Origin of the sequence: Desulfogranum marinum, from assembly GCF_016918565.1 — a bacterium.
GTDB classification, from domain to species: Bacteria; Desulfobacterota; Desulfobulbia; order Desulfobulbales; family Desulfobulbaceae; genus Desulfogranum; species Desulfogranum marinum.
In genome coordinates, this window is the sequence record NZ_JAFFQD010000001.1 from 230,686 (window position 1) to 346,028 (window position 115,343).

A 115,343-nucleotide genomic window follows, 5' to 3' on the forward strand; every position below is an offset into this window, starting at 1 on the left:
CAGCACTCTTACCGACCGAGTTCAACATGCTGTCAGCCAATTCCTGCTCAATAACATTGACAATATAATAATAGGAGGTGAAACTTAGTAACAGTAAGCAGCACATTACCGTGGGAAGGATAATGGAGGATATTTTAGTCCTCAATGACATTTTGCTAAACAAATTTCTGATCATTGCCTGCCGGACTCTTGGATATAAGGATGAATTATTTTTCATATCCTGAAAGTTTCGCACTTATTCAAGAAATGCTTTTACTTTCTCGAAGGTAACTCACTGAGTTTATAACGATATGATTTTCCTTACTTATGAAATGTAATTGCTCTCAGGTGCTCTCTATTTGGACAAGCGCGATTTGCCGCAGGTAAGCGAAGACTCCGGTAGTCTACCTATGCGGGAAACCGTGATCGTCCGAAGAGGTAAGCGACCAACGGCAGCCTCCTGGAGTGCCTGTGAGACTTACTCTCCAAGTTTTAAATGAGATCCCTGATATTGGTACGTTACCTGTCAATTTCATTTCTTATAGCTTTGGAAATGGTCTTTATGATATATGGCTTTTTAATGTAACTCCCCGCACCTAAAGCCATAGCTTTTTTTACTCTAGCACTTTCAGAAAATCCGCTTGCAATAACAGCACGTTGATCCGGTTTAAATTTGACAACCTGCTCGTATGTTTCCAGGCCATCCATACCAGCTCCTAACATCATATCTAAAAGCAGGAGGTCGTAATTGAAGTGCCTGCATAGCATCACAGCTTCCTCTCCACTCTCAGCGGTTGATACCTGATATCCTAGATCATCGAGAATGCATGAGGCTATTTCTCTTTGCTCTTGTACGTCATCGACGACCAAGATTTGCTCACCGGTTCCTCGTAAAATATGGTCCTGGTCGGAGATCGTTTGTTTTTCCAGAGTCAATGCTCTGTCAACGGGAAAAAATAGAAAAAATGTTGTTCCCTCTGATACCACGGATTCGCAATCAATGAACCCACCATGATCTCTAACGGTCGCCTCGACAACGGCCATCCCTAGACCGGTACCACTTTTTCCCATTTTTTTGGTAGTATAAAAGGGCTCAAAAATTTTGTTTTTGTCTTCTGCCGAAATGCCTTCGCCTTGATCACATATTTTTATTAGCGTATAGCCCCCTTCTTTCATCTCTTGAGATGTTGCAACTGCGTTATCAATATAAATATTCTCTGACGTAATGCTTAGGGTGCCTTTGTCGGACATTGATTCAAATCCGTTAATGATAAGATTCATCAATGTTTTGTTTAGATGAACAGGCGATCCTGAAATTGGTAATAGATTTTCATCCAGTGTTACTTTTAAGCTGATACCAGGGTGGTCTTGCTGTAATTTTAGGAATTCAGGGCTTTCGAGGTAATCATTAATCAACTTGTTCCAATTCACATACTCTTTTGACACCAGCCCGCGTCGAGCTAAGGTTAATAGATCCTGGACAATAGCAGCTGCATTAACTCCTGACTTTTTGATCGTCTGCAGTGGATTGTAAAAAAAATCATTTTTATCTATTTGGGTAAGAAGAAAATCAGGATAACTCACTATTCCGGTTAAAATATTATTTAGATCATGCGCAACACCACCTGCGAGAGCTCCCATCATTTCCATTTTCTCAGCTCTGGCAAGTTTTAACTCTGCCTCCTTCCTTTGGTTAATCTCTTGTTCGAGTTCTTTTGTCCGTATGCGAACCGTCTCCTCCAAATTTTCCTGATGGGCAGCTAGTTTTTTTTCCACGGCTTTGCGGGCAGCATTTTCAACGTTTAAACTTCCGACCAAAGTATCGAGCTGTTTTATCATTGAATTAAAGCTGTTACTCAAATCAGTTATTTCATCTTTTGAGTTATGCGATGTTGGTATAAGATCTTTGTAATTTCCTTTGGTAACCTCTCTCATACCATCAAGGATCACCCTAAGCCGATTAAGGACTACTACCCTAAACATTACGATCAAAATAATTGAGCTTAGGATAAGGCTTATTACTGTGGCCATGATGATTCCCCCGGCAAGTTGCGAAAGAGGGAGCAGGGTGACATCAAGGGACTGGCTGATGCCAAAATACCATCCTTTTTGATTTAATTTTTTGAAAACATTCAAAAAACTATCATTATTTTTTTCATATATAAACTTTCCAGAAGAACGTAATGAAAAGTTACGAAAAAAATCATCTGTTATGGTTGAATTTTTTTTGTGCTGAGGCTCGTTTGAATTCGCAACTATTTTTCCCCTATGGTTAAGAAGGTAGGCATAGCTTTTCTCTTTTAGGTTAAAGTCATCAACAAAAAGAGAGCTGATACGAATAGTCGGAATTACTCCTGTAAGTACTCCGACGACATTATTATTAACGATAACCGGAGAATTAATAGTGATGACGGAGCTCCCTGTGACCATACCAAGGATGATATCAGAAATTGCAGATTCGCCTTTCATAGCTTCCTGGAAATATCGTCGATTGGAAACATTTATCCCCTGCTGATCAGTTGATTTTGAACTGACAAGCATGTTGCCACTTGTATCTGCAAGAAAAAGGACTGAGTAGTATGGGTAACCCTTCTCCAACAAGGCTAACATATCGTGAGCACCTTTTCCGGCACTTCTGCCGTAATATCCGGTTTCAGTTAAAGCCTCGACAAAAACTTCCTGTAAGCGCCAGGTTTTTATATCTATTGTCCTGTCTGCCAACCAATTATCAATCATCTTTGCGGTCATCGCTACTTCCTGCTCAAGACGTTCCGTCAGTTCATTTTGAAGAACAGCTCTTGCCTTAAACTGCGAGAAGAAAAGACTTATGCCGAAAATAATGGAGAATAAAAGGATAAGTGGATAAAGAACCTTTCTGTTAAGCCCTGAAAACATTATTAGCGAACTAAGATATCGGCACGTTTTATCAAACTGTGCTTGAGATTAATGTTTAAATATTCTGCGGTGTTCAGGTTAAGCTGGATTCTTCCCTTGGAGGTTGGTTTTACAGCAAATGAATCTGGAGAGTTACCAGCAAGTATGCCCCTGGCCAGTTCACCAGCAGCATAGCCTTGTTCTTTCATTGAAACACTGATACCACACAAAATACCTGCCTGAGCGCTTGAATCAAAGAAACCTACGGTGGGGAGTTTGGTGTGTTTGTTTATGTATGCTACAAGTTCTGTTTCAGGCACTTTTTCCGGCATTCCTTCATATCTGGCTATCGTACGAATAACATATAAACCTATTGCATCAACCTTGCCTTTGTACTTTTTTGCTATAGCCCTCCATTGTTCAAATGTCTCGACTTGCTCATAGGCAACTACATTTAGAGGCATGACGAGTGACTTGGCGTATTCAATAAACCCATCTGTTGTTGGTGATTTATCGGATAGCATCAATATGTTTTTTGCATCGGGGACAATCTTTTTTAAAAACTCCAATGATTCAATTATATTCGGCCGCTCAAGGACTCCCGTTACGTTTTTCGCTGGAAATCCATAAATTTTCGGATCTTTGTTCACACCACTAAAAACAAACACAGGAGCTCCAGGGATTGCGGCATAATCTTTTGCAAAATACTTCTGGGCATTGTCATCCATTGTTATGACTAATTCCGGCTCGAAATTGGTTACTATCGCTTTAGCTTGTGCTCCGGCTTCACGCTTCCACTCCTCAGACGTCTTTCTTTTGGTGTCCATATGATAATATTTAACCTGTATGCCAAGCCCCGATAGTGCCTCTTCAATTCCTTCGGTCATCTCAACGACATGTCCTTGCTGAGATTGATGGTAACTATGAACAACTAAAACACGCTTTTTGGGGGCGGCAGAAACATTTGTTGCCACCACCAAAAAAAGCAGACTTAAACTGTATCTTGCTAATAATCGTAGCCAATTGTTCATTGATCGCCTCATGTAAACAGAAAATTGATGACCACTGTGTTAAACAAGAAAAAACATGCCTGCCTAAATATGTCAGGCCCCTGTAGTTTCCTTTAAGCAGGGACAGGTTTTAGATATAATACATCAAAGAGTTAGCAGCCCCATGAGTTACGTTTCGTTGACTAGCGGATAAAGCTATTTATCAGCGATCAATAACGTAGAAATCAAACTTTGAAATTGCCGACGATATGATTCAAATGCGTCGCACTTTCCTGCAATTCACGGGCATTATCCTCGACCTGTTGGCTACTCTCAGAAATATTCTGTGCGGCTGTAGATACCTCTGCGATGTCTTGGGTAATTTCAGAGGCAACAGATGAACTTTGAGACACATTCTCGTTGACTTCCTGAATTCCCTGGCTGGCCTGAGCGATGTTCTCTGCTATTTCACGGGTAGTGGCAGTTTGCTCTTCAACAGCAGTCGCAATCGAACCTACGGTTTCATTCACGTCAACGATAACCTCAGAAATGCTACTGATACCCTTCTCTGTTTTGTCAGATGTAGATTGAACCGCTTCGACCAAATTTTTAATCTCAAGGGTCGCCTCTGCTGTCTGCTTCGCCAATTCTTTAATCTCATTAGCGACGACTGCGAATCCTTTTCCAGCCTCACCCGCTCTTGCAGCCTCGATAGTTGCGTTTAGGGCTAACAGATTCGTCTGCTCAGAAATATCGGTTATTGTTTCTGTCATTCTGCCTATTTTGTTTGCAGCAGAACCGAGTTCATTCATATTCTCCGAGGCTTCTTCTGCTTGTTTTACGGCATCTAAAGAAACGCCACGAGCCTTCTCAGCGCTTTCTGCTATTTCGTTAATGGTCGCACTCATCTCCTCAGCAGCCACAGCAACCATATTGGCATTTGTGGCTGATTCTTCCATCGCCGCCGCTACACTGGAAAGATTTGTGCTCATTTCTTCAGATGAAGCGGCTACATTTGTAGCCCTGCTCGACGTATCATCAGCATTGCGAAGGAGATCTTTGGAAATATCGGATAGGGTGCCGGAACTGGTGGTAACGTTAAGAGTATTTTCGGCAATCTGTTTAATGATATTTTGTAGTTTATCTATAAAAATATTGAACCATTTTGCAAGCTCGCCGACTTCATCTTTTGATGTTACGTTGAGACGCATTGTCAGGTCACCTTCACCCTCTGCGATATCCTTCAGGTTTGTGACCGCTTGATTTATTGGTCTGGTTATTGTTTTTGCAGTAATAAAAATCGCAATACCTGCGACTATTATAGACAACAAAGTAACAATAATAGTGTTGTTCCTAATTGAAGTCGCTGCAGCAAGAAATTCTGATCTGTCCTGGGTGGTGGCGATGCTCCATTGCTTTGCTTGAACAGGGGCATAACCAGCGATTTTATCTATCCCGTTAAAAGTATATTCCTGCACACCGGTTGTGCTGGCCAACATCTCACTGGTGATACTCTTCATTCCATCAAGAGTTTTAAGATCTAACGTCAAAACAAGATCACCCTTTGGATGTGCGATAATTATCCCTTCTTTATTTGCCATAAAAGCATAACCGGTAGTTCCAATTTTTCTGGTTTGAACTAAATCCGTTAAAGCAGATGCTTTTAACGACATACCGAACGTCCCTAAGAAGACACCGTTTTCCGACAAAATAGGGGCACACGCAACGACAATAAGTTTACCCGTTGATTTGGATTTCACAACCTCACCGACGACTGGTTGCTTTGTTGTTTTTGCTTGTTGGAAATATCCTCGTGAAGAGATATTCGAGCCTTTATATTCTTTTCCGCTTGCAAGCTCACCTGTATATAGAATCCCTTCATCGTTGGTTACAAAAATGCCTAGGTATTTATCACCTAATAGCTTGTATTTACTTTTCATCTGGAGGCGAAGTGGAGCAATCTCTGATTGCGCTTGTTCAATGCCGACTCTATTGACCTTTGCTGTTGTGTCTTTGACGAGTTGTCCCGACGCAAAAGCAGCGACGATTTTCTTTTCATCTTCAAGTGCTTTACTGACCAAATTCGCTATATCTATCGCTGTAGCCGTACTGTTTTCTTTTGCTATCTCTGCCAGAGATTTCGAGGATTTTGCAACTGAAAGGACACCGTTAATTGTTAAGGGAATCAATACCGCCAAACATCCGGTGAAAACCAACTTGAAGCTTATTGATTTAAAATTCATTTCAACTCCTCTTTTTTTTTATAATCAAACGTATTATGTAACTTCAGCGAAGATCTAAAAACTGTCAACCTACCTTATTCTTTATTTAAGGGCAGCATGCATCAAAGCACTGTAAATATGATATGATTTTGAGCTGCTACAAGTCAAACGGATTATTGCGATAGATCACAATACACTCAACGCTTTGAATTTTCCTGTCGTCTGATATCAGTCACATGAGTGTGCTTCACTCAGTCACGTTATAGATGGGATTGCTGAGGATGGGAAAGAAGTTCTGATTTTTCAGAGTAGAGAGCAAGAAAAAATCGACCTCGTTTTGTTAGATATGGTGAGGCTCAAAATAAATAGCATGTCAATTATCAACCACAGAAAATGATAGGCAAAATCTGAATGAGCTCTATGCACTCCATTTATGCAAATCACCCGTAAGACTGGCTAGTGGTTTCAAGAAACAAAATGCTCCAGAGCACTGTGCGTATCCAATTGGTTTCTATAAGACGTTGCACAAGTGCTCCTTTTTTGCCCTCGGCGTGTAAACGGTTATGACAGGGGACAGAAAAGCTGAACGTCGAAATCCAAATTGCAGCAATTATGCCGATACGCAGCCATCTTGGGGTCAGAAATAAAACGTGCATTATTTCAATTCCGACCTGAAAAAGCATCAACGGGGTGACGACCAATGCTATCAAGCGGGTATACCTGGCATGCCAAATGATAAAATATTCGTCTGCGGTATATCGAAATGAAGGATAAATGATCAGCTGGACAAGCCAGATCAAAATCAAAAGACTGCTGTCGATTATCAGTTGGCTGACTGTCAGATATTCCATAGTACAAACTCGCGGCAAAAAACACACCGTCAAGCAACTCACCTTTTCTACAGCAACCTGCGCAGGGAGGGTAAGGGTTGAAAGTGATTACAGGTTCCCCATGAAGTATCTGAGTAGTTATACGTTACAAGAAAGGAATGAATCTCGCCTATGCCAAGTAAAATAACGTTTCGTGGTTGTTCTCTTTACGATTCGGCGTCCGCTTTTTGCTTGTTGATAAGTGCCTTTTGGCCGGCAAGCTCTATTTTTTCCACCAGTTCCTGGGTTTCTATGGGTTTAATGCAGTAATCAAAGGCTCCGCCCTGCATCCCTTCAATCCCGGACTTGACAGAGGCATGTCCAGTAAGGATCACCACCTCTATCAACGGCCACTTCTCTTTGACCTTTTTTAAACATTGCAGACCATCGATCTCCGGCATACTCACATCCATAACAATGACATCTATTGCCTGCTCCTCCAATATGTCCAGGGCAACTTTACAGCCCTCAGCCACACTGGTATTAATCTTCCTTCTCCTCAGATGTTTTTCCAGGGTTTCCAAAAATTCCGGTTCATCGTCCACAAGAAGCAACTTAATTTTCAATGCAGCCTCCAAGACCGGATTATGATCACTTTTCATTGGCAATCATCTCCTCAATATCCAGTAAGAATTTATCAAGGTAGCGTTTATACTGACCCGGTGCATCCATCACCATATCAATCTGACGAGTATGAATGGTCAGATAGCCAAGAATTTTCAACCGGTTAAACAAAAAAGCCTGCGAACGTTTTTCCACTCTGGCGGTGAGAGCGTCTCCGGCTTTTTCGATTCGAAAATCATAGTGTTCTAAGACTGCAGCAAGCAGTTCTACCCTCCCAACGCGTTTTCTCTCATCTGCAGCCCCTCCTTTAAAACGAAATGTTACATATCGTTCCGTTCGGAGGCTGCTGATATACGCTTCAACCATGGCATAATGATACCCCAATCGTACACTTAAGTTGCAATAATTCCTTGAAACAAGAAAATAATTTTTTTGCACCATAGCTGAAGGGACGGCAGGATCTATTCCGGGTTGACGGGTTGATTGAAAAAAAAGAGACCCCATTCCACGCACGCTTGCCTGAGGTGGGCCTGCCCAGCCATAGGCGTGCATACCTTCCCAAATTGCCAGCATAGGAGTGGAAATAATTTCCGATATATTGATATAGTTGCTACCGGAATCAAAGCCCTCAATAAAACCATCAGCAAGATTAATCACCCACCATTCAAGCGGCATGTTATCCACCAGTCGTTTCGCAGCCCCCTTCTTAAAAGTGTAGCGTTTTCCGAAGTCAAACATCTCGACAACCGATTTTTCATGGCAAAAACGGGTAATGTCATGCAGAGACTGACAGCAGGAAGAACGAAAATAAGGAGAAGTAGGATCGGTAAGATGCAAAGGGCTAATCAATTGCAGTGCATCAATCATCGCCTTCTGGACCGGACTGCCATCCATGGGATTATTTTTGGGCTGATCGTGCTGGAGTAATGCTTCAACGCGCCCTTTGTAAATAGTTTGATTTGTTGCATCAATGGTCACAATTTGGCCATTGACTAATTTGGTAGCCCCTTTGGCAGATAAAATTGCAGGCACGCCAAACTCCCTGGCAATGGTAGCCAGATGCCCGGCTTCACTTCCTGTTTCGGCAACCAGTGCAGTTGCCTTTCTCAGTAACGGCGCCCACTGCGGTAGGGGATGCTCAACCACCAAGACCGAGTGCTTTGGGATACGCAGGACATCAAGATTTGAACGAACGACAAAAACCGGACCACTGGCGGTTCCAGCACAACCTGTCACCTCACCCTGCAGTAAACAATGCTCGTTTACTGCACGTTTGCCGACCTGGTCTCTCTCTTTTTTACCGGCCACGGAAATGGGCCGACTTTGCAGAATATAAAGCAGGCCCTCTTTATTGATCGACCATTCAATATCCTGAGGAGTACCAAAATGGTTCTCCAATATCATTGCTGCAGTAGCAATATCCCTTGCCCATTCATCCATTAAACGAGCATCCGCCGGCGAACTCTCCGCTGTTTGGTGGATGGTGCCGTAAGGAGCACTCCGTTCTACAAGATAGTGCTGCGTGTCTTTGGTACCGTCAACTATGCCTTTGGCACTGCCTGCGGAAAAGAAAATATCCATTGCCCCCGGCCTTCCGCTTATGGATTGCGAATAGCACACGCCACTCATTACGGCATCGATCATCGCCAAGCAGCCCACACACATAATTGTTTCTTCATGGATGAACCCTTTGGTCAAACGATAAATCATAGCCCTGGAAGAATACGTTGAGGACAGGACAGATTTATAAGAGTATATCAAATCATCCCTATCAACATGCAGTTCGGTATGATAAAGCCCTGCAAAAGAAGCCTGACGGGTATCTTCCCCCAGAGCACTTGAACGTACTGCCAGCTTTACAGGCGTTTTGCTTTTCTGTACGAGTTGATCAAACTGGTTATAAAGCTGTTTTTCAAGGTCTATGGGTAAAGGAGCCCTCTTAATGAGTGATTGCACCTCATTGCTTCGTTCATGCAGATCTTCCATATTGCTGGGATCTGTTTGCTGAAAAATCCTGTTGATTGCCGGATAAAGATTATTTTGCTGAAAAAAATACCTGGTTGCAGAACCAGTGACGACAAAGCCCGGGGGAATTCGGATGCCGGCAAGCGAGCCTGCTTCGCCGAGATTCGCCATTTTTTCACCGGCTAAGTCCACCAACTCTCTTGTTGCCTCATGGAGAGGCAAAAACCATCGACCTTCTACCTTGATGACGTCATGATTGATGATGTTATCGAGTTGCTGCTGGATGTCTGCAAACCTTTCTTCCAGCATACCATAACGACCATCTGCCATAGTCACCAGGCATTGAATCATTTTGTAAATATTCACCGAGATAACAGTGGCATTTGACCTGATAAAAGCCATGGAAAAAGCCCTACCGTCATGCAAGGCATTTTCCATTTGTGCCATGGCTTCCAAGGCATTGTTATTGGCAGTGAGCAATTCACGAAAATTGCAATATTTTTCGGTAAAGAGTCGTTGCAGCTCCTCAAGGGACAACTGAGGAACCGTTGAAAAGCCTAATAGGCTCTTGATGCGGCCAAGAAGAGAATTCGTCATCAGTCAGGTTACCTCGCTCATACCTACTGCGGTATTTTCCGCAGTAGGTACGTGGATAAATCTCTAGTGTCAATGCTCCAGTTTGATTCCCATCCCTTCAAAAATATACAACAAACCAAATCCATACCATACTGTATAGAGGACATAAAAAATAAGGGCACCGGCCAAGAGCACCATTCCTTCTTTCACAGGCTTTACCTCTACCTTATAAAAATTATACGCCGGTTCGACTGCTTTGCTCATGGATTTTTTCAAAAACTTTGCCTGGCTAAATTTTTTAGCCTGGTTCAGGTCTCTTTCCATGGCCTGGAGAACCAGATACCAACCATGTAGCACAGCCAATTCGTTCATGTCGTATTTGGCAGCAATAACATTGCCGACATTATCATACATCAGGTCGGCATCCTCAAGAATGATGGTGATAATATCTGCAAAATCGCCCTTCACATCAAGCTCCACCCCCACAGCATTGGCAGAGATGCGGTTGACTGTAAGCAGGCTGGCCACTCTCTCTGCCTGCTGCGGAGAACCCATAACCAAACTGGCAGAATACGTGGTGCCGGCATACGACTGTGCCTCCTGCATCTGCTCCTCAATGTAATACGCAGAGCCCTTGGCCAATTGATTAAAAAAATTATCTAAATAATTTAATCCATTAACCTTTTGTCCATTTGTTCCTGGAAAAATTGGCGTAAAAATTATCGCAAGTACTGCGATAAAAGTGAAAACCATAATTATGCCACGTCGTTTGAGATGTGCATTATCGTTCATGATACGTAGACCTCCTTCTCAGATTTCAACACTTTGAGATTTGTGAAAAAACTCCAGAAAACCCAAACAGCAAATGCGCTAATAATGACAAAGAAACCAACAGTACCAACAAGATATAAAATGTTGAGTACTTGCGGAGATACATCCACATACCCCATCTTGACCATTTTTGCAGGCAAAGCGCAGGCACGGTTAAAAAAGCCGGCACTTACCGTAATTGCATAAAAAGCACAGATAGTAGTACCGGACACTACTTTAGTCACAATAGAACCGATCTGGATGCCGACCAAAGAGCCAAGCAACATGCCCATCGCCAGTGTATAAAAAATAAAGCCATAAATAGCGTACTGGGTGATTGAGCCATAGCCTGCGGTAAAAACAATCTGAAAAATATCTGTGCCGACAGTGGTCATGGAAGAAACCCCCAGCCCGTAAACAAAGATGGGGAAGGTGAGGAAACCACCGCCGACGCCCATGATAGCAGCAGCCAGGCCGACAATAAAACCTGCGGCAATCAAAAAAACAGCAGAGATCTTACGCCCACCAGGAGTCACACCTTTATCAAAAGTCAGCATCGGCGGAATCTTTACGGATTGTACTTTTTTACCAAGAGGAGGAACATCATCAACCCCACTTGGTTGAACAAGGTCTGCATCCATGGAGATATTTTTTCTGCGTACTGTTTTATACCAGTCTGTCAGTGCATAAAATGCAAGGAAGCCTAGCATAAAGACATAAATCAAGGTGATAAACATATCACTGAGTACGGGATTTAAATCGTAAAGGGCCCGGTTTATATAACCGCCCACAGTGGTGCCGCTGATTGCTCCGATCAAAAAGGTGACAGCCAGAGATACAGAGATATTCCCCATTTTACGGTGCAGCACAGAACCCATGATTGCCTTGGCAAAGATGTGAAAAAGATCCGTACCAACGGCAAGTATACCTTTCACGCCCACACTCATAAGTGCCGGAGCAATAATAAAACCACCGCCGGCCCCTATGCATCCTGTTATCAAACCAGCGCAAAGCCCCACCAGAATTGATGCTCCGAAAATAAGATTTGTATAATGCGATGGGCCGTAAGCTGATTTGCCACCTATAAACGACGGCAGAGCACCGCTCACACTATCAGCAAAGGCAATCCCGCCTAAAATTACGGGGATCAACAGTAGGCCGAGAATGAACAGCCGCTTTCGACTGCGCAAAATGGTATTTGATACTTCTAACTCCCAATTAGCCTGTGCCCTGGCTCCCACCATCATGAATTGGTACAAGTTACGAAAAAAAGACATAATTTCCTCCTCATTGTTGTTTGCTTACGCATCAAAATCTGTAACTATCCAGCGAATAATTGATAACTTCGATCTGCAACTGTTCAGCAGTGCTTTTTAGCTTGGCATAGCCATATGCTTTTTAACTTGCGCCAGTTCTATCTTTTCCATCTGAGTTCGTTTTCGTTCATATGCAGCATCCAGAACCTCAATCAGACGTTCCACATCCATGGGCTTCATCAGGTAGTCAAAAGCACCATGCTTGATGCCATCAATGCCTGATTCTACCGAAGCATGCCCGGTGAGCATGACAACCTCGGTCATAGGTGCTTTTTGTTTGGCCTCTTTAAGGGTCTGGATGCCGCCCTTGCCCGGCATCTTTACATCAAGTAAAACTACATCATGCTTGTTTGGGTTCAACATATCCAAGGCAGTGTCACCATCCCCTGCCCCCTCGCATTCCAGCCCTCGTTTGTGTAATTTCTTAATCATAATGTCGCGAAAGTCAGCTTCATCATCAACTACCAAAATGCTGTAATTACTCATTTTTATCTCCTTTTAATCGTGATGGGTTAATTGCCGTAAAGGGATAGTTATGGTAAAAACACTCCCCCCTTCTGTTCTGTTTGCAGCTTCAATGTTTCCTCCCAGTGATTGAATAATATTTTGACTGATAGACAATCCGAGTCCGGTCCCTTTGCCCTGCTCCTTGGTGGTAAAAAAGGGATTCCAAATCTGTTTCATCACCTCCGAACTGATCCCCGGACCGTTATCGACGACTTGAATATTGATGCTTTGTTCCGTACTTGAGGTTGTAATGTCCACCTGACCGTCATGCCCCACAGCATCGAGGGCATTATCAATAAGATTAAGCAACACCTGTTGCAGTCGATGCCCTTCGGTAATGGTTGCTGGAAGCTCCGGGTCAAGGTGGAGGTTGACTTTGATATTGTTGTGTTCAGCCTCTTTCTGGAGAAAGGAAAGGGTTTCTTCAACCAGTGCATTAGTCTCTACCGGTTCCTGTTCGGCACGTATCTTTCGGGAAAATCCTAAAAGCCGATGGGTAATGACCGCAGCTCGCTCAACATGATGTTTCATTTTGTTAATGGTGGTCACATACTCATCATAATTTTTTAATGCCTCAGGCTCTTCCTCTGGAAGCAGTTCTTCCAGCCAACCAATCTGTGCCATAATCATCTGCAAGGGATTGTTGATTTCATGCGCTACCCCAGCAGCAAGGCGACCGACATTTGCCATTTTTTCAATATGTGCCATCTGTTGATCCATCACTGCTGTTTCTCTATCCGTGCCCGCTATTCGCGCCACAAAGAGACGGCTGAAATAATAGGCAATGGCAAGAAAAAAAGAGGCGGTAGCAAGAATGATCAACAATGTATGCTGCCGATGGTCGTAGTAGGCTGTCAACATGTCCGGGATGTACACCTTGAACATGAGCAACCATTTGCCATTGTCCAGCCAAGTGGTTGCATATATCGTGTCGCCTAGCTGTACAACTTCAGCACCGCTGTGGTGACGAATGAGTTTTCTTTCAGGTTCCGTGATTGCCTCTGCTCTCTGAAGACTGGGCGTCTGTAGAGCTCCCGTTGTATTAACAATAAAGGCGTCTCCATGTGTCCCCACCTGGGCACTATGAAGTAATGAATTAAAAGCACTCGAATTTATAGTGGCTCGTAGTACGTAGCTTTTAAGAGGGTCGGTCAAGGCAACAACAAAATGAGGTAGGTTACGATAGCCACTGAAGATATCACTGACGTAGACGCTCCGCTCCAACACCTCCCTAAACCATGGTTGATCCGTATACTGTTTGCCGGTTACCTGTTCACGGTAAGGTCCCACATAGGCTAACTGCCTGCCACTTGCAGCAATGGTCTGCAGATCAACAATGGCTCCGGATTTGCTGGCCGCAAGAAACAACCGGTCCAATGTATCGATATTACTGAAATCGTCAGGTGGAAAAAGATTGATCAGGGTGTTTAGCAAGTCAATTTGATGTTTCAAAAAATTATTGATCACGTCGCGTTGATGGACAATGATTTGGCTCGCATTTCCTTGAATATCCTGGATGGCGACCTGCCTGGAATTGTAGACAGAGGTGATAGCGATGATCAAAATCGGGATGATACCGCAAATAAAGAATCCTCCAGCAAGTAACTTTTGCAGTTTCTTATAATATTTTTCTTTATGCTGCCTCATATCTGCCTCTGTACACAGTTGGAGATAAACGTTGTGAAATCGATATTCCTGTCTCCATGAAAGCTGTAGACAGGCACATCTTTCATCAATGTTGCTTTGATGCTGCTTTTAGTAAGGCACTCATTGCACTGGCCAAAAAGCAGAAAAATGATATCTGGATTAAAGGTCATTATTTTCAAAGAGGTGCATGAATCCTCCTCAATAAAATCCAAGATAAAGGATGTTTTCGATCTGAGCTTGTAAAGGACCTGGATGATTTCAGCAGAAAAGCCTTCGGGCATGATGCGTTGCAAAAAAATAAAGAGGATTTTTTTTGCATTACCCTGCAACAACCCATCGGGGATAGGAATATTGTATTGAATCAAGTGTTGGACAAGATCACGGGAACGTACAAATGTATCCTCTTCTTTGGTGATGACCGGAATCAACCCTTTGTCTATCCACCGTTTAAAACGCTGCTCAGAAACACAACTGACCAAAGCCGCTTTTTTGATCGTCAAATATTCCCATGTACTGTGATATGGCATTTGTTGATCCCCTACCCATTACATCCCAGATGTTTATCCATTGGTTGCTGTTATTTTTTTCATCGCAAGAGAGGGGCCAAATAGTACAAAAAAAACTTTCTGCCATTTTTCACATTAATTCCAATTAGTAAGCAGACATCGGTACTGAAAAATGTGAATAAATCAAGAGCTGCCCTTATGTAAAGCTACGGTAACAGTCAGCCCCACACCCGCAGTAACAACTTGATATTTAGAGATTTTTACTAAACGTATAGAATAAGTGACAAACACTGCTTTTTTTGATAACGTCTGTGTACATGTGGTGACATGCAAAGGGGACACAAATGACAAAAGATACAATCAAGATACTTGAAAGACAGCGGGAAGACCTTGTTGTTCGCGTACTGAAAAAGCATGAGGAAATTGAGGCGAATCGTTCGTTTACGGAAAGGGTTCTTTCGAGTATTTCCGAGTTGTTAGTGGTCTTTGATTACACTTTCAAGGTGTTGCAGGTTAACCAGGAATTTTTTAAAAAAACAGGGCTGCAGCCTACTCATGAGGCAACCCTTAGCGTAGAGGATCTTGCTGAGCCGGAAGTCGCAAAACATATCCGAAGTGCATTTGGCAACGGAGAAATTGAAGAGCTGGAATTCAATCTGCAAACAAAAGAAGGCAGTCTTCCAGTGAAGGCCAGGGGATCAACCCTCACCAATCCGGAAGGACTATCCCTGCACATGCTTATCTGTTCGGACTGCAGTGAATTTTATGAGCTCATTAATCGCCTGCAGGAAGGGCAAAAACAACTCATCCATTCAAGCCGCCTGGCAAGTCTTGGTGAGATGACTGCAGGCATAGGCCATGAATTGACCCAGCCGTTGAATGCGATTCTGCTTTTAGCCCGCAACTGCAGTAGAGCAATGGAGCACCCTGAGCAGCATAAGGAAATGCTGAAGGAAAATATTGATATAATCATCGACAGGGTTAACAAGGCCTCCTCTATCATCAACACCATGCGTAGTTTCGGCTGTAAGGTTGAGGAAGACCTGGTTCCCATAGAAATTAACCAGTTAACTCGTAAAACCCTTCGTTTTCTTGAACCGCATTTGCAACTCAACGAAATAGAGACTGATCTCCACCTCTCAGATACACCCTGTTACTTTTTGGGTGTTGATGTACGTATAGAGCAGGTGTTGCTCAATCTTATTCAAAATGCCATCCAAGCCATGGGCTGTGAGCCAAACCCGGTTCTTACCCTGACAACGCATATTGCACCCTGGGTGAACCCCAGAACCATGCGCAAAGAATCGCATGTTATTATCCAGGTAAAAGATAATGGTGTCGGTATCCATGACGAGCAGTTGGAAAAAATATTTGATCCTTTTTTTACAACCCGTACTGTAGGGACGGGGATGGGCCTCGGCCTGTCCATTGTTGAAAGAATTCTCAACAGTTTTTCTGGGTTAATACAAGTAGAAAGCACCTTGGGTGAAGGGACCTGCTTTACTGTGGCCATACCGGAATACGAAACAGACGAGGCTGCACAGGAAGAGAAAATATGATAAAAACAGCCACTCAACCTTCCGCCCCTCTCGTTCTAGTTGTTGACGATGATATTTTTCTCCTGGCTGCCATCAGCCAGACCTTATCGCTCAATGGTTACCAGGTTCAAACCTGCAGCAGCCCTCTTGAGTCCTTGCAGCGGATCGAGGAACAAACATTTGGTGCTGTACTGGCTGATATCCGTATGCCCGAGATGAACGGAATCACGTTACTGGAAAATATAGTCCAAAAAGACAAGGACCTCCCCGTCATATTAATCACAGGCCACGGTGATATCAGCCTGGCCGTGGAGGCCATGAAAAAAGGTGCATACCATTTTCTGCAAAAACCGGTAGATGAGGATCTGATAATTGCCACCCTTGAAAGAGCTATAGAACGGAGGCAGTTGGTTTTAGAAAATCTGCAGCTCGAAAAAAAGCTCCAGGCAAGCAACGCAAACAGAACGCGTTTCTATGGGCTTGTCGGTAATCATCCGGCAATGCATGAACTGTATACCATTATCGAAACCTTTGCGGTGGAAAGCGATCCGGTACTCATTATAGGCGAAACAGGTACCGGCAAAGAGCTTGTTGCACGAGCGCTACACGAAATCAAACAGGATAAAGCCCCTTATGTGGCCGTTAATATGGGAGCAATTCCTGCAGAAATGATAGAATCGGAACTTTTCGGCTATGAAAAAGGTGCTTTTACAGGTGCAGTACAGCGTAAAATCGGCAGATTTGAATTTGCCGGAGGCGGAACAATCTTTCTTGATGAAATCTGCTCCATGCCTGCTCAGCTTCAGTCAAAACTCCTCCGCGTACTGGAAGAAAGAAATTTCTGTCGCCTGGGTAGCAATGAGCTCATCCCCATGACCGCACGGATCGTTGCAGCAACCAATAAAAACCTGGAAGAAGAGGTTGCCAAGGGTCGGTTTCGGCAGGATTTGTTTTTCCGCCTCAACGTTTTACCCATCCACCTCCCCCCGCTGCGTAAGAGGAAAGAAGACATCCCTTTGCTTGTCGATTATTTCCGGCGGGAATATTGTGATTCCCATCCAGAAAAACCTGCAGCCCTCCCCAAAAATCTGATCAAGGAGTTCTGTGAAAATGACTGGCCTGGAAATATCAGAGAATTACGCAACGTAGTGCGCCGCCACTGCGTACTCGGGCTTGGGTGTGCGCAACAAACAACTGACAAGGGGCAGCCCCCCTCTTTTTCCCAGCCAATCGTATTTGAACATGACTGCCCTCCATGGAAAGAGTTCATGGAACAACAGGAAAAGCACTATCTGGAAACCGTTTTACATGCAGTAGCCGGCAAGGTCACAACAGCTTGTAAAGCAATGGGTATTTCAAGAAAAAGTCTTTATGATAAAATTAACAAGCATGCAATAAACCTGGAAGAAGTAAGAAGAAAGCCTCAATAGTACGCATGGTGCAGGTTTGAGGTGTAATCAATCAAAGAGTGAGCAGCACCGTGAGTTACCCCCGTGCGTAATTACCAATTTCAGCTCGATTTTTTTTATTCACTTTCCCGTCTTTTGTAGTATCAAGCCAACCATCAAATGCTCTATGATAACAGTATCAAAATTGAATATTCTATAAATGAGCCCGTTGATTTACTGTCCTCTCGCCCAATCTCTCGGAGTCTAGCGCTTACCTCGTTATGCTGAAAAAATAATCATCGGAATATCAACTATATGCCTGTGGTTATTTTTTAAGCATGCCTTGACCTTGAACGAAAACCCTAGTAAATCAACAGACTCATAAATGATATTCACAAAATCACACTATGGTAACAATAAATGCTTACATGTTCCGGCACACACGGTTGAATATTTTGACAAAATCAAACTTACATTCTTTTACGGAAAATAATGGCTGCTAAAAAAAGGGTTGAGTTACCGATCATCGGTTGGCGGGAGTGGGTCAAGCTTCCCGACCTTGGGATTAATAAAATTAAAGCAAAAGTTGATTCAGGAGCACGCTCTTCATCCATACACGCTTTCAATATCAAAACATTTCATAGAGATGGCGAACAATGGGTACGCTTTAGCATTCATCCCATCCAACGCTCGAAAATGGACGCTCTCGACGTGGAAGCCAAAGTGCTGGAATCCAGATCGATCAAAAGTTCAAACGGAATAGCAAAAATACGGCCGGTCATCCTGACGAAAATTGAGTTGCTGGGGAAAATTTGGGAAGTGGAATTAACTCTTGCAAGTCGTGATAATATGGGATTTAGGATGCTCTTGGGACGCGAAGCCTTTAGGAACCGATTTCTTGTTGATTGCGGTAGGTCGTATTATGGCGGCAAGCCCGAAAAACAGAAGAAAACCAACACAAAAAATCGAACATAATATAGAGGTTAAAGTATACACATGAAACTCGCTATTCTCTCATGCAGCCCAAATTGCTACAGTACTCGTCGGCTCCGAGAAGCCGCTCAGCAGCGCGGCCACAATGTGAAAGTACTTAATACCCTTAAATTCGCGATTGACCTTGAGCAAGGTATGCCTGATCTCTATTTTCGGACAAAACGACTCTCTCATTATGATGCCGTCCTTCCCCGAATTGGATCATCAATCACCTATTTTGGGAACGCTGTGGTGAGACAATTTGAACAAATGGACGTATTTTGTGCAAACTCGTCCAGCAGTATTGCTAATTCAAGAGACAAGCTGCGAAGCTTGCAGATATTGAGTCGACACCATATCGGCATACCTAAGACGACCTTTGTGCGCGATAAGAAAGATGTGCTGCCCGCCATTGAACGCGTCGGCGGAGCACCGGTAATCATAAAATTGATTGAGGGCACGCAAGGTATTGGGGTGCTGTTGGCAAATTCAATAAGTACTGCTGCGGCTATTATTGAGCTGTTGCAAAGCCAGAAACAAAGTGTGTTAATTCAAAAATTCGTCAAAGAGAGCAAAGGTCGTGACATTAGAGCGTTTGTAGTTGGTGATCAAGTTGTTGCGTCAATGCGGCGCGTTGCCCAAGGCCAGGAATTTCGCAGCAATGTTCACCGGGGAGGCGTCACGGAACCGGTTGTCCTTGATGAATCATACCGGGAAACAGCCGTAAGAGCTGCTCAGATTATGGGGCTGCGTGTTGCTGGTGTCGACCTGCTTGAAGGAAAGGATGGGCCGCAAATTGTCGAGGTCAATTCATCACCAGGGCTGGAAGGTATTGAGGGGTGTACCCAGCTTGATATTGCAGGTTCAATCATTGACTATATTGCTGCCCAGGTCAACTTTCCCGACATTGACCTTCGTCAGCGTCTGACAGTGAGCAGCGGTTATGGTGTTGCTGAAATATACATTCCAGAGGGATCTGAATATGTCGGTAAAACCATCCAGGAATCGCAATTGAGAGAAAAAGATATTGTTGTACTCACACTCCATCGCGGCACAAAGGTTATTCCCAACCCACGGTCGCACAGAGAATTGGAAAACGGCGATCGTTTGCTTTGTTTCGGAAAGCTTGAATTAATGCGTAACATGACGCCGTTAAAGGTGCGGAAAAAAAGGCGGCCAATAGTGAAAGACCTTCCAGAGTTACCTGTTGCCGAAGAGGTCTTTAAAGAGTCTGGTGCGATAGACTCAATATCAATTCCACCTGATAACGATGCTATATAATGGAAAAAAGACATGCTAAAAAAATTACCGACGATTGGTTTGGCGAAAAAATTGCTGCAGGAGAGGCAAAAAACGTCAATCTCGCAGTAGGTGAAAGCTACAGTGGAATGACCGTCAACATTCAAATCCACATTCAACGGGCGATCGAGGACGGCCCTGTCTTTTTCGTAACAGCTGCGCTGCATGGCGATGAGATAAATGGCTGCGGAGCCATTCGTCAACTCATACAAGATGCTGACTTTGCGCTTCTGAGAGGGACCCTTGTCCTTGTGCCGGTGCTCAACCTGCCGGCATTTGATCGTCATTCTAGATATCTACCAGACCGTCGCGATCTCAATCGCTCCTTTCCAGGATCGAAAGACGGCAGTCTTGCAAGTCGAATGGCCTATACTATTTTTAATGAGCTTGTCGCTCGATGTGAGTATGGGATTGATCTGCACACTGCTGCGGTGCGCCGAACAAACTATCCTACAGTCCGAGCTGACCTGGGTGACCCTCAGGTTCGTAAGCTTGCGAAAGCCTTTGGTTCGGAAATTATTATAAACTCAAAGGGACCTAAAAACTCATTTCGCAGGGAAGCCTGTGCTGCAGGCTGCCCAACGATTATAATGGAGGGCGGAGAAGTATGGAAAGTAGAACCCGGCATTGTTGAAACTGCTGTTCGTGGGGTGAAAAATGTACTCCGCAATTTTGATATGATTGAAGAAGATATTAAAAATCCTCCATATCAAATTATAATTGATAAATCTAAATGGATGCGTGCAGAGCATGGTGGATTTCTTGATTTCCATATCCAGCCGGGTGACCTTATAGAAAAAGGGCAGCCTCTTGCCACCAACACTACTATTCTCGGTGAAGCCCAGGGAACTCTCCTCGCCCCATTTGATGCGGTCGTCATGGGAATGACCAGTCTGCCGGCAGTCAGCCCTGGTGAACCTATCTGTAATCTGGGTAAACTGCCTAAAAAAAACAGCCCTGCAAAACTCAGCCAATTACGAGAGGACAAAAACGGCCTTGAACAAAGGGTGGTGGAGGAGCTTGGGTCAAGTGTACTTGTCGTAGAACCATCGGAAGAGACAGAATAAAATTCAGATCAACCCCTATCACAGGTTAAAGGGTATCTTGAATAAATAACTTTGTCGCCCACGATTGAGGCATGCTTAAGAAATCACCACAGGCAGTTAACTACTTTCGGAGTCTTCGCTTACCTTAAAGCATACTTTTTACGGCATGACAAGGTAAGCGCCGGACACCGAGAGCCTGGGCGAAAAAGCAATTATGCAAGATGGCCTACAGTTTCGGTAAAACTGCAGACGCGAAACTGAGAACAAAAAAGAATCCACACATATCAGTAACTGTCGTCAAGAGTGGGCTCGAGACTAATGCAGGATCCATTTTCATCCGCTTGAGCAAAAGCGGCAAAATCCCCCCCAAAATAACAGATACAAGTGTATTTGCGGCCAATGCGCCCCCCACCACTACCCCGAGCCAAATATTACTTTGCCACATAAAGGCCACTAATCCAAGTAAAGCGCCAAGCACGAGTCCGTTAAGAATACCCACTTTTGTTTCTTTGAGCACAACCCATACTATTTCGCCTGGTTTTACAAGGCCAAGAGAAAGCTCCCGCATTGAAATAGCAACAGCCTGATTCCCGGAACAGCCGCTCATATCACTGACCATTGGCAGAAACACAGCAAGTGTGATGGCAGCGGCAAGAGTATCCTGATAAAGAGCTATCACACTGGCGGCGATGATATTAAGGACAATGTTCATACTCAACCAAGACAATCGGCGTCCTGATCGCTGCAATAACGGCATTGTTCGAAATTCTTCACCACCAATGATTCCGCTTATTCGCAAAAAAGCTTTTGTTTTTTGTTTGCTATACTCTTCTTCAACAGCACCAGGCAGTACGACACCGACAAGTTGCCCGCGATCATCAATAACCGGTACACCGAAAAACTTATGGTCTTCGAAAAAATCCTTTAACACACTCAGAGGAGTCGTGTCTGCCACTGATAACGGCGATGGAATCATGATGTCGCCGAGCCGGGTTTTACGTGAGGGAAAAAGGAGGTTGTGCATACGCAAGACCCCTTTCAATTTGTTTTCCGAATCTACAACATAGAAGTACTGGACATTGTAGTCCGCATACTTTTCCTGATTTTCTCGAAGGTCATTAAGTACATCCCGAATGGTGTCCTCAGTGCTAAACACCAAAAATTCTGAAATCATAAGGCCACCGGCACAATCTGCAGGATACCTCAGAAGTCTTCTTGCATCAGCCGCATCTTCCTTTTCCATGCTGGCGAGGATCGACTCACTCCTGCCATCATCCATCTCTCCCAGAACATCCGCAGCATGGTCGCTTGGCAATTCTTCCAGGATGGATGCCGCCTGTTGGGATGACATATTCTCAACTAAATCGGCAGCCTGTTTTTCCGAAATACCTTCAATAAGCTCTGCAGCATCCTCCGGAGTCAGCTTATCAAACAAAAGATGCTGTTCTTCCTCGGTAAGTCGGGAAATTATTCGCGCCTTTTCTGATGCTCCCAGTTCATCCAAAAAACTAACGATTGCAGACTCAGTACCGCTCTTTATCAGCTCGCTAAGTATTTCCCACTGCTTTGATGTGTCCTTCATGGAGATATGTACTCTTCTTTTTATTGACATAACTTTGAACCTGTCACCGCTTGAACCGATGAAAAATCCGGGTTGATTTCTCCGTTGGGTGGTCCAGCCTGCCGACATCCTACCCAAACATGATACTACTGCTCTGAAAATGGGAAGTTATGTGCAATGTCAGGGACAAAACTTATCGCAGGCATATACTTAATATCGGAGTCTTCACTTCCCCACCCCGAGGATAATTTTTCTTTGTATAAAGAGATCAGCGGTGGAATCCGAGAGATTGACAAAAAACAATCCTGCAAGACGGTCAACTGTTTTGCTCGACCTCTTTGCTCTGCTCATGGGTTCGGTTTAACACTTTTATCGCTTTTTCATCGATACTACGCAGGTGAAGGTCGGTTTGTGGAAAGGGGATTTCAATGCCCGCTAAATCAAACTCAGCTTCAATATCCTGATTGAGCTCGCTACGTACAACAAGTCCCTCGGCAAAGTCTGGTATCCATACCCGCAACTCAAAGTCCAACGAACTTGCGCCAAAAGCCAGAAAAAGTGCTTTTGGTTCTGGTTTGGTAAGCACCATCGGGTTAGCATCGGCACAAGAAAGCAAAATTTTGAGTACTGCAGAGATGTCGGTTCCATAAGCAACACCAACCGGCAATTTCACCCGTACCCGTTTTTCTGAAAGCGTCCAGTTGGTTACTCTACCGGTAATAAGTTCCGAGTTTGGTATAACAACCTCTGCATTATCAAAAGTCTGGACTATGGTTGCCCTAAGCCCTAGCTCCTTTACTTCACCAACTTCCATTCCGATCTCTATCATATCACCGACTTTTATCGGCCGTTCAAAAAGGAGAATAAGTCCACTCACAAAATTATTAACAATTGCCTGTAAACCAAACCCGATTCCAACACCAAGTGCACCACCAAGGATAGTTATTTGACTCAAGCCGAAGCCGAGCATCTTTAACAGTACAAAAAACCCAATGGTCAATATTGCATAATGGACAAGTCTTGAGATTGATACCTGAACTCCTAACTCAACACCATAACGCGGAAGAACGGTCTGTTGGAGAAAAGCCCTAAGCCCCCTTGAGAAAACAAAAGTAGCATAACAGATAAAAACGACAATAAGCACTGAACCCGGAGTAATCTTCAGCCCAAAAAGAGACAGCTCAATTGATGTCATGGCAATAAATGCAGCTTCGACAGTTGGGCGTATTCTCAGCACCATGAGAGTGATCGCCAACCAGAGAAGCCCAAGAGCGAGAATCAGCGCCGGAGTAATTTGGTTAACAATCCTCGTCGCATTTTGGCGGACAGTGGCAACCGGCGCATTCAGCAGCATGCATTCCAGTAAACCTGAAGCCATCTCCAGCATAAGCAAGATCATCAGACTGACGAGTATTTCAGCAAGCACTATTCCAAAAATATAGACGGCAAACTGATCATAACCTAAGATACCGGAGATGATTATAGTCAACGGCAAACAACACCACAGCCAGATTGCCCAGGTAATTTTTGTACTCGACGAATTTTTCCAGCGACGTCTCAACAGGTACAGATAATAGGCAAGCCCCAATACTGATATATAAAAGACAAAGAGATAGGTAAAGAGTTGCGGCAATCCAATAATACTGAATAAATGAGAAACAGCCAACAAAAGGACTACCCTTCTTAAGAGTGTACTTTGCCAGGGGGTATGACATACATTTTTGGCTAAAATAGCCACAACGACGATTAACGGCAGCTGTGACAATGCCTCCCACTCCGGGGGAAGGTCAGGACGAATTGGGGTGGTGTTTATAATGCCAAAAGATGCACTGGCAATAAAAACTGCCGTGGCAACCGGCCTGGAGGCAAAAGGGTGCCACTTAGAAGAAGCTTTGACCAGTTTTTTGCTGGCATGCACAACAAAAACAAGCAGACATATTGCAAGCAGGCTCATCGCAACGCCCTGCTTATTCTGGTTGAGATAGCGAAGCTGGTATTGGCTAAACAGACGAAGGTCTTCCCACCCCTTCTGCAGGAGTTTTTTCTCAAGACGTTGGTAAAAAGTGGGCGAGAGCATTGATGGCGAGGTCTGCTGGAGGCTAAATCCATTCATATCCTTGATCACGTCAGAGACGGTATCACTGAGCACGTAGACCTGTGTCAAAATTTCACCAATCTCCTTCCCAGCCTGTAGATTTGGTTTAATCTGTTCTTCAATAGTGTGCTGCCCATTACGTACGAGAGTGTCGAGCGTATCAAGAATTTCTGCTACGTCATCAATTTTTCCTTGTTTTTCTGCTTCTATGCGTAATGCATGCAAAACATTTTGTCTTTCCAGCCACTCTTTATAAAGTCTTTCCAGAAGCATGACGTTCGACTTGACCGGTGTATCCAACACTTCGAGCTGTTGATTAATTTTAGCTAGCCGGGATTCAAGGGAAGAAAGCTGGTGATAACTGATATTGGGATCTGATTTGGCCATTATTATTTCCCATTCAAGGTCATCTACCTCTGCGGCTATATTAGTTAAGCGCGACAAATGTTCTGCAACATTGGTAATTCCCTCCATCTGATTTTGCAAATCAACCAGATCATTTGGAATCTTGTTACTCCATGAATAAATTTCAATAAGCGAGAGTGCCTGTGCTACCTCAGGTTCGGTTTTAGTCGATTCTTCCTCTCCCGAGCAAGGTATCGAAACCAAGAGAAAGAATATGCAGAGTACGCTGCTGGTAATGATTCTGCTGGTTGTTGTCGGTAACTTCATAATTTAATGTTCAATTTGTTAAGGTGTGTTTTACCGCATTGGTCTATAGCTGCTAGCCCTATCACAACCATTTCTTTTTCTTAAAATAGGCAATTAACCCAATGGGAGTTATTATAAATACGAGCCATACAGTCGGATATCCCCATTTCAATTTAAGTTCCGGCATATACTCAAAATTCATTCCATAAATTCCAGCTACAAAAGTGAGTGGGATGAAAATAGCGGCAAAAATCGTTAATACTTTCATCACTTCATTCATTTTATTACTCACACTTGACATGTAGATATCCAGCAAGCTGGACAGCATATCTCTATACGTTTCCAAACTTTCTGTTACACGGAGCACATGATCAAGCACATCTCTGAAGTATATATGATTTTTTTCATCGATTAAGACTGTATCGCTTCTCAATAACTCCAAGAGCAAATCTCTCAAAGGCGAGATATATTTTCGGATATAAATCAATTCATGTTTGATTCGCTGAATAGTAGCGAGTATTTCCGGGGTAGCGTTAATGGATAGATCCTCTTCAATTGAGCTGACGACTTCATCTAAAGAATCGATGATAATAAAGTTTTTATCTACAATTGTGTCTAGGATTACATAGGTTAAATAATCTACCCCCAGGGTTCTGAGCCTTCCCTTATTGTTATGGAGTCGCTTGTGAAGAGGAAGAAATATATCGTCTTGGTGCTCTTTAAAAATAAAAACTACATTTTTGAGAACTAATATACTAATCTGTTGATACCTAACAAATGAATCCCCTTCCGCCAGGGAAAGATCTTTAAGAACGATATAGAGGTAGTCGTCAAATTCTTCAAATTTAGGTCGTTGCTGTGTATTCAGTATATCTTCAAGAACGAGTGGGTGAATATCAAAAACACGCCCGATTGATTCGATGAGCCCGACGTTTTTTAATCCTTCGATGGTTACCCAGGTGATAGCCTCTGCTTCTTGAAACTGATCAACCTTCTCTATGGAGGTAACTACCTTTTCTTCAAGGCGCTGCTTGTTATACTGAACAATGGACACTCGTGATTCTATTGCCTGATCCTCCCCTACGTGGACAAGAGAACCAGGGGGCATTCCAGTCTTCTGAGAAGCGGCATTAACAAAGTTATACATTTTATCCCTCCTCGGAGTAAAAATAATGTTATTGGTAACCATTTAGCGAATATTTAGAAACTGTCAATCTACCCCGAACTGTAACGTTTCAACAGTGCTCCATATATTCAGAAGCTGACCGATTTAGCAGATAAGCCCCGACTTCGATTCATTGCTATGCTGGACTTGCAGATCGTGGAGAGTTGAAGTGTTACTGGACAGTTACGATTATTGGTAACAATGACTGCCACAAGCTACATCCCTTTACCAAACCGTCATTCTCAAAGATTACCCTATATAGTGATTTGCAACACGATCAATGCTACAGATACGGTACCAATACGCGCATTAGCCAATATTTTAAATGGTGCACCACACTACAATATAAAAGCATCGTGCTGTATGGGGTTGGTTTCAACCTGCTCTTACCCGAACACCCGGCTAAAAATATGGCTAAGAGTGCTACCCAGAAGTAATTTTAAAAACCAAATATAAAGGTCACCTCCAAAGAAATATCATCTTATCAATGTTATTTTCTTGTTATTCCCATTTAGATAAAATCAAGGCCGTACCACTTATGTGATACTTTTAGACTAGCAAATGTATCGGTTTATTCAATAGGTAGAAGGCCTAGAAAGGCAGATGAGTGAATACGATTTAAACATTTGACTATATTTGGAATTTAAAAAGTTGAATGTCGAGAAAAAGATCTTAAGATAAAATATGATGTTTTTTTCATAACCTGTCTTTGCGCTAGGCGTTCTAAGTGCAATTGACAGATAGCTCAAAACCTTAAATGAGGAGATTTGTAATGATTAGGGCACCAAAAAACTATGTCGCGGCTTTAATGATTCTTCTACTCTCGGTTGTTGGAACTGCTGCAATAGCTGAAGAAGAAAAACCTTCGGGAACCGTATCCATAGAAACTAAAGCGGTTGCTGTTGGTGTCGGTTTTAGCTGGGGCGAAGGGGTACTCACCTTTCAGGGAAAGGAATATCCATTCAAGATCAAAGGACTTTCCGTAATAGATCTGGGCATTTCCTCTATTTCAGCTCAAGGAGAGGTCTATCACCTTAAAAACATTACAGATTTTGCTGGAACTTTTTCTGCGGCTGAAGCAGGAGTAGCTGTTGGAGGTGGAGCAGGAGCCCAGGTTATGAAAAACCAAAATGGAGTTGTTATGAAGCTCACTTCCAGAAAAGCAGGGGTTCAGCTCAAACTGGCGCCTGAAGGACTGAAAGTTGAATTGAAGTAGTACCTCACCGAGATAAATTCTTGTAGCTGCACAGCATGCGACACCCTGCATCACGCTATTTTTTTACAATCAGTGTGATGCAGGTCCAAAATGAAAATCGTTCTGTAACCGTTCTTGTTAAACAACACTTAAAACGCATCGCTAACCACATTGGTTAACGTGACTTTTTATCACTTCTTTTCTGTGTTACTTGCTCGTCGTCACGTGGCATTAAAAAAAAATTACAAACAACAAAGTTTTGTGCGAGACATAACGTTGGCATTGATTCTTGGTATTTCTTCACGGCCATTGTTCATTTTGGCACTGAAAAGGTAAAATTACTGGAGCAAAGACAGGTGTTTAATATGACATATCTGAAAACACTTCTTACTCGACCGGCTTTGATTTTCATTTTCGGAATATTATTCCTCCTTGTTGCTCCAGGTGCATTTGGGGCGGACCTCCCAGGAAACAATCTTGATGTACTGCAGCTGGCCATGGGACTGTTTGGTGGTCTGGCTCTGTTTCTTGGAGGGCTAAATCTCCTCTCTGAAGGACTCAAAAAAGCAGCTGGTGAAACGCTGAAGACGCTGCTTTCCAAAATGACCACCAACCGCTTTCTTGGCGCCATTACCGGTGCCTTTGTTACGGCTGTCCTCAACTCATCTTCTGTAACCACAGTATTAGTGGTGAGCTTTATCACTGCCGGGGTGATGACTCTCGCCCAGTCAGTTGGTGTTATTATGGGGGCCAATATTGGTTCGACGATGACGGCACAATTGCTGGCGTTTAATATTGCTGCCTACGCTTTACTTCCGGTCGCCATCGGTTTTTTCATGACCTTTGTCGCGAAAAAAGAAAATGTAAAACATGCTGGGATGATGCTGCTAGGCATCGGTCTGGTTTTTTACGGCATGGGCATCATGAGTGAAGCCATGACACCGTTGCGTACCTATGAACCGTTCATGGTTTTTCTGGAAAGTATGAAGCGCCCCCTGCTTGGCATTTTAGCAGGTGCCTTATTTACCAGCCTTGTCCAGTCATCTGCTGCAACGGTGGGAATTGCCATTGCAATGGCCACAGAAGGATTGCTTTCGTTGGAAGCAGGGATTGGTTTGGCATTGGGTGCAAATATTGGAACCTGCGTGACTGCACTACTTGCGGCTATGGGTAAACCGGTTGAAGCTGTCAGGGCAGCAATTGTTCACGTCCTTTTTAACATTGTTGGAGTGCTTGTGTGGCTGCCTTTTATAGGGTTTCTTGCTGACATAGCGACTGCCATTTCTCCTGCACAAGAGGCTTTGGAAGGAGCCGCAAAAATGGCAAGCGACGTTCCAAGACAAATAGCAAATGCAAACACTCTTTTTAATGTATTTAATACTATAGCCTTCATCGGTTTTACCGGGGATATTTGCCAGGCTCGCTGAAATACTTTTCCCTGAAAAGAAGGAAAAAGCTGGTGTTATTATTGAGCCAAAATATCTCGACGAGGCGGCTGTGGAAGTTCCGTCTATTGCTCTTGAGCAGGTTCGTCAGGAATTTGGCAGGATGGGGAAGATTACCTGTGAAATGTTTGGTGGGCTCCCTGATGCTGTGCTCAACAAAAGCAAAGAACAGGTAAATAGAATAATAGAGCTCGATGACAAGGTCGATATCCTCGAAGCGGCAATCTTTGGTTTTCTTGGAAAAATACGGCAGCGCCTTCTTACTGCAGAAGAAAGTAAAGCACACCAGGACTTGATGACCGCTACAGTAAGTTTGGAAAACCTTGCCGACCTGGTTGAAACGGAACTTTCAGGGCTGTTGCTCAGATTCATAAAAAAAGAGCGGCAGGTGAGCGAAACAACACGGTTGGTTTTCAAAGAGTTGTACCAAGAGGTATACCAATCGGTTGAACTCGCTGTTCAATCAATACAGAACAATGACCAACATGCAGCCCTGGCTGTTATCAATAAGAAAGAAAACATCCCGCAACTCGTCGAGAGGCTGATGGCGCGTAAAGCAGAAGTGTTAGGACGAGATCAGGCTGGCGATGAGTTGGAAACAGCAAGAATTGAAATTTCATTAATAGATAAAATGACACGGGCATACACTCTCACCAGAAGGTTTGCAAAGATAACCGCTCCACCGGAGATCGTTAGAAATGTATGAGCAGAGCAAGTGATACTATTACGCCAATGGTGCTTTCTTACAATCGTTTTAAAGAAGAACGTAACGTTCGCTACTCATGGCAAGAGCACCATCGGTAATAGTAAGCCCTTCTGTACGGTTACATTGTTATATTATTTGCCAGCGGATTTTTTTCGTAAAAAACATATGCAAATATCTAAAAAGTCACTGTCCCGCGCCACCCCAAGCTTAACGCGATAGTTTTAGGTACGAGAGACTGAATAATCAAACTTTACCCGGATTTCTCATCAGTTCAGGCGGCGTCAGGTTCATTTTTTTGGCTATGACGAGATAAGCATAGACTCCGAAAGTAGATTATTTTTACTGTCAACATACTGAAAAAGTTGTGATTCTTTATCATTTTTGCAAAAAAAAAGCAGCCAACACATATCCCATCTATTAATAGTAGTCGAGCAAGCTATCAAAAAAAAACAAAATTGGCTCGGAGTTTACTATTTGACAGTGTACCCTTTGCCTTCAAGACAGGCAGAATAGGCACGGTTATAGCTGTCAATTTGCTGATTGTAGATCTGCTGAGCCTGTTGGTCGGTTGTTGCGGTCGCCTGCTGCTGTCGGCGGTTTTGCATTCCTCCTACCAGACCGCCAACAGCGGCTCCAGCGGCAGCGCCTTTACCGAATTCTCCACCCAATGAGCCTCCAAGTCCACCAACAGCGGCCCCCTTAGCGGCACCTCGCAATACAGGCCTACTATTTTGTTGATTCGCACTTGACGCGGGGGCAGACAGTCTTGCAGGGTCAACACCGCTTTGATTTATAGCCCAGTTTCGACACTCCTGCTCGTCGGCACTCTGTTGCTGAGGTGTTTGTCCTTTAGCGGGAAAGACCATCAGTTCCGCCTCACAAACAGCAACCACAGGGCAGCAACCTAATATCACTAACAATGCTGTTGATTTAAACATCTTCCCCATACATCCCTCCAAATCTTGGGTCTTTGTCATTGTTGCAAATAAACATACCTCATTATCTACCAACTAAATAATTTCACCTGCTGCAGGCGAGGTGATCATGCCTCTAAGCGTGTTCTATTGAGAGTAGTTAATTTCTCCAACCCGGTATTTACCGTTAAAGAAGCTTTCGGTGATGTACCTGTTGTTATAATCAGTTATGGGAAGTTTATTCAAGCAGTTGTTGATTACACCATTATAGCCTTGACTGTTTTTATGGGTCAAGGCATTCAATTCTCTCAAACGAAAAAAGAGGTTGTAATGCAAAATCGGTTAAACCCCTTCTCAAAGCCCAAAAACCGCCGGCTTCAAGGAAAAAAACCGACGGTTTGAGAAGAGAAAAAATTACTTTTTAAGCGTTTCGTAATGCTTGGCAGCAAATGGAGGCATAAAGTTTGCTGTCAGTTCCTGCAATTTGTCAGGGACAATTTTTACATCTTCAAAACCAGCTGCCTTCAGATAGACAAATGCCATCACGGCACGGACACAGCTGGCGCAAAAAGCGGCTATGGTTTTGTCTCTAGGCAGTTCAGCCAACCGGTCCGGCAACTCTTCAATGGGAATGTTATGCGCAAAGGACAGCCCTATCAGCTCAGCTTCTTCTTTGGAACGTAGATCCAGCATCATCGCCTTATTTTCTTTTTTGAGGGCCAGAAATTCTTCCATAGTAATACGGTACGCGCCGCTTTCAAAATAATCCAGTGTGCAAGAACGATAAACTTCGTCTAACTGTTGCATAATAAATGCTCCTTGTATTTTTCCTGTTCGCACAGTTTTTTAAAGACCTGAATGCACCTGAAAAGTGTACATTTTTTCAGTCAGTTACCTCAGCACTCTGTACTATTCCATAACCTATAATGAAATTAGAGAATTTGCTGGGCCTGCCGTCAATTTTTTTTATCACTTGTTCAACCTGCTTCAGGGTAATGAATCCATAACGATTGTGTGCATTTACACATAACTACTATTACAACCATAACTTACTAATTTAAAGTATAAAAAATTAAATTTTCTATTTGGTCTCCCCCCCCCCACGCACCAATGAAATGATTGAGCAATATTTACGGACAGACTATGATCTTTGCAGGATTCTATTTCCCAGATCGGTCATGATTCCCGGGTAGAGTCTCAACAAACGATAAAGGCTTCTAAAAAATGATTAAAAGTTTCGAATATAAAATCCCATTTGAATTGAAAAAAAGCTTTCAAATGGTCGTGGAAAGCGGGAACGAAATCCCCTCATGGGAAAGCGTCAGCTCAGACGAGCACAAAGGTGTTATTGAATGGAAACAAAAGGGATGGCTGGGAGGACTGGGTGCATCGAGAATCAAAGTGTACCTCAAAGAACCTCGACCAAAAGACACACTGGTCACTATCTATGTTTCTCGTCCAATGCTGCTTATTGTCCCCGCAAAACGGTGTGAACGTGTGTACAAAAAATTAGAAGAAAAGCTCGATGTAAAAACAGCTCAATAATCAATGAGATTCCTTCTTTCGCCGACATGGCGTCGATATCGACAAAGAGTTATTGAAGCTCAACTAATAGGCAGCCATTTAAAAACTTGACCTATTGAAGATTCCTCCCTTGGCGGAAAAACGATCAACAACGCCATGGACCAAATAGACGCCAGAGTTAATTCCACATACTCGTTAACATGCTAATATATTTATGGATAACTCACACCTTCGAGATACCTGTAGAGCAAATTATAGGGATATGATACGTTTTATCTGTCCATATCTTTTTACAAACGTCAACACTCCTTGCGCCAATGCCAAAATCACCACGTTTTTCTGTCCATTCTTCAACGCCACTGATGGCAGTAATTTTCCTGAAATTTATCGTAATAGTTGGAGTAGTAATTTTATCTACTGGTTGCTCCCAGCGAGCAGCCAGCAGCTCAACGGCATTGGTTCATAACAGCTTTAACAGCGTACTCTGGATGCAACAGTCCTCTAACTTCCATGCAACATCACTTCAAACGTATAATACAGCAACTAACAACCTAGAAAAAGCAGTCAAGGATTCCGCATGGACTGCAATCCCCGGTCAGGTCAAGCAGGCCGCATCATTACCCCCGGCAGTTGTATTAGATGTCGATGAAACAGTATTGGACAACACGAAGTACCATGCCAAAATTATCGTCGAAAATGCTGAATACAATTCTCAAACCTGGGACCATTGGCTTTCACTGCAGCAGGCAACAGCGACACCGGGTGCGGTCAGTTTCATTAATCATGCAACCGCTGCCGGTGTAGAAATCATATATATCACAAATCGTACATGTAAAAAGCGTACAGGCACAAAGGATAAGTGTCCACAAAAGGCCGACACTATTAATAATTTGAAGAACGTTGGCATTGAGGGGATCAAGCCTGCTAACATCTTGCTTAAAAACGAACAAACAGGATGGTTATCCGAAAAAGAAAGTAGAAAGAAACTAGTGGCTCAAAAATATCGGATAATGATGCTCTTCGGCGATGATCTGGGGGATTTCCTGCCAAATGTAAAAAAGAATATCACCTCTGAGCAACGAGCAGACCTGGTCACTGCGAATGAAAAAAAATGGGGCCGAGTTTGGTACATGCTGCCAAATCCAAAATATGGATCATGGTGGAACGTCTTAGAAGAACCTAAAATGAAGTATTTGGAGGGATATTAGGGAATCACCAGGCAACCTGAACCAAAGACAGGTTGCCTGATACATTACATTATTGAAAAATGTTTCGAAAAAATATGGGTTAGCTGCCTACAGCCAGTCTGTTACTGAAAAACCAATACCAATGACATTGGAGTGCTGGTTGTAATCAATAAGACTACGCCCGTAACCATTAAAGTATTGCACATATCCTTTCAAGTAAGGCCAATCCCATAGCGGAAAACTCCAACTGAGCTCAACCGCACCTTTCTCAAAGCCTGATTCCAGGTTGTTACGTGACATCACACTGAATACATGCTCTCCCCACTTATACGAGGCAGAGAGTTCATAATGACCGAGATAATCGGTGATATCCGGATTATCATCGTCGTCATCATCTTCTGGAATTCGGTACCACGGCTTAAAGGACATGGCAAGGTTGCCGCGCTCAACCGTAATCCAGGCAAAAAGGCGATTCCAGCTACGGGAAAGCGATCCACCACGGCCATTGGACTGATGATTGATGCCAAATGAATTCCAGGTATTTTTAAAGCCGAATAATTCCCAATCAGGGTGGAACTGTACCCAGGCCTCAGGTTCATGATTGGTTTCACGGAAGGGAGCAGAGTCTTCGTAGTATATCTGCCAGAAAGAACGATTGGTATAGGCCGCATAAATATCAAACGTATCATCCCACATATTAACAAGCAGAGGAAACTTGACACTGAGCTGAAACTGGGCCTCTGTGTCTTCCCAGTCTTCAAGGGTTGGATCACCAAACGTTTCTTTCCATGGGGCTGAATTGAAACCGCTGGCATTGTATGCGGCAAGAAGTATATAGTTTGGTTTATGTGCCATGAGAGTGAAAGGCTGCAGCACATGCTGGCGGTCCTTGTGAACACGATCTGTGACCACAGCTAGCTGCTTTTCCTCTTGGACCTTATCATCCCCTCCATCCTGAATTTCTTTCTCGCACTGCAGTCGAAGTTCGCCAATGGTCATGTTCGGATCTGCCGACTGCATGCTTTTACTCATACAATCCATCATGTCATCTGCGACAGCATTCCCCGGCTGGAGTATGCCAGCAGTGAGCAAGAGCATAATTCCAAGGCATACAATGCCCTGCCGACAAGAAAATCCTGTTCGATTAATCTCCCCCCTCATTTCATCTCCTTTTTGATTCGATGATTATTGTTATGACCCCTTTAAACCTGCTAACTTATTGTTTTTTTTATAGAATAACGTCGAAATCGTTCAAAAAAAATCTCCCATAAATAGAGCATCAATGAACAATGATACGCTCCATAAAAAATCAACGATGAGGCCTGATCCAGGCAATCAGAGCCAACCGCACTCCATTTCTAGCCTTTTTTCATGCAGAACCCTACTTTTTTTTATCTACAGCAAGATATTCTCTTTAAACCGTCAACCAAAACAAACACATCTTCATCTTTTCCCGCATTGAAAAGGACCTTAAAGTTTTAGGGCGTCTTAAAAAATTAGAAAGTCCGCTCAAATTCGCAGCACATCCAAAATTGTACCTCCGGCATAGAGTTAATATCGAAATCTGCGCTTACCTTCGAGGTTAAAATTCAAATTTTACCTGTAATGCAGAAGTTGGAAGGAAAAGCAATTATTCACGAAGTAGAGGTGGTTCTTCTCTTTGTTTGGACAGTATAATTTGCCTTTAAGGTGGAACCCCTACTCCTATTAAACTGCCGGTTCAACCGTCGGCAGCATGTCAGGTTTCCAGGATGGTGGCTAATTTGGTCCCCTGTACATTCCTGCTCGACCAATCGATTACCGCGGTCGAATAGAGAGAGCATTTAGCCATCGTTCAGGAGGTGGGAGCATTTTTTTTGGTCGTAAACAACAGGTAAATCAAGAATGAAAATGATGTTTCACCCCATCAATGAGCATCACAAGGTGCAAAATTGCTCCGCCTGAAATAAAAAGATGGAAAATCTCATGAAACCCAAAAAAACCTGGTCGCGGGTTCGGTCTCTTACAGGCATAAATGACCGCACCGATTGTATACGAGAGCCCACCTGCTACCAAGAAAATAAGGGCAACCCTTGGCATGTTTTCCACCAGGCTCACCATCGGAACCAATACGAGCCACCCCATAACGAGATAAACAATGGTCCCGAACACTCTTGGCGCATTGATAAACAGGAATTTAAAAAGCGTTCCCAGCATCACCAGCGACCACTGAGCAATAAGAATGCCCCACTTCATTTTTCCCTCAAGATAAAGGAAACAGAGAGGAGTGTAAGTTCCAGCGATGAGAAAAAAAATGGCCGTGTGATCAAGCTTTCTCCAGATTGTTTTGTCATTTTCCATTTGTTTTTTCGAGTGGTACAGAAAACTCGCACTAAAAAGAAAAATACCTGACAATCCATAGATAATAGAGACAAGCTGGATCGAAAAATCTCCCTTTGCCAGTATAACCAGCGCAAGAGAACCGATTGCTATAATTGGAATTGTTGCACAATGGGAGTAAGCAGCAATTTTTTCTGAGGCAAGAATTTTCATAAAATCACCTTAACTCAATTACATTTTTCCTCTGTCGCGTATATCGCCATAACTACATGGCAGCATTAAAGCCTGTGCGGAGCAATGAATCCCGGCTGATCATCCCTTGAAAACAGCCCGCCTCATCAACCACCGGCAAGCGCTTGATTCCCTTTTCCACCATCTGGCTGATAGCGTTTTCGATCAACATATCTTCACGGACCGCTACAAAATCCGTTTGCATAACCTTGCCGACAGTCGTTTCAAGCAAGCACTGTTGCAGGTCTCCATGACAAATATTGTGTTGAGTGGAATGTATTCCTTTTGCCAAACGTTGCCAGAATCCTTCCTGCCCGGATTGAAAATAACCAAGCAAGTCCTGATCAGCAATCAGCCCCAGCAATTTGCCTTGCGGGTCAACCACAGCTACCCCTTGCATGTCATTGCTGTCAATGATGCGCATAACCTCGTCCAAGGTTGTTTCAGGAGAAACAGTATGGGTATCCCGACGCAGGATATCTCCCACCCGCTTTAAATCTCCCACTTCCACTTTCTGCTCAGCAAAGGCTTTCCAATCAGGAGTTTCGCGCATGACCGTATTAAAAATATCCAGTCGCGACAGCATTCCCGAGAGTTTCCCTTGCTCATCGACTACCGGTAAACGCTTCATTCCTACGCGCAACATCAAATCCACAGCCTCTGCCAGCGGTTTGCTTTCAGCGATGAAAATAACTGGTCTTGTCATGATCTCCTCGGCTTGCCGGGTAGACATCGGGTTAAGAACCTCTTTTCGACACTGCTCATCGCACTCTGTCAACAGTCCCAATCTGAGCGACAGCCCACCTTTTCTGATCAAATCGCCCTGGGTAACCATGCCGACAGGGCGACCTTTTGGATCCAGAACCGGCACACCGTTAAAGATAGACGGCAACAGCAGTTGCACCACATCACTTAGCCGGGTGGTCGTGGTAATACTTGCAACATCTGCTGTCATTACATCGCGGACCTTCAGCTGACGCGGAAAAAAGGCATTGCGCACCCGGTGACAGACAACATCAAGATCGTGCAGCACCATGATCCCATCATTGACCATAGGCTCCAAACCATCGAGCACCCGCTCCATCTCTGCGGCAGGGAAGATAATATAAATTCTAATCGGCATACTTACAGAAAGCACTTCCAGCCTATCAGTCGTTATCTCTCCACTTTCAGAACAACCGGCAACCCCTCGACTGACCGTACAACGCGCAGCTATTTTCAACTTTCGAACATACTGCATGGCAGCATCCGCAACCGGTTTATTCCGGTATCGTGCCTCTTCATTGGTGAAAATTTCGACCGCTTTATATTTCAACATTGCTTGATCCTCTATAACTATCCGGCGCCTGTCCGAAAAATGATACCTCTCGGAAAGAACACTACCTGATGAGACTAGCCACCCATATACCCAGAAAAGTGCAGGCAAGACCACCGACATTGTTAGCCAATACATTGACCAGGGACTGAAGTACCATTCCTGCGCGACCGGCGCTGACGGTTTCCAGAGCAAAGGTCGAAAATGTAGTTAAAGCCCCCATGTATCCGGTGATGAGTAATAATCGCATATCTGGAGTTAATAACCTGGCCCTGGCAGCAAGGGTAAACAGCACCCCGATTAAAAAACAGCCAATCAAATTGACAATCAGGGTACCCCATGGAAAACCGGTACCCCAAATCCTCACCGAGAGCAAACTGATACCGTAGCGACTTGCCGCCCCCAGACTGCCCCCACACATTACCAGGGCAATTTTTTTCACTACCGGGCCTATAAAAAAAAGACTATCCGACAAGGCACTTTTTAACTGCATTATTATTTGAGCTAAACTTTCCATATCATTTTTAACCACTCCACAACTACCCTTTCCTTCAAGGGAAAACCGGGCAAATAGCTCCGCAAAATCTCTGGATCGTGACCTTCTCTGCACCCTTTGCCAGTCCCAACTGAAAGCATAGCTATTTTCTCATTATACCTTGGCGAGGCCAACAAAAATATGCCTGATACATTTACCCACTTTTGTCACTTGCAAACAAAAAAGCCCCAGCCAAATTATTATCCGGCAGGAGCTTGAAAACTTTGAACGGATTCCCCCCACCAGAGAGTTCTTCCAGTAGGAGTCATCAGCCGATTACGGCAGTTATACGGGGAACTCCATCCCCTACGGATTTACAGTCAAAAGACTAGTACGCTACCGAGTAAAGTCAATAAAAAAAAATAGTTAATGTAGCAGGCGTTCATTTCAGGATCAGCTCGTTTGCGATGTAATCACTTTCAACCCCAGGGCGACCATTGCTCCACCAAAAACACGGTCTACGTAGTGCCCACATTTATTAAAACGCCTCGAAACCGGAGGGCTTGAGAGAAGCAGAGCAACCAGAGAAAACCACAAAAATTGAAGCAACATGATCCACACACCATAGATAGCCAAAAACCGGAGCGGTATATCCGGAGAAAGTACAATCGTAAAAAGAGAGACAAAATAGATCGGTGCCTTGGGGTTTAAAACATTGCACAGAAAACCTTTGCCCACGGTTTTCAGTGGAGAACGATATATAATGCGGCTCCCTTCACCCTGCTCAAGCACCTTGGGTTGTGATCGTATCCCCTTAATACCAAGATACATTAAATAACTCCCGCCAAGCAGTTTAATGACAAACAGCAGTGATACGGAATTCGCAATAACAGCGGCAAGCCCTAAAGCGGAATAGATAATATGCACAGACAGCCCGCAGGCTATGCCCAGGCTACATAAGATACCGGAACTTCTCCCGTTTGAAAGGGACTGTTGCGATACCATCACAAAGTCAGGACCTGGAGAGGCGGCAGCCAAAAGATGTACGATCGTGATAACAAAAAGTCCATGTGAAAATTCCATACTTTTACTCCAAGGCCATAGAGTACATATCCAAACTAACTGTTGAAGAGTCTTTTTTTATTACACCTAAGCGGCAGTGCAACTCACTGGGTTGATAACATGTAAAATACTACTACCATACCTCCCAAACTTTATCGCGTCAAAATGCGTGTTCTATTGAGCACACCAAGAGGATGTCCACAACAGACCAGCCCACCGACAAAGAGTACATATCTGCAAAACATTACATTTCCGTAACACTATTTTCCACATCTTCACATAAACGAACTATTCCCCCATCAAAAACACGTTTATTTATGGTTTTCCAGCGCACGTTTTTTGCATCACTTAAGGCACCACAACAGACAATCGCATTCAATCGAGCGACGTTCTAAAAAAAAGAGGTTAGTAATCATGTCGGATTTTTCCCTGAAGGGTATTGTTGATTCTACATTAAGAGAAGGAGAACAGCGTGCCGGAGTATTCTTTGAGCATCACCAGAAACTCGATATAATAGAGAAGCTCACCGCACTTGGTGTCGAAGAAATTGAACTGGGCGTTGCCACGCCCAGGTCACCAGAACTACTAACCCTTGTGCCGGACGCCTTACAAATAGCAAAAAGAAAAGTGAAGATTGCCCTTTGGTCGCGATGCAACGAGGAAGATATACACTTTGCCGGCCAATGCAAACCTGACACACTCTCACTTTCCATACCTGTTTCAGATATACTGATCAGGGAAAAACTTGCTCATACTCGTTCATGGGTACTAGAGAAACTCGACCGCTCCATCACAAAAGCTCTTGAGCTGGGCTTCGAAAAAGTATCTGTCGGGCTTGAAGATGCAACCAGAGCTGAGCCTGAATTCCTTGTTCGCGTCGCTCAACTTATCAACAGTTCAGGCGCATCACGATTACGTCTTGCCGATACAGTAGGGATCGGATCTCCGGGAAGTATAACAGCACTGGTAAACAGAGTAACAGAGGCAACATCGCTTGAAGTTGGAGTCCACACCCATAACGACTTCGGCATGGCCACAGCCAATGCCATAGCTGCACTGGAAGCAGGAGCACAGTGGATTGACGCAACAGTTCTAGGGCTTGGCGAACGAACCGGTAATTGCCGACTCGAAGAAATTGTAGGTTTTCTGTCTCTGCAAAAAGAAATGAGGCGCTACCAGGCCGACAACCTGAAAACGCTTTGCGATACTGTTGCAGCAGCAGCGCAGACATATATCCATCCTCACCATCCGGTCATAGGAAAAGAAATATTCACTTGCGAATCAGGACTGCACGTACACGGTTTGGCGGTAAATCCGAAAACATATGAGCCGTATGACCCACTCAAGCTGGGACGCGACAGGACACTTCTCTTTGGTAGTAAAACTGGAAAAAGGGCCATCCAACATACATTACGCTCGGCAGGCATGACCTTTTCCAGCGAACAGGCGGAAGATCTTGTCCAAAAAATCAGATTTCTTGCCAAATCCGGAGCAAAGCCTTTGGTTGAGAATGAACTTATCCGTCTTGCCCAACAACGATTACACTCAGCCTAGACCGGATTGCTCACAAGCATTGCGCTAACTTCTTAATTGCAAACAATTTCTTTATACAAGGCAAGCTCAAAGGCGGTTACAAGCTTACCAATATTCACCTGAGACCAGTCCATCCGGCATAATTTTCTTCAGCACCTTGGCAATGAGCACAGGTCACTATCGGAGTCTACACTTACCCGGAGTCTACGCTTACCCGGAGTCTACGCTTACCTATTCATTACCAAAAATTTTGAACCTGACGCCGCCTGAAATGACAAGAAATTCAGGCTAAAACGTGGGTCGAGAAAGACCGTATTTCTTTACCTTATACCCTATCTGTCGCTGGGTAAGCCCTAGCTCCCTGGCAGCTCTTGCCTGAACCCACCCATGCCGCCTCAAGGCTTTCTCCACCTCCTGCTTTTCAATTTCTTCCAAAGAACGGGGAGAAAGATCTTTATACGTTTGATTTTGAAAAAGATCAGGAGCGGTTTCAGGTTGTCTTGCAGTCTCAGCAGACACCTGATCTAACTCTGCAAAACGAATTGACTCCGGGAGATCCGACACCCTGAGGATGTTCCCATCAGCAAGAATAACCATTCGCTCGACCAAGTTCTGCAGCTCCCTTACATTACCAGGCCAATAGTAATCTATCATAAAATCAAGAAACTCCTGGCTCATCCTCATGTTCTTGTCATTCCTCTTGTTACTAGCCTTGAGAAAATACTCCAGCAGGAGTGGGATATCCTCTTTTCGCTCACGAAGAGGCGGAAGAACAATCGGCACAACGTTGAGCCGATAAAACAAATCAATACGAAAAAGTTTCTTTTTTGCAGCCTCTTCCAGGTCAACATTTGTTGCCGCAAGAATTCGAACATTTGCACTCATGGTACGATTACCACCAACACGTTCAAACTGTTTTTCCTGGAGCACCCTCAATATTTTCGCCTGAAGGCCGAGGGGCAACTCCCCTATTTCATCCAAAAACAGGGTCCCCTTGTCAGCAATCTCAAACTTTCCGGGCTTAGAAACAATCGCGTCGGTAAATGCTCCCTTTTCGTGACCAAAAAGTTCACTTTCAAGCAAATTTTCCGGAATGGCTGCACAGTTCACCTTAATAAAAGGCTGCTGCTTCCTCTTACTTGACTCATGAATGGCTCGAGCCACAAGCTCCTTTCCCGTACCTGATTCGCCGGTCATAAGAACGGTAGCTGCACTTTTAGCAACCTTCTCTATAACCCAAAACACCTCCTGCATCGGCTTTGAATGCCCAATAATAAAATGCCTGCTGAACTTTCCATGAAGCTCTGCTTTTAAGTTTTTGTTTTCTTCAACAAGTTCGGCGCGCTCATTCTTGACGACCTGTTGCAAATTAAGAAACTGGGCAATCAAGGTAGACAAAACAGTTAAAAACCGGACGTCCTCTTCAAATGAAATTTCCGAACTGAAAAGTCGATCCACACTCAGCACACCAACGACCACTCCCTGAAGGACAACAGGGACCCCGATAAAGGAAATGGTCGACTTCTTAATCGGCTTACGCGAGCCGGTCCGATTGAGAAAGAGAGGCTCACTGTTGATATCCGGAACAATAAACGGAGACCCACTTTTAAACACCTGCCCCACAACACCTTCATCAATTTTATACACACCGCGCTGCTCTTCTTTGACAGACAACCCGTACGAGGCTCTGATAATCAAATTCTTGCCACCTTCATCCAAAAGAAGCAGAGTCGCCCTTTCCATTCTCAAGGTATCATGCAGAACCTGCAGCACTGCAGAAAGGGTTGAATCCAAATGAACAACTTCACTAATAAGATTGGCTATTTTGTAAAAGGCTTCGACCTCCAGCCTTGCCGTGGCACTATCGGTCGGAAGAGAATCTGAAGTATATCTTTCGGTTGTCATGACCTACACCTTTGCCTGAAATTTCAAAAAATAAATCCACACCACCGAAATTAAAGCAATTTTTATTCCACCAGCACAACGAAGAACCCAACACACTGAAACAACATACATTTCACAATAAGCATCACCATAAAAGCGGCATAGGCTCACACATTTTTGCACAATAATGAAAAATCTTTGATTACCTCTATCAACTTTTCCCCTCATCGTCATTTTGTGACAAAGCATATCAATCCAATCGAAGCTCTCACTTAAAACGTTACACACATCAACGTACCACCAACAAAACATCTCAAAAATGTATTCTTTTTTTCATTTGTGTCACAATGTCTACTTCTCTTACTTGCCAACTATTTCAAAAAAGAATCGGCTATTGCCCCTATCAAATTGAATTCATTACACTTTAACAATTAATTTATTTGGCACAACGCTTGCTAGTCAAAAGGAAACCATGTAATGCAACTCATTTACAAAAAGGGTGATCAGCGATGAAAGCTGCAAAAGTACTTGACGAACGACAAGGACAGATCCACCGGAAAGGAACTGCCCCTTTTACTATTGACTGCGACAAAGACAGCCTTGCCGGCGCTGTCAGCCAGAGGGCTTGTGTATTTTGCGGATCGCGGGTTGTACTCTACCCTATTGCCGATGCTATACACCTTGTCCATGGCCCTATCGGATGTGCAGTGTACACCTGGGACATTCGAGGTGCCCTTTCCTCCGGCCCGGAGCTGCACCGTCTCTCATTTTCAACCGACCTCCAGGAGATGGACGTCATTTTTGGTGGCGAAAAAAAACTTGCAGCCGCCCTTGACGAGCTCATCGACCGCCACAAGCCGGCAGCCGCCTTTGTCTACTCGACCTGTATCGTCGGCTTGATCGGTGATGACCTGGAAGCAGTATGCAGCAAGGCTGCCGCCGACAAGGGCATCCCTGTGCTGCCGGTTCAGTCTGAAGGCTTTAAAGGCAACAAGCGTGCCGGATACGAGGCAGCTTGCGATGCCATGGGTCGCCTGGTCGGCACAGGTGACATTAGCGGTATCTCCAAATATTCCATTAATATCCTGGGCGACTTCAACCTGGCTGGGGAAATCTGGCTGATCCGTGAATATTTCGAGCGAATCGGCGTTGAAGTAGTTGCCAATATCACCGGCGATGGTCGGGTCGCAGATATTCAACGTTCACATGGAGCAGCACTCAATGTGGTGCAATGTTCCGGAGCAACCATGGAACTCGCCAACATGATGGAGGAGCGCTACAACATTCCGTCAATTCGCGTTTCTTATTTCGGCGTCGAAGATATGGCGGAAGCGCTTTACGAGGTAGCCAGGTATTTCAAGGACCCAGAGCTCATGGAAAAGGCAGTGGAAGTAGTACGAAGCGAACTTGAAAAACTACTGCCGGAACTCAACCGATACAAAAAGGCACTTAAGGGAAAGAAGGCCGCCATCTATGTTGGCGGTGCTTTCAAGGCCTTTTCCCTGGTCAAGGCTTTCCGACTGGTCGGCATGGATGTGGTCATGGTCGGCTCCCAGACAGGGACCAAGCAGGATTACGATGAACTTGAACAGATCACCGACGAGGGTACGATCATTGTCGACGATTCCAACCCACTGGAACTCTCCGCCTTTATAAAAGAAAAGGATGTGGATCTGTTTGTGGGCGGGGTCAAAGAACGCCCCATTGCTTATAAGCTGGGAGTCGCTTTTTGTGACCATAACCATGAAAGAAAAGAAATGCTGGCCGGCTTCGAAGGTATGCTCAACTTTGTCCGTGAAGTCTATGGATCGGTCATGAGCCCGGTCTGGAAATTTGTCCCCCGCCGAGCAGAGGAGAGTGCGTCATGAGTAAAATGCCTAATTACACTTCAACCACCAATGCCTGTAAACTCTGTAAACCTCTAGGAGCCTCCCTGGCTTTTCGAGGCATAGAAGGTTGCGTCCCTTTTCTCCACGGATCTCAGGGGTGCGCGACCTACATGCGTCGCTACATCATCAGCCACTTCAACGAACCAATTGATATCGCATCCTCGTCCCTGGGAGAAAAACACGCAGTGTATGGCGGAGCAGCTAACCTGAAACTCGGCCTGAAAAACGTAACGTCCAAATACACACCAGAGTTAATCGGAGTAGCCACTACCTGTCTCACCGAAACCATCGGCGACAATGTGCCGATGATCCTTCACGAATATCATGAAGAATTCGGAACAGACGATTCGCCTGCGGTGGTAACAGTTTCCACGCCAAGCTATGCAGGCACCCACATGGAAGGATTCCATGCAGCTACCACCGCTATCGTTGACCAGCTCACCATGCCCACCGCCATGCACGACAAAACAAACCTATTCAGTGGGTTTATCTCAACGGCGGACATCAGGCATCTCAAAGAAATTTGCGAAGATTGGGAAATGCCGATCACACTCATGCCCGATTACTCAGAAACCCTGGACGGGCAAGCCCTCAATGAATATCCGCTGATGCCCAAAGGCGGAACTCCGCTGGTAGAGATCAAACAAATGGGTGGGGCAAAAGCAACCATTGAGCTGGGAGCGACTTTACCTGGCAGGACAGCAGGAAAGGTGCTGGAAGAACGTTTTTCAACCAAATTGTACCAGCTCGGCTTACCCATAGGCATCAGAGAGACCGATGCATTTTTCGAGACACTTACCACCATAAGCGGCAAAACGATCCCAACAAAATACAGTTCTGCCCGTGGTCGGCTGATTGACAGCATGGTTGACGGGCACAAATACATCTTTGGCAAACGTGCGGTTGTCTTTGGCGAAGAAGACCTGGTAGTTGGGCTGACCTCATTTCTAGCAGAAATAGGAATCAAGCCGGTACTCTGTGCCTCGGGCGGAAACAGTAAAAAGATGAAAAAAGCCATAGAGAAAGTGATGGAAGGCATGGACTGCGAGATGCCGATCGTAAAGGACAATGTGGATTTTTACGATATCGAGTCCGAGGCCGCTGAGCTGGATATTGATTTAGTCATAGGCCATTCCAAAGGATATGCCTTTGCCAGAAAATTTGAAATCCCGATTATCAGAGTAGGATTTCCGGTCCATGACCGGGTGGGCGGTCAGCGTATTCTCCACCTTGGCTATCACGGTGCCCAGAGTCTGTTTGACACCATCACCAACACCATTATTGCAAAAAAACAAAGCGATTCACCTGTAGGCTATAGCTACATGTAAAAGGTGTTTCCCGCTTACAAAGGGAGAAGACATGAAAAAGATTATAACCAAAGATTATCATCGCCACCCCTGTTTCAATGCAGAGGTAAAAGGGCAATTTGGTCGAGTACATCTTCCTGTTGCCCCAAAGTGCAATATTAAATGCAATTTTTGTGATCGCAAGTACGACTGCGTGAACGAGTCCCGCCCAGGAGTTACCAGTAGTGTCCTCTCTCCGGAGCAAGCTGGAGTGTACATGCAGCAGGTCCTCGAAAAGGAGCCACGGATTACGGTGGCCGGTATCGCCGGCCCAGGCGACCCTTTTGCCAATCCTGAGGAAACCCTGGGAACCATGCGAATGATAAGAAAAAATCATCCGGACATGATTCTCTGCCTTTCATCAAACGGCATGAATATCGGCCCCTACATTGAAGAGTTGGCAGTAATAGGGGTCAGCCATATTACCATTACCGTTTGTGCGGTCGACCCGGAGGTAGGAAAAGAAGTATATTCATGGGTCAAGGACGGAAATATTGTATACCGTGGTAAACAGGCTGCCGAAGTGCTTCTTTCTAGGCAGATCGAAGCAATCAAAAAATTGAAAGCGCATGATATAACAGTAAAAGTAAACTCCATTGTTATCCCCAGTGTCAACGACCATCACATTGAGGAGATAGCGCAAAAAATGGAGGAACTAGGGGTTGACCTGCTCAACTGCATCGCCATGTTCCCCAATGTAAACACCCCTTTTGGGCATCTGCCACAGCCTGACAAAAAAACCATGGCATCGATTCGCTCCATGGCAGAGCAGTACCTCCCACAGATGCGCCATTGCACCAGGTGCCGAGCAGACGCGGTAGGCCTTTTAGATGATGACAAAACCGAAGAGTTCAGGAGCTGCCTCTCAGCCTGCTCAACCTTAAAGCCAATGCCTGCTCACAAGCGCCCTTATGTTGCGGTCGGCACCCTTGAAGGCATTCTCATTAACCAACACCTGGGCGAAGCAAAATCGTTTCAGATATGGGAGACAGATGGTAAGCAGTACAAGAAGGTGGAAGACCGTCCTGCTGCGGAGGCTGGCGGCGGTATAAAACGCTGGCACCAACTCGCGAAAATACTTGGTGATTGTCGCGCGGTATTGGTCAGCGGGGTTGGCGATACACCTGCAGAAATCATGAGTAAGGCCGGAATAAAACCGGTTGAAGCATCTGGATTTATTGAAGAAGGGTTGCGGGTTGTTTACGAGGGCAAAGCTACCGAGAGACTGAAAGGGAGAAATCCCTGTGCCGATGGTTCGTGCGCGGGGACAGGTACCGGCTGCGGCTGAAATACCCCCAATAAACGACTGTTTTTCCGTAGTCAAAACGATGGTACAGCTAAAGTGTTTTGGTAGAAATATACATAAGATTCATTTTTCTACCAAAACACCTGCAGGTAACACCCTCTTCGCTTCTCTCCCCGACCAGCGAGCTATTCGAGAATCTTAGAGCATAAACGGACGGAGTAATTTCGCAGACGTATTTTTCACGAATACACGCCTATCCAGCACCAGGAAATAAGCTAAATTATACTTCCAGGTCACCAATATCTATAAACAACCTTCCCGTATAGCATTCTTTATGGTAAACAACCGCCATGCGTTATTATAAAAAGGGATAAAGAAGCTATAGAGAGTGCAAATACATTGAAAAAACTTACTCAGGTTATTTCATCAGCAATGCTGCTTTACCAGATGAGCGATGGAACAGACAAAGAAGATCCGGTTATCGCTCTGCTGCAGGCTATCTCCACAAATGGTTCTATCAACCAGGCTGCAAAATCTATTGGACTCAGCTACAAGGCGACCTGGGAGAGGATAAAAACTATCAATAACCTCTCTCCTACACCGCTCATCAATAGGCAAACCGGAGGCAGCGGAGGTGGCGGGACTGTTCTCACTGAAGAAGGCCAAGCCTTTTTAAGCAAAGCTTCCCTCTTTCGATTTGAGCTGCAAAAACTCGTCAATTTTTTTCACGATTCACCAGAAGACGCATATGCCATGCTTAGAACTCTTAGGGGAATGGAAATGAAACTCAGCGCCCGTAACGTCTGGCTCGGCAATATTACTCATATTGAACCTGGTGCTGTCAATAGCGTCGTCACCATTAGCCTGAAAGGAAAGGATATAATTGTCTCTTCTATCACGGATAATTCCGTTAAACGACTCTGCCTTGAGGTGGGCAAAGAAGTGTATGCCATTGTTAAAGCCACCTCTGTAATGCTCAGCCTCGATGTTGTCCCTGGGAAAATTTCTGCACGCAATGTTCTCAAGGGAACAATCAATCGCATTGCCGCCGGAGCAGTAAACGATGAAGTCATCATCGACATTGCCGACGGCAATACGGTCACATCCATACTGACCAGTGAAAGCGTCCGCAATCTACACCTTGCCAGTGGCACCGAGGTGTCTGCAATTATAAAGGCATCGAGTGTTTTACTTGCAATACCATAGTGCAAAAAACATATCAGTGACAATGAACATATTAAATGAGAGAGAGACACGCAAATGGCTCTGCAGGTAAAAATTCAAAAACAACTCAGATTTTTCAACTTGGAGGTATCTCTGACCTGTGCACCAGGAACCCTCACAGCGATTGTCGGTCCTTCAGGTGCCGGAAAAAGCACCTTAATACGAATCATTTCCGGCTTAGACCGTCCAGACAGCGGCACTATTAGCTTTGGAGACAAGTATTGGAATGATTGCTCGATGAAGCTGCATGTCACTCCCCAGGACCGCAAGGTCAGCTTGGTCTTTCAGGAATACACTCTATTCCCGCACCTCACAGTCCGCCAAAATATAGTTTTTGGAGCAAAAAACGACAATGGTATCGATGAGTTGCTGGAGCAATTCGGTATCATCCATGTTGCACATCGTAAACCGGCAAGTATTTCCGGTGGAGAACGTCAGCGGGCAGCGTTCTGTCAGGCCCTTGCCCGCGACCCGGTTTTACTGCTGCTCGACGAGCCTTTTTCAGCCCTGGATAGAGCAACACGGGAATTACTTCGTAAAAAACTTAGTAAATTGAAACAGGACTTGCATATCCCCATAGTTCACATCACTCACGACCTGAAAGAGGCACATGACCTTGCTGACAACATCTATGTCATGGAAAGTGGCAAAGCCTCGCCGCAATGGTTAGAACAGTATGCACCTTATGACGCACCTCCTTCCGTCGAAAACTTACCCCGTAAAACGTGGCAGCATCCGGAAGCCGCAGTGCCAAAAATTACCCCATTAACATGCTTTAATTGCTTATAAAACAAAGGAGACTTTACAATGCGAATGCAACGAATATGGTTAGTTATGATGTTGATACTGTTCGCGCCAGCTTTAGTTCAAGCCAAAACAGTCCTTGCCTCAGGAGCAGGATACCGTTCCGTTGTTGACGACCTGACAGATGCCTATACTCATGAAACCGGCAACGAAATTGAACGTATCTATGGCAACATGGCACGTATTGTTGCCCAAGCCCGTTCCAGCGGAAACGTAGATCTGCTACTCGGCGACGTTATTTTCCTGGAACAGGCAAAACTTCCCTTTATCGCAAAGCAGGTTCTGGGCCATGGCAGACTTGTGGCTGCATTTCCGAAGGGAAGCAGCTTCAATGGCATACAGGACTTTCTAGCACCCGAAGTCAAACGCATAGCCATTCCTGACACAACCAGGGCTATTTATGGAAAAGCCGCTCTTCAATATATTCAGAACAAAAGGGTGTACGAGGAAGTGCAGCCAAAAATAATGATGGTTGCCACTGTGCCACAGGCTGCATCCTACGTTATTGCCGGCGAGGTCGATTTTGCATTGATTAACCTCACCCATGCCAGGAAAATAAAGGATAGCATCGGCGGCTACACCATAATTGATGAAAAAGCTTATTCTCCGATCAAAATTATCATCGGACAACTGGAAACAAAATCGGGCACCCTATCGTCCGAAACATTTCTGCAGTTCCTGCGTTCAGATACGGCCCAAGAAATCATAGCCCGTCACGGCATGTGAAATTCGCTATGAATCTAGCTACGCTTCTCGCAAACAATGTACCAATGCAGCCGTTGATACTTTCAGGACAGGTAGTACTGACCTCAACTCTTATCCAACTGTTGCTGAGCGTTCCTCTGGCTTGCTGGCTCGCCCGCTCACAGGGCCCAATGAATGCCATTATTGATACCGCAGTTACTCTGCCCCTCGTGTTCCCGCCTGTAGCACTGGGATTTGCGCTACTGATGTTGCTTGGACGTAATGGTCCGGTGGGAAAACTTTTTGGAGAGAGCATAATCTTTAGTTTTCCGGCTTTGGTTATTGCCGCAGTCATTGCCGGATTGCCGCTGGCAGTTAAACCAATCCAAGCAGCTTTGCGTTCTCCAGAGGCAACCAAGCTAACGGAGGTGGCGGCTATACTCGGAAAATCCAGGACAACCATATTCCTTCGCGTTCTTCTCCCCTACGCAAAACGAAGTATTGTCGCTGGGGTACTGCTTGCCGCAGGAAGATCATTAGGTGAAGTAGGAATGACTCTGATGCTTGGCGGCAATGTCATAGGCAGAACCAATACGGTTTCGCTTGAAATATACAATGCTGTCTTTAATGGTGAACTGGAAAAAGCTGGAGCGCTCACGTTTCTTGTCGGGTGCATATCAATCTCTATGTTCATCGTTTTAAAAAAAATTTCCGACACTTAAACGAATCAAGACCATCTTGATTTTTTTCTTTATACCCGTGGAACATATGGTGACTACACGTAACTCTTCAGCAAAGGTCTACAAACTGACAATCTACCCCGAACTGTAAGGGTTTAGCAGTGCTCAAAATGTTAACAAACTGACCGATTTAGCAGATAAATACCGACTTCGACACATCGGTATGCTGAGCGGGAAGGTCATGGAGAGCTGGGGTGCTGCTGAAGAGTTATGATTACACAAACAGGAACAGACAATGAATGAATCAATTTTAGGCACAATACAGACAAAGGCACATAGCCTCTGGGAACAAGAAGGTATTCTTGACGAAAACATCCACATCAATGCACGTACCCTAAGCACAGAAGAAGCCATTGGTAACCCGGAAGGTGATGACTTCCCTCTACAGAGAGGCAAAGAAAAATTAATGGAAGCTGAATTTCGAAACGCCCGCGGTCAGGCGTTCACAGACCGTTTCGGCAATTTCAATTCCCCGCTACGCGAAATTGTAGAGATGAAACTCGATAATAATTTTCGCAGGGCAATTTTTGTATCCGCATTCAATGCTGTTCAACGTAGTCTCAGGCAAACAGAAAAAACTATCCACTGCCGCGACAAAGGCCCGGCTCTCTGCGCACCACAATTTGTAAAACACATCATGGAAAACTATGGAAAGGTTCGCATTACCATGATCGGTTATCAGCCGGCAATGATAGAAGCCTTTGCTGAAAACTTTGAGCTTCGAATAGTTGACCTTGACCCCGACAATATCGGTAGCCGGAAATGCGGGCTCACCATCGAAGGCCCGGATAATACCGAGAATGCGATTAACGATGCTGAATTGTTAGTTGTTACGGGCTCAACTGTTGTCAACGACACTCTGGGTGATTTTTTGCTAGAAAACAAGCCAACGATATTTTTTGGAACAACCGTGGCAGCCGCAGCCGACCTTATGGGTTGGAACCGTTTTTGTTGCGAAAGCAGCTAACCCGGATTTCTCATCAATAAAGTTTTTCGCAGGGCAAGGCACAAGCCGCGCAGCAGGTAGCGAAGACTCCGGGTAGCGAAGACTCCGGGTAGTAAACTACCGCAAGTGGTTTGCAACGCAGATCCTGCGGAAAAATCTATTGATCCGAAGGGGCAACTTTTTGATTAAAAACGAAAAACAGACTGTTAATTGGGAGTCTACTCTTTAAGTAAAAATATCAATCATTTGAATTTAAAGTCAAAAAGTTCATGAGTAATCCTGGCTGATTCTACAGAAATAGTTGCAACCATCCAGTGTCCGTCCGAAAGCACAACCAACCACAGAACTACACTTACAAAGGACACAAACAAAATATTAATTCTCATTAAACCATCTGTCACGACTTGCTTTTTCCACCTCAACTTTTATAATATTGCACTCATACAAAGTAGCATCATTTAGAACCGCCTTAATCGGCCATAAAGTTTATTCATTCTGCCACCCAGGAGATACCGGACAGTTCCAATGAGTACGGTTTTATTTATTCTTGAAGCAAAAAAAGCACCCAATGTTTGGGAGGATATCCAAACAGTCTATCCTCAAAACGAAATTTTTTCTTTTTACAGCAGCAAAGAAGAAGCAAATGCGGCCAAAACCAAGTTAAAATCGCTCTTAAGCGCACGGTGGAAGGAAAAGTTTAAAAAATACCCTATTCGTATCCGTGAACTTGACCAATAAGAGACCCCCATTGCCCTAATGGACCTTAAAAATTTCAGTGCGCTTAAAGAGTTCTTATGCGGTCTTTCAACCTAGAAAGATAAAAGGGAACTCTTCACTGCGAGGGTGGACACGTATAGAACATCCACTAATTCCAGGGACCGTATGCCGCATTGATACGCTGTGCTTATCCACCCTGTACCGGACGGATCGAGGGGAAAAAGGTAAGCGCAGACTCCGTAATGTCCTGGTTTCACTGTTAAGAAGCTACCACACACAAAATAGCTTCAGATTAAAAAGGTGCCTCCCCTGCCGCAAGGAAGCACACTTTTCGCTCCCGATACCAGCTACCGTCTATTTTGATAAGCGTTTGGAAATACGGTGGTAGGTTTCCTTCAGCTCTTCACCCACAATCTTGGCTTTGGCGATTACCTCTTCTGAAGTTTCAATGGTATCGTCGGCTATTTCAGAGGCCTTGACTTTCACTTGACCCCATTTTTTTTCTGCCTCCTCATACTCTTTCTTGGCATCCATTGAGGCAAGATGCATCTTCACTTTTACTTGATCTCGCTCCTGCTTCACCTTTTGGACCAGCTTGTCAAATTCTTTTTGCAACTCCACAATTCCTCCTTAAACATTTTGTGTACTAAACCTTCGATTGACGAATTTGCTCTTTCAGCCACTTCGTTTTCATTAAATTAATCATTTTTATTAACAAACAAGTCATTTATTATTCTCATGTTATCTTCTGACGCTGTTTTCAAGACATCACGCTCACCACAGGCCCGATATCGGAGTCAGCATTTACCTCCGAGCATTGATTTTCTATAAAATTACGCGGATATCCCAAGCTATTTACTCCGCAAGGCCTGGGTTCCGACATATTAAAGCTGTTGACTTCCAAATTCCAGTCTTGTTACCTTTCTTACAATATAGACTGCCCGGAGAAGAGAAATGGAGAGTTAACTCTTTTGTTCATTTTGTTTTCTCTTTGCAGATTATTCCCTATCGAAAAATTTATTTATTATCTCATCAAATTTATCACACGACAACCTTTCAGCGATGGCTATTTTTTCAGCTTTAAACAGTGCTATATGGTTACATAAAATGCCTTTTGCACTGCTGCTTGGTGTTTTGACAAGTGTATTCTCTGCACAGGCGACGACTTTTCCATTGCCGGCCGAAGGTGTCGACCTTGTTGGGTCGAAGATTGCTGTCAAATCGCTCGCTCAGGAGACCTTGCTTGATATCGCCCGTCAGTTTGATCTGGGGCAGGAAGAAATCCTGCTTGCCAATCCGGACGTAGATCGCTGGATGCCGGGAGAAGGAACAGACGTCACCCTGCCAGGCATGTTTATTTTACCTCGTGCCGACCGTAAAGGAATCGTGCTCAACCTGCCCGAGATGCGACTCTATTATTATCACAAAAGCGAACAGGATAAAAAGCCAATGGTGGCATCCTATCCGGTAAGTGTGGGACGGATGGACTGGACAACCCCGTTGGGAAAAGGTTGGATTGTAAAAAAGGACAAAGATCCGGTTTGGCGCCCACCCGAATCTCTTAAGCTAGAGGCCATCGCTGACGGTGAAGACCCGCTGCCGGATGTGGTTTTACCCGGCCCTGACAACCCTCTTGGAAGTTATGCACTGCGCTTGAGCATCCCTGGTTACCTGATCCACAGTACCAACAAGCCCTTTGGAGTGGGGATGCGGGTGACCCATGGCTGCGTACGGATGTATCCGGAAGACATTGAAGAACTTTTTTCTATTATACCAGTCCAGACCATGGTGCAGATTGTGAACCAGCCAATCAAGCTCGGCTGGCAAAACAATACTCTGTTTATGGAAGTTCACCCATTGATGGATGAAGACCAGAAAAAAAACACGAACCTGATCTGCATGGCCTATGAAATGATACTGACGGAAATCGAAAACATGGACGCAATATTGGATGTAAAAACCATAAAAAAAGCATTGCAGGAGCAAAACGGCATGCCGGTTCCTATCACCGTTTTCGTCTCAAGTGGTTATGAGTTTTGAACAAGGTTAAGTGGATCGGTCCGCAAAGATAAGCGCGCAGGCCCGTAATCAAGTTTGATTTGGCCCCACATTAAGCGAGAACAACAACTAAAAGGTTGTGAACTTGCTGAGATGGAGAACAGGAAAAATATAAACTGGAGAACTGTCAGGGGCAGGATTCCCTCTACTCCCCTTAATTGCGAGCCGCTACAGTTAGAAAATTTTATACTGTATTATGAAAATTGACATATACTACAAGTTAAGCTGATGATTCCAGATGAAAAAGCTTCTGCATATTCAGCCGGTTAAAAAAATTGCTTGGCATCAAGTAGTGGTCTGTTAATTCATTGCATTATGGCATAACCAGTGCTCCTAGCCTGATGAAGAACAACAATGCAGGTTGCCGACAAAATCCTGTTTTTTCACCTCAAAAAAAGCCCTGACTTTAGAACCGTTAACCAGCTATCAGTCTAATTCAGCAATGAAAACCAAATCTACAATCCACAGCCCCATCGGCACCGTTTCGCCCCAAACATCTCCCGCTAATGCGGCGAAAGCCTATTCTGACGCCGCGACTACCCCTCGTCGAACAGTAAGTGATACCACATCGATAATGGGTATACCTGAAGCCGAATTTACGCCAAAAGTTCGCGAAGCGCTTCTAGCTCTCATGCAGGAAGTAGACAATCTGCGTAGAGAGCTAGATGATGTAAAGAAACGTCTTGCTGCGGAAAAACAGATAGCGGACCAGGATCCGCTGCTGCCTATCTATAATCGCAGAGCATTTGTGCGAGAACTGACAAAAATTCAAGCATCAATAGAAAGATATCATGGAAAAGCGAGCCTGGTCTATATTGACCTTAATAATTTCAAAACGATAAATGACAATTATGGTCACCAGGCTGGAGACTATGTTCTGCATGAGTTTTCCAAAAGATTGGTGGAGTCGGTCCGCGAAACTGATGTCGTTGGCAGGCTCGGCGGTGACGAGTTTGGCCTCATTTTATCAAACACGAAACCAGAGGCATCATCTGTTCTGATAAACCGGCTTTCCGAAGGACTTCATACTCGTCCTATTTTTTGGAAAAAGCAACCTCTTGATGTAAGTATGGCCTGTGGGATAGTCACCATTAAGCCCGGAGAGGATGTCCAGGATATCATGGCCATGGCTGACGGTGAGATGTATTTGCAGAAATCGAAATCCAAAGAAGTAAATCGCCCCTAGTTATTGCACACATTGCCAAATTACAGGAGCCTGTCGGCTTGAGTAATTTTTTCTTCAAACCAAGGCATTGTCGGAAAGATAAGCACAGCCATATACTTAACATCGGAGTCCACGCTTACTTTGCAAGTATTATTTTTTAAGCAATAACGAACAGTTGAGGAGAAATGGTTTATGGACTTCCGGCAATGCCGCTATGTGTCCGGACCGAACATACAACACTATCGGTCAGCAGCGGTCACGGTCCATTCGTAACCTGACACGCGCCCAGGTATCGCGATCGCAGACCCGCGAGGAGGCCTCCACCGGAAATTGGATTAAAAACAGATAAAAAACGCCGGATAGGCTTATGCTTACTTAGCATGTGTCCGGTTTAAGCATTATACGGGCCACTACAGTTAGGCGAAAGGTTTCTGCGCGGAAGAGAGACAGAGCCCCATCTTTACGTGGAGGGGCTCCAATGAAAAAGAGTGTGGAAGATTATTTGTACATTGCCTTTTTAAACATACGGTCGATTTTGCTTTCTGTGGTTTTAGAAGTTGCATCGGCGTCCTGGGCCATCGCGTTGGCATTTTGCGCAATCGTTTTTGCCTCTTGAGCAATAGCCTTCGCCTCTTCTGCAGTTTTCAGAGCCGCATCGGCTGTCTGGTTCGCCTGTTGGGCCTGGAGCCTGACGGCATCTAAATCCTTGGTCGTAGCACAACCTGTAAGCCCGATAGCGATGAACAACGCAAGTACTGCAATAGTGTGTCTCATGATTGAATAGCCTCCTTGTTAGGATTTATGGGATGGTATTTCCGGCAGTTCCCCTTACCTCGTAACACTATTAACTATAATGCTGGCAGATTAGACGGGCCATTCTTTTTCTATGTGAAAGATAAAAAAGCGGACTCATCGTATTTCAACCGAAGTTCCGATGCTGATCCATTTCGTAAGGCGATCAATCTGTTCATTGGTCAGGGCAACACAGCCATTGGTCCAATTATATTGTCTATGGACGTGAATATCTCCCTTCCCTATACCGTGTATTCCCAGGTTGCCGCCAAGAATGGTATCCTGAGGAGGAAGACGCCCTGATGCAAAGGCCCGGCGGATTACGTTCCATGTCTTTTTATCAAGATACCCTGCAAGAAAGGCACGTTCTGCATATTCTTGACTGGGATAGCGAAAGCCAAAAAAGCGATGGAAGGACGTATCCTCAGTTATCCAGGCAATGGTAAAATGCCCCAGAGGGGTAGTGTTATCACCTCTTCTTCTATCAGTATCCGCCCCATAACGACCAATTGCGATATCTGTAAAGGTAACCGCTTCCTTGTCACCTTGCATGACTTTCAAGGTAAGCGCTTTGGTGTCTATAAGAATCCAACTTGTATTTTGGCCACCACTCACCGGACAGACCAGCAGAATCGACATGGCAACAACATATACACTGGAAACCAGGGAAGACAATACCGGTCGTATTATGCGCATAAACAGAGACATATATAAACAAAAACAATCTGTTAACAGTATCAAGCGTTCATCATCCACGCTAGCAGTCTTAACACACTTCTTTTATCATAAAAAAACACTGTCGACTCAATGTGCCGATTCTGTCGCTTTTACTTCTTTTTTGTAGGAATCACACCAAGCAGTCAGCCCTCTTTCCTGGCCACCAGATGTCGGCTCACCACAGATAACCAATTATTTTGCATAACAAAATATTTTTCAGGCGAAGATGGATCAAGGTTTGCTTAACATAATTAGACCACCAGCCATCACTGTAATCAATTACGGGTAATCTGAGGAACATAATCATGGCTCAATATACCTGCCCCAGTTGCGGATCAAAATATTTTCTGGCCTCAAAAACAGGTCCGAAAATAATTTTTCAAGTTACACTTGAGCGTACGGTAGAGTTTATCCAATTGGCCACCGGCACTATTAGCGACCTGGTTATTGACACACACAAAATTTATTGCGGTGCTTGTAGCTGGCATGGGAGCTTGAACGAAGTGGTTGAATCACACACAGATTGACAGTATGGAAACCCCATCGTACTACCTGTAACAACAAGAGGCAATCATATGACTTTTATCCAATTTTTTGAAAAACCCGGCTGCATTAACGGCGAAAAACAAAAAAATATTCTGATCGAGGCCGGTAATGATCTTGAATGTATAAATATACTTGAACACCCCTGGAGTCGAGAGGAATTAGCCCCTTTTATTACTGAAAAGGAGCCATCTTTAATCATGAACCATACCGCACCTGCGATTAAGAAAGGAGAAATAGTCCCTGAAAACTTACAACACGATGAAGCGGTTACCCTCATGATCGAAAATCCGATACTCATCAAACGCCCACTCATACGGGTTGACGGCATGTCGATCCAAGGATTTACAGATGAACGGCTTACTCCTTACCTCGGAGCATGGGACGGGAAAGATGATGTCATTACCTGTCCAAACTTACGGTCTATATCCTGTGACGAGAGGAAATAGCCGGAGGGCCGCCCGCCGACGCACCACAAAGCCGAACCGAATACAATTATAGGCCATCTTGAATAATGGCTTAATGGCTTTTATTCAAGATGCCGCATAATAAATTCTAGGCAAAAAACACGCCTCCATATACAAAACCACTCATCACCAGCACGAACCCACCCAAGTTACCCCCACCTCTAACCCGAACTTCCCATTACCTTTTTGATTTCAGCATCAATTGCTTGATATTATTACTTAAAGGCAAATTATACAATGAACTGTCTGTTTTTCGTTTTAAATCAAAAAGCTCCCCCTTCGGGTCAACAGATTTTTCAGCAGGCTCTACGTTACAAACCACTTGTGGCAGTTTACTACAACTGCGTGGTTTGTGCCTTGCCCTGCGAAAAACTTTATTGATGAGAAATCCGGGCCAAGTATGCTTTTCTAAAAAAATACATAACAGTCATATTTTTACAAATAACTAATTTTTATATAACAAAAATGTACATTAAGCCGACCCGTCACTGATCAACCCTTTTAGCGCTAACCCATTTAAAGAAAACAATTAATCGGACTATCAGTCTTTTAAGTACAGCAGTACGCAGACTTTTCCCTCTCGCAAGCAGCATGGCACGCTTCTTGGTATACAAACGACAATTGCAACAATCTTGATAGGCTTGAAGATTTCTCTACAAAAAATTTTACACAAGAGGACAAAAATGAAACTCAAGAAAAAGGTGACCACAGCGCTTGGCATGACGGCTCTTGCCGTGACGATTTCAGCTTCAGCAATGGCTGCCGACACCATCAAAGTCGGCATACTGCATTCCCTTTCAGGCACCATGGCTATTAGTGAAACTACCCTCAAAGACACGATGCTCATGCTGATTGATGAGCAAAACAAAAAAGGTGGCGTTCTGGGCAAAAAACTTGAAGCCGTTGTTGTCGATCCTGCATCCAACTGGCCTCTTTTTGCTGAAAAAGCCAAAGAGCTTATCGAGAAGGAAAAGGTCGTAGCGACATTCGGTTGCTGGACGTCCGTGTCCAGAAAATCGGTTCTTCCGGTTTTCGAAGAACAAAACAGCCTGCTGTTTTACCCAGTACAGTACGAAGGTGAAGAGTCCTCGAGAAACGTTTTTTACACAGGCGCTGCGCCGAACCAACAGGCTATCCCTGCGGTGGATTACTTGATGACCGAGATCGGTGTCAAACGCTGGGTACTTGCAGGCACTGACTATGTTTATCCGCGAACGACCAACAAGATCCTCGAAGCCTACCTTAAGGCAAAAGGGGTTGCAGCTGCCGATATCATGATCAACTATACTCCGTTCGGACACTCTGATTGGCAGTCTATCGTTGCTGATATTAAAAAATTCGGTTCCGAAGGCAAGAAAACCGCAGTGGTTTCAACCATTAATGGTGATGCCAATGTGCCCTTTTACAAAGAACTCGGCAATCAGGGCATCACTGCCGACAATATTCCGGTTGTCGCATTCTCCGTCGGCGAAGAAGAACTCTCAGGTATCGACACCAAACCTCTGGTCGGCCATCTTGCGGCCTGGAACTACTTCATGAGCGTTGACAGCGAAGTAAACGACGCATTCATTGAGAGCTGGCAAAAATTCATCAAAAGTGAAAACCGCGTAACCAATGATCCCATGGAAGCACATTATATCGGTTTCAACATGTGGGTGAAAGCAGTAGAAAAGGCCGGTACAACCGATGCTGAAGCCGTTCAAGACGCGATAATCGGCGTCACTGTTCCCAACCTCTCCGGTGGTTACTCGGCAATGATGCCCAATCACCATATCACCAAGCCCGTACTTATCGGTGAAATTCAAGATGACGGGCAATTCGAGATTGTCTGGCAAACCTCCGGGCTTGAGGTTGGTGACGCATGGTCTGATTACCTGGAAGGTTCAAAAGACCTGATCTCCGACTGGCGTAAGCCTCTTTCCTGCGGTGCATACAATGTGGTGACCGCCAAGTGCTCGGGTACAAACTAAAAATCCCCCTCCTCTCCCCGGAAATTTACATACTTTCCGGGGAGTACTCTGAGTATCCTCAACCACCAAATAAGCCATGAATACGGTCCTCCAATTTATCATAACGGGTTTACTTTTCTGCCTACCGATACTCTCCACGTCAGTTGCCTTTGGTGCCACTCAATCAGCGGAATTCGAGCAAGGAGTTCAACTCCTGGCAAGCAAGAGTTTCACTGAAAAAGAGCAGGCTATTCACATGATCGGTAACAGCGGCGACCCGTTAGCCATCAAGACCCTACAGGCCGTATATGCAGGCAAACTTTTTTTTGTAAAAAAAGACAAAACCCTTGTCTACGGCGAGCCCGACGGATCAACGTATTCAGTTACCGATTTCATATCAGGAGAAGACCTCGGGCTTATAAAAAAAAGAAAACTCAAAAAGATCACCATCAACAATAAGCTGCGCGGGGTTTTAAAAAGTGTTCTGGCAGGATTGAACCTCCAGCACCCTGATCCAAAACAACGATTGGCGGCAGCAGAGGAAATTCTGACAGGATTAAACCCTGAGCTGATAACCTTACTGAAAAAAAGCTTACTAACAGAGCAGGACCCGGAAGTACGGGAAGCGCTGACATCCGCTCTTGCGGTAGCAGGGCTGCACCACCAGGACCCTCAACAACGACTGGCTTCCCTGGCGTTGATTGCCGGCAACCTGAACCCGGTTGTGAAAAATGCTATCCAGGCGCTGATTGAAAAAGAGAATGATCCGATTGTCCTCAAAAAGGCTGAAGCCGCGTTAAAGGTAATCGAAGCCAAATCAACATGGTATGCGCGACTGGAAACATTATTTTTCGGCCTGAGCCTAGGCTCAGTTCTAGTGTTAGCAGCCATAGGTTTAGCCATAACCTTCGGCGTCATCGGCGTGATCAACATGGCCCATGGCGAACTGATTATGCTGGGTGCCTATACCACCTACGTACTCCAACAGCTCATGCCCAATTACATTGGTCTTGCCCTGGCCCTCTCCATACCGGCAGCCTTTTGCGTATCGGGCTTAACAGGCATCCTGATCGAAAAGTCTGTGATTCGCTTTCTCTATGGACGCCCCCTGGAAACACTGCTGGCCACCTTTGGGATTAGCCTGGTCCTGCAACAAACCGTACGTTCAATATTTTCACCGCTGAACCGAAGCGTCGCCACTCCCGACTGGATGAGCGGCTCGCTGGTTATCAACCCGCTCCTTTCGCTGACAACCAACAGGGTAACCATTTTCCTCTTTGCCATGATTGTTTTTGCAGGTCTGTTCGTCCTCCTGAAAAAAAGCTCACTTGGCCTTAATGTACGGGCAGTCGCTCAAAATAGAAACATGGCCCGGGCCATGGGCGTTAAAGCAGCCCGGGTTGACGCCCTTACCTTCGGCCTTGGGTCCGGCATTGCAGGTATCGCCGGTGTCGCACTTTCTCAGTTGACCAATGTCGGCCCAAACCTCGGTCAGGCATATATAATCGACTCATTTATGGTCGTTGTATTCGGCGGTGTTGGCAATTTGTGGGGAACACTTGTTGGCGGCTTATCCCTTGGTATAGCCAATAAATTTCTGGAACCGTGGATCGGTGCTGTTCTCGCAAAAATTATCATTCTTATTTTCATTATCCTTTTTATCCAGAAACGTCCCCAGGGTCTTTTCCCGCAAAAGGGCCGAGCTGCGGAGTAAGTCATGTCGATAATCAAATCACTCTACAGAGACAAAGTCGGCATGGTCATGCTTACCTTGCTCACGCTTATGGCCGTGATCATACCGGCATGCAATCAGGTGTTTCCGGAAGGTCACACCTTCCATATTTCCACCTTTACCATGACCTTGCTGGGAAAATACCTCTGCTATGCCTTACTGGCACTCTCAGTGGATCTGGTTTGGGGATACCTCGGTATCCTCAGCCTCGGCCACGGTGCTTTTTTCGGCCTTGGCGGTTATGCAATGGGCATGTACCTGATGCGACAGATTGGCGATCGAGGCGTCTACGGCAACCCCCTGCTCCCTGACTTTATGGTCTTCTTGAATTGGCAGGAACTGCCATGGTTCTGGCATGGATTTAACTGGTTTGCCTTTGCCATGCTCATGGTCATGCTGGCCCCGGCGGCGCTGGCCTTTATTTTCGGCTGGTTTGCCTTTAAATCGAGAGTTACGGGTGTATATCTGTCCATTATCACCCAGGCCATGACCTATGCGCTCCTCCTTGCTTTTTTCAGAAATGAAATGGGATTCGGCGGCAACAACGGCTTAACCGACTTCAAAGACATTCTTGGTTTTTCGCTGCAAAACGATGCCACCAAAGCCGGGTTATTTATGGCCTCTGCAATCGCATTAATTTTAGGATATATCAGTTGTCGCTACATCACCCAATCCAAGCTTGGCCGCGTCTGCACCGCTATTCGCGACCAGGAATCGCGCGTACGCTTTCTCGGCTACAGAGTTGAACATGCCAAGCTCTTTATCTTTACCTTTTCCGCCGTTCTTGCCGGTATCGCTGGAGCACTGTATGTACCACAGGTAGGCATTATCAACCCCACCGAATTTTCCCCTCTTAATTCCATCGAGATTGTTATATGGGTGGCTGTGGGCGGCCGCGCAACGCTTTACGGAGCTGTTGCCGGAGCACTGGTGGTCAACTATGCTAAAAGTTATCTTACTGCTGCATTTCCGGATGCCTGGCTGTTCGGTTTAGGTGCCCTTTTTATTCTTGTCACGCTTTTTCTTCCGCAAGGCATTTCCGGCGGGATCACAGCACTTTTCAAAAAGAAGGAGGCAAGATGATGGCCACGCTTGAATCCATGCATCCTGTTTTTAGCCGAAACGAAGTATTTGAATTCCTCAAGCCGGAAGTCCCCCCTTCTCTTGATCTTGATCGAGGGGTGATACTCTACCTTGAGGGAATCAGTGTCAGCTTTGACGGCTTCAAAGCCATTAATGATTTGAATCTCTATATTGACGACGGTGAGCTACGCTGCATCATCGGACCTAATGGTGCAGGCAAGACCACCATGATGGATATCATTACCGGAAAAACAACCCCTGATACCGGGTCTGCATGGTTTGGTCAAAATATCAACCTGCTGAAACTTGATGAACCGGAAATTGCCGCTGCCGGTATTGGCCGAAAATTTCAAAAACCAACTGTCTTTGAAAATCATACGACGTACGAAAACCTTGAACTTGCCATGGCCGGCAACAAGGGTATTATGGCTACTCTTGGCGCAAAGCTTTCCAGTGAGCAGCAAGACAGAATAGCTGAAGCACTGATGTTGATTGGTCTGGTAGAGCAAGCAAAAATCCAAGCAGGAGCCCTCTCACACGGCCAGAAACAATGGCTTGAGATCGGGATGCTCCTTATGCAGAATCCCAAGCTGGTCCTCATCGATGAGCCGGTCGCGGGCATGACCCATCAGGAGATGGATCGTACGGCAGAACTCCTTCATAATCTTGCCGGGGAGCATTCCGTAGTTGTAGTTGAGCATGATATGGATTTTATCCGTTCCATTGCCCAAAAAGTTACAGTACTCCATCAGGGAAGTGTTCTGGCCGAAGGCAACATGGACGACATTCAAAATAATCAAAAGGTAATCGAAGTCTACCTTGGAGGATAACAGCTACATGCTTTCCATTAACAAGCTCAACCAGTATTACGGAGAAAGCCATACACTCTGGGACTTGACCGTCGATATTGAATCCGGCAGTTGCACCGTACTCATGGGAAGAAATGGTGTCGGCAAAACAACGTTGCTTGAATGCATAATGGGATTACTTCCCATTCGCTCCGGATCAATCCTTTACCAGGAACAGGAACTAACCAAACAGGCCGCTGAACTCCGGGCCCGCTCCGGCATTGGTTATGTACCCCAAGGCCGCCAGATATTCCCACTACTCACGGTTGAAGAAAACCTCCGCATCGGACTCGGCGCAACACGAAGCGATACCAAGGAAATACCGGAACTCGTCTTCCAGCTCTTCCCCGTGCTGCAAGAAATGCTTGGCAGAAGAGGTGGGGATCTTTCCGGAGGACAGCAACAGCAACTTGCCATCGGCCGAGCACTGGTTCTTCGTCCAGACCTCTTAATCCTCGACGAGCCCACCGAAGGGATTCAACCAAATATTGTTCAGGAAATAGGACAGATCATAAAAAAAATTAACAAGGAATTTGGTTTGACCGTACTGCTGGTTGAGCAAAAACTCCCTTTTGCGAGGATGGTCGCAGATAATTTTTTCATCATGGACAGGGGACGTTGCGTAGAATCCGGTGCGATATCACAGCTCAATGAGCATATGGTCAAGGAATACCTCACGGTATAAAACGATGCTCCTTACTACGCAAAAAGAGGTGCCGATTTGCCAAAACGGTACCCATAACAGCGGGTGGCACGCCTCTCTCAATCTTGAAATCAGCAAAAAAGGGAAAAAAAGCATCATCAGCAAAAGTAGGCAAAAAGGGCCGCTCACAGTACAAAGCCCTTTCTACCCCGAAGGATCACTCTGCCACCTTTATCTGCTACATCCACCTGCCGGGATTGTCGGTGGTGACCACCTGGAACTCAACATAACCACCCACAATAAAGGGCAACTCCTGGTCACGACCCCCGGTGCAACAAAGTTTTACCGTACCAACGGCAGGCAGGCTGCGCAGAACCAGTACTTCAAGCTATGTGCAGGCACTTCACTTGAATGGCTGCCCCAAGAAACAATCTACTACCCTGACGCTAGAGCACGTTTGCAAACCACTGTACACCTGGAAGATACGGCAACTTTTCTCGGCTGGGAAATACACTGTCTCGGCTTACCGGTGAACGGGAAGGATTTTGAGCAGGGGCAGGCTGAAATACGATTAAACATATACAGAAATAAAAAACCGCTGCTGCTGGAAGCGCTCAATATTACCAAGGAAAAAAAGCCATTCCAGGCTGCTTTCCTGCAGAACAAGCCGGTTGTCGGATCGTTTGTGGCCACTGGTGCCGACAACTCACTCTTAGAGTCACTCAGGGAGCGCTTGGCTCACTCTCAACAGGATCTTTGGGCTGCAACCCTCCTTGATGACATGCTGATTGTCCGCTATCTTGGCACCAGCACCGTTCAAGCCGGAGAACTGTTTCTAATGGCATGGAAACATGTGCGACCTCACATACTGGGACGGGAAGCAACCCCGCCAAGGATCTGGGCGACGTGACTAGGTTACCCTGCACGACGTCTTTAATAGTATCAAAGTGAGTGATCCCTGTTTTTTCACACAACGAAATCATGGAGAGAGGTAAATAATGCATCTGACACCAAGAGAAAAAGACAAACTCCTGTTATTCACCGCAGCCCTGCTTGCAGAAAGACGGCTGGCAAGGGGAGTAAAACTCAATCATCCAGAGGCAATCGCTCTGATAAGTGCGGCCATACTTGAAGGTGCAAGAGACGGCAAGACTGTTGAAGAGCTGATGCATGAAGGCCGCGAAGTTTTGACCAGCGAGCAGGTAATGGAGGGGGTCGCGGAGATGATCGGTGACGTACAGGTCGAGGCGACATTTCCTGACGGGACCAAGCTGGTTACGGTACACAACCCTATAGTTTAAGACTCTCACCCGACAGAATCCTAACAACAATATCTATTTATAGTTGAGTCTGTTGATTTACTAGAATTTCCGTTCAAGGTCGAGGCATAATGAAAAACAACCACAGGCATATATCTGATATTCCGAGGATTATTTTTTCATTATAACAAAGAGATTGGGCGAAAAGACAGTAAATCAACAGGCCCATAGACGGGGGATACATTGATGACACCTGGAGAAATAATCTGCAAAGAAGGGGAAATAGAATTAAATGCCGGCCGGGAAACAACACGTCTACTGGTTGCCAATCTCGGCGACAGACCGATTCAGGTTGGTTCGCATTTTCATTTTTACGAAGTTAACGAAGCGCTTGATTTTCCACGCGAGCAGAGCAAAGGCTATCGACTCAACATCCCAGCCGGGACCGCTGTCCGCTTTGAGCCCGGCCAGGAACGTACTGTCGAACTTGTTGCCTATGCCGGTAAAAGAAAGGTCTACGGCTTTAACGCAAAAATCATGGGTGCACTGGAGGATTAAGCGATGGTGACTATTTCAAGAAAGGCATACGCGGAAATGTTCGGCCCTACCACCGGCGACAGGGTCCGCCTTGGCGACACCGAGTTGTTTGCTGAAGTGGAAAAGGACTACACTACTTACGGCGATGAAGTAAAATTCGGCGGCGGCAAGGTAATCCGGGACGGTATGGGACAATGCCAGGAGGTACAAGACAAGGTTGTTGATGTTGTCATCACCAACGCGCTTATCGTTGATCATACCGGCATTTTCAAGGCTGATATAGGTATCAAGGATGGGCGAATTGCCGCCATCGGCAAGGCTGGCAACCCTGATGTTCAACCGGGAGTTGACATTCTGGTCGGCCCGGGAACTGAAGCCATTGCCGGAGAAGGTTCGATTATAACCGCCGGAGGAGTGGATTCCCACATCCACTTCATCTGCCCCCAGCAGGTGGAAGAGGCACTGATGTCGGGCATTACCACCATGCTCGGCGGCGGAACCGGACCGGCAACGGGCACCAACGCCACCACGTGTACGCCCGGCCCCTGGAATATCCACCGCATGCTCCAGGCCTCTGATGAGCTGCCGATGAACCTCGGCTACCTCGGCAAGGGAAATGCCAGTCTCACGCCTGCCCTGGACGAACAAATACTTGCCGGAGCAATGGGCCTGAAGCTGCACGAAGATTGGGGAACCACTCCGGCTGCCATTGACGCGTGCCTAAGGGTTGCCGAGGACCATGACGTGCAGGTCGCTATCCACACAGACACCTTAAACGAATCCGGTTTTGTCGAAAATACCATTGAAGCATTTAAAAGCCGGACGATCCATACCTACCATACCGAAGGTGCGGGCGGTGGACATGCTCCGGATATTATCAAGGCGTGCGGCCTTGCAAATGTGCTCCCTTCGTCAACCAATCCTACCAGGCCATACACGGTTAACACGATCGCGGAACACCTTGACATGCTCATGGTCTGCCACCATCTCGATCCCAAAATTGCTGAAGATGTCGCCTTTGCTGAATCACGGATTCGCAGAGAGACGATCGCCGCGGAAGATATTCTTCACGACCTGGGCGCATTTTCCATGATTGCTTCCGACTCACAGGCTATGGGCAGAGTTGGTGAAGTTATTTGCAGAACCTGGCAAACAGCCCACAAGATGAAGGTACAACGAGGCAGCCTTGCCGAAGACACCGGTAAAAACGACAATATGCGCATACGACGTTACATTGCTAAATACACCATCAACCCTGCCATTGCCCACGGCATAGCGCATGAAGTCGGGTCGGTCGAGGTGGGCAAGCTTGCCGACCTGGTTCTGTGGAAGCCCCAATTTTTCGGCGCTAAGCCCCAGCTGATCATCAAAGGCGGCATGATTGCAGCTGCTCCCATGGGCGACCCCAATGCATCGATCCCTACACCCCAACCGGTGCATTATCGTCCCATGTTCGGCGCCCTCGGCGGCAGCCGCTATGCAACGACCCTTAGCTTTGTCTCCAAAGCCGCTTATGACCAGGGCATCGGGGATCAATTACAGCTGCAAAGCCTGCTCAGCTATTGTAAGGGATGTCGATCCTTGACTAAAAAAGACATGATCCACAATAATTACCAGCCAACCATAGAGGTTGATCCGCAAACATACGAGGTCAGGGCTGACGGCCAGTTACTTGTATGTGAACCTGCGGCCGTCTTACCGTTGGCCCAGCGATACTTTTTGTTTTAACCCTACCCAAAGACGCACCATGATAGAATTTATCGAAAAAATTACGGATTGCGGACTGCAGCCGATCACCACCCTCACTCTCCCTTTGGACCTGAGACAAAAAAGCAGACAACGGGTGACACTCGACAACGGACAGGAAGCAGTGCTTGTTTTAAAAAGAGGGACGGTTCTACATAATAACGACCTGCTGCTTTCCACTCAGCAAACCGTTGCCCAGGTTCGAGCAGCGGACGAGCTGCTTTCCGTGGTCGAATCCAACGATCCTTTACTTATTGCCAAAGCATGTTATCACCTGGGCAATCGGCATATGCCGCTCCAGATTGAGGCAGGCCGACTTTGCTATCTGCACGACCATGTGCTTGACGACATGCTGCGTGGCCTTGGGCTCGAAGTAAATCAAATCACCGTTCCTTTTGAGCCGGAACCTGGGGCATACGGGGGGGCCTCAACAGGCCATCACCATGGCCACTGAAATGTTGCCACTCTTTCGGCTGCTGCAGCTGGTGAGTCCCTCTCTGCCCACGGGGGGATTTACCTATTCCCAAGGGCTTGAATGGGCGGTTGAATGCGACTGGGTACATGACCACCGGAGTTTGATCGACTGGCTGCAATCGATTCTCCACTCCGGATTCGTCGAACTGGAACTGCCGCTCCTCAAAAGACTGTACGCCGCCGCCCAAAAGCAGGATCTAGTCACTTTTCTCCATTGGAGCGAATTCGCGCTAGCCTGCCGGGAAACAAAAGAATTACGGCTTGAAGAAATGAATCGTGGCCGGGCTATGGCCAAGATTGTACAAGAGCTCGACCACACAACTGATCCACAGTGGCTCGAGGCCGTCCGCCAATGCCAGTTAGCCGGATTTGCCCTTGCAGCCTTGAGGTGGGATATCAACCTGCAGAATGCCGCACTTGGCTACACTTGGAGCTGGCTTGAAAACATGGTGATGGCGGCAGTCAAGCTCATCCCACTTGGCCAAACCTCCGGCCAACAGGCACTCCATTACCTCAGCACCCATACCCCCGAGGTGGTGAAAGCAGGTTTAGCAATAAAAGATGAAGAAATAGCAGGCTCGTGCCCGGCGTTTACCATTGGTTCATGCCTGCATGAAACACAATATACGCGATTATTCAGATCGTAAGTAACTGTTAGCAGCACCCCATCTACGCACCGCACGATCAGGCAGGAAAACATAGCTTTACTATAGTTATCCTGCCTGCTTGTACGTATCTGGAGCACTGCTAAACAGTTACAGAACGAGGGCAAGACGGAAGCTATTTATTACTCGCGTCTATGTTAAATTTGAGCAAACGACAGCCTTTATATGTGCCCATCAAGATAAAAGGAAAGATATACAATGAAGACAAAAGAACCGGTGAGAATCGGAGTCGGCGGCCCGGTCGGTTCCGGTAAGACAGCACTCTTGGATGCACTGTGCAAAAACATGCGAGACGAATTTTCGCTGGCCGTGGTCACCAACGACATCTACACCCAGGAAGATGCCAAGTTCCTGACCAACAGCAAGGCTCTTGAACCAGGCAGGATAGTGGGAGTCGAAACCGGCGGTTGTCCGCATACAGCCATACGCGAAGACGCCTCCATGAACCTGGCGGCTGTAGAAGATTTGTCCGCTCAATTCCCGGACCTTGATATCGTATTTATAGAATCAGGCGGTGACAACCTCAGCGCGACCTTCAGCCCTGAACTTGCCGACTTGATGATTTATGTGATTGATGTTTCCGGGGGAGACAAGATACCACGCAAAGGCGGCCCAGGCATCACCCGGTCAGACCTCCTGGTTATCAACAAAATCGACCTTGCTCCCATGGTAGGTGCTTCACTTGAAGTAATGGAGCAAGATTCTCGAAAAATGCGCGGCGACAGGCCGTTTATCTTCACCAATATGCGCTCAGAGACAGGCGTTGAGGAAGTCAAAAAATTTATTATTCGAGAGGGATTATTTATTGATTAATTCCTCTCGGAACGTATCACCTCACCTCCAATATAGCCAAAGCCTATGAACATAGTTCGTAGGCTTTAAGCTCCAAAATGAAGCAATGGGAGATCATTTCCGGAGCTTGACCGCATAATAGCAACCAACTGGAGTCAGGATTCCTTGTTTATGGCAACTCAAGAGGCCTGGACCCGTTTTTTCGTTTTTCTGACCCCGGTTTTTCTTTCGTTATTCAGATTGCATAATTTCCATTAGGGTGTTGATACGATTTTGTGTATCCTCGGTGAAATCATTAAAGTCATCATCAGAAAGAATTCCGTGAGTCTTCCAGCCAGCTAATGTGATTATAGCTGAGCTTCTTGATAGATCATCAAATAACGCTGCTACTATTTTATCTTCCGCGCGCATAGTTTCCCATAGCCGCAAATACGTTTTATGGCTTCCACCTTCACGAGATTCAATTAAACTGTTGAGTTTTTCGATAATCCGGTTGCTCAATTTCTCTAAAGCAGAGTCTTTAAGAGACCTTAATTTTTTCCAATCTCGTTCGGGAAATTTTTGATGCATATATGATCCTTTTGTGAAGTGCTAGTATTCCGATCAAGGGGTGTGTTTTTTGCGCTCTTGTGCATTTTTTCTTTCATAAAGCAAGTACTTTAGACCATATCGAGAACATTTCAAGTCACTTCTTTTTTTCTCGTTTTCCCCATTCATTCATTGATTCCACTCTTGATACCTCCCCGGATGTTCAGTGCCACGCCCTTGGCTTCCTTAAAGCTCGTCCGGTGGGCAACCACGATGGTCACAAAGCTCTTATTCTTGCCCGTGTTCCGGCAATGCACCCCGATGTTGTAATCGTCATTGACCAGGGAAATATTGTCTGTTCGTTTGCTGATCTTACCGCTGATCTCTGACGCAACACTGGCATATGCCCGCTTCATGCAGGTAGCCTGACTGTGGTTGAGCTACAGGAGTGAATAAAAAAGAAAAGGCGGCTTTGCTAAGGCAGGCGTTGCAAATGACGCCGGCAGAACCAGGAGAGGGAGTAGTACCTTTAATAGGTTGTGTTCTGTAAACATAGTTGGTCACCTCAGTTGCATTAACCCAGCCCCTCAACCGATCGGTAATAATCCGTCACACTATGCGGTTGTAGCTAGGCAAAGAGGTTGTTCACTTTCAATCAAATACCCTCTTAGAAAGTTAGTTTATGCAATAAAATGTAATCCCCTATTGTGGTTTTTCAATAGGGGTTGTTTGGCAGCGTAGAAGAGGATAAATGAAGTCTGGGTTCCTTGTTTATTGTCTGATGTGGTTAGTAAAAATTGGGCATTATTTTTGACAGCTGATTGCTCACAAGTGGCCTGACTCCGTTTTTCGTGGCAATGCAGAAACTAGAATCGTAGTATACAGGAGATATTGCCTTTAGGCAAAATAGACTATCAGGGCTATTGTATAGAAGAGAAGATTCAAGCAAAGACATGCTCCCTGCTTTTCTTGAATAGACCCCGCTCCTTTCGGCGGGGTCTATTTTTATTTTTTTAATCATGACACAGCACCTGCTACAGCTCCAAACAATAAGTACAAAATCGATATCGCGAACAGGAACGAGCAATGTGCCAGTTGCAAAATAGCCCCAAAATGCAACCTGGACTTAGTCGCTGGACAAGAATACGATGCTTTATCCCAAATTTCTCCGGGTTAATTATGCATGATTGAACTCGAGTCTAACGCACATAGCAGTGATCTTATATTTTCTGATACTTACAGTTCCTTTTTACAAAAATACCAATCTGTACACTCAAAGCCTTCGCTCATACGGGCTTCTGCTGCATCAGCGTCCTGGGGTGGAGGAACGATTACCTTATCACCAGGCTGCCACCCTTCCGGCGTTGCTATTTTATGTTTATCTGAAGCTTTTAATGCTCTAATAATCCGTAGAAATTCTGGAATTGAGCGTCCATTGGTCATGGGATAATAAACCATTGCTCTTAGCACACCATCCGGATCAATAATGAATGTTGACCGAACCGCCGAAGTGTCTGCCGCTCCCGGATGAATCATCCCGTAGGACTTCGCCACGGACATTGATAAATCCTCAATAATTGGAAAATTAATCTCAACGCCAAATTTTTCTTTAATATTGCGTACCCAGGCGACATGACTGTAATAACTGTCAATTGACAAACCGAGTAAATCTGCACCTTCAGCCAGGAATTCTTCATGATGGTTTGCAAAAGCCATAAACTCTGTTGTGCAGACAGGGGTAAAGTCAGCCGGGTGTGAAAACAAAACAAGCCATCTTCCTTTATAATCAGACAGCTTTTTAAAGCCATGGGTTGTTCTTGCGTTAAAATCAGGGGCAGGTTTATTTAATTGAGGAAATGTGATTGTAGCCTCTTCGATATTTTCCATTTTTATCACCTTTACTTTTAAGTTAACGGGTTAACTATTTTTCACAAGAATTATTCTAATCACGATTTACTGATAGGCAATCCCTATCCTGAATATCAGTAAATTTTATCACATTAAGCTTATAGATTTGTCATAAGCGCAACGCCTAAATTCTATATTTTTGATCACTTATGAAAAATAGGCTGCACATTAAAAAGCCATCATTTGGTGGAGAGCTCGCCCCTTTCGCCATCCAGATTCTTCCAGGAACGATGACCATCCACAGCCCCTGTTTTAGCTCTTGGTTGAAGAGAATTGCATGCGTATCCATTGATGTTGTCGATTGCCAATCACCCTTTGTCAGGTTGTTGAAAAAAAGACAACACCAGAGCCCAAATCCAATTGAAAACACGCTACATGTTAGCGAGCGGGATAGTCATTACCGGGACATGGCTTCTTTTCACCACTCCCCTGGCAACACTTCCAACGAGTATTTCGTCGAGTAGACTGTGTCCTCTGGCCCCAACAACAATAAGATCCGAATGATCCGTTTCTGTCTCCAGCACTATCTGTTCTGCTGCATTTCCCACCCGTATGGACACTTCCGGTTCCACCTCGCAATCCGGGATTGTATTTTTAATTTCCGTATAAACAGTATGAATCCTGTCTAGTAAGGCCTTTCTATTTTTATCGATTGCATCTTGGTTGATGGTATCCAAAAATCCCTTATCGCAGTGTGAAGCCAGGTCGTACCTCATATTCATAGACATTTCTTCGACCATGTCTGTTGCCACATTAACAATAGTAAGGTGAGCCTTGTTGTCATGGGCAAGACGCATGGCATAGTGGGCTGCAACCACCGCATTATCAGACATATCGGTTGCATAAAGAATTCTTTTGAAAAGTGATTGGTTCATGATATTTCCTCGTATACTGGACGACTTTTCATAGCTGGGACATCGAATTCACTCCTGTCTGCCGATTTTTCCCGAAAAAGAAACGGCACCAGTTTGACATACCATGCTGCGGACTGGATCTGGATGACATAGGCCAGAGAAATGAGCAGTGCAATGGTCATCCCCTGTTCCTTGAATGCGGTCATCGCAATGGCTAAAGCAATGGAAAGGTCGCGCATAACCACGCCAAAAACCATAGCTACGGCATCTTCACGTTTGAAAAAAATCCTGCCGGTTAGTGTCAGCAGTGCATACGAAATGAAATAGAAGACCATCAATGGAATAACGATGGTGAGAATGTCCCCTGGGTTTGCAATTATATTTTTCGCTTTCAACGACATGGCTACAAAGGCGATCAAGGTGACACCTAAAGCTGAGATGGGCGGGAATTTTGGTTTATAGACATTCATCCAAAGCTGTTTCCCATGTTTTTTTACCAGATAATTTTGGGTTAAAATGCCCATAGCTAACGGCACGAAAACAAAGATACAGATCTGCTTGAACATATGGAAAATATCCACATCAACAGTTGCTCCCATAAAAACCTTTGTGTATACCGGCGCCGCTACCGAGCCGATGAGTAATCCAAAAACAAGCATCTTTGTTGCTGCTTCCTTGTTGCCCTTGGCAAAGCCTGTCCAGGATATGGTCATGCCGGAAGCAGGAAGAACGCCAATCAAAAAGAGCCCTACCGCCCAGAGACCATATTTTTCGGCTGCTCCTGCCAGAAAAATCTTCCCGATTGAAAAAACAATAATAGGGACGAGAACAAAGTTAATGATCTGGGTGGTGAACTGCAGCTTCATATCATGGCCTTTGAAGATCGATTTGACATTCAAGGTGACCATCATCGGATAGACCATAAGGAACGTGATGGGAATAATCAGCTGTTTCAGGGGACCCGCGTCAAAGATATAGCCCCCTCCTATGAGCCCGCAGATCATTGACAACGGAATGACATACACGAGATTTTTCTGTATGAATTGCAGTGTGGTAAACATGTTCTCTCCTTATAAATAGTTGCAGGGGGGATACTGATAGGCAAAGGTGACTACCTGGCCTGATCGATCATCCAACGGATTATACCGAAGGTCTGCATGAGCGATTCCGGAAATGTAGAATCGCCGGGGACAAGTTCGGCGACATGCGCTGAGGTCTGACTCAGGTAGCGAACCTGGGTCTTGCCTTGTTTATTAAAAACATGGACGAACTTCGGCATGAGTATAGCCCTTTCCGGATTGGCAGCGAGGCTCTTGTCCGCTTTGTTGGGTTTGCACACCTGGATCATATGCAGGTCAAAATCTTCCGGGACCTCACCGCCAAGGGCAGCAAAGGTTTCCTTCATATTCATTGTGGACTTATTTTTAATAACAAAATCATTGGCAACGACGACAGCCCCAAAATCTTCTACAAATTCAGCAACACTTTTCTCGCTTTCCACGGCATAAAGGGTATCGGCAACACTCATAATTTAGCTCCTTTAAGAATCTTTTTGGCGATGGTGTTCGGTTTCCATTCGCCGGGTTTTCTCTTGGCCCAAAACGAAAGGGCAACAATCTTACGGTTTAGGGCTCTATTTCCAATTTCTGTTCCAGTTTAGCAGAACGCCCCTATCTCACTGAATTGTTATTGAAAATTATTTTTATTGACCGTCTTGCGAAATATGATCATGGTAAAGGAACACACAAGTAACGTTACCCAAGGTAACGGTAACGTTCTCTTTAACGGAGGTATGGTATGCTATCTGTAAAGTCCGATTTATGGGACAGCAGACTGATCCGCAGGATCATCGACTCCATGGCAGATGGTGTCTTCACCATGGACAACACCGGCCGCATCGCCTCATGGAACAGTTCCATGGAAAAAATAAGCGGCTATACAGCCGAAGAGGCCATAGGCCAGACATGTGCACTCCTCAATTGCAGTCGCTGTTTCGGCAAAACCTGCCCAGCCGATATAAACAGATGTAATATTCTTGAAAAAGGCTCTTCAGGAGCCAAAGAGTGCCGATTGCTGCATAAAGACGGGCATGATGTGCCGGTTATTAAGCATGCCAGCGTCGTCAGAGACGACAGCGGAAAGGTGATCGGCATAGTAGAGACTATCACCGATGTTACCGAACTGAACGAAGCGCGCAAAAAAGCGGAAGAAGCGTCAATGAAGCTGGGAGAAATCCACCAGCTGGACAATATCATCGGAAAAAGCAAAGCCATGACCGATGTTTTTACGGCCGTCCGTTTAGCAGCAGCCAGTGAAGCGACAGTGCTTATCCAGGGCGAGAGTGGCACAGGTAAGGAGCTGATAGCCGGAGCCATCCATTACAACAGCGAACGAAAAGAACACCCCCTGGTAACGGTGAACTGTAGCGCCTTGCCGGAAAGTTTGCTCGAAAGCGAGCTGTTCGGTCACATCAAGGGTGCCTACACAGGTGCCATTCAAAGCCGCACAGGTCGGTTTGAGGAGGCTACAGACGGTACACTTTTCATCGACGAAATAGGCGAGCTCAGCCCGTTCATCCAAGTCAAATTGCTGCGGGCTATCCAGGAACGAGAAATCCAGAGAATCGGAGAATCAAAGACCCGGAAAATCAACATCCGCATCGTCACAGCGACGCACCAAGACCTCCAATCAATGGTGGCTCAAGGAACCTTCAGGGAAGATCTCTACTACCGGCTTAACGTTTTTCCCATTCGTATTCCGCCGCTCCGCGAACGTAAGGAAGACATCCCACTACTGACGACTCACTTTATTCAGCTATTTAATGCCCATACCGGCAAACATATAGTGGATACGTCACGGGAGGTGATGCGAATTTTCATGGACCACCGCTGGCCTGGCAATGTCAGGGAACTCGAAAACGCTATGGAGCACGCGTTCGTACTCTGCAACGGCGACAGAATAGAAAGGGAGGACCTGCCCGAGCACCTTCGCCAACCTGGAAGAAACACCATACCACATCCAGTGGCGGCACCTCCCATGGCAGGCTCACGAGAAAAACTTTCAAAGGAGCAACTGATTACACTGCTGGAGGATTGCAGCTGGAGTAAGGCGGAAGTGGCTCGCAGACTAGGCGTCAGCCACACCTCGGTCTGGAAATATATGAAAAAATGGGAGATACCTTTACAACGGCCTTAACTGACCACACTTCATTGGTTCAAAGCCATATCAACGGGCGGACAGCCGTCCGCCCCTACGAGGATATCGCCAAATATACACGCCTGTCCTTTGTACAGACTGTGATCAAATAAAATCCATTTGTCGAATAATCGTAATCTTTTAATCAAATTTGTTTTCTGGTTCTGAAATTGTTCATTTTTGCCTGGAACAAGTAATTATATATTTCAATATAACTTATAATTTTGATTGTTAGCGCAGCAAAGGGTCAAATATTTACCTTCCTCATCTTGTTTATACAATGTCTCTGGAAGCAGGTTTCCCTAAAGACAACACCTTTCCACAAAATAGAAACTTAGTTTTTCTGTTGAAAAAACGACTTCGATTCATTCTAAACCTTGTAACGCCACGCATTACCCCTGAATAATCCCTGAATGTGCCTAGAAACATCTTCTTTTTGAATATGCTCAAGAATCATCTCAACTCACCGCAATTGAGAATTAATTTGCTTTACCATTCATAGTATTTATTATCTAAATTTGATCTAAAAAATATCTAGAAACAGGCATCTGTCGGGCAAATTACATCTAACACAACTTACTGACATCTCAAATGACTCTGAAACTTTTACCGACAATTATCCTGGCCGTTTTGGTGCTAACATCTTGCAGCCAGAATCAAGACTGGAGGACAGCCAGGCGTGACTCAGCCGGAATTGCGCCGGACCCTAAAAGTACCCAAGACGCCGTAGTGCTGGTATATGGTGCAGATGCCTGGGGATGGCGTGGCTGGTTTGCCATTCATACGTGGATAGCGGCCAAAAGAACCGGTGAAGACTATTACACCGTTTATGATGTTGTCGGTTGGCGCAGTTATCGTAATAAACCGGTGATGCGAGTGGCTCGGGACATTCCGGACCGTTACTGGTATGGCGAAAAGCCACAGGTTCTTCAATACCATCAAGGTAACGGGACGGATAAATTAATCGATGCTATCGATCAGGCGGCTAAGGATTACCCGTGGAAAACAACCTACAAGGCCTTCCCCGGGCCAAACAGCAACACCTTTGTCGCGTGGATTGGCAAACAGGTACCGGAGCTGGGGTTACGACTGCCTTTCTCCGCCATAGGCAGCGGGTATCTGAAATAAGTACTCGGTAAAAACAGGACCAATGCAAAGATAAATTTCTTGGCAATCTCAGATTTGATTGGCAACACCACTGTTGAGAATAGTACTGATCAGGTAGTTCCAGCAACTCTTCATTTTCATTAATTTATCTGATTACGTAGAAAACTCAGCCAATTATCTACCAAAACAGACAGCGGACTGATTTTATTTCTCTTTTAAATCCGGGAGACTGAGAAATTTAGGTAAGCGAAGACTCCGATCTGTCTCCCGAGTCCAAAGAATTACTATTCCACTCTTAAGAAAGTCTCCATTACATCCCTCCCACATCACTCCCTGTAATGGTATGTAAGACAAAAGATGTCTGAAATATCTGCAATTTTCACTTGCAACAAGCTACAAATTGTTCAATTAATGGAGCCCGCCTTTATGGTGTTTTCCCGGCGTTAGTCTCCATAAATTAGCCTCTTACTATCTCATGAAAGGAACTTGTGCATGTCTCGAAAACCGACTTACGAGGAACTTGAAAAAAGGATTGAGCAACTGGAAAAAGAAAAACATTCGTGGCTGCTCACCGAGGAAGCCCTTCTGCAGAGTGAAGAACGATACCGAATGATTTTCAATCATTCTCCGCTGGGAATTGTCCATTTTGACCAAGAGGGTGTCATCCTGGACTGCAATGACCACTTTCTAGAAGTTATGGGAGCACCCAGGGAAAAGGTTCTTGGCTTCAACATGGTCACCTCGGCTCAAAATATGGCGATGCGTTCGGCCGTTCAGACGGCACTGGATGGAGAACTGGGTGTTTACGATGGAGAGTATCGCTCTGTCACAGGCGACAAGAGCACGCAACTGCGGGCCATTTACAACTGTCTCACATCCGAGGAGGGTAAGTTCCTGGGGGCCGTAGGCCTTTTTGAAGACATTTCGGAAACCAAACGTGCTGAGAAAGCTCTCAAGGCAAGCGAACAGCGCTATCGCACGCTTGTCGAAACCATGAATGAGGGCGTATTGATCCGAAACGAAAAAGACCGTATTACCTATGTTAACCAAAGACTCTGCCAGATGTGGGGGTATTCCAGCGATGAAATTTGTGGCCACTCATCTACCGACTTCCTGGATGAGGACAATCAAATTATACTCAAGGAACAACGAATAAAAAGGCGAGAAGGCGTCCATACCCCTTACGAGATCACCTGGACAGCAAAAGATGGTCGAAAGATTGTAACGATCATGTCTCCGAGACCCATTTTCGACGACCAGGGAGCATTCAAAGGCAGCTTTGGTATCATCACCGATATCACCAACCGCAAACAGGCAGAGGAAACCCTGGCCCGACAGGCCAAGGAACTGGAACGGTCCAACGCTGAATTGGAACAATTTGCTTACGTAGCCTCCCACGACATGCAGGAACCGTTGCGCATGATCGCCAGCTATGTGCAGCTTTTAGCTCGCCGTTACAAGGGCAAGCTGGATCAGGATGCTGATGATTTCATCGCCTATGCTGTAGATGGTTCCAAACGGATGCAGACGATGATCAACGATTTACTGGCTTATTCACGCGTTGGCAGAATCAACGGAGAGGCGGAGTCCACGGATTGCCAAAAGATCCTTGAATGGGCTTTGGGAAACCTGGGAACAGCCATTGAAGAAAACCAGGCCACTATCACACATGGCAAACTGCCTACTCTGGTTGTCAGTGGAGGCCTGATAGGACTCCTGTTCCAGAACCTTATCGGCAACGCCATCAAATTCCATGGCAAAGAGCCTCCTCAGATTCATATATCTGCGAAACTGGAGGGAAAGGAGTGGCTGTTCGCTTTCCGCGACAACGGCATTGGGTTTGATCCGCAATACACCGACCGCATCTTTACCATTTTCCAACGCCTCCATGGAGTGGGAGTGTATCCCGGCACCGGCATAGGCTTGGCCATCTGCAAAAAAATCGTTGAATATCACGGTGGAAAAATTTGGGCTGAATCAGCACTGGAAAAAGGCACCACATTCTATTTCACCATTCCCGTTACACAAGGAAATCAATAATGCTTTATGAAAAACAAGGTTCACCAGTAGAAATCCTTCTGGTCGAGGACAATCCCGGCGATGTCCGTTTGACGATTGAAGGGCTGAAGGAAGGCAAAGTCAGGAATACGCTCTCTGTAGTGGAAGATGGCGTCGAAGCCTTGGCTTTTTTGCGCAAAGAAGGAAAATATGTTGATGCCGTACGCCCGGACCTCATCCTCCTTGATTTGAACCTATCGAAAAAAGATGGCCGTGAAGTCCTTACGGAAATCAAATCCGACGAAAATTTACGCAACATTCCGGTCGTGGTTCTCACCACCTCCAAAGCGGAACAGGACATCCTCAAAGCTTACAGCCTTCATGCAAACTGCTACATCACCAAACCTGTAGACCTGGACCAATTTATTTCCGTAGTGGAGTCCATTGAAGACTTCTGGTTCTCGATTGTGAAATTACCACGAGACATTAAGGAATGAACTCTCAATGTATCAAAGTCCTCTTGATCGAGGACAACCCAGGTGACATCCGCCTGATAAAAGAACTCTTTTCGGAATGCGTTCCCAGTTCCTTTGACTTGCGCTCTGCAGAATCGCTTGCCAATAGTTTTGAAATTCTCGACAGAGAGGAGATCGATATCATCCTTTTGGATCTGTCTCTTCCCGACAGCCAGGGGTTTGAAACCTTCACAAGGGTTCATGACCAGACTCCCGAAATCCCCATCATCATCCTGACGGGATTCGATGATGATTCTCTTGCTATTAAAGCGGTCAGGGATGGCGCCCAGGACTACTTGGTCAAAGGCCATGTGAGCCGTCATCTGTTGGCACGAGCTACACGGTACGCTATTGAGCGTAAGCGAACTGAGGAAGCTCTTCGAAGGGTCGGGGACGAGCTAGAGCTCAGGGTTCAGGAACGCACTTCGGAACTTGAAAAAGCTAACGAGGAATTACGCTGTGAAGTTGCCGAAAGGCGCAAGGCGGAAGAAGCCATTTTGCTCAGTGAGGAAAAATATCGCCAACTGTTTGAGGACTCCAGAGATGCCATTGCCGTCGTCACTCGCGCAGGAGAGTTTCTCGATATCAACCAGGCGGGGCTGGATCTGTTCGGGTATACCCGCAGCGAATTGATGACAAAAAACGTCTCTCAACTCTATGTTGACAAAAGTGATCGAAAAATTTACCAGACATACATTGAACGAGAAGGGGTTTTGCGGGATTATGCCGTGAGATTTGTCAGAAAAAACGGCCAGGAAATAGATTGTGTACTCACCTCGACACTCAAGTATTCACAGGATGGAAGCATCCTGGGATATCATGGCATTTTCAGAGACATCACGGATTACAAAAAGGCGCAGCAAGCCTTAAAAGAAAGTGAAGCCCGCTATCGAGCCATTGTGGAGGATCAGACAGAGCTCATCTTCCGCTCACTGCCTGACCAGACCATTACTTTTGTGAACGAGGCCTTTTGCCGTTATTTCAACCGGCAAGGTGAGGATTTGATTGGCACGAGCTTTTTTCCCTTTCTGGCCGAAGCGGACCATAAAAAGGTAAAGGAACACTTCGCCTCGTTACACTCTCGCCATCCCGTTGAAACCATTGAAGTTCAGGTGCTGAAACCCGATGGTTCAATTCGCTGGCAGCAATGGACCAACCGCCTCATTTTTGACGCTCACAACCGTCCGAAAGAATTTCAATCGGTCGGACGAGATATTACAGAACAAAAGCTGATGGAAGAGACACTGAAAAAGAGTTCTGAAAAAATCAAACTCTTTGCCTATTCTGTGTCCCATGACCTTAAAAGCCCGGCCATAAGTGTACACGGACTGACCAAACTTCTGCATAAGCAGTACAAGGAAACTCTAGGCGAGAAGGGAAAAAGCTACATTGAGCAGATCCTGAAGTCTTCTGAACAGATTGTGGCCTTGGTTGAAACGATCAACCTCTATATCTCCACCAAAGAAGTCTCTCTTCTTGTGGAGAGTGTCAATTTGGAGCGTGTCCTTCAAATAATCAAAGATGAGTTCTCCGCCCGATTCAGCATCCGCTCCATCAGGTGGACTGTTCCAGAAAATGGATTGCCTGAGATCAAAGCCGATCGACTTGCACTTTTGAGGGTTCTAAGAAATCTGGTAGACAATGCCTTGAAATACGGCGGAGACGATTTGAGCCAAATTACCATCGGATTTGAGCAATCTTCTTCCCACCACATTATCTCGGTTAGAGATGACGGCATAGGTATAGAGAGTGAAGACAGCAAGAAAATTTTTGACTTGTTTCAACGCAAAGAGGAAAGAAAGGACATTGAAGGATCGGGTCTGGGCCTGGCCATTGTCAAGGAATTATCTGAACAACACAGGGGGAGTGTCTGGGTACAACCAGCTCCTGAAAGAGGGAGTATCTTTTACTTCTCCATTTGCAATAAATTGGAGTGAGAGGAAGTGAAATAGCTTGCAGGTGTAAGTGGCAGCTTCACAGTTACGATTTACTTTGCTAATCGATGCCAGTAGAAATATCCATAGCTGTATGATAAAAGCTGGATTGGCGCACATGGTAGCATGAGTCTCTGTAGAATGGTATGTCACAAAATCAACTAAAAATGAGTTATGCATAATATTCAGGAAAAAGATTGGGCAGAAGATGACTGGAGCAGTCACACAGGGATGGACGCTGACTCTGATTATTGCACCAGTCAGACATTCAATGATGGCAGGCAAGCGGAGAAAGATGTTGCATGTGAAAAGCCCGCTCAACAACCTTTTACAATAGACTATACATTCATTCGCCGGGGAGAGGCTGAGATTGTCTTTACTTTCAACGAAAGGAAAATACCGGTCAGGGCATTATTTTTCACCGACCCTCTCCTTGATTTAACCGAATCCGCTCTTCAGCTGCGTAAAGGAGCTCACAATAACTCGGTGGTGTTTATAGAGAATAGCGGTGAGCACCAACTGGTTTTCAAGCGTGAACAGGAAGGGGAGCTTACTTTTGAAATGAGATGGTTTGCAAAAGGGGAAGATGTGGATCAAAACCCACCTAATGGGTACACGGTCGTTTTCGAGGGGTCTACCACTGTAGATGCCTATAGCCTTCAGGTTCTACAGATTTTAAACAACATTGACCGGGAACCAGGCGTTGAGCAATACAAAACAAAGTGGATTAATGCTGATTTTCCCAGCGAAGCCTATTGCAGGTTGAAAATGGAAATGGACAGCTAAAAGCTACTCTTCATATAAACTGATTCATCTCAGCAACAGAATGGCCCTGAGAGTAATACATTCCTATCCGTTCACCGGGGGCCATTGATAAACAAAATGCTCAAGCTCTAACCCACCGACCTTATTAACGTAGTTGCCTGGGGATCCTGTAACCGTGTAGGGTGGATAAGCGTAGCGCATCCACGCTGAATCCATTGTCCGACATTGGTGGATGCGCTGCGCTTATCTACCCTACTTACTAATATGGTCAAATTAAAGTGGACATTTTCCTGAGGCTGCTTTAATCAATTCCACCATTTTCTTAAAATCAGAGAGCCGATAGCAGCAGCACCTTTTAGGGCCTTTATCAAACCTTTGCCCATAGGGGAGAGTCCCCTCTCTATTTTTTTCAAGAATATTCTTTGTTACTCGCTTTATTCATGACCACACTCTTAATTGCTGAAAAACCATCCGTTGCCAGGGACCTTGCCAAATATCTTGGTATTGCCCGCCAAGGCGACGGCTTTATCACCTGTAAGCAAGATTTTGTCTGCACCTGGTGCGTAGGCCATATCCTTGAACAGGCACAGCCGCATATTTACGACGAGAAATATAAGCAATGGCGAGCAGAAGATTTACCCATAATCCCAGAGAAATGGATAAAAGAACCCATTGCGAGAACCCAAAAACAGTTAACCATTATCCGAAACCTGCTCAAAAACGCAACCGGCGTCATCAATGCCGGTGACCCGGAAAGAGAGGGACAACTCATAGTCGATGAGGTCCTCGATTATCTTGAATACACCGGTCCGGCAAAGAGACTGTGGATATCGGCTCTCGATGAACGAACCATTGCAAAAGGATTTCAAAAATTACGTGATAACCAGGAATTTTTAAATATTAAAAATGCCGCTATCTGCAGGGCCAATGCAGACTGGCTTGTGGGGTTAAATGTTACCCGGGGACTCACCCTTGCCGCCGGCACCAGAGGCACGGTTCTCTCAGCTGGAAGAGTCCAGACGCCGACCCTTTCTTTGGTTGTTGATCGGGACCGGGAAGTGGAAAATTTTATCAAAAAACCGTATTGGCAACTCAAAGCCACGGTTAGCCACCACAACGGCAACTTTATTGCCACGTGGGAACCTGGAGAGCTGGCAAAGGGTGTTGACCCTGAAGGCCGGCTCGTCGAGGAGCAAACAGCAAACGATCTGGTGGAACGACTGACAGGTAGCACCGGGGTCATTAAAGATCGGAAACAGACACTGAAGAAAAAAAGTCCTCCGCTTCCCTTTATGCTGTCTGATCTGCAAAAAAAAGCAGAGGATAAATTCGGGTATGCCCCAAAGCGAACCCTGGAGATTGGTCAGGGCCTCTATGAAAAAAAGAAGTGTCTCACCTACATGCGAACCGAGTGCAGATACCTGCCGAATGAAATGCATGAGGATGCACCGCGGGTTATCGCAGCACTGGCCAAGCAAGGTCTTACAGGGGCCGACAAAGCGGATCCTTCACTGTTATCCCCTGCCTGGAACACCAAAAAACAGGGTGCGGAAGCTCATCACGGCATTATTCCGACTGAAGTTATTCCCAGAGATTTAACCGAGGAAGAACACAACATCTACACGCTGGTTACAAACCGGTTTTTGAAGCAGTTTTTCCCAGACTACCAATACTACTCAACCAACATTTTAGTTGATTGCCTTGATGAACATTGGCGAGCAAAAGGAATTACGGTAAAAGATCCCGGCTGGATGACACTCAACGACCAACAGACAAAAGACCGCCCCCTCCCAGCGGTAAAAAAAGGAGATCCTGCAGCCATAGAGAAGATCGAAAAAGAACAGAAAACGACGAAACCACCATCACGATTTACGGAAGCATCCCTCCAGGTTGCAATGACTGAAGTTCATAAATATGTTGATGATCCGGTCATCAAAGCCCGCCTCAAAGAGAATTCCGGAATCGGCACACCCGCAACCAGAACAAACATTATCGCAGAATTGCAAAAGCGAGAGTATCTCGACAAAAAAGGGAAATCTCTGATTTCCACCGAGCGGGGGCGTGAGATAATCGACAAAATGCACCCTACCCTCAAATCTCCAGGCATGACCGCAATTTGGGAGGATGCCCTGGATAGAGTGTGCGAAGGCAACCTTGGCAAAGATGATTTCCTGGAGGAACTCACACGACGTATGGCTAAAATGGTTCAATATGCCTTAGCTACGCAATTCTCTGAGATCATCACCGGCAAACGATACGCCTGCCCTCTTTGTGATGGCTACCTGATTCGGATGGAGTCCAAAAAAGCCAAAGGGAAATTCTTCTGGATATGTTCCAACGGCAGGGAAATAAACTGTCCCCCCAGGTCCGACAATAATGGCGCCCCAGGAGCCGCATTTGCAGAACGCCCCACCTCCGGCCCTCTCTGCCCGGCCTGCAAGGAAGGTTTTTTGATGCGATTGGAAAGTAACAACAGACCGGGATATTATTTTTGGGCGTGTTCAACAGGCAAAGAAAAGGGATGTCCGCTCCTGCTCGACAATAACGGCAAACCGGGTAAACTTATGATCGATCCGGATGCCCCGAAAGCACCCTGCCCCCATGAAAACTGTAAAGAACAGATACGACGCATCCAATCTGCAAAAAATGCCTCTTTTTTTTACTGGAAATGTCCTAACCCGCAGCACAAGCTTCTCCAGGATGATAACGGCAAACCTGGCAAGGAAATCGAATTTAAACGGTAAACAAGTTGCCAAGGTATAGCCCGGTGTCTTGAGCCATGATCTGAACGTGTGCATACGAAATGGTATTGTGGACGACGCTACGGGAATCTACGGTTGGGATCGCTGATTGGGGTGAGTTTATCTGTACGAATATTTGCTATCAGCCCATTTCAAAAAAAGGCGAAATGGGCTGATCTTCCTGAATACTGCTACGAGTGAACCTGTAAAAGCCATCAAAGAATGTTTCGCTTTCCCGTCACAATACAAACAGAATCTTTTTAAAACCACCAAATCATCCGCTTTGCCGGATTACCAAAAGACTCAAAAGAATCACCTGATTCACGCAGTACGTCTTCAAGCTCAGCCTGGCTGAATTCGTAACCGTCTTCGCCGGCTATAGTAATGAATTCGTCCATTGTTTTAATCGCATCGTATTTTTTCCGAATGTCCTCATTTTCGCCGCCTGCGATGAGTAATTCTTCAACATTTTTCTTTGACATTATTTCACTCCTTTATCTCTCTATGCCAAGGGCATTCTACTATGTTATAAATTCAATCTGAAGCGTTTCATCCTCCTGGTTGGCAACCAGTTTATACGCTCCGCTTTTATCTATCTGAAAATTAAAAAGAGGTTCCTGGCCTTTAAAGGCGTCCATTATTTGATCTTTTTTTTCAGACTCGCAATCAACATTGAACCATACACCGATCTCCTCTCCTTTTTCGCCCATTTGAAGGAGGAAGGCATTATGTTCAATAAAAACAAGGTCCTCATGCCAATGACTTACCTGAAAACCAATATTCTCCAACATTGTTACAATCAAACCGAGCGGACGATAGGGTATAGTTTCCCGGGTGGTCACTTTCTCTCTCCAGCTTGGATGTTTGTTATTCAGTTTTTTCACCAAGGGTTCGAACAGATGCAACACTGTCCCAACTGTAATATGTATTGACCGTTTCCCCGGGAAGGGTTTCTGTTATCCGGATAAAATCGTCGCCGAGAAACATCACCGCATCCGCATAGACACGCCCCTCGTTTACCTGCATTTTTACGCCTTTACGCAGTTTTCTGGAAAGTGTTCCATGTACCGGCATAGATGCGTATTCAAATATTTTTTCCATTATTTCTTTTTTCATCCACTCTATCCTTTATCTCTATTTATGGTTTTAGACGTCTGATGTTCTTCAATTCGTCAGATATGGAGTAAGCATCTCCCGCACTTCTTCTCCAATGGCAAGAATAGTCTCAATGTCCGTGGCCGTTGGCGTCTGCACATTGTACGTATCAAGATCGCAAATCTCTTGAAAAGAATCCAAAAACTGCATTTTTTGCGCAAACCCGGGATTTGGCCCCAGATGTTGCTCAATGGCTCGAAGTAAGTCTCCCATTGTATGGTTTTCAGCAAGGTCGCCCCGATGCATTAAAAAGGCCATGACTATCTTTTCAATACCCATGCAGGTCAGATTATAGATGGTATCCGGCGAAAATGCCTTTTTCTGCTGCTCGTGAGCGGCACTTGCAGTCCTCAAGAATTGTTCACCGTCCCGCCGGTATTCCTGCCAATTATCAATGGATATTATATTTTCTGCAGAATCAATCTGTATTATATTCATGGGTATCCGCCGTATACTCTTTACGAAGACAGATAAGTGCTGTCTTCTTCCAATAATTCTCCCTATAAAAACAGAGAGCCGGTTCATTGTTACGATCGGCAAGCAACTGCATTCTGGAAGCACCCTGTTGCTTACCCCAAAAACCTATTTCTCGGATAAGGGCGCTACCAATACCTATTCTTTGCCATGGGCCGGCAACGACAACATCTTCAATAAGCAAGGCCGGTCCGCCTTCGGCAGTGGAAATAACCTTCTGCCCCGTTACCATACCGATTACCTCAGCATCTTTCTCTGCGACAATAATTGCGGCTTCAGGCGAGTCCATCAGTAGCTCAAGCCCCATTTTCTGACGATCAGGGTCAAAGGTAAAATCTTCCTCAATCGTAAACAGTTGATGAAGGAGCTGGAGCAGTGAGGAAATATCACTCCTCACTGCCTGGCGAAAGGTAACAGTCTTCATGGGCATTCAACCAATGAGATATTCGGCCGGCGGCTCGCCATCTTCAACACCGTCCAATATTTCATCAATGATTTCCTCGCTGTTAACGCCCTTAAACCACCAGTTGTCTGGCTGAACAACCATTATCGGTCCGGATTCACATTGTTTCAGGCAGCCTGTTGCAATAACCTGCATATCAAGCCCACGGTCAAGAATTTCTTCCTCTATATATTGAAGGAAACCGTCTGTCTGTTTATGACAAATGCCTTTGGGGTCGCCTTTTAATCGAAAACTTTGGCAGACAAGAATCTGCTTTTCAGGTACAGCCATTGCTACGCCTCCTGTTTCTAAATTCTTTATTGTCAGAGACAGATACGTTCATTGCCGATGCATCGGTCTCGAATGTCTTCACTTTTTACACTTGCCTTTTTTACCACCACCGTAGAGCACATCCACGCATCCTTCTATGGCATCTTCAACCATCATTACCCTTAGCCCGTTTTCGCCTAAAATTTTCCGAGGACTTTCACCAGCACTGGCTGCAAGGAGGACGAAACAATCTCCCAAAACATTTGACAAAGATTGCCATCGCCCTTTCCCTCCCCCTGGTTCCGGTGCTTCTCTTGTTTCCAGGAGACAGGGAAGAGCATCGGTTCCCCGCGGCCCGTAAATAAGAATTCTGGTGGCATGTCCCAGGTGAAGATCCACATCCATGCCATTAGAACTTGCCACAGCAACATTAGGGCGCTCTTTTGTTGCTGAAGGATAATCATTTCCGTAGGATGGCAGCCCATTTCCAACGCCATCTTCGGGCTGATATACAAGCAGAGAGTTGATAACCGGTAACAACTCAGCAGCATGAAGCACCAGACTCGCTATTGTTTCATCACCAATCGAACTCACAACCCCCGCATCATCAGATTCTTCTTTTGCAGAATGTACAGCTACAGCATCGGCACCAAGCTCTTTGAGCACCTCGCAGACAGGAATAACCTGATCAAGATTGCACTCCGGATACAGGGTGATACTCCCGCAAACGGTCATATTATGCTGCTTGAACGCTGCTGCCGCACGACGCTGCTCTTCAAAAACTATGGGCGCAGCCTTTGCCATAGGGAGTGTCTTGCGCGCCGGCCGGATCCACATATAAATTTTTTCAAGCGTATCGACAGTTACGGCATCCATTACGAGTTCAACATACTCTACACCAGCTTCCGCCAACGTCTGAGCATACGTCTCTCCCCCCATACCTAGAGTCCGAAGGGCAAAACGCGCCTCTGGATATTTCTGCCGTATAATTCCTATGGTCTCGAGTGTCTCTTTGGGTGTTGCAAGAGGATCTCCGGGACCGGCTATGGATATTATAAACCCTTTCCCTTCAAAGCTGTCGGCCTGTTCAGCAACCCAAGCAAGAGATTCATGAGGCAGCATACAATTGGATCTCACCTGACCTGAAGAAGCAAATTTTGTCCTGGAGACTTCCACTGGAGCAACCGGCAGATTTATAACCATATTGCCGAAATACGACTTTTCATGGGTCTGATTATTTTTATAGGCTGTCATCGATAAGACGCTCATGCTCTCTTGGTCCTCAGGCAGATATACATGCAGCAGCGATCATTGCCGATCGCCGCTGCACCGGGTGTGCATTACAATACAAGTTCAAACTTGCTTGGAGTATCATCACGATCTTTTCTATCCAGCAACGCATCTGTAATTTTTTCCAGCAGACGCAGGCCGCCCATATACCCAACTGTCGGGAAATGCTGATGCCCCTGACGATCCAAAATCGGGAATCCCCAGCGAACAAACGGTAAGTCTTCATCACGGGCTATATACTTGCAATAGGTGTTGCCGATGATGAGATCAACCGGATCATTTTTGATCCACTGGTGGAGCAGGAACATATCTCCCTTGGCCTTGACGTTCACCTCACAATCCATGCCTGCGGTCAGTTCTTTAATCCTTTTTTCAAACTTCTTCCCTGGTGTTCCAGTCACAACGTGGACCGGACACATATCAATGGAGACAAGAAATTCAGTCATGGCAATCAATTGATCAGGGTCACCAACCAAGGCTACTTTTTTGCCGTAAAGCCATTGGTGCATATCAGAAATAAAATCAACCAGGCGTCCACGTTCAGACGCCACTTCATCTGGTACGGTTGTTCCAGCCAAGGTGCGAAGGGCATCAATAAATCTATCGGTTGCGTTCAAACCAAAAGGCATATCAAGAACCGAACAAGGCACCTTGCATTTCGTATCAAGCAGCCTGGCGCCGTCAGCAGAACACCATTCACCAAGGGCCAGTGTCCCAATAGCCCCGCCGCTCGCTTTAATGTCCTCTATAGGCGTACCAGCATCGGGAAACATCGAATATTCACCAGTCAGAGCCCCATTAAGAACGCCGGAGGTATCTGGAAACATGGTGATATCAATTCCAATAAGATCCGCGAGCCTTTTAAGCTCAGCCATATCAGAAGGCTCAACCCAGCCTGGAATTATATTTATTTTGCCGTTCTTTTTTTCCTGCGGTTCGGCAAGCGCAGCCATGGCCTTGACCATGTTGGAGAAACCGGTCACATGCGATCCCACATAGCTTGGAGTGGGCGCTCCGAAGACTGTCTTTCCTTCAGGTATCTTTTTTTCCTTGTTCGCCTTGTGAAAAATCTGCGGTAAATCATCGCCGATTGTTTCGGACAAACAGGTTGTATGAACCGCTATTACTTCAGGCTCATATACGGTAAAAATATTATTAATAGCCTGGATCAGGTTTGCCTGTCCGCCGAACACCGATGCTCCCTCGGTAAAGGAACTGGTGGCAGCCGAGATGGGCTCTTTGTAGTGCCTGGTCAAAGTACTTCGATGATAGGCACAGCATCCCTGTGAACCGTGACTGTGCGGCAGACACCCTTTTATGCCAAGTGATGCATACATGGCACCAATAGGCTGACAGGTCTTGGCCGGATTGATCATCAAGGCTTTGCGATCAGCAATTTCTTTTGGTGTATGTCGTAGTAACATGATCGTACCTTCCTAAAATTCTTTGTTATTCCCACACATATGTTGCGGAAAGTTCCGGATTTTTCTGCCAGGGAGCCTTCATGTAGCTCCAGATTTTACTGCTGACCAGCCGGTCTATCTCGTTATAAAAATTAACAGCTCCCACAAACCCCGCATACGGACCGCCCGAGTCATAACTGTGCAACTGCTTCATGGGCACGCCCAACTTCTGGATGGAATATTTCTCTTTAATTCCTGCACAAAAGAGATCCGGCTTCAGCAACTCAACCAATTTTTCGGCTTCATACTGATTCAAATCATCAATGACCAGAGTGCCCTCGTCCATCGCTGGGTTCAAGCCCTCATACTCTTTAAACTTCAATCCAGCCTTTTCCAACGCCTCAATTTCTGCAGCTGTCTTCCGAGGATTGTACAATTCAGGATCAGCCTCGACCTCAATTTCTTCAATATTGCGGCTGTCGGCATCAACTTTAAGATTAGGAATTACATGGCGACCTTCATAATCATCCCGGTGTCCGAACTCATAGCCTGCAGAAAGGGTCTTCATGCCCATTTCTTCAAATAATTCCTGATAATGATGCGCACGCGAGCCGCCGACGAAAATCATCGCTGTTTTGCCTTCTGTTCGAGGAAGGACTGATTCCTGTGCGGCTTTTACAGCCGGCATTTCTTCTGCAATTACTTCCTCTACCTTATCGATAAGCTCCTGATCGCCAAAATACTGGGCGATTTTCCGTAGTGATTTTGCAGTTGCCTTTGCCCCGATAAAATTGATTTTAATCCACGGGATACCGTATTTTGTCTCAAGCATGTCCGCAACATAGTTAATGGAGCGATGACACATGACGCAACTGAGGTCTGCCTGGTTTGCCGAGGCAAATTGGTCGTAGGTGGAATTACCGGAAAATGTGGCAATATTAGTGATGCCGCACTTCTTCAGGACACGGTCGATCTCAAAACCGTCACCACCGATATTATATTCACCAAGGAGGTTAATCTTGTATTTATCAGTTTTTTCGTTCTCACTAGTCCCAACAAGATGGGTAAACACCTGGTTGTTGGCGATATGGTGACCAGCCGACTGGGATACCCCCTTATACCCTTCACAACTGAAGGCAAAAACATTACAGTCACCAAACTTCTCTTTCATCTTCTTGGCAACAGCATGGATATCATCACCGATCAACCCCACTGGGCAGGTTGCAAAAACTGCAATCCCTTTAGGGTGAAAGGTGTCGTATGCTTCCTGAATAGCCGCCTCAAGTTTTTTCTCACCACCAAAGATGATGTCTGAATCCTGCATATCAGTGGTAAAAGAATACGGTATATAATTATCTTCTCCTTTTTCACCGGCATCATGCTGATTGCGTCGAGTGAGCCAGGCATAAAAGCTGCAACCCACCGGGCCATGCACCAGGTTAATAATATCACTGGTCGGCCCCATGATAACGCCTTTACAACCGGCGTAGGTACAACCGCGCATGGTGATAATACCTGGAATTGTTCGTACGTTTGCTGTAATTTCCGGCGTAGTATTTTCAAGCGCCTCGTTAATCATTATCTGCTTGGCACGTTTTCGGGCGACCTTAGGCGGATACTTTTCAAGGAGTTTCCCCTTGATATCATTTGGCTCCCACTGCACCATTTTTTCTGTTCTTCCCATAACCTCTGCTCCTTAAAGGAAATTACTGAATCGACTTTGCGCCGCGTTCGTTCGTCCGAACTCTGGCAGCATCTGCCATGGGGAGGATAAATATTTTACCGTCACCCGCTTTACCTGTCTTGTTAATGGTTATGATTGCTTCCACGATATCATCAACCTTATCGTCCTCAACAACGACAGTTACCATTCTCTTGGGATACAGGTTTCCCTTCTCTCCCAGCAGCGCTGCAGCCTCTTCATACCCTTCTTCAACGCCATCCATCAGCTTGCGATTGACAAACCCAACCCCCCTGCCCTGTACTTCATGGGCAAAGAAGGCATCAACACCGGCATCAGTCAGTGCAGTCTTAGTTTTGTTCATCATATTCATGCGAACAATAGCGATTATTTCTTTCATGCGGCCACCTCCTCGGCAGAGGCCCCCTCTTTAACGCCGGAACTGATGGTGTATACTTCTTCAACTTCCGATACAAATATCTTACCGTCACCAAAAGCACCTTTTTTGCTCGATCTGGCAGTATCCATAATCGTATCAATGACGAATTCCTTATCAGCTTCCGGCACAACACTGATCAGCATAGTTTTTGGGATTTCATCGTAGGTGACTTCACCAATCTTAATCCCCCGTTGCTTTCCGCGCCCTGCAACAGAATACTTTGTCACAGCTGGAAAGCCTGCGTCCATAAGTGCTGCAAGCACCTCATCAGATTTCTCCGGACGAACAATTGCTCTAATCATGATCATCATTGCTTTTCTCCTGTAATATCAATTTTATTAAGCTTCCAACAAACCAAAATCGAGTAACAACTGTTCGAGTTCTTCAATCTCCAGCGGTGTTGGTATTACAAAATTTGTATTTTCATCGATTGCCTTGGCAAGCCCACGATATTCACCTGCTTGCGTACATTCACCATTCCATTCAATAACAGTTTTCCGGTTGATCTCTGCTCGCTGAACATCGTTGTCGCGAGGCACAAAATAGATCATCTGGGTGCCGAGTTTTTTGGCCAACTCTTCAATCATTTCTTTTTCATTGTCAACGGTTCTGGAGTTACAGATAAGGCCGCCGAGACGGACAGAACCTGACTGCGCATACTTCCCAATCCCTTTGCATATATTGTTGGCAGCATACATAGCCATCATCTCGCCCGAACAGACAATATAGATTTCCTCTGCCTTGCCGTCCCTGATTGGCATTGCAAACCCACCGCAAACAACATCGCCAAGTACATCATAAAAAGCAAAATCCAGACCTTCAGACTCTTCGTATGCACCAAGGGACTCAAGCATATTAATAGAGGTGATAATTCCACGACCGGCACACCCTACCCCCGGCTCAGGTCCACCAGACTCAACACACCAGGTGTCGCCGTATCCAAGCTTACGGATATCATCCAGTTCAACATCTTCACCTTCTTCTCTCAAGGTATCCAGTACTGATTTCTGGGCCAAACCACCTAAAAGTAATCGTGTTGAATCAGCCTTGGGGTCACAACCGACTACCATTACTTTGCGTCCCATTTCTGCCAGACCAGCTACGGTATTCTGTGTTGTTGTAGATTTGCCGATACCGCCTTTTCCGTAGATTGCTACCTTTCTCATTTTGTTCTCCTACGTTGTTGATATGATAATTGCTGACATTACCTGTTCTGCAGTAGTACCTTTCTGCAGTGTGCTTTTGTTTTCGTGTTTGCTTTTCTATCGCAAGGCCTGTGCCAAAAATCAAAATTAAAAATAAAACCTTAATTTCAATTACTTAACAAAAAAATAAACCCTCTCTAAAACAAACAACTTTGTACAAGACTTTTCACCATTTTGGAATTAACGTACAAAATTGTAAAAAATAAGACAGTAATGCAACACTGGTAACAACCAATTTTAAAGAGTTACGTCCATGGTCATTATAGATTTGGAGCCATTACATGTTCCATGTGGTGCCGGGGGCTGCGGGAATTTTATTCTAGAGAAAAAAAAGTGATCAAGTTTAGGAAAAACCTTTAGGGAGAGAAAATCGGAATGAAAGAAGCAAAAAAGAACGTTGACCTGAACGAGTGGGCAATACAAACTACTTTTACACGACACCGTTGACTTTAAAATACCCGCATGGAAAAATTCGGTAGTCACTGTCCACTACATCTCTTCCAGGCAGACTACCCTGCCAGGGAGGGGGTATATAATAGATATCCAGATATTTTGCCTAGTTCACAGTAGATTGTTACCCACTGAACCTACTCGACTTTCCTCCCTGGAGGGACAACCGGACAGGTTGTTGTATCTGAAACACATTTGTTATGAACAGAATTTTAAAAAAGCTTGGAAGAGCCGGAAAAAAGAGATAGGTTGTTCGACAATTTGCCGAACGAGAATAGTTTGCAGCAAAACTAACCCAAGCTGCAGCTCCAAATCACATTGCATGTCTGGAACATATCTCCATTACATTGGTCACATACGCAGTTACTCGTAGTACCGTTTGGATCCGCTTCTAGGCTTTGAATATTTCCCCAAAAATCTAGGAGAAAACAATGGTGGAAGAAATTCGACTGCTCACATTACAAAACCTTTCTGCTGATGCGCGTCAAAAACTCCTTCTGCGCACAGAAAGCGACCTCGGGCACTATCTGAATACTGCACAAACAATCATCAAGGCAGTACAAGAGGAAGGCGACGCTGCACTGGTTCGCTTTGGCCGTGATTTTGACAAGGCGGCAATTGAACCGGGCACCATCAAGGTTACAGAGGAAGAATTTGCTCGTGCTGAAGCTGCAGTTCCCGCAGAACTGGTGGAAGCAATTCGTTTTGCCACGGAGAGTATCCGCATTTTCCATCAACAGCAGATGCCGGAACGAATGCGGATGGAAGAAATGCGACCGGGAGTGTTCTGTGGTGAAAAATATGCGCCAATCCCTTCTGTTGCCTGCTACGTTCCCAGGGGTAAGGGATCGTTTCCCAGTGTATTGATGATGACGGCTGTTCCTGCTGTTGTTGCTGGTGTGCCGAAGGTGTGTGTACTCACCCCAGCAGGCCCTGATGGTCGGGTTGACGATGCAACTCTTTTTGCTGCCCAAGAGGTTGGGGTAAGCGAAGTGTATAAATGCGGCGGCGCCCAGGCAGTAGCTGCAGTTGCTTATGGCACTGAAACGGTCCCCAAAGTCGATAAAATCGTTGGCCCGGGGAGCCCCTGGGTTGTAGCTGCCAAACAATTGCTTGCTGATGTCATCGATCCCGGTACACCAGCAGGCCCCAGCGAATCAATAGTTTTTGCAGACAGTTCAGCGGATGGGGCCCTGGCTGCTCTGGACCTGATCATTGAGTCTGAACACGGTCCGGACTCTTCAGCGTATCTCATTACCAATAGTGAGCAGGTGGCCCAAGCCGCACTGCAGGCAATTCCTGGGTACTGGGAGCAACTGGGTGAGACCAGGAGATCCTTTTCCAAAACCGTGCTGAGTGGGGAGCGTGGTGGCATTATCATTGCTGAAGACATCCGGAGTTGTATCGATTTCATTAATGATTACGCCCCAGAGCACCTGATGATCCATAGCCGCGAACCCTTTGCTCACCTTGGCTCCATAACCAATGCCGGCGAAATTCTACTCGGCGAGCATACCCCTATTTCCCTTGGCAATTATGTGCTGGGTCCCAATGCAGTGCTGCCCACTTCCGGGGCAGCTAAACTTCACTCTCCCCTCGGAGTATATGATTACCTTAAGGCTACCGGTATCGGCTACGTCACTTCAAACGCATACACTACCTTAGCCAAGCATACTCATGCACTTGCCGTCTATGAGGGATTTGACGGTCATGCGCTTGCGGTTTCCGAGCTGCGGGATACACTCCAGCAACAAAAAGGGTAAACACAATGAACAGCGATCAAGCTCCCCCCATTATAGCTCCAAAATTTGACCTTTCAGGGAAGAAAGCCCTGATAACCGGCGCTTCAAGGGGAATAGGCAGAGCACTTGCGATTGGACTTGCCCAGGCCGGGGCAGAGGTTGTTCTTACCGGCAGAAGCACACAACTCCTCTCCGCTGTTGCAGCGGAGATCAGTGCTGAACATGCTCGCCCCACAGTCCTCTGTTTAGATGTGACGGATGTTGAGGCGCTGCCGGACGCAGTTGAAACCTGCTGCAGCAAGATAGGTGGCCTTGATATCCTGGTTAATAATGCCGGCTTTGAGCGGGTACAAGATTCCCTGCAAGTCACCCCGTCAACCTGGGATACCATTCTTGATACCAATCTCAAAGGTGCTTTTTTCATGGCACAGGCTGCAGCCAAGGTTATGCTTGAAAGCGGTAGTGGGAGTATTGTGAATGTCTGCTCGCTCGCTTCCAGCGTTGGTATCCCCACGGCAGTACCATATACCAGCTCCAAAAGCGGATTACTTGGCATGACCCGGGCTCTGTCTTCGGAATGGGCACCTAAAGGCATCCGCGTTAACGGCATTGCTCCTGGATATTTCAGAACGGCAATGACCGATGTCTTTTTTCAAGACAATGAATGGGCAGAGGCTATGCTTGCTAAAATTCCTGCGGGAAGATTTGGTCGAGTCGAAGACCTCATTGGTGCGGTGGTCTTTTTTGCAAGCCCTGCCGCAGAATACATAACAGGGCAGATGCTGACCATTGATGGTGGTTATCTTGCCTCTATATAATTATATTCATTGATGATAAAACCCGTGACGCAAACCTCTCCTCTTGTCGAACTAAGCAACGTAAGCAAACGGTTTGGCAAGGTTACCGCTGTAGACAATGCAAACTTTTCCCTCTCCCAGGGATCGGTTCTGACCATCCTCGGCCCCAGCGGTTGTGGTAAAACCACCCTGCTGAGGATGATCGCCGGCTTTGAATCACCAACAACAGGCAATATTCGTATAAACGGGCAGCCTGTTCAGGCTGTTCCGCCGTATAAACGCTCCATAGGCATGGTGTTTCAGAACCTTGCTCTTTTCCCCCATATGACAGCAGGAGAAAATATTGCCTATCCTCTAAAGATGAGGCGATTTTCCCCTCAGGATATTCCCGGGCTTGTTGAACGTTATCTTGACATTGTTCGTTTGTCTGGTATGGGAGAGAGAAGAATTCAGCAATTATCAGGCGGGCAGCAACAGCGAGTTGCCATCGCCCGAGCCCTGTCATTCAATCCGGATTTATTGCTGCTTGACGAACCTCTGTCGGCACTGGATAAAAAGCTGCGTGAAGAAATGCAGCTTGAGTTCAGACGGATTCAACAACAACTCGGTGTAACCACTATCAATGTCACCCATGATCAGCGGGAGGCTCTGGTCATGTCTGATGAGATTATCGTCATGTCTGAAGGCGCCATTCAGCAGATTGCCGATCCGGTATCCCTGTACAGACAACCCAGCAACCGATTCGTTGCCTCGTTTATCGGACTCACCTCCCTTATCAGAGGAACAGTAGAGGATGCCAGAGAAGGCAAGATTACCTTTCGTACAACTCATACTACTCTTCAGGGGCAGGCAAGTGAACGTTTTCGATTTGGTGAAACCGTTGAAGGAGCGATACGCGCGGAACAAGTCCGTATCAGTACGGATATTAAGGGGGCTGAGGGTATGGATAACATACTTGATGGCGTTGTCGAACAACAGATTTTTGAAGGAGACAGGATGGTCTACCAGATATCGTGTCCTGCGCTTGGCACAGCTCCTCTGTTCGTATTTGATCATGACCCTAGCCATCATACGCCCCATGCACAGGGGGATAGAGTAGTGGTGAGCTGGAAAGTGAGAGATCTGTTGGTGTACCCATGCCAAAAATATCGAGTTTCAAACCCTTGAACAATTCAACCCAAGGAGGAATTGCATGAAGAACAAGCCATTGGAGAGCCTGACGATGGACAGGCGGGACTTTTTAAAAACATCAGCCGTAGTTGCCGGTAGTGTTGCACTGGGGCCTTCCATAGCCCTTGCCGAACAAAAGAAACCAAAGGAAATTATTGTCCGTGCCTGGGGCGGGTCTTGGGGAGAAGCACTCAAGACCGGCGTAGCTGATGGGTTTACTCAAGCAACAGGCATAAAGGTGCGCCTTGACTTTACAGAAGACAATGAAATCAAACCCAAAATATGGGCTGCGGTTGATCAGGGCCGGATACCACCGATTCACGTCAACTGGGATACGACCACTAACGCCACTATTTCGGCTCTACGCGGTGTCACCGTAGATCTAAGTGATCTGAGCAACCTGAAAGGGCTGCTCCCTCTCGCCAAACCGGTAGGAATGGAAGGATATCCTTTGGTCAACACCTATGCCTATGTCTATGTTTGCGCTTACCGTCCGGAAGCCTTTCCTGATGGTCCCCCTCAATCATGGAATGTACTGCTTGATCCAAAGTTCAAAGGCAGAGTCGCGCTGTACGACGACGGAATCGGCTTTAACCCAATAGCCGTTATTGCAGGCGGCGGGAGCTTAAAAGATATTCCAGGTAACATGGAGCCCGGGTATGCATTTTACAAAAAATTGAAGGCAAACAAGCCATTACTTGGCGAAGATGCGGATTTCACCACCTGGTTTCAGAAAGGTGAAATCGATCTTGCCTGCACAATCAGCGTAAATGCACGTGCAGCCAAGCAAAGCGGCATCGATGTAGCATGGACGGTGCCCAAAGAAGGCTGTAAAGTGGATACCGACGGCTTATGGGTACCTAAAGGTCTGCCTGCAAATGAGGAGTACTGGGCTAAGGAATTTGTGAACTTTGCACTAACCAAAGAAGCCCAGAAAAAATGGTGTTCACTGTTAGGCCTGCCTCCTGTCTACCCTGGAATCGAGCCTCCTGCCGACTTGGCTGGAGATGTTTCCTACCCTACCAAACCTGAGGATTTTGCAAAACTGGTGCGTGTACCGTCCAAGGTGTTGGTTGAAAACCAACCCAAATGGTTTGCGAAATTTAATGAAATTTTCCAGGGTTGATGTGGTCTGATTGACTGTTTTTGCCCCACTGCATGCTGTTGCAGCGGGGTTTTATTTTTTATTAACTGCTCACGAGTTAATGAAAACAGTAGGTTACAACCTGTGTGAGTAGTTACATTTTTTAAAAGGTATTGCTTTGGCTTCAAATTCTTCTTCAAAGCTGCCCCGCAGGTGGCATCTGTTTGATATCGCCGAGCGCAACGCAGCTGCACTCTGGCCAAAAACAATGCACAGGTATAGCGGCTACCTGCTGCTGGTACCGGCAATTTTGCTTGTGTTTGTCCTGGTGCTGGGCCTGGTGTATATTGGCGGCTATAGTCTGCACGAACTGGATCTTGCCACGTACAGGTTAAAAGAAACTTTCAGCCTAACCAACTATAGTGCGGCGCTAACCAGCACCACCTACCAGTCCGTGGTTTTACGATCGATCGGAGCATCGATACTGGTAACATTTTTCACCCTGCTGCTGGCATTTCCCTATGCCTATCTGATGGTGCGGGCCAGGCAGGCGGCGACGAAAAAATTTTTATTGATTAGTCTCTTTTTACCGTTTTTCATCGGCCAGATTGTCCGTGCTTACGGCTGGTTGATTATCCTCGGCCAGGAAGGATTGATTAACACCTTATTCGCCGGTCTTGGCTTACCTGCTATGGATCTTATCTATAACTACCCAGCAGTGATCCTCGGTCTGGTACAATACATGCTCCCTTTTGCAGTACTCCTGCTGGCACCTGCCATTACAGCCATTGGCCGCGATGTGGAACTGGCCTCTGAAAGCTTGGGTGCAAACTGGATGAGAACATTTCTTCACGTGGTCCTTCCCATGGCAAAACCAGGACTTGTAGGGTCATCCGTGGTGGTATTCACCCTCACGCTGACGGACTTTGCCATGCCGGAAATACTTGGTGGCGGCACCACGGATTTTATTGCCAATGCCATTTATGATGGTTTTTTTCAGCTTTCCAACTCTGGCCTGGGGTCTGCCCTGGCCATGATTCTCGTTACACTGGGAACGGCTTTTGTTGTCATCCTGTTTTTTCTTGCCGGCACCGGTACGCTTGGGTTTAACGGGAGGGAACAATGATCGGTTCTCGCAGTAAGGGAGTGGTGTTGTGGACAATTGTCTGGTTCGACCTGCTGCTGCTAAGCCTGCCGACTCTGATTATCATTGGTGCGTCTTTTACTTCAGGCGATATTGTTCAGTTCCCGCCAGAGGGTTTTTCGCTGAAATGGTACAGCAAGCTCTGGCTACTGGACGATTTCAAGTCAGCCTTTTTGAGAACCCTGTACGTCTCGATAATTTGTACCCTGGTAAGTATACCGGCTGGAACGTTAGCTGCCATTGGCCTGGCAAGGTATCGAATTCGATTCCATACCACCATCCAGGTCTATCTCCTGCTTCCATTTACCATCCCGTTGGTTGCATCCGGCCTGGGTATGATGATTTTTTTCGGTGAAATACGCATTCTAGGTCAGCTGTGGCCGGTGGGATTAGCTCTTTGCATTATCAACCTCCCCTTTATGATCTGGGCTGTCAGCGCTGCCGTAAACGGGCTTGACGATCAGCTGGAAAATGCGGCCGCAAACTGTGGCGCGCCTCCACTTCAAGCTTTTTTCACTGTTACCCTTCCCGGGGTTATGCCGGGGGTCATCACCGGTGCGCTGCTTATGTTCATCCTGGCCTTCAATGAATTTTTGGTCAGCCTTTTTCTGACTGACGCCCGAACAGTGACCCTGCCGGTTTCCATCTATAATTCTATCCGCAGTGTGATAACCCCTGATCTGGCAGCAGTTTCGGTAGTGTATATCGTCATCGCCTTTATCGCAGTATTGCTGCTGGACAAGCTGGTGGGGTTAGAACTGTTTCTGAAATCAAAATAGGTTAGCAAAACATGAATCACATTGAGCTGCATGTCGGCCAGGTAACCAGCAAACACATAAACACTGCCAATGATTTTATAAGCCACATGCTTGAACATATCGCATGGCGTATGGGATGCAGCATTCAACTGGAGTGGGACAACAAAAACTGGCAAGAGCTGGGACGAGCACTGGCAGCAGAAATAAAAAAATTTGTTCCATTGCAGCGAGAAGCCGCGACACTAGGCATGATTGATGATGGAAGCGCTGAGGTGGGAGTAGAGCTCGTTGAAACGGCCGAACTCAATCTGGATGCTGCGGAAGGTATCGACCTGGACTACTTCCTTTCCCTGCGTTGTGAGCAACTTGCCTCTGGGCAACCCCTCATAGAACTCTTGCTAGGGCTTACTCTAGGTATTGGAGCCCGAATTACGATTTTGGTGGGCAGCCTCAACGATCCGCATCATACGTGGGAAGGGATCTTTCGCGGGCTTGGCACTGCGCTGAGTAAGCTCTATGTTGTTCCTGCTGAAAAAGTAGCTTTTTCCACAACCATCCATGAAGCTAAAAAACATGAAGGGGTGCAGCTACACTGGAGCTCATGCCAGGGTGCTGAAATAGAGCGCGAAACGGCAGAAAGTAAATTACTGGTATCCATTGATTACAATGCACAACCTGGAGCATCTTTTTCTTACCTGGGCACACCCATTGAGCATTACGATGCTGCCGCCCTTGATGGACTACACAGTCTCTTAAAACGTATTGCAACAGAATGCGGCTTTCATCTCCGTATTATATTCACAGCCAAGGCGTTGAGCTCAAGCCATGTGCTGCTTGAAGATACCGGCATGGTGCTCGGCAGGGTTCTGCGGGAAATCTTAGTACAACGGATGATGGATCAGGGAATTAACGGAGCGGGCTCTTCTTTGCAGGTTCCATCCGACATCCGGCAGCAAGCTCTTTCTGTTGGCATCAGCGTGGAAGGCCGAAAATCTTGCCTGTTTGTTCCCTTTACGACAGACAAAAGTCTGCTGTACAGAGACTTCATTCTAGGACACACGGTTTTTGGCGGGTTATATTCGGAGGACCTGGATGATTTTTTTGATGGATTTTCCTGGGGGCTGGGTTGTTCGATCATAATCCATTGTAAGGAAAAACTAAGCCCGGAGGCTGGCTGGGGACAACTGTTCAGCCATTTCGGCAGTGCGTTACGCGAAGTTTTACTGCCGAATCCCAGTCGGCGCGGAGTTCCACCGGGTGTAAAGGCAAATCTTTTTTAAATGGTATGCAAAAAGAAGCTTTTGCCTACGCGAACAGTGCGTAGAAGGGGTGCAAAGTACCGGATGATCATGCCGGTTGACGGCATAAACTTACGCCTCGGTTCCTCTCTCACCTTTTGGGAACGGCGTTGGATAAACCACTCCCGCTCACCGAGATGTATTCTATTAGGATGCTCATCGGCCGGGATTTGGATTTTTAAAGCACAACAGCTTTTTCTTCAGTTCCACTTGCCCGGAAAAAAGACCAAACCTTTTTTCCGGGCAATGCTGGAAACAACGTCCCGATCTCCCGAAATTACATCAATTTGCCGTTTACCAGAAAATGGACCCAGATACTCGCCGCATATCCCAAGGCAATTGCCGGTGCCCATTTAAGGTGCCCAAAGAAGGTGTATTTCCCTCGAGCCTGCCCCATCAGGGCAACGCCTGCAGCGGAACCTATGGACAGCATAGAACCGCCGACTCCTGCGGTTAAGGTAACGAGTAGCCACTGGCCGTGAGACATATCAGGCATCATAGTTAACACTGCAAACATTACAGGAATATTATCGACTATGGCTGAAAGAACTCCAACCAGGATATTAGCTGTAGTTGGCCCGAGATCAAGGTACATAAACTGTGAGACAAGTCCCAGGTACCCCATAAAGCCGAGGCCTCCAACGCACAGTATTATACCGTAGAAAAAGAGCAAGGTGTCCCACTCTGCGCGGGCAACTTTGGTAAAAACATCGAACGGTACTATCTGGCCAATACGCTCTTCGGCTTTTTGAGGATCATAGGTCGCAGCATTTTGCTTATGCGTTTTGTTGAGATAGTAGCCGAATATTTTGAGAAGCGATAATCCTGCCATCATACCAACCATAGGTGGCAGGTGCAGGAAATTATGAAAACTCACCGCTGTAGCAATGGTCCAAAGAAAGAGTCCGATAATGATGAGTGCGCCTCGTTTGAGCTCAATTTGCTCGGTGCTCGCTTCCGGCTGAAGGTTGGGGACAGCAAAGTGCATTATCGCTGCAGGAACAAGCCAGTTCACGACGGAAGGGATGAACAGAACCAGAAATTCCTGGAATTGAACTATACCTTTTTGCCAAACCATCAGGGTGGTTATGTCTCCGAAGGGGCTGAAAGCACCTCCTGCATTGGCTGCAACAACTATATTGATACAGGCCAGGAGGATGAATTTATTATTCTCTTTACCGATTGCCATAACAACCGCACACATCAGAAGGGCTGTCGTGAGGTTGTCTGCAATCGGTGAGATAAAAAATGCAAGTAGACCTGTAATCCAGAACAGTTTGCGAAAGCCGAAGCCTGCATTGACAAGCTTTACACGCAGAGTCTCAAATACCAGCCGTTCTTCCATGGCGTTAATAAAGGTCATTGCAACCAGAAGGAACAGGAACAGTTCGGCATATTCAAGTATGTTATGCCTGATGGCGACCTCCGCCACTCCAGTAATACCATTCATAGCGTATATCAGGCCGATCATTCCCCATATGATACCGGCTGCCAACATTACCGGTTTTGATTTTCTCATATGGGTTACTTCTTCCATCATGACAAAAGCATAGGCAACAACAAAAACTACTATCCCGATATAACCAACCCAGTGGCTTGTGAGTGATAGTATTTCCTGAGATCCACCTGGAGAGGAGGCCGCTGAAGCCAGCCCCAGAGTGATGAGTAACGTCAACATAAATGCCGACAGGCTGAAAAGGTACTTTTTGTGCATGTTCTACTCCTCTTGGTTACATGTAAAATAAGCCGGCTGGCGCCGGCTTGGTTTAAGCTGATATATTGTATTTACCCGCTAACAGCCGGGATGATCGTTTCCATACCCATCATAGGCCAGATAACCGCCACGGCGAGCCAGGTTACAAGCATCAAAAGGATTGACGCTGGAATACCATACATGGCAAACTCACCAGTGGTAAATTGTTTCGAGTTATAAGCAATGGCGTTGGGCGCAGCACCCACCAGAAAAAGAAAAGGCATTCCTGCTACAACCAGTGAAGAAAACAGGATTACTTCGCCTGCCACACCGAGGTAGGGTGCAATAACTAATGCAACCGGCAGGGAAATAGCAATGGCAGCTACGTTCATGATGAAATTGGTCATCATCATTACAAAAAAGGCCATCCCCAAGATAAAAAGCATTGCTGGTGCATCAGTGAACAGCTTCAGCCAATTTACGGCCAGCCACTTGGCTGCACCGGTCTCCCAGAGACAGAAGCCAATTGACATGGCACCGGCAAACAGCAGGATAATGTTCCACGGGATCTCTTCCAGATCATCTATGTCGAGGATATTTAGCATGAAAAATGCCACGGTCGAGCAGAGCATGATCCCGGTTTTGTCAAGAGAGGAGAGTGCAGGGATGAAGTTCTTGAGAGCGATAAGTATAATTGTCGCAAGCACGATGGTTACTGTCAGGATTTCCTTACGACTCCAGGCTCCCAATTCCGCATACATTATTTTTGAACGTTCCTTGAGGCCTTCGATTACAGCTTTTTCCGGCTTGAAAAAAATCATAAAAAAGCCCCACAGCAGAAAAACCATGATCCAGCCTATGGGGAACATATACATCGACAATTCAAAAAAGCTGACATCAACATTCATGATGTCCTTATAAAACCCTAAAGCCACCGCCCCCCTGGCTGCTCCCAGAAGGGTGACGATACTTCCAGCTCCGGCTACATATGCCATCCCAATAAAAAGCCCTTTCCCAAAACGTGTCGGCTCATCGCTGTCTGCATACAGAGCGTGTATTGCCATCAAAAGAGGAAACATGGTTGCTGCGACAGCTGTATGGGCCATAAGATGAGCAAGAGCAGCAGTCATAACAAAACAGCCCAGGTATATCATGCTGGTGCGCTCGCCTACTATGGACAACATTTTGTAGGCAAGTCTCTTGGTGAGGCCGGTTTTGGTAAAGACCATCCCTATGACTATGGAGCCAAAAATGAACAGCACTGAAGGGTCCATAAAGTCTTTAAACGCGACACTTGGTGAGCGAATCAGGAAGAGAGCCTGCAAAGTGCCGATAAAGATACTCGTTACACCAATGGGCACTACCTCAAAGACCCACCAGGTGGCAGCCAAAGCAAATATTGCCAGTGCCCCTTTAGCCTCTCTACTCAGCTCAAAATTGGCACCCAAGGGGTCAATGGCGTCAGGCCATGGAGGCGACCAGTAAATTATTGAAAAAAACAAAATCCCCAAAAACATTAAAAAGAATCGTTTGTAGTCAATCGGACCACTTACTTCCCGTGCTTCCGTTACAGTTATCTCGCTCATATTAATACCTTTTTTACGCTATCATAATATTGTTAATCCAAATCACATGGTGCAGTAGCTGCCAAGTGCCCGGAAGATGTCAGTCACCCTGACCGCACCAAGCAGAATCCCGTTTTCAGTAACGGGTAAGGTTCTTTCCTGGTCCTTTATTATTATCTCAAGAGCATGCAGTATATGCATGGAGGCATCAATGGATCGGTGTGGTTTGTGCATATACTGTCGGACCGCTACTGCTGTTTGCCTTTTGCACTCCACACGAAAATGATCTTCGAGCAGGATCGACAGGTCAGTATGGGATTGTTTTTTACCGACGAAAACCTGCTTCGTGGAATTGCCCAGGATCGAGGGAAAAAAACTTCTCAGTATACTGGCAACATCGAGCATACCGACCAACTGATCATCACTGTCAATTACCAGTAGCTCTTTGTAGTGAAGGTGCCGGTTGTCTGAGGAGCTATGAGCCAGTATAAGGGCCACAGCATTGCCAATAGGCTCGTCCTCTCGAATGCTGGGGTACTCGTCTACTGGGATCATGATTTTTTGGACATTGAGGTTTTTACTATGCATGACTTCTCCGTAGGTTACATTGCTCTTTATAATCTGCTCACCATCAGGCTCAGCGTTCTGTACAAAGTATCAACCTGCATGAAGCAAAACGCATTCCATTCCGGATTTTTTAAGCTTTTACGCTTTTATATTAACTATATAGACTCACCACTAAATCTTTTTCACTTGCAAATATCAGCCCTCCAACAAACGATACTGTTACTTTTTGTTACATTACGTTGCTCAACGGGTTAACTCTTCACAAAATACGTCTAGTCACGCCAGGACGCTTACTCTTCTATATACTTAATAATATGAAATTATTGACTCAATGAACAAAACTACTCTTCAAGCTTTAGAACAAAATGTTACTTAATGTTACTTATCGTTACACAGCGCAACATTTCATCCCCCCTGAACTTACCCATCACTCACAAGAATAGCTTAACAAATTGATATTGCTTACTTTTACCACACAGGACAGATATGGCACGGTTAGTGCTTTTAAGCTGGAAAGGATGCTGTATCAACCCATTATCAATCAGTTAATATGCTCAAGGAATTTCAAAGAGGTAGGTCATGTCATCAATCGCCATATTCCCATGTCGCCACACTCCTGCTGAAAACATTGCCAATGAACTAGCCAGCAGGCTTACCCTGAAAATATATACTGACGAGAACCTGATAACAGACACTGCCGCCACATCCGGCGTCAGCGAAGACAAACTAAGAAACGCAATGTTCGGCAAGACTTCAGTGTTTAACAAGTTTACACTAGAAAGAGAGAAACTGATCAATATGTTCAAGCAAACATTGCACCAGAGACTCGACAGTACAGATCAGTATCTATTTGAAGGGTTTCTTACTTCACTCATCCCCTCCAGCATCAATCACGTTCTTAAAGTTTTGATTGTCGCTTCCCAAACGGATCGTATTTTTTACGCCGTTGCTAGTGGAATGAGCGAAAAACAGGCACAAAAATCCAGAAAAGAATTTGATAAATCGGCCTATAGCTGGACAGATTTTCTCTTTAATAAGGAGGCCTATGAAACCTCCCTGTACGACCTGGTCATCCCTGTCGAGCAAAACACTGGAAAAGAATCAGATAAAGCAATCAACGTGCACGACAGTGTAACTCCTGTAGGTCGGAAAACTGAAGTAGAGCTGGTGGATGCAATTATAAAGTGTTTTCACACAACTTCTGTATTACGCACCTATGCGTCGCAGCAAGCAGTCAGCGACATGCTGACGGAGACAAAAATTGAACACAATCTCCTCGAAAAAGGCCATAAAGTTGATATACTTGTCGTAAAAGGAGATGCAACTCTGACCATTCAGGAAGATGTTTTTAATTTTAGAAAACTTGAAGAGGAGCTTTCTCAGCTGGCTCGTCAAGTGGAAGGTGTGGGTAAGGTCACCGTCAAGAAAAGCCCCAGTGCGAAAAATTCTATTTACCGACGGCAAAAGTTCGAACTGCCGTCCAAGGTGCTCTTTGTTGATGATGAAAAAGAATTTGTAAAGACAGTATCCGAGCGACTAATCAGCCGTGATGTTGGAACCTATTGTGTGTTCGACGGCGAGGCTGCACTTGAAGTGGTCAACGAGGACCAACCAGATATTATGGTGCTTGACCTTAAAATGCCCGGTCTTAATGGGGTTGAGGTACTGCGCCGGACAAAAGAGCTTGCTCCGGAGGTTGAAATAATCATTCTCACAGGCCATGGCACCATGGACGACATGCAGCAGTGTATGGAGCTAGGTGCATTTGCCTACATAAATAAACCTGTAGACATCGAAGAGCTGTCTGCCACAATAAAGGCTGCCGGTGAAAAAGCCGCTGCGGCTGTCGACAAAAACGGTACCCCAAAAAATAGGCTATAAAAGGAGATGAAAGTGGATAAAAAATTTCACGCGAAAGTACTTCTGGTGGATGACGAGGAGGATTTTACCGATGCCCTCTCCAAGCGGCTTGAGGCTCGCAATCTTAAGGTAATGGCCGTCAACTGTGGCGAGGACGCAATCCATATGGCTAATGAGCACTCCTTTGACGCCATAATATTGGACCTTGCCATGCCAGGCATGGACGGCCTGGAGACATTACAGCAAATTAAAGCTAAGCACCCTGATGCAGAGATTATCATACTTACCGGCCATGCCTCTGTTGAAAACAGTGTCAAGGCTATGAAAATAGGGGCAGAGGACCTGCTGGAAAAACCGGTCGATATAGCTGACCTGCTGAACAAGATTGAAACAGCCCATAATAAACGGGTTGTTATCCTACAAGAAAAATCCAAGGAGGAAATTGAAAAAATTCTTAAAAGTAAGGGTTGGTAAAGTAATCGATCCGCCGGTTGCAGGAGCTTGTTCCATGAACAGCATATGGACAAGTAAAACCGGACTTTTTTTGACGAACCGGCAGTAAATGCAAGAGGTACAATGTTTACTCCAGACATAAAATCCCTGCTTGAAGGAGTACCATCTCCAGCCATGGTTCTTGACGATATGCTCAGAATCGTTGACATGAACCGACTCATGGAGGCAATGAGTGGCCACGTTATAGATGAGGTGCGGGGCATTCATGGTGAGCTGGTGTTGCGCAGCAATGTGGGCAACAATAGGGATCGCCTTTTCAAAGCAGTGCTGGAAACGGGGGAACCGGTAGCTTCGGAAGGGGATATTCTCAACTGCTATCGACGCAAGATCCCTGTGCATTGTTATATTTCGCCTCTTGCAAACAGAAAAAATAACAGGAGAGGCTTGTTTGTTGTCACAGAATTGGTCCAGCTTGATGAGGTTAAAAAAGACCCGACCAACAAAATTTTTTCCTTGAATGAAATAATTGGTTACAGCCCCAAGATGCAGCAGGTTTTCGATAAAATACCACTTATCTCACAAACCGATGCATCTGCGCTAATTACGGGTGAGACTGGTACAGGTAAAGATAAAATTGCAGAAATAATCCACAACCATTCACCCAGATCCAGATTTCCCTTCATTAAAATTAACTGTGGCGCCCTTCCTCTAGGCCTTCTCGAGTCTGAGCTATTTGGTCATACAAAAGGGGCTTTTACCGGAGCAACACGCAACAAGGCGGGGATGTTTAAACTGGCTGACCGGGGCACGCTCTTTTTGACAGAGATCGGTGACATGCCTCTACCGTTACAGGTAAAACTACTTTCCGTGCTGGACGATAGACAATTTTTCCCTATTGGCGGAGAGCAGAGTATCAGTGTAGACGTACGAATTATCGCAGCAACCCATCGCTCACTTCAGGAGCAGGTGAAAAAGAAAAAATTTAGAGAGGACCTCTTTTATCGCTTGAATGTGCTCTACGTACACCTGCCGCCCCTGCGCGAAAGAGAGGTCGACATCCGTTACCTTGCTGACCATTTCCTGGAAAAATTTACAGCTGCCCTGAGGAGTAATATAGTTGGCTTTACTTCTGAGGCCATGGATTCGCTACTCAGTTACAGCTACCCAGGGAATGTCAGGGAGATGAGTAATATTGTTGAGTATGCCGTAAACATGTGCAAAGAGAAGAAAGTTGGCCTGGAACATCTGCCGGGTTATATCTTTGAACCAATCCCGGAGGCTCCCGCTGAATCTCACATCAGTGACGATGAGAATTTTTACGAGCAACCACAGCAGGATACAACGGCGCAACCCAGCCCTTCAATGGTTTTGTCTGAACAAAAACAGGAGAGCTGGAACGATATTGAGCGCCAGATGATCATTGATACCCTAAAAGAGTATGGTGGCAGCAGAAAGAAGGTAGCATCCCATCTCCGATGGACTCGGATGAAGCTGTGGCGAAAGATGAAAAAATACGGCCTACTGGCCTAATTTCGAGCGCTACATGACGACTCTATCAATTTACCATTGATTAATATGAACCGAGGTTTCTAGTGTGCATAAATTAATGATTCCCATTCAAGGCGATTTTGTCGCACCCAGGTTCGATCTGGCAACCGAGGTTCTCATTGCCAGATATGAAGATGGTTCACTGCTCGGAGAACCTAAGACTATAATCATGGAACGCCCATCGGATGAAGAGCTATGCCATATGATTATTGAAGAACACATTACGGCTATGGTTTGCAATGGCATTGAAGAGTTACATTACAACTTTCTGGTCTGGAAAAAAATAAATGTGCTCGATGGCATTATCGGCGACTGGCAGACCGTCCTTGAAAAAACACTTAATGGTACACTGCAGCAAGGTGCGGTGTTTTACCCAGACAAGAAAGAAACATCCTCTTATAAAACCCAATAAGCGCGAAACTGTATTTCCCAAGCTGAGCCCCAATGCCTTTAAAGTTTTTTTTTGATCTCCGGCTGAAAAAGAGAAGTTACAAACAACCAGGGCAACTCGCCTCCACTCAGGATCTGTCGCCGGGATGTATTGAATAGTATTACATTACCATTTCCCTTCTTACTCATACTCAAATTCAGTTCAAACAATGGGACCCTTTCCATCCGTTGATCGTGTATATGCAGCATGCCCCGATGTTCAATGGCATGTGCTTGTAACACACTAAATATAAATAAGACTTTTTTCTCTTTATGGAGAAGTCAGCTTCTAACTCGAATTTCTCATGAACACTTTGTCATTTTTGAAAAAATATTTTAGTAACTGTTCAGTGGAGAACTAAAAGCTGACAATTTCCCCCGACCTGCAACTGCTCAGCAGTGCTCAAAATGTTCACAAGCTGACCGATTAGCAGGTAAGCCCCGAACTCGATACATTGGCATGCTGGGAGGGCAGATCGTGGAGAGAGGTAAGCGCAGACTCCGTGGGGTGCTGCTGAACAGTTACCTATTTTTTTCAAAACGATACAGTGAAAATCAATGCGATTTAAAGAGAGCAGAATGTTCATGAGAAATTCGGGTTAGGATGAAAAAGAGTGTATGATGCTGTCCTCACAAATAAAAGCAGCCTTAATTGAAATCGTTGGCGCAGATCGTTTTAAAGATGATCCGGTCGCCATATCTGCCCACTCATACGACGCATATATTGAAGAAGCCAGTGCATGGGCCGTTGTTTTTCCAAAAACAACCGAAGAAGTTTCAGCAATCATGCAAGTGGCAAGTGAAGAGAAAGTTCCGGTCACGGCCCGAGGGGCCGGTACGAACCTCAGCGGCGGTTCCATTCCGGCTGAAAAGGGGATAGTGCTCTGCCTGACACAGATGAACCGGATTGTAAATATCGCACCTGAAGACCGTTATGTCGTGGTGCAGCCGGGGGTTATAAACGGGGACCTGCAAAAAGCGCTTTCGAGCCATGGGTATTTTTTCCCTCCGGATCCAAGCAGCTTCATGATCTCAACCATCGGCGGGAACATCGCGGAAAATGCAGGGGGACCCAGGTGTCTGAAGTACGGGGTAACTGTCGATTATATCCTGGGGCTTGAGGTGGTTCTGGCATCCGGTAAAGTGATCCGGATGGGTAGCCCTAATGTCAAGGATGTCACAGGATACCGGCCTGCCGGGCTTTTTTGCGGTTCCGAAGGAACCCTTGGCATTGTTACCGAGGCTACCTTGAAAATCGTGCCCGCACCCAAAGCGGTCAGAACCGCCATGGTGGTTTACAATAACTTGAATGACACGGCAAAAACCGTTTCCCAGGTGATCCGTCAGGGAATTTTGCCGGCAGCCATGGAGTTGATGGATAATGAGGTGATCAATCTCATTGAAAATCACATGAACATAGGTCTGCCGCGGGATGCAGAAGGCATCTTACTGGTGGATGTGGACGGGCCCGAAGAACAGGTTGAAAAAGAAATTCATGAAATCGGTCACATTGCCAAAAACAATGGCGCAGGCAACATCGTGATTGCACACAGCAAAGAACAGGCCGATGAACTCTGGAAGGGAAGACGTACGGTATACGGGCTTTTAAGCCGGTTATCCCCGACCACGATTGTTGAAGATGCCACGGTTCCGGTCAGCAAAGTCCCTGCCATGATCCGGGGGTGCAGAAAAATTGCAGAAGAGTTTGATTTGAAGATCAGTATTGTCGGCCACGCCGGTGATGGGAATCTGCATCCTACGATTTCCACCGACATCAACAACAAGGAAGAATGGCAGCGGGTGGAAAAGGCAATTGAAAAAATTTTTGAACTGGCCCTGGAAATGGGAGGGTGCCTTTCCGGAGAACATGGGATCGGGCTTGCCAAAAAATCATTCCTTCCAATGTCTATGAACCTGGATACCATTGAGTTCCTGCGTACGGTCAAAAAATCCGTTGATCCGGACAATATATTAAATCCTGGCAAGTTTGTATAAAAGGGGTAAATGAATCTTCATCAATGCGACAGGACCGAGGCCCAGGAGTGTGCAAGATGCGGTATTTGCCTTGAAAAATGTCCGGTTTACCAGACGACCTTGGATGAAACCGTGAGTCCACGATCCAAGGTGCAGCTCAGCCGTTTTGTGACGGAAGACAAACTGAGCTTGTCTGATCCGCTCAATGAGGTGTTCTCAAAATGCCTGATGTGCGGCACCTGCACTGCAGGTTGCCCGAGTTCCCTTGCGCATGACCTTCTCTTTATGAAACTTCGAAGTGCTTTGTCCTCAGAGCTTGGAACCACGTGGCCGCTACGCATCATTTATCATCTGCTCAGCGATCAAAAAAAACTTAAATTTGCCGCCGGTGTCGCAAGATTTGGCCGCAACAAAGTGCTGAAGGGACTGTTTCGTGATGTGGATATTGGCGATTACAATCTTAAGCAGGTGCCAAAACTCAATGCTCGTCCTTTCCTGGATCAGATGCCCGAGACCAATACACATGTGGGGGCTTACCAGGGGACGGTTCTGTATTTCACCGGTTGTGCCACCAATCATATATTCGAGGATACCGGAAAAAGCATCGTCCGGGTATTAACAATAATGGGGTATGATGTGGTGATCCCCAAAGACCAGGTCTGCTGTGCTTTGCCGATATTTATCCATGGCGAGACCGACAAAGCCGCCTCCAATATCGAAAAAAATATCAAGCTGTTCAATCAGGACGATGCGCTGGCTGTTTTAACGGATTGCGCCACCTGTGGTTCCGCACTGCGACATGGGTATGGGGCTCTGCTCAAATCTACAGGGCGCCCTGCAGAAGAGGCGGTGTCCTTATCCAAAAAAGTATTTGATGCCTCCGAATTTATTGCCGACCATTTTGAGTTGCTAGCGCCTCATTTGAATGCGAATGCAACAGCTCAACCTGTCACCTACCACAATCCATGCCACCTGAGAAACGCTCAGGGGGTTCAAAACAAGGTTGAAAAGCTGATTGCAAAACTGCCGAGCATTGATTTCCGCCCGTCCGTAGATGCGGATTCCTGTTGCGGTGGTGGCGGGTCCTTTGCCTATGAACACCCTGATATTGCCGGAAAGATTGCCGCCAAAAAGATACAACATGCAAAAGAAACCGGTGCCCGGCTTTGGGCCACGGGATGTCCCGGATGTCATTTGCATCTCAGGCTGCATCTGAAACCAGATGATCCTTTGAAAATGGTTCATCCCATACAGCTGGTAGATGAGAATTTGTAACTGCTCACAGGAACCCACGGAGTCTCTCTTCGGTCGCTTACCTGCTGCCAATCGTGCTAGTTCAAATCTGGGCCACCTGTGACCAGTTACCTGCCTGTGGCATGAAAAACCAAGGAGCTGCAAACCCTGTGATCAGTTACGAGAATTTAACCGCATGAGTTGACACGGGTACAAAATACGGATAATAACCCATTTCAGTTTAGTAATATTTCTGTAACTGTTAACAGGCACTCCACGGAGTCTTCCGCTGGTCGCTTACCTCTTCAGTCAAGCTTGATTCCCCGCATGGGCCAACGATAACGAAGAATCACGCCTGGCCAAATCTGTGGGACATGAAAACAGTTACGGTTTGGAGGATATCAATTACGCCCAGTTAAACTCCCGTGAGTAATTACATATTTTGATTGTAGTGCCGGCCAAATTAAGAGATGCCGCTATGCCGCCGCATGAAATAAGAATGGCATCAAATTTAACAAACAACACTGGTGAAAGGAGCTAAGGAGGATGAATCAGGTGAAATTCAAAAGGGTAACACCAAAAACGTTCAGCAGGCTTATGGACACGGGGCTGATCATGGCCCTGGCATTTGCCTTCTTAATGGGCGGGGCCGGTCCGGCTCTGGCTAAAAAAGTCTTGCTTAAGGTGCCCTGTTCGGTGCCTTTCAGCGTGCCGGTGCTGGGTGATGACATCATCGGCTTTATCGCCGACCGGATCAACAGCACCAGCCAGGGCACCATTAAAATGCGCCTGTATGAACCCGGCAAACTGGTTCCCCCGCTGGAAGTACTGGACACAGTGAGCAGCGGTAAAACCAACGCCGGTTACACAGCCGCGTTCTATTATGCGGGCAAAAATCCAGCAAGTGTACTGTTCAGCTCCTTTCCCTTTGGCCCGGAACCCGCTGAATACATTGCCTGGTACTACTATGGAAATGGTCTGAAGTTGTATCAGGAGATGTATGACCACTACGGTTACAATGTTAAAGTGCTGCCTGCCGGAATCATCAGCGCGGAGACCTCGGGCTGGTTCACCAAACCTATTAACTCTCCTGAGGACCTTAAAGGCATCAAAATGCGCATCGCGCTGGCATTGGCGGCAAAGTCGTGACAAAATTAGGGGTGGCCGTCACCATGCTGCCTGCAGGTGAGATCTTCCAGGCCCTGGAAAAAGGGTTGATTGATGCCACGGAATTTTCCCAGCCGGTGTGCGATGTTCCTTTGGGCTTCCACAAGGTTGCTAAATACAACTATTTTCCCGGATGGCACCAGCCCTCCACCGTGCAGGAACTGCTGATCAACAAGGACGTATGGAATCAGCTGGATGACCAGCAAAAGACATTGATTGAAACTACCTGCATGGCCGCGACCCTGTACTCATTGGCCCTGAGCGACGGCATGCAGGGCAAAGTGCTTCGCGAAAATAGCGAAAAGCACGGCGTCAAAACAATGTATTGGTCTGACGAAATGCTGACTGCGTTTGAAAACGCATGGCTGGAAGTGGCTGCCGAGGAAGCCGCCAAAGACGAGATGTTCAATAAGGTATGGAAGGATATTCAGCAATTCCGCGCTGACTATAAACAGTGGGCCTCAGTGGGCTTTTTGCCCCGCCCAGAACCCCCCACCGCCAAGTAACTACTAATCGGGTACGCTAAGCGATCAGGAGGCTGCCTCGGAATACCCTTTTAAAATTGCTATTCCGGGACAACCTCCTTGCCCCCTGTCTGCCTGATCGCCCTTAACCCTGCCTGATGAAAGGACGTTTCCCATGAACGACCCCACAGCCCCGCAGAGGCCCCACAGCCTCTTTATATTTGTCAGGGGGATAGAAAAGCTGGTTGTCTGCATTGGTAAGACTGTGGCCTGGCTCAACCTGCTGCTGATTGGTGTTATTCTGGTTCAGGTAAGCATGCGTTACATTTTCAATTATAACTCGGTCGCCCTGGAAGAGCTCCAGTGGCACCTGTACGGTGTGGGCATCATGATGGGCTTGTCCTATGCTCTGACCACCAACAGCCACGTCCGTCTGGACCTTTTCCACGCCAGGTTCAGCCGTACCACCAAGGCATGGATCGACATGGTGGGTCTAATCATCCTGGTGCTGCCCTGGTGCTATGTGGTGATCAGCCATGGGATGGACTTTGTAGCCGCTGCATGGCGGGTGAGTGAACGCTCCAACTCCCCTGGTGGTCTGTGCTGTTACTGGATCATCAAATCTGTGTTACCCATCAGCTTTGGTCT

105 protein-coding genes, 1 pseudogene and 1 riboswitch (2 of these 107 only partly in view) are annotated in these 115,343 nt (G+C 45.9%); of the genes and pseudogenes, 59 read left to right on the forward strand and 47 right to left on the reverse strand.

Annotated features, from left to right (window positions below):
* The 12 genes from JWH17_RS00980 to JWH17_RS01035 form a co-directional block, all read right to left on the reverse strand.
* Nucleotides 1–145, reverse strand: partial view of a hybrid sensor histidine kinase/response regulator gene (locus JWH17_RS00980; protein WP_205220681.1) — the start only. It extends 2,486 nt beyond the left edge of the window; 145 of the gene's 2,631 nt are visible here — the first part of the coding sequence; the start codon lies at nucleotides 143–145; its stop codon lies beyond the left edge, outside the window.
* A gap of 353 nt (nucleotides 146–498) precedes the next feature.
* Nucleotides 499–2,874 carry a cache domain-containing protein gene (locus JWH17_RS00985; RefSeq protein WP_205220682.1) on the reverse strand — a complete coding sequence of 792 codons (2,376 nt, stop codon included), beginning with the start codon at nucleotides 2,872–2,874 and terminating at the stop codon, nucleotides 499–501.
* Between the two features lie 2 nt (nucleotides 2,875–2,876).
* Nucleotides 2,877–3,884, reverse strand: coding sequence for an ABC transporter substrate-binding protein (locus JWH17_RS00990; RefSeq protein ID WP_205220683.1), 1,008 nt, complete (start codon nucleotides 3,882–3,884; stop codon nucleotides 2,877–2,879).
* Between the two features lie 203 nt (nucleotides 3,885–4,087).
* Nucleotides 4,088–6,085 carry a methyl-accepting chemotaxis protein gene (locus tag JWH17_RS00995; RefSeq protein ID WP_205220684.1) on the reverse strand — a complete coding sequence of 666 codons (1,998 nt, stop codon included), beginning with the start codon at nucleotides 6,083–6,085 and terminating at the stop codon, nucleotides 4,088–4,090.
* Between the two features lie 419 nt (nucleotides 6,086–6,504).
* Nucleotides 6,505–6,915 carry a hypothetical protein gene (locus JWH17_RS01000; RefSeq protein ID WP_205220685.1) on the reverse strand — a complete coding sequence of 137 codons (411 nt, stop codon included), beginning with the start codon at nucleotides 6,913–6,915 and terminating at the stop codon, nucleotides 6,505–6,507.
* Between the two features lie 185 nt (nucleotides 6,916–7,100).
* On the reverse strand, nucleotides 7,101–7,535 hold the full coding sequence (locus JWH17_RS01005) for a response regulator (protein WP_205220686.1): 435 nt from the start codon (nucleotides 7,533–7,535) through the stop codon (nucleotides 7,101–7,103).
* Nucleotides 7,525–10,059, reverse strand: a complete 2,535-nt coding sequence (locus JWH17_RS01010; RefSeq protein ID WP_205220687.1) for a PEP/pyruvate-binding domain-containing protein — start codon at nucleotides 10,057–10,059, stop codon at nucleotides 7,525–7,527. The genes JWH17_RS01005 and JWH17_RS01010 overlap by 11 nt, the downstream gene beginning before the upstream one ends.
* 69 nt (nucleotides 10,060–10,128) lie before the next feature.
* Nucleotides 10,129–10,830, reverse strand: coding sequence for a hypothetical protein (locus JWH17_RS01015; RefSeq protein WP_205220688.1), 702 nt, complete (start codon nucleotides 10,828–10,830; stop codon nucleotides 10,129–10,131).
* A complete protein-coding gene (locus JWH17_RS01020) occupies nucleotides 10,827–12,125 on the reverse strand; it encodes a sulfite exporter TauE/SafE family protein (RefSeq protein ID WP_205220689.1) in 1,299 nt (432 codons plus the stop codon). Before JWH17_RS01020 ends, JWH17_RS01015 begins: the two co-directional genes overlap by 4 nt.
* 96 nt (nucleotides 12,126–12,221) lie before the next feature.
* Nucleotides 12,222–12,650 (reverse strand): response regulator, encoded by a 429-nt coding sequence (locus tag JWH17_RS01025; RefSeq protein ID WP_205220690.1) that lies wholly within the window; start codon nucleotides 12,648–12,650, stop codon nucleotides 12,222–12,224.
* 12 nt (nucleotides 12,651–12,662) lie between these two features.
* Nucleotides 12,663–14,318, reverse strand: coding sequence for a sensor histidine kinase (locus JWH17_RS01030; RefSeq protein ID WP_205220691.1), 1,656 nt, complete (start codon nucleotides 14,316–14,318; stop codon nucleotides 12,663–12,665).
* Complete coding sequence (locus JWH17_RS01035) at nucleotides 14,315–14,845, reverse strand: hypothetical protein (RefSeq protein ID WP_205220692.1); 531 nt, start codon at nucleotides 14,843–14,845, stop codon at nucleotides 14,315–14,317. The genes JWH17_RS01030 and JWH17_RS01035 overlap by 4 nt, the downstream gene beginning before the upstream one ends.
* Before the next feature lie 323 nt (nucleotides 14,846–15,168).
* On the opposite strand from JWH17_RS01035, the gene JWH17_RS01040 reads away from it, so the two are divergent.
* The 5 genes from JWH17_RS01040 (at nucleotide 15,169) to JWH17_RS01060 (ending at nucleotide 21,088) form a co-directional block, all read left to right on the forward strand.
* A complete protein-coding gene (locus JWH17_RS01040; protein ID WP_205220693.1) occupies nucleotides 15,169–16,383 on the forward strand; it encodes a PAS domain-containing sensor histidine kinase in 1,215 nt (404 codons plus the stop codon).
* Nucleotides 16,380–17,792, forward strand: coding sequence for a sigma-54-dependent transcriptional regulator (locus tag JWH17_RS01045; RefSeq protein WP_205220694.1), 1,413 nt, complete (start codon nucleotides 16,380–16,382; stop codon nucleotides 17,790–17,792). Before JWH17_RS01040 ends, JWH17_RS01045 begins: the two co-directional genes overlap by 4 nt.
* Nucleotides 17,793–18,242: 450 nt before the next feature.
* Nucleotides 18,243–18,725 carry an ATP-dependent zinc protease family protein gene (locus tag JWH17_RS01050; RefSeq protein ID WP_205220695.1) on the forward strand — a complete coding sequence of 161 codons (483 nt, stop codon included), beginning with the start codon at nucleotides 18,243–18,245 and terminating at the stop codon, nucleotides 18,723–18,725.
* Nucleotides 18,726–18,746: 21 nt separating this feature from the next.
* Complete coding sequence (locus tag JWH17_RS01055; protein WP_205220696.1) at nucleotides 18,747–20,003, forward strand: RimK family alpha-L-glutamate ligase; 1,257 nt, start codon at nucleotides 18,747–18,749, stop codon at nucleotides 20,001–20,003.
* Nucleotides 20,003–21,088, forward strand: coding sequence for a succinylglutamate desuccinylase/aspartoacylase family protein (locus JWH17_RS01060; protein WP_205220697.1), 1,086 nt, complete (start codon nucleotides 20,003–20,005; stop codon nucleotides 21,086–21,088). The genes JWH17_RS01055 and JWH17_RS01060 overlap by 1 nt, the downstream gene beginning before the upstream one ends.
* 205 nt (nucleotides 21,089–21,293) lie before the next feature.
* Here the strand turns inward: JWH17_RS01060 and mgtE are convergent, their stop codons facing one another.
* From mgtE to corA, 3 genes are all read right to left on the reverse strand, one after another.
* Nucleotides 21,294–22,649 (reverse strand): magnesium transporter, encoded by a 1,356-nt coding sequence (gene mgtE / locus JWH17_RS01065; protein WP_205220698.1) that lies wholly within the window; start codon nucleotides 22,647–22,649, stop codon nucleotides 21,294–21,296.
* Nucleotides 22,650–22,944: 295 nt separating this feature from the next.
* Complete coding sequence (locus JWH17_RS01070) at nucleotides 22,945–25,395, reverse strand: mechanosensitive ion channel family protein (RefSeq protein ID WP_205220699.1); 2,451 nt, start codon at nucleotides 25,393–25,395, stop codon at nucleotides 22,945–22,947.
* Nucleotides 25,396–25,456: 61 nt separating this feature from the next.
* On the reverse strand, nucleotides 25,457–26,521 hold the full coding sequence (corA, locus tag JWH17_RS01075) for a magnesium/cobalt transporter CorA (RefSeq protein ID WP_205220700.1): 1,065 nt from the start codon (nucleotides 26,519–26,521) through the stop codon (nucleotides 25,457–25,459).
* A 790-nt stretch (nucleotides 26,522–27,311) separates the two neighbouring features.
* Here corA and JWH17_RS01080 point away from each other — a divergent pair.
* From JWH17_RS01080 to JWH17_RS01090, 3 genes are all read left to right on the forward strand, one after another.
* Complete coding sequence (locus tag JWH17_RS01080) at nucleotides 27,312–27,755, forward strand: hypothetical protein (protein ID WP_205220701.1); 444 nt, start codon at nucleotides 27,312–27,314, stop codon at nucleotides 27,753–27,755.
* A 344-nt stretch (nucleotides 27,756–28,099) separates the two neighbouring features.
* Nucleotides 28,100–29,161: a Na/Pi cotransporter family protein gene (locus tag JWH17_RS01085; protein ID WP_205220702.1), complete on the forward strand. Its 1,062-nt coding sequence runs from the start codon at nucleotides 28,100–28,102 to the stop codon at nucleotides 29,159–29,161.
* A 70-nt stretch (nucleotides 29,162–29,231) separates the two neighbouring features.
* Complete coding sequence (locus JWH17_RS01090; protein ID WP_205220703.1) at nucleotides 29,232–29,885, forward strand: PhoU domain-containing protein; 654 nt, start codon at nucleotides 29,232–29,234, stop codon at nucleotides 29,883–29,885.
* Nucleotides 29,886–30,355: 470 nt separating this feature from the next.
* Here the strand turns inward: JWH17_RS01090 and JWH17_RS01095 are convergent, their stop codons facing one another.
* Nucleotides 30,356–30,832, reverse strand: coding sequence for a YMGG-like glycine zipper-containing protein (locus JWH17_RS01095; RefSeq protein WP_205220704.1), 477 nt, complete (start codon nucleotides 30,830–30,832; stop codon nucleotides 30,356–30,358).
* Between the two features lie 117 nt (nucleotides 30,833–30,949).
* Between JWH17_RS01095 and JWH17_RS01100 the strand changes: the two genes are divergently transcribed.
* Complete coding sequence (locus tag JWH17_RS01100) at nucleotides 30,950–31,201, forward strand: MscL family protein (protein WP_205220705.1); 252 nt, start codon at nucleotides 30,950–30,952, stop codon at nucleotides 31,199–31,201.
* Between the two features lie 12 nt (nucleotides 31,202–31,213).
* On the opposite strand, the gene JWH17_RS01105 is transcribed toward JWH17_RS01100, so the two are convergent.
* On the reverse strand, nucleotides 31,214–31,606 hold the full coding sequence (locus JWH17_RS01105; RefSeq protein WP_205220706.1) for a rhodanese-like domain-containing protein: 393 nt from the start codon (nucleotides 31,604–31,606) through the stop codon (nucleotides 31,214–31,216).
* Between the two features lie 417 nt (nucleotides 31,607–32,023).
* On the opposite strand from JWH17_RS01105, the gene JWH17_RS01110 reads away from it, so the two are divergent.
* Nucleotides 32,024–32,344, forward strand: coding sequence for a hypothetical protein (locus tag JWH17_RS01110; RefSeq protein WP_205220707.1), 321 nt, complete (start codon nucleotides 32,024–32,026; stop codon nucleotides 32,342–32,344).
* A gap of 296 nt (nucleotides 32,345–32,640) precedes the next feature.
* A complete protein-coding gene (locus JWH17_RS01115) occupies nucleotides 32,641–33,531 on the forward strand; it encodes an HAD family acid phosphatase (protein ID WP_205220708.1) in 891 nt (296 codons plus the stop codon).
* Between the two features lie 87 nt (nucleotides 33,532–33,618).
* Here the strand turns inward: JWH17_RS01115 and JWH17_RS01120 are convergent, their stop codons facing one another.
* From JWH17_RS01120 to JWH17_RS01140, 5 genes are all read right to left on the reverse strand, one after another.
* A complete protein-coding gene (locus tag JWH17_RS01120) occupies nucleotides 33,619–34,671 on the reverse strand; it encodes a phospholipase A (RefSeq protein ID WP_205220709.1) in 1,053 nt (350 codons plus the stop codon).
* A 717-nt stretch (nucleotides 34,672–35,388) separates the two neighbouring features.
* On the reverse strand, nucleotides 35,389–36,042 hold the full coding sequence (gene trhA, locus JWH17_RS01125; protein ID WP_205220710.1) for a PAQR family membrane homeostasis protein TrhA: 654 nt from the start codon (nucleotides 36,040–36,042) through the stop codon (nucleotides 35,389–35,391).
* A 52-nt stretch (nucleotides 36,043–36,094) separates the two neighbouring features.
* On the reverse strand, nucleotides 36,095–37,378 hold the full coding sequence (locus tag JWH17_RS01130) for a DUF190 domain-containing protein (RefSeq protein WP_205220711.1): 1,284 nt from the start codon (nucleotides 37,376–37,378) through the stop codon (nucleotides 36,095–36,097).
* Nucleotides 37,379–37,439: 61 nt separating this feature from the next.
* A complete protein-coding gene (gene crcB / locus JWH17_RS01135) occupies nucleotides 37,440–37,892 on the reverse strand; it encodes a fluoride efflux transporter CrcB (protein WP_232370806.1) in 453 nt (150 codons plus the stop codon).
* A 270-nt stretch (nucleotides 37,893–38,162) separates the two neighbouring features.
* Nucleotides 38,163–38,226: riboswitch (Fluoride riboswitch) on the reverse strand.
* Nucleotides 38,227–38,303: 77 nt separating this feature from the next.
* Nucleotides 38,304–38,933: a LysE family translocator gene (locus tag JWH17_RS01140; RefSeq protein WP_205220712.1), complete on the reverse strand. Its 630-nt coding sequence runs from the start codon at nucleotides 38,931–38,933 to the stop codon at nucleotides 38,304–38,306.
* A 393-nt stretch (nucleotides 38,934–39,326) separates the two neighbouring features.
* On the opposite strand from JWH17_RS01140, the gene JWH17_RS01145 reads away from it, so the two are divergent.
* Nucleotides 39,327–40,466, forward strand: a complete 1,140-nt coding sequence (locus tag JWH17_RS01145) for a LeuA family protein (RefSeq protein WP_205220713.1) — start codon at nucleotides 39,327–39,329, stop codon at nucleotides 40,464–40,466.
* A 267-nt stretch (nucleotides 40,467–40,733) separates the two neighbouring features.
* On the opposite strand, the gene nifA is transcribed toward JWH17_RS01145, so the two are convergent.
* Nucleotides 40,734–42,350: a nif-specific transcriptional activator NifA gene (gene nifA, locus JWH17_RS01150; protein WP_205220714.1), complete on the reverse strand. Its 1,617-nt coding sequence runs from the start codon at nucleotides 42,348–42,350 to the stop codon at nucleotides 40,734–40,736.
* Between the two features lie 488 nt (nucleotides 42,351–42,838).
* Between nifA and nifE the strand changes: the two genes are divergently transcribed.
* From nifE to JWH17_RS01195, 9 genes are all read left to right on the forward strand, one after another.
* Nucleotides 42,839–44,197 (forward strand): nitrogenase iron-molybdenum cofactor biosynthesis protein NifE, encoded by a 1,359-nt coding sequence (gene nifE, locus JWH17_RS01155; RefSeq protein WP_205220715.1) that lies wholly within the window; start codon nucleotides 42,839–42,841, stop codon nucleotides 44,195–44,197.
* Nucleotides 44,194–45,546: a nitrogenase component 1 gene (locus JWH17_RS01160; protein WP_205220716.1), complete on the forward strand. Its 1,353-nt coding sequence runs from the start codon at nucleotides 44,194–44,196 to the stop codon at nucleotides 45,544–45,546. The genes nifE and JWH17_RS01160 overlap by 4 nt, the downstream gene beginning before the upstream one ends.
* 31 nt (nucleotides 45,547–45,577) lie before the next feature.
* Nucleotides 45,578–46,852 carry a NifB/NifX family molybdenum-iron cluster-binding protein gene (locus JWH17_RS01165; protein WP_205220717.1) on the forward strand — a complete coding sequence of 425 codons (1,275 nt, stop codon included), beginning with the start codon at nucleotides 45,578–45,580 and terminating at the stop codon, nucleotides 46,850–46,852.
* Between the two features lie 357 nt (nucleotides 46,853–47,209).
* The gene (locus JWH17_RS01170; RefSeq protein WP_232370807.1) at nucleotides 47,210–48,016 is read left to right on the forward strand and encodes a TOBE domain-containing protein; all 807 of its coding nucleotides are present in this window, start codon (nucleotides 47,210–47,212) and stop codon (nucleotides 48,014–48,016) included.
* A 54-nt stretch (nucleotides 48,017–48,070) separates the two neighbouring features.
* A complete protein-coding gene (locus JWH17_RS01175; protein ID WP_205220718.1) occupies nucleotides 48,071–48,823 on the forward strand; it encodes an ATP-binding cassette domain-containing protein in 753 nt (250 codons plus the stop codon).
* Nucleotides 48,824–48,841: 18 nt separating this feature from the next.
* Entirely contained in the window at nucleotides 48,842–49,564 is a 723-nt protein-coding gene (gene modA, locus JWH17_RS01180; RefSeq protein WP_205220719.1) for a molybdate ABC transporter substrate-binding protein, read from the forward strand.
* An 8-nt stretch (nucleotides 49,565–49,572) separates the two neighbouring features.
* On the forward strand, nucleotides 49,573–50,244 hold the full coding sequence (locus JWH17_RS01185; RefSeq protein WP_205220720.1) for a molybdate ABC transporter permease subunit: 672 nt from the start codon (nucleotides 49,573–49,575) through the stop codon (nucleotides 50,242–50,244).
* A 253-nt stretch (nucleotides 50,245–50,497) separates the two neighbouring features.
* On the forward strand, nucleotides 50,498–51,229 hold the full coding sequence (locus JWH17_RS01190) for a Rossmann-like domain-containing protein (RefSeq protein WP_205220721.1): 732 nt from the start codon (nucleotides 50,498–50,500) through the stop codon (nucleotides 51,227–51,229).
* A 504-nt stretch (nucleotides 51,230–51,733) separates the two neighbouring features.
* The gene (locus JWH17_RS01195; RefSeq protein WP_205220722.1) at nucleotides 51,734–51,946 is read left to right on the forward strand and encodes a hypothetical protein; all 213 of its coding nucleotides are present in this window, start codon (nucleotides 51,734–51,736) and stop codon (nucleotides 51,944–51,946) included.
* A 333-nt stretch (nucleotides 51,947–52,279) separates the two neighbouring features.
* Here the strand turns inward: JWH17_RS01195 and JWH17_RS01200 are convergent, their stop codons facing one another.
* The gene (locus JWH17_RS01200) at nucleotides 52,280–52,546 is read right to left on the reverse strand and encodes a hypothetical protein (protein WP_205220723.1); all 267 of its coding nucleotides are present in this window, start codon (nucleotides 52,544–52,546) and stop codon (nucleotides 52,280–52,282) included.
* Nucleotides 52,547–53,032: 486 nt separating this feature from the next.
* On the opposite strand from JWH17_RS01200, the gene JWH17_RS01205 reads away from it, so the two are divergent.
* Together JWH17_RS01205 and JWH17_RS01210 are read left to right on the forward strand one after the other, a co-directional pair.
* Nucleotides 53,033–53,965 carry a L,D-transpeptidase family protein gene (locus JWH17_RS01205; RefSeq protein WP_205220724.1) on the forward strand — a complete coding sequence of 311 codons (933 nt, stop codon included), beginning with the start codon at nucleotides 53,033–53,035 and terminating at the stop codon, nucleotides 53,963–53,965.
* A 460-nt stretch (nucleotides 53,966–54,425) separates the two neighbouring features.
* Complete coding sequence (locus tag JWH17_RS01210) at nucleotides 54,426–55,169, forward strand: GGDEF domain-containing protein (RefSeq protein WP_205220725.1); 744 nt, start codon at nucleotides 54,426–54,428, stop codon at nucleotides 55,167–55,169.
* A 477-nt stretch (nucleotides 55,170–55,646) separates the two neighbouring features.
* Here JWH17_RS01210 and JWH17_RS01215 read toward each other — a convergent pair whose 3' ends face one another.
* A complete protein-coding gene (locus JWH17_RS01215) occupies nucleotides 55,647–55,922 on the reverse strand; it encodes an Lpp/OprI family alanine-zipper lipoprotein (protein WP_205220726.1) in 276 nt (91 codons plus the stop codon).
* A gap of 135 nt (nucleotides 55,923–56,057) precedes the next feature.
* Complete coding sequence (locus tag JWH17_RS01220) at nucleotides 56,058–56,636, reverse strand: L,D-transpeptidase family protein (protein ID WP_205220727.1); 579 nt, start codon at nucleotides 56,634–56,636, stop codon at nucleotides 56,058–56,060.
* Nucleotides 56,637–56,962: 326 nt separating this feature from the next.
* Between JWH17_RS01220 and JWH17_RS01225 the strand changes: the two genes are divergently transcribed.
* From JWH17_RS01225 to ureG, 14 genes are all read left to right on the forward strand, one after another.
* Nucleotides 56,963–57,184 carry a hypothetical protein gene (locus JWH17_RS01225; RefSeq protein WP_205220728.1) on the forward strand — a complete coding sequence of 74 codons (222 nt, stop codon included), beginning with the start codon at nucleotides 56,963–56,965 and terminating at the stop codon, nucleotides 57,182–57,184.
* 48 nt (nucleotides 57,185–57,232) lie between these two features.
* Nucleotides 57,233–57,649, forward strand: coding sequence for an ArsC/Spx/MgsR family protein (locus JWH17_RS01230; RefSeq protein ID WP_205220729.1), 417 nt, complete (start codon nucleotides 57,233–57,235; stop codon nucleotides 57,647–57,649).
* Between the two features lie 701 nt (nucleotides 57,650–58,350).
* The gene (gene urtA, locus JWH17_RS01235; RefSeq protein WP_205220730.1) at nucleotides 58,351–59,637 is read left to right on the forward strand and encodes an urea ABC transporter substrate-binding protein; all 1,287 of its coding nucleotides are present in this window, start codon (nucleotides 58,351–58,353) and stop codon (nucleotides 59,635–59,637) included.
* Between the two features lie 76 nt (nucleotides 59,638–59,713).
* Nucleotides 59,714–61,330 (forward strand): urea ABC transporter permease subunit UrtB, encoded by a 1,617-nt coding sequence (urtB, locus tag JWH17_RS01240; protein ID WP_205220731.1) that lies wholly within the window; start codon nucleotides 59,714–59,716, stop codon nucleotides 61,328–61,330.
* Nucleotides 61,331–61,333: 3 nt separating this feature from the next.
* Entirely contained in the window at nucleotides 61,334–62,431 is a 1,098-nt protein-coding gene (gene urtC / locus JWH17_RS01245; protein ID WP_205220732.1) for an urea ABC transporter permease subunit UrtC, read from the forward strand.
* The gene (urtD, locus tag JWH17_RS01250; RefSeq protein WP_369125031.1) at nucleotides 62,431–63,261 is read left to right on the forward strand and encodes an urea ABC transporter ATP-binding protein UrtD; all 831 of its coding nucleotides are present in this window, start codon (nucleotides 62,431–62,433) and stop codon (nucleotides 63,259–63,261) included. Before urtC ends, urtD begins: the two co-directional genes overlap by 1 nt.
* 7 nt (nucleotides 63,262–63,268) lie before the next feature.
* Nucleotides 63,269–63,964, forward strand: coding sequence for an urea ABC transporter ATP-binding subunit UrtE (gene urtE, locus JWH17_RS01255; RefSeq protein ID WP_205220733.1), 696 nt, complete (start codon nucleotides 63,269–63,271; stop codon nucleotides 63,962–63,964).
* 4 nt (nucleotides 63,965–63,968) lie between these two features.
* A complete protein-coding gene (locus JWH17_RS01260) occupies nucleotides 63,969–64,832 on the forward strand; it encodes an urease accessory protein UreD (protein WP_205220734.1) in 864 nt (287 codons plus the stop codon).
* A gap of 88 nt (nucleotides 64,833–64,920) precedes the next feature.
* A complete protein-coding gene (locus JWH17_RS01265; RefSeq protein WP_205220735.1) occupies nucleotides 64,921–65,223 on the forward strand; it encodes an urease subunit gamma in 303 nt (100 codons plus the stop codon).
* Nucleotides 65,224–65,427: 204 nt separating this feature from the next.
* Nucleotides 65,428–65,739 (forward strand): urease subunit beta, encoded by a 312-nt coding sequence (locus tag JWH17_RS01270; RefSeq protein WP_205220736.1) that lies wholly within the window; start codon nucleotides 65,428–65,430, stop codon nucleotides 65,737–65,739.
* 3 nt (nucleotides 65,740–65,742) lie between these two features.
* Nucleotides 65,743–67,446, forward strand: a complete 1,704-nt coding sequence (gene ureC / locus JWH17_RS01275) for an urease subunit alpha (RefSeq protein ID WP_205220737.1) — start codon at nucleotides 65,743–65,745, stop codon at nucleotides 67,444–67,446.
* 19 nt (nucleotides 67,447–67,465) lie between these two features.
* Entirely contained in the window at nucleotides 67,466–67,918 is a 453-nt protein-coding gene (gene ureE, locus JWH17_RS01280) for an urease accessory protein UreE (protein WP_205220738.1), read from the forward strand.
* Nucleotides 67,908–68,585: an urease accessory protein UreF gene (locus JWH17_RS01285; RefSeq protein WP_205220739.1), complete on the forward strand. Its 678-nt coding sequence runs from the start codon at nucleotides 67,908–67,910 to the stop codon at nucleotides 68,583–68,585. Before ureE ends, JWH17_RS01285 begins: the two co-directional genes overlap by 11 nt.
* 216 nt (nucleotides 68,586–68,801) lie before the next feature.
* Nucleotides 68,802–69,416, forward strand: coding sequence for an urease accessory protein UreG (gene ureG / locus JWH17_RS01290; RefSeq protein WP_205220740.1), 615 nt, complete (start codon nucleotides 68,802–68,804; stop codon nucleotides 69,414–69,416).
* A gap of 210 nt (nucleotides 69,417–69,626) precedes the next feature.
* On the opposite strand, the gene JWH17_RS01295 is transcribed toward ureG, so the two are convergent.
* The 6 genes from JWH17_RS01295 to JWH17_RS01320 form a co-directional block, all read right to left on the reverse strand.
* Nucleotides 69,627–69,965 carry a hypothetical protein gene (locus JWH17_RS01295; RefSeq protein ID WP_205220741.1) on the reverse strand — a complete coding sequence of 113 codons (339 nt, stop codon included), beginning with the start codon at nucleotides 69,963–69,965 and terminating at the stop codon, nucleotides 69,627–69,629.
* A 143-nt stretch (nucleotides 69,966–70,108) separates the two neighbouring features.
* Complete coding sequence (locus JWH17_RS01300) at nucleotides 70,109–70,339, reverse strand: hypothetical protein (protein WP_205220742.1); 231 nt, start codon at nucleotides 70,337–70,339, stop codon at nucleotides 70,109–70,111.
* A gap of 820 nt (nucleotides 70,340–71,159) precedes the next feature.
* Complete coding sequence (locus JWH17_RS01305) at nucleotides 71,160–71,810, reverse strand: peroxiredoxin (RefSeq protein WP_205220743.1); 651 nt, start codon at nucleotides 71,808–71,810, stop codon at nucleotides 71,160–71,162.
* A 392-nt stretch (nucleotides 71,811–72,202) separates the two neighbouring features.
* Nucleotides 72,203–72,706: a universal stress protein gene (locus JWH17_RS01310; RefSeq protein ID WP_205220744.1), complete on the reverse strand. Its 504-nt coding sequence runs from the start codon at nucleotides 72,704–72,706 to the stop codon at nucleotides 72,203–72,205.
* Nucleotides 72,703–73,746, reverse strand: a complete 1,044-nt coding sequence (locus tag JWH17_RS01315) for an arsenic resistance protein (RefSeq protein ID WP_205220745.1) — start codon at nucleotides 73,744–73,746, stop codon at nucleotides 72,703–72,705. Before JWH17_RS01315 ends, JWH17_RS01310 begins: the two co-directional genes overlap by 4 nt.
* A gap of 50 nt (nucleotides 73,747–73,796) precedes the next feature.
* Entirely contained in the window at nucleotides 73,797–74,213 is a 417-nt protein-coding gene (locus JWH17_RS01320) for a DUF302 domain-containing protein (RefSeq protein ID WP_205220746.1), read from the reverse strand.
* Nucleotides 74,214–74,482: 269 nt separating this feature from the next.
* Here JWH17_RS01320 and JWH17_RS01325 point away from each other — a divergent pair, with 269 nt between their 5' ends.
* From JWH17_RS01325 to JWH17_RS01355, 7 genes are all read left to right on the forward strand, one after another.
* Nucleotides 74,483–75,880: a sigma-54 interaction domain-containing protein gene (locus tag JWH17_RS01325; RefSeq protein ID WP_205220747.1), complete on the forward strand. Its 1,398-nt coding sequence runs from the start codon at nucleotides 74,483–74,485 to the stop codon at nucleotides 75,878–75,880.
* Nucleotides 75,881–76,471: 591 nt separating this feature from the next.
* Nucleotides 76,472–77,008: a DUF3750 domain-containing protein gene (locus JWH17_RS01330; RefSeq protein ID WP_205220748.1), complete on the forward strand. Its 537-nt coding sequence runs from the start codon at nucleotides 76,472–76,474 to the stop codon at nucleotides 77,006–77,008.
* A 471-nt stretch (nucleotides 77,009–77,479) separates the two neighbouring features.
* A complete protein-coding gene (locus tag JWH17_RS01335; RefSeq protein ID WP_205220749.1) occupies nucleotides 77,480–79,027 on the forward strand; it encodes a PAS domain-containing sensor histidine kinase in 1,548 nt (515 codons plus the stop codon).
* Nucleotides 79,027–79,482, forward strand: coding sequence for a response regulator (locus JWH17_RS01340; protein ID WP_205220750.1), 456 nt, complete (start codon nucleotides 79,027–79,029; stop codon nucleotides 79,480–79,482). The genes JWH17_RS01335 and JWH17_RS01340 overlap by 1 nt, the downstream gene beginning before the upstream one ends.
* On the forward strand, nucleotides 79,479–81,437 hold the full coding sequence (locus tag JWH17_RS01345) for a PAS domain S-box protein (protein ID WP_205220751.1): 1,959 nt from the start codon (nucleotides 79,479–79,481) through the stop codon (nucleotides 81,435–81,437). The genes JWH17_RS01340 and JWH17_RS01345 overlap by 4 nt, the downstream gene beginning before the upstream one ends.
* Nucleotides 81,438–81,608: 171 nt before the next feature.
* A complete protein-coding gene (locus JWH17_RS01350; protein WP_205220752.1) occupies nucleotides 81,609–82,220 on the forward strand; it encodes a hypothetical protein in 612 nt (203 codons plus the stop codon).
* Nucleotides 82,221–82,639: 419 nt separating this feature from the next.
* Nucleotides 82,640–84,943, forward strand: coding sequence for a DNA topoisomerase 3 (locus JWH17_RS01355; protein WP_205220753.1), 2,304 nt, complete (start codon nucleotides 82,640–82,642; stop codon nucleotides 84,941–84,943).
* 257 nt (nucleotides 84,944–85,200) lie between these two features.
* On the opposite strand, the gene JWH17_RS01360 is transcribed toward JWH17_RS01355, so the two are convergent.
* The 12 genes from JWH17_RS01360 to nifH all read right to left on the reverse strand — a co-directional run bounded on the left by JWH17_RS01360 (nucleotide 85,201) and on the right by nifH (nucleotide 93,260).
* Nucleotides 85,201–85,422, reverse strand: a complete 222-nt coding sequence (locus JWH17_RS01360; protein ID WP_205220754.1) for a Nif11-like leader peptide family natural product precursor — start codon at nucleotides 85,420–85,422, stop codon at nucleotides 85,201–85,203.
* A gap of 39 nt (nucleotides 85,423–85,461) precedes the next feature.
* The gene (locus JWH17_RS01365; protein WP_205220755.1) at nucleotides 85,462–85,782 is read right to left on the reverse strand and encodes a hypothetical protein; all 321 of its coding nucleotides are present in this window, start codon (nucleotides 85,780–85,782) and stop codon (nucleotides 85,462–85,464) included.
* Between the two features lie 25 nt (nucleotides 85,783–85,807).
* Nucleotides 85,808–86,056, reverse strand: coding sequence for a hypothetical protein (locus tag JWH17_RS01370; protein WP_205220756.1), 249 nt, complete (start codon nucleotides 86,054–86,056; stop codon nucleotides 85,808–85,810).
* A gap of 48 nt (nucleotides 86,057–86,104) precedes the next feature.
* Nucleotides 86,105–86,533 (reverse strand): protein-tyrosine phosphatase family protein, encoded by a 429-nt coding sequence (locus tag JWH17_RS01375; protein ID WP_205220757.1) that lies wholly within the window; start codon nucleotides 86,531–86,533, stop codon nucleotides 86,105–86,107.
* The gene (locus JWH17_RS01380; protein ID WP_232370809.1) at nucleotides 86,514–86,993 is read right to left on the reverse strand and encodes a GNAT family N-acetyltransferase; all 480 of its coding nucleotides are present in this window, start codon (nucleotides 86,991–86,993) and stop codon (nucleotides 86,514–86,516) included. The genes JWH17_RS01375 and JWH17_RS01380 overlap by 20 nt, the downstream gene beginning before the upstream one ends.
* 6 nt (nucleotides 86,994–86,999) lie before the next feature.
* A complete protein-coding gene (locus tag JWH17_RS01385; protein WP_205220759.1) occupies nucleotides 87,000–87,302 on the reverse strand; it encodes a (2Fe-2S) ferredoxin domain-containing protein in 303 nt (100 codons plus the stop codon).
* Nucleotides 87,303–87,380: 78 nt separating this feature from the next.
* The gene (locus tag JWH17_RS01390; protein WP_205220760.1) at nucleotides 87,381–88,550 is read right to left on the reverse strand and encodes a NifB/NifX family molybdenum-iron cluster-binding protein; all 1,170 of its coding nucleotides are present in this window, start codon (nucleotides 88,548–88,550) and stop codon (nucleotides 87,381–87,383) included.
* Nucleotides 88,551–88,621: 71 nt separating this feature from the next.
* Nucleotides 88,622–89,995 (reverse strand): nitrogenase molybdenum-iron protein subunit beta, encoded by a 1,374-nt coding sequence (gene nifK / locus JWH17_RS01395; RefSeq protein ID WP_205220761.1) that lies wholly within the window; start codon nucleotides 89,993–89,995, stop codon nucleotides 88,622–88,624.
* A gap of 25 nt (nucleotides 89,996–90,020) precedes the next feature.
* Nucleotides 90,021–91,658, reverse strand: coding sequence for a nitrogenase molybdenum-iron protein alpha chain (gene nifD, locus JWH17_RS01400; protein ID WP_205220762.1), 1,638 nt, complete (start codon nucleotides 91,656–91,658; stop codon nucleotides 90,021–90,023).
* A 22-nt stretch (nucleotides 91,659–91,680) separates the two neighbouring features.
* The gene (locus JWH17_RS01405; protein ID WP_205220763.1) at nucleotides 91,681–92,055 is read right to left on the reverse strand and encodes a P-II family nitrogen regulator; all 375 of its coding nucleotides are present in this window, start codon (nucleotides 92,053–92,055) and stop codon (nucleotides 91,681–91,683) included.
* A complete protein-coding gene (locus tag JWH17_RS01410; protein WP_205220764.1) occupies nucleotides 92,052–92,405 on the reverse strand; it encodes a P-II family nitrogen regulator in 354 nt (117 codons plus the stop codon). Before JWH17_RS01410 ends, JWH17_RS01405 begins: the two co-directional genes overlap by 4 nt.
* Nucleotides 92,406–92,432: 27 nt before the next feature.
* Nucleotides 92,433–93,260, reverse strand: coding sequence for a nitrogenase iron protein (nifH, locus tag JWH17_RS01415; RefSeq protein WP_205220765.1), 828 nt, complete (start codon nucleotides 93,258–93,260; stop codon nucleotides 92,433–92,435).
* Nucleotides 93,261–94,180: 920 nt separating this feature from the next.
* Between nifH and hisD the strand changes: the two genes are divergently transcribed.
* The 7 genes from hisD to JWH17_RS01450 all read left to right on the forward strand — a co-directional run bounded on the left by hisD (nucleotide 94,181) and on the right by JWH17_RS01450 (nucleotide 101,724).
* Complete coding sequence (gene hisD / locus JWH17_RS01420) at nucleotides 94,181–95,512, forward strand: histidinol dehydrogenase (protein WP_205220766.1); 1,332 nt, start codon at nucleotides 94,181–94,183, stop codon at nucleotides 95,510–95,512.
* 5 nt (nucleotides 95,513–95,517) lie between these two features.
* On the forward strand, nucleotides 95,518–96,309 hold the full coding sequence (locus JWH17_RS01425) for an SDR family NAD(P)-dependent oxidoreductase (protein ID WP_205220767.1): 792 nt from the start codon (nucleotides 95,518–95,520) through the stop codon (nucleotides 96,307–96,309).
* A gap of 12 nt (nucleotides 96,310–96,321) precedes the next feature.
* Nucleotides 96,322–97,455, forward strand: coding sequence for an ABC transporter ATP-binding protein (locus tag JWH17_RS01430; RefSeq protein WP_232370810.1), 1,134 nt, complete (start codon nucleotides 96,322–96,324; stop codon nucleotides 97,453–97,455).
* A gap of 25 nt (nucleotides 97,456–97,480) precedes the next feature.
* A complete protein-coding gene (locus JWH17_RS01435) occupies nucleotides 97,481–98,584 on the forward strand; it encodes an ABC transporter substrate-binding protein (protein ID WP_205220769.1) in 1,104 nt (367 codons plus the stop codon).
* 136 nt (nucleotides 98,585–98,720) lie between these two features.
* Nucleotides 98,721–99,668: an ABC transporter permease gene (locus JWH17_RS01440; RefSeq protein WP_205220770.1), complete on the forward strand. Its 948-nt coding sequence runs from the start codon at nucleotides 98,721–98,723 to the stop codon at nucleotides 99,666–99,668.
* On the forward strand, nucleotides 99,665–100,465 hold the full coding sequence (locus tag JWH17_RS01445) for an ABC transporter permease (RefSeq protein WP_205220771.1): 801 nt from the start codon (nucleotides 99,665–99,667) through the stop codon (nucleotides 100,463–100,465). Before JWH17_RS01440 ends, JWH17_RS01445 begins: the two co-directional genes overlap by 4 nt.
* Before the next feature lie 11 nt (nucleotides 100,466–100,476).
* Nucleotides 100,477–101,724 carry a hypothetical protein gene (locus JWH17_RS01450; protein WP_205220772.1) on the forward strand — a complete coding sequence of 416 codons (1,248 nt, stop codon included), beginning with the start codon at nucleotides 100,477–100,479 and terminating at the stop codon, nucleotides 101,722–101,724.
* A gap of 295 nt (nucleotides 101,725–102,019) precedes the next feature.
* Here the strand turns inward: JWH17_RS01450 and nhaD are convergent, their stop codons facing one another.
* From nhaD to JWH17_RS01465, 3 genes are all read right to left on the reverse strand, one after another.
* Entirely contained in the window at nucleotides 102,020–103,456 is a 1,437-nt protein-coding gene (gene nhaD, locus JWH17_RS01455) for a sodium:proton antiporter NhaD (RefSeq protein WP_232370811.1), read from the reverse strand.
* A 71-nt stretch (nucleotides 103,457–103,527) separates the two neighbouring features.
* Nucleotides 103,528–105,021, reverse strand: coding sequence for an SLC13 family permease (locus JWH17_RS01460; RefSeq protein ID WP_205220773.1), 1,494 nt, complete (start codon nucleotides 105,019–105,021; stop codon nucleotides 103,528–103,530).
* Nucleotides 105,022–105,063: 42 nt separating this feature from the next.
* Complete coding sequence (locus tag JWH17_RS01465; RefSeq protein WP_205220774.1) at nucleotides 105,064–105,588, reverse strand: CBS domain-containing protein; 525 nt, start codon at nucleotides 105,586–105,588, stop codon at nucleotides 105,064–105,066.
* A gap of 558 nt (nucleotides 105,589–106,146) precedes the next feature.
* Between JWH17_RS01465 and JWH17_RS01470 the strand changes: the two genes are divergently transcribed.
* The 8 genes and pseudogenes from JWH17_RS01470 to JWH17_RS01510 all read left to right on the forward strand — a co-directional run.
* On the forward strand, nucleotides 106,147–107,448 hold the full coding sequence (locus JWH17_RS01470; protein ID WP_205220775.1) for a response regulator: 1,302 nt from the start codon (nucleotides 106,147–106,149) through the stop codon (nucleotides 107,446–107,448).
* 6 nt (nucleotides 107,449–107,454) lie between these two features.
* Nucleotides 107,455–107,901, forward strand: a complete 447-nt coding sequence (locus JWH17_RS01475) for a response regulator (RefSeq protein ID WP_205220776.1) — start codon at nucleotides 107,455–107,457, stop codon at nucleotides 107,899–107,901.
* Nucleotides 107,902–108,003: 102 nt separating this feature from the next.
* On the forward strand, nucleotides 108,004–109,410 hold the full coding sequence (locus JWH17_RS01480; RefSeq protein WP_205220777.1) for a sigma-54 interaction domain-containing protein: 1,407 nt from the start codon (nucleotides 108,004–108,006) through the stop codon (nucleotides 109,408–109,410).
* 64 nt (nucleotides 109,411–109,474) lie between these two features.
* The gene (locus JWH17_RS01485) at nucleotides 109,475–109,840 is read left to right on the forward strand and encodes a NifB/NifX family molybdenum-iron cluster-binding protein (protein ID WP_205220778.1); all 366 of its coding nucleotides are present in this window, start codon (nucleotides 109,475–109,477) and stop codon (nucleotides 109,838–109,840) included.
* Nucleotides 109,841–110,475: 635 nt separating this feature from the next.
* Nucleotides 110,476–111,852 (forward strand): FAD-binding oxidoreductase, encoded by a 1,377-nt coding sequence (locus JWH17_RS01490; protein ID WP_232370812.1) that lies wholly within the window; start codon nucleotides 110,476–110,478, stop codon nucleotides 111,850–111,852.
* 9 nt (nucleotides 111,853–111,861) lie between these two features.
* Nucleotides 111,862–113,106: a (Fe-S)-binding protein gene (locus JWH17_RS01495; protein ID WP_205220779.1), complete on the forward strand. Its 1,245-nt coding sequence runs from the start codon at nucleotides 111,862–111,864 to the stop codon at nucleotides 113,104–113,106.
* Between the two features lie 573 nt (nucleotides 113,107–113,679).
* Nucleotides 113,680–114,737 (forward strand): annotated as a pseudogene (locus JWH17_RS24510) (TRAP transporter substrate-binding protein).
* 133 nt (nucleotides 114,738–114,870) lie between these two features.
* Nucleotides 114,871–115,343: the 5' portion of a TRAP transporter small permease subunit gene (locus tag JWH17_RS01510; protein WP_205220782.1), read on the forward strand. Its footprint extends 88 nt past the window's final position; the window shows 473 of its 561 coding nt (coding positions 1–473); the start codon lies at nucleotides 114,871–114,873; its stop codon lies beyond the right edge, outside the window.

Excerpts from the sequence above, each read along its gene's own strand:
- JWH17_RS00985 (WP_205220682.1), bottom strand. The coding sequence starts at position 2,874 with ATGTTTTCAGGGCTTAACAGAAAGGTTCTTTATCCACTTATCCTTTTA.
- JWH17_RS00990 (WP_205220683.1), bottom strand. The coding sequence starts at position 3,884 with ATGAACAATTGGCTACGATTATTAGCAAGATACAGTTTAAGTCTGCTT.
- JWH17_RS00995 (WP_205220684.1), bottom strand. The coding sequence starts at position 6,085 with ATGAATTTTAAATCAATAAGCTTCAAGTTGGTTTTCACCGGATGTTTG.
- JWH17_RS01000 (WP_205220685.1), bottom strand. The coding sequence starts at position 6,915 with ATGGAATATCTGACAGTCAGCCAACTGATAATCGACAGCAGTCTTTTG.
- JWH17_RS01005 (WP_205220686.1), bottom strand. The coding sequence starts at position 7,535 with ATGAAAAGTGATCATAATCCGGTCTTGGAGGCTGCATTGAAAATTAAG.
- JWH17_RS01010 (WP_205220687.1), bottom strand. The coding sequence starts at position 10,059 with ATGACGAATTCTCTTCTTGGCCGCATCAAGAGCCTATTAGGCTTTTCA.
- JWH17_RS01015 (WP_205220688.1), bottom strand. The coding sequence starts at position 10,830 with ATGAACGATAATGCACATCTCAAACGACGTGGCATAATTATGGTTTTC.
- JWH17_RS01020 (WP_205220689.1), bottom strand. The coding sequence starts at position 12,125 with ATGTCTTTTTTTCGTAACTTGTACCAATTCATGATGGTGGGAGCCAGG.
- JWH17_RS01025 (WP_205220690.1), bottom strand. The coding sequence starts at position 12,650 with ATGAGTAATTACAGCATTTTGGTAGTTGATGATGAAGCTGACTTTCGC.
- JWH17_RS01030 (WP_205220691.1), bottom strand. The coding sequence starts at position 14,318 with ATGAGGCAGCATAAAGAAAAATATTATAAGAAACTGCAAAAGTTACTT.
- JWH17_RS01035 (WP_205220692.1), bottom strand. The coding sequence starts at position 14,845 with ATGCCATATCACAGTACATGGGAATATTTGACGATCAAAAAAGCGGCT.
- JWH17_RS01040 (WP_205220693.1), top strand. The coding sequence starts at position 15,169 with ATGACAAAAGATACAATCAAGATACTTGAAAGACAGCGGGAAGACCTT.
- JWH17_RS01045 (WP_205220694.1), top strand. The coding sequence starts at position 16,380 with ATGATAAAAACAGCCACTCAACCTTCCGCCCCTCTCGTTCTAGTTGTT.
- JWH17_RS01050 (WP_205220695.1), top strand. The coding sequence starts at position 18,243 with ATGGCTGCTAAAAAAAGGGTTGAGTTACCGATCATCGGTTGGCGGGAG.
- JWH17_RS01055 (WP_205220696.1), top strand. The coding sequence starts at position 18,747 with ATGAAACTCGCTATTCTCTCATGCAGCCCAAATTGCTACAGTACTCGT.
- JWH17_RS01060 (WP_205220697.1), top strand. The coding sequence starts at position 20,003 with ATGGAAAAAAGACATGCTAAAAAAATTACCGACGATTGGTTTGGCGAA.
- mgtE (WP_205220698.1), bottom strand. The coding sequence starts at position 22,649 with ATGAAGGACACATCAAAGCAGTGGGAAATACTTAGCGAGCTGATAAAG.
- JWH17_RS01070 (WP_205220699.1), bottom strand. The coding sequence starts at position 25,395 with ATGAAGTTACCGACAACAACCAGCAGAATCATTACCAGCAGCGTACTC.
- corA (WP_205220700.1), bottom strand. The coding sequence starts at position 26,521 with ATGTATAACTTTGTTAATGCCGCTTCTCAGAAGACTGGAATGCCCCCT.
- JWH17_RS01080 (WP_205220701.1), top strand. The coding sequence starts at position 27,312 with ATGATTAGGGCACCAAAAAACTATGTCGCGGCTTTAATGATTCTTCTA.
- JWH17_RS01085 (WP_205220702.1), top strand. The coding sequence starts at position 28,100 with ATGACATATCTGAAAACACTTCTTACTCGACCGGCTTTGATTTTCATT.
- JWH17_RS01095 (WP_205220704.1), bottom strand. The coding sequence starts at position 30,832 with ATGGGGAAGATGTTTAAATCAACAGCATTGTTAGTGATATTAGGTTGC.
- JWH17_RS01105 (WP_205220706.1), bottom strand. The coding sequence starts at position 31,606 with ATGCAACAGTTAGACGAAGTTTATCGTTCTTGCACACTGGATTATTTT.
- JWH17_RS01110 (WP_205220707.1), top strand. The coding sequence starts at position 32,024 with ATGATTAAAAGTTTCGAATATAAAATCCCATTTGAATTGAAAAAAAGC.
- JWH17_RS01115 (WP_205220708.1), top strand. The coding sequence starts at position 32,641 with ATGCCAAAATCACCACGTTTTTCTGTCCATTCTTCAACGCCACTGATG.
- JWH17_RS01120 (WP_205220709.1), bottom strand. The coding sequence starts at position 34,671 with ATGAGGGGGGAGATTAATCGAACAGGATTTTCTTGTCGGCAGGGCATT.
- trhA (WP_205220710.1), bottom strand. The coding sequence starts at position 36,042 with ATGAAAATTCTTGCCTCAGAAAAAATTGCTGCTTACTCCCATTGTGCA.
- JWH17_RS01130 (WP_205220711.1), bottom strand. The coding sequence starts at position 37,378 with ATGTTGAAATATAAAGCGGTCGAAATTTTCACCAATGAAGAGGCACGA.
- crcB (WP_232370806.1), bottom strand. The coding sequence starts at position 37,892 with ATGGAAAGTTTAGCTCAAATAATAATGCAGTTAAAAAGTGCCTTGTCG.
- JWH17_RS01140 (WP_205220712.1), bottom strand. The coding sequence starts at position 38,933 with ATGGAATTTTCACATGGACTTTTTGTTATCACGATCGTACATCTTTTG.
- JWH17_RS01145 (WP_205220713.1), top strand. The coding sequence starts at position 39,327 with ATGTCGGATTTTTCCCTGAAGGGTATTGTTGATTCTACATTAAGAGAA.
- nifA (WP_205220714.1), bottom strand. The coding sequence starts at position 42,350 with ATGACAACCGAAAGATATACTTCAGATTCTCTTCCGACCGATAGTGCC.
- nifE (WP_205220715.1), top strand. The coding sequence starts at position 42,839 with ATGAAAGCTGCAAAAGTACTTGACGAACGACAAGGACAGATCCACCGG.
- JWH17_RS01160 (WP_205220716.1), top strand. The coding sequence starts at position 44,194 with ATGAGTAAAATGCCTAATTACACTTCAACCACCAATGCCTGTAAACTC.
- JWH17_RS01165 (WP_205220717.1), top strand. The coding sequence starts at position 45,578 with ATGAAAAAGATTATAACCAAAGATTATCATCGCCACCCCTGTTTCAAT.
- JWH17_RS01175 (WP_205220718.1), top strand. The coding sequence starts at position 48,071 with ATGGCTCTGCAGGTAAAAATTCAAAAACAACTCAGATTTTTCAACTTG.
- modA (WP_205220719.1), top strand. The coding sequence starts at position 48,842 with ATGCGAATGCAACGAATATGGTTAGTTATGATGTTGATACTGTTCGCG.
- JWH17_RS01185 (WP_205220720.1), top strand. The coding sequence starts at position 49,573 with ATGAATCTAGCTACGCTTCTCGCAAACAATGTACCAATGCAGCCGTTG.
- JWH17_RS01190 (WP_205220721.1), top strand. The coding sequence starts at position 50,498 with ATGAATGAATCAATTTTAGGCACAATACAGACAAAGGCACATAGCCTC.
- JWH17_RS01195 (WP_205220722.1), top strand. The coding sequence starts at position 51,734 with ATGAGTACGGTTTTATTTATTCTTGAAGCAAAAAAAGCACCCAATGTT.
- JWH17_RS01205 (WP_205220724.1), top strand. The coding sequence starts at position 53,033 with ATGCCTTTTGCACTGCTGCTTGGTGTTTTGACAAGTGTATTCTCTGCA.
- JWH17_RS01210 (WP_205220725.1), top strand. The coding sequence starts at position 54,426 with ATGAAAACCAAATCTACAATCCACAGCCCCATCGGCACCGTTTCGCCC.
- JWH17_RS01215 (WP_205220726.1), bottom strand. The coding sequence starts at position 55,922 with ATGAGACACACTATTGCAGTACTTGCGTTGTTCATCGCTATCGGGCTT.
- JWH17_RS01220 (WP_205220727.1), bottom strand. The coding sequence starts at position 56,636 with ATGCGCATAATACGACCGGTATTGTCTTCCCTGGTTTCCAGTGTATAT.
- JWH17_RS01225 (WP_205220728.1), top strand. The coding sequence starts at position 56,963 with ATGGCTCAATATACCTGCCCCAGTTGCGGATCAAAATATTTTCTGGCC.
- JWH17_RS01230 (WP_205220729.1), top strand. The coding sequence starts at position 57,233 with ATGACTTTTATCCAATTTTTTGAAAAACCCGGCTGCATTAACGGCGAA.
- urtA (WP_205220730.1), top strand. The coding sequence starts at position 58,351 with ATGAAACTCAAGAAAAAGGTGACCACAGCGCTTGGCATGACGGCTCTT.
- urtB (WP_205220731.1), top strand. The coding sequence starts at position 59,714 with ATGAATACGGTCCTCCAATTTATCATAACGGGTTTACTTTTCTGCCTA.
- urtC (WP_205220732.1), top strand. The coding sequence starts at position 61,334 with ATGTCGATAATCAAATCACTCTACAGAGACAAAGTCGGCATGGTCATG.
- urtD (WP_369125031.1), top strand. The coding sequence starts at position 62,431 with ATGGCCACGCTTGAATCCATGCATCCTGTTTTTAGCCGAAACGAAGTA.
- urtE (WP_205220733.1), top strand. The coding sequence starts at position 63,269 with ATGCTTTCCATTAACAAGCTCAACCAGTATTACGGAGAAAGCCATACA.
- JWH17_RS01260 (WP_205220734.1), top strand. The coding sequence starts at position 63,969 with ATGCTCCTTACTACGCAAAAAGAGGTGCCGATTTGCCAAAACGGTACC.
- JWH17_RS01265 (WP_205220735.1), top strand. The coding sequence starts at position 64,921 with ATGCATCTGACACCAAGAGAAAAAGACAAACTCCTGTTATTCACCGCA.
- JWH17_RS01270 (WP_205220736.1), top strand. The coding sequence starts at position 65,428 with ATGACACCTGGAGAAATAATCTGCAAAGAAGGGGAAATAGAATTAAAT.
- ureC (WP_205220737.1), top strand. The coding sequence starts at position 65,743 with ATGGTGACTATTTCAAGAAAGGCATACGCGGAAATGTTCGGCCCTACC.
- ureE (WP_205220738.1), top strand. The coding sequence starts at position 67,466 with ATGATAGAATTTATCGAAAAAATTACGGATTGCGGACTGCAGCCGATC.
- JWH17_RS01285 (WP_205220739.1), top strand. The coding sequence starts at position 67,908 with ATGGCCACTGAAATGTTGCCACTCTTTCGGCTGCTGCAGCTGGTGAGT.
- ureG (WP_205220740.1), top strand. The coding sequence starts at position 68,802 with ATGAAGACAAAAGAACCGGTGAGAATCGGAGTCGGCGGCCCGGTCGGT.
- JWH17_RS01295 (WP_205220741.1), bottom strand. The coding sequence starts at position 69,965 with ATGCATCAAAAATTTCCCGAACGAGATTGGAAAAAATTAAGGTCTCTT.
- JWH17_RS01300 (WP_205220742.1), bottom strand. The coding sequence starts at position 70,339 with ATGAAGCGGGCATATGCCAGTGTTGCGTCAGAGATCAGCGGTAAGATC.
- JWH17_RS01305 (WP_205220743.1), bottom strand. The coding sequence starts at position 71,810 with ATGGAAAATATCGAAGAGGCTACAATCACATTTCCTCAATTAAATAAA.
- JWH17_RS01310 (WP_205220744.1), bottom strand. The coding sequence starts at position 72,706 with ATGAACCAATCACTTTTCAAAAGAATTCTTTATGCAACCGATATGTCT.
- JWH17_RS01315 (WP_205220745.1), bottom strand. The coding sequence starts at position 73,746 with ATGTTTACCACACTGCAATTCATACAGAAAAATCTCGTGTATGTCATT.
- JWH17_RS01320 (WP_205220746.1), bottom strand. The coding sequence starts at position 74,213 with ATGAGTGTTGCCGATACCCTTTATGCCGTGGAAAGCGAGAAAAGTGTT.
- JWH17_RS01325 (WP_205220747.1), top strand. The coding sequence starts at position 74,483 with ATGCTATCTGTAAAGTCCGATTTATGGGACAGCAGACTGATCCGCAGG.
- JWH17_RS01330 (WP_205220748.1), top strand. The coding sequence starts at position 76,472 with ATGACTCTGAAACTTTTACCGACAATTATCCTGGCCGTTTTGGTGCTA.
- JWH17_RS01335 (WP_205220749.1), top strand. The coding sequence starts at position 77,480 with ATGTCTCGAAAACCGACTTACGAGGAACTTGAAAAAAGGATTGAGCAA.
- JWH17_RS01340 (WP_205220750.1), top strand. The coding sequence starts at position 79,027 with ATGCTTTATGAAAAACAAGGTTCACCAGTAGAAATCCTTCTGGTCGAG.
- JWH17_RS01345 (WP_205220751.1), top strand. The coding sequence starts at position 79,479 with ATGAACTCTCAATGTATCAAAGTCCTCTTGATCGAGGACAACCCAGGT.
- JWH17_RS01350 (WP_205220752.1), top strand. The coding sequence starts at position 81,609 with ATGCATAATATTCAGGAAAAAGATTGGGCAGAAGATGACTGGAGCAGT.
- JWH17_RS01355 (WP_205220753.1), top strand. The coding sequence starts at position 82,640 with ATGACCACACTCTTAATTGCTGAAAAACCATCCGTTGCCAGGGACCTT.
- JWH17_RS01360 (WP_205220754.1), bottom strand. The coding sequence starts at position 85,422 with ATGTCAAAGAAAAATGTTGAAGAATTACTCATCGCAGGCGGCGAAAAT.
- JWH17_RS01370 (WP_205220756.1), bottom strand. The coding sequence starts at position 86,056 with ATGAAAAAAGAAATAATGGAAAAAATATTTGAATACGCATCTATGCCG.
- JWH17_RS01375 (WP_205220757.1), bottom strand. The coding sequence starts at position 86,533 with ATGAATATAATACAGATTGATTCTGCAGAAAATATAATATCCATTGAT.
- JWH17_RS01380 (WP_232370809.1), bottom strand. The coding sequence starts at position 86,993 with ATGAAGACTGTTACCTTTCGCCAGGCAGTGAGGAGTGATATTTCCTCA.
- JWH17_RS01385 (WP_205220759.1), bottom strand. The coding sequence starts at position 87,302 with ATGGCTGTACCTGAAAAGCAGATTCTTGTCTGCCAAAGTTTTCGATTA.
- JWH17_RS01390 (WP_205220760.1), bottom strand. The coding sequence starts at position 88,550 with ATGAGCGTCTTATCGATGACAGCCTATAAAAATAATCAGACCCATGAA.
- nifK (WP_205220761.1), bottom strand. The coding sequence starts at position 89,995 with ATGTTACTACGACATACACCAAAAGAAATTGCTGATCGCAAAGCCTTG.
- nifD (WP_205220762.1), bottom strand. The coding sequence starts at position 91,658 with ATGGGAAGAACAGAAAAAATGGTGCAGTGGGAGCCAAATGATATCAAG.
- JWH17_RS01405 (WP_205220763.1), bottom strand. The coding sequence starts at position 92,055 with ATGAAAGAAATAATCGCTATTGTTCGCATGAATATGATGAACAAAACT.
- JWH17_RS01410 (WP_205220764.1), bottom strand. The coding sequence starts at position 92,405 with ATGATGATCATGATTAGAGCAATTGTTCGTCCGGAGAAATCTGATGAG.
- nifH (WP_205220765.1), bottom strand. The coding sequence starts at position 93,260 with ATGAGAAAGGTAGCAATCTACGGAAAAGGCGGTATCGGCAAATCTACA.
- hisD (WP_205220766.1), top strand. The coding sequence starts at position 94,181 with ATGGTGGAAGAAATTCGACTGCTCACATTACAAAACCTTTCTGCTGAT.
- JWH17_RS01425 (WP_205220767.1), top strand. The coding sequence starts at position 95,518 with ATGAACAGCGATCAAGCTCCCCCCATTATAGCTCCAAAATTTGACCTT.
- JWH17_RS01430 (WP_232370810.1), top strand. The coding sequence starts at position 96,322 with ATGATAAAACCCGTGACGCAAACCTCTCCTCTTGTCGAACTAAGCAAC.
- JWH17_RS01435 (WP_205220769.1), top strand. The coding sequence starts at position 97,481 with ATGAAGAACAAGCCATTGGAGAGCCTGACGATGGACAGGCGGGACTTT.
- JWH17_RS01445 (WP_205220771.1), top strand. The coding sequence starts at position 99,665 with ATGATCGGTTCTCGCAGTAAGGGAGTGGTGTTGTGGACAATTGTCTGG.
- JWH17_RS01450 (WP_205220772.1), top strand. The coding sequence starts at position 100,477 with ATGAATCACATTGAGCTGCATGTCGGCCAGGTAACCAGCAAACACATA.
- nhaD (WP_232370811.1), bottom strand. The coding sequence starts at position 103,456 with ATGCACAAAAAGTACCTTTTCAGCCTGTCGGCATTTATGTTGACGTTA.
- JWH17_RS01460 (WP_205220773.1), bottom strand. The coding sequence starts at position 105,021 with ATGAGCGAGATAACTGTAACGGAAGCACGGGAAGTAAGTGGTCCGATT.
- JWH17_RS01465 (WP_205220774.1), bottom strand. The coding sequence starts at position 105,588 with ATGCATAGTAAAAACCTCAATGTCCAAAAAATCATGATCCCAGTAGAC.
- JWH17_RS01470 (WP_205220775.1), top strand. The coding sequence starts at position 106,147 with ATGTCATCAATCGCCATATTCCCATGTCGCCACACTCCTGCTGAAAAC.
- JWH17_RS01475 (WP_205220776.1), top strand. The coding sequence starts at position 107,455 with ATGAAAGTGGATAAAAAATTTCACGCGAAAGTACTTCTGGTGGATGAC.
- JWH17_RS01480 (WP_205220777.1), top strand. The coding sequence starts at position 108,004 with ATGTTTACTCCAGACATAAAATCCCTGCTTGAAGGAGTACCATCTCCA.
- JWH17_RS01490 (WP_232370812.1), top strand. The coding sequence starts at position 110,476 with ATGATGCTGTCCTCACAAATAAAAGCAGCCTTAATTGAAATCGTTGGC.
- JWH17_RS01495 (WP_205220779.1), top strand. The coding sequence starts at position 111,862 with ATGAATCTTCATCAATGCGACAGGACCGAGGCCCAGGAGTGTGCAAGA.